This window comes from Vibrio sp. 10N.239.312.C11 (genome assembly GCF_041466065.1).
Taxonomy (GTDB): Bacteria; Pseudomonadota; Gammaproteobacteria; order Enterobacterales; family Vibrionaceae; genus Vibrio; species Vibrio tasmaniensis_A.
In genome coordinates this window covers 1-99404 of record NZ_JBFSRZ010000013.1, presented here as the reverse complement: position 1 = coordinate 99404, position 99404 = coordinate 1, and the positions used below count along the sequence as shown (strand labels likewise).

The window sequence follows — 99404 nt, the reverse complement described above, 5'->3', positions numbered from 1 at the left end:
TCCCAGCCAAATATCCGTTCAGGTTCAAGCAATAATGCTTATCCGAACGGCATTAGACCTTATGGCCTGCCCTTATGTCTTTCGTTTTATCTAATCACTAATCTGTCGACATGCAGTTTAGATTCAATAACATCAATTCACGAAGTGCTACTGAGAACTTGGCAAACTCATGAACCGAACCTACTTTGAATTCATTGAGGATACTTTCCCAACGATGTAGAGAAACAGAGTTACTTTCCATCCAATCATCAAGCGCTTTAATCACATCGATGTCTGAAGCACAACCGCAGTTAAGCACTTGGCCAGTAAGCTGACGTTGCTGCCAATCCAGATCTTCTCTGAATGCTGCACGCGCTAGTGCTTGCCAGTTGTTATCTACAGCTTGACCATTGATTTGCTTCAAGAACCAGTGCAGAGACAAACGATCGCCAAGGTTGAAGTAAAGCTTCGACGCTTGTTGTACTGTTTTACCCGTCTCACGAGCCACTGTGGATATATCCAGTGCCGAGTACAAGCTAGACAAACGCGCAACCGAATTAGCCAATTCAGCGTTTACGCCTTGGTCAATCCATAACTGTGCCATTGCGTTATGCTCTTCTACTTCAGAAGCCACTAGGTTTTCATCCAGTTTCTCTGTGATAGTAAGAACATCGCCTTGGTAAAGTTCAATCAATGCTTTCACTGACTGTTTACCAGTACGGTTTCTTAACAACCAACGTGCCAAGCGACGAAGTGTACGGCGAACATGGTAGATCAATTCATATTGAGCTTCAGAACTTGAAACATTATCCAGTTCACGGATACTCTTCAGAACATGGCCAAGACCGTAGATTTCACGTGATGCTGCGTAAGCATTGGCAATATCAACGATATTTGCGCCCGTCTCTTCTTGCAGACGAGTAACGAAGTTACAACCCATCTCGTTAACCATTTGGTTAGCCAGCGCAGTCGCGATGATTTCAGAACGTAGTGGATGGTTATCCATGTGCTGAGAATAGTTACGACGTAACGCGGTTGGGAAGTATTGCATAAGCTGTTGAGCATGGAATTCATCATTAGCGATATCATCACTAACAAGATCTTCTTTAAGCACCATTTTACCGTAAGCGACAAGTACAGAAAGCTCTGGTCTTGTTAGACCTTGGCCTTGCTTTTCACGCTCAAGCAGTGTTTCGTCATCTGGGATGTATTCCAAACCACGATCCAAGTACCCTGCTTTTTCCATTGTATGAATAAAGCGGATTTGCTCTTTTACTAAGCCAACACCTTGATGCTCAGTAACCGAAATAGACTCAGCTTGGCAATATGCGTCGTCTAGTACGATTTCGCCCACTTCATCTTCCATTGATTCAAGCACTTGGTTACGTTGCTTAACGGTTAGATCACCATTAGACACCAAACCATTCAAGAAGATCTTAATGTTTACTTCATTATCCGAACAGTCAACACCACCAACGTTATCAACGAAGTCAGTATTAACGCGGCCACCCGTCAGCGCATATTCAATACGACCCAATTGAGTCATACCCAAGTTACCGCCTTCACCAACAACCTTAGCTTTCAGGTCACGGCCATCGATACGAAGCACGTCATTTGCACGGTCACCTACGTCAGTATGAGTCTCGTTCGAAGACTTAACGTATGTACCGATACCGCCATTCCAAAGAAGATCAACCTGCATAGACAAGATCGCTTTGATCAAGTCATTTGGTGCCATTGATGCTTTCTTAGTACCTAGCATTTTCTGAATTTCAGGCGTCAGAGAGATAGACTTCGCTCGACGAGAGAAGATGCCACCACCTTGAGAGATAAGGTCTTTGTTGTAATCTTCCCAGCTTGAACGAGGAAGATTAAACAAGCGCTCACGCTCTACCCAGCTTGATGCTGATTCTGGATTCGGGTCGATGAAAATATGCATGTGGTTAAACGCAGCTTGCATACGAATATGCTTAGACAACAGCATGCCGTTACCAAATACATCGCCCGCCATATCACCGACACCGATAGCGGTAAAGTCCGTTGTTTGACAGTTGATGCCCATTTCACGGAAGTGACGTTTGACAGATTCCCAGCCACCTTTCGCCGTGATACCCATGGCTTTATGGTCATAACCGTTAGAGCCACCAGAGGCAAATGCATCGCCTAGCCAGAAATTGTATTCAGCAGATACTGAGTTTGCTAGATCTGAGAACGTTGCGGTACCTTTATCGGCGGCAACAACCAAATACGGATCATCTTCATCGTGACGAACAACACTCTTAGGTGGAATAACCTCACCTTCAATGATGTTGTCTGATACGTCTAGTAATGCACGGATGAAGCGCTTGTAACAACGTTGACCTTCAGCGAAAATTTCATCACGGCCAGACATAGTGTGTTGACGCTTACAAACGAAACCACCTTTTGCACCAACAGGTACAATTACTGTGTTCTTAACTTGCTGTGCTTTAACTAGGCCTAGAATCTCAGTACGGAAATCCTCTTGACGGTCTGACCAACGTAAACCACCACGAGCGACTTTACCGCCACGTAGATGCACACCTTCAATGTCTGGTGCGTAAACGAAGATCTCAAACGCAGGAACCGGCGCTGGGATATCTGGGATCTCGCTTGGTCTCATTTTCAGAGCCAACCAAGGTTTAGACTGTTTGTTGTCGTCTAACTGATAGTAGTTAGTGCGAAGCGTTGCTGTGATCATTTCCATGTAACGACGAATGATACGATCATCATCCAAGCTTTCTACATGATCCAACTGTTCAGTGATCTTCTTAATAAGATCTTGTTGGCCTTTCGCGCTACCCTTTAATTTAGGATCAAAACGCTTGCCGAATAAGCTCACTAACCCTTTCGCTAGATCTGGGTAATGAGACAATGTGTCTTCAATGTATTGTTGGCTAAATGGGAAACCCACTTGGCGCATGTAACGCGCATACGCACGTAAGATTGAGATTTCACGCCCAGAAAGAGCAGCACCCAATACCAAGCGGTTAAAACCATCGCTGTCTAATTCACCTTCCCAAATAGCAGCAAAGGCTTGTTGGAATAGATCGCGCGCTTCACGAAGATCAATCGTCTTGTCACTCTTATGCAGCATCGAGAAATCAAGGATCCAATAAGTCACCCCATTGGTCTTGCGTACTTCATAAGGTGATTCACCAATAACGCGCAGGCCAAAATTTTCAAGCATTGGCATAACATCAGACAGGTGAATAGGCTCATCACTATGGTAGAACAGCTTCAAACGAACAGCTTTAGAGTCTGCTGCCTCTTCTTGAGGGCGGTAGAAAAGCATGCCCAGTTTGTTGTCTTCACTTAGTGCTTCTAGACGCTCGATATCTGCAACCGCAGAACCAGGCATCATGTCTTCTTTGTACGAACGTGGGAATGCACGCATGTACTCTTTCGATAACGGAAGACCTTTGCTCTCACCGAAGTTAGCAACGATTGATTCAGACAGGCGGTCATCCCACGTAGACGATACTTCCATTAAATTTTGCTCAATTGTTTTCACGTCCACATCCATGTTGTTGTTATCAACACGAACAATATAGTGCGTTCTTGCCAGTGGGCTTTCAGAGAAGTATGTCGTGAATTCGACCTCTTCTTCGCAACCGAAATACTGCTTCAAGATGCGTTGGGTTTGACGACGAAGCTCGGTGTTGTAACGATCTTTGGTAACGTAAACCATGCAGCTAAAGAAACGGCCAAACGGGTCTTTGCGAACAAACAAACGCAGAAGATCGCGATCTTGCATTTGAACTACGCCAGTACCGACTTCTAGCAATTCTTCTTCACGAGCTTGAAGCAGTTCATCTCGCGGGTAGTTTTCTAGAATGTTGTGCAGAGCTTTGTAAGAGTATGAACCTTCACGGTAACCACTCGCGTCTAAGATACGCTCTACTTTCTCGCGAACAAGAGGAATCGTTTCAACGGTTTGGTTATAAACGGCAGAGGTGTAAAGACCAGTAAAGCGGTGTTCACCAATGACCTTACCGTTCTTATCGAACTTCTTAATACCAATGTAATCATTGTAAGCTGGGCGGTGAATGCGTGAAGCCGTGTTGCCCTTGGTTACGATAAGTACATACGGTTTTTTCGCTTCTAAGCGTGCCGAGTCAGAAAACTCAGACAGCTTAACGTTACGCACACGATCTGAATTCGCAAACAAACCAAGGCCTTGCTCCTTGGTCGGTTGTAGTTCTGTGTCGCCATTTACAGAAACAAGGTCATATTCCTTGTAACCCATAAACGTAAAGTTGTGCTCGCCTAACCAACGAAGAAACGCCAACGTCTCATCAAAACGTTGACCGTCTACAGGAATGCTTTCTTTTTGCTTTTCAACTTGATTGGTTACTTCCTCAAGTTTTTCAACCATCTTCAGCCAATCGTTCACGACTAAACCAGTATCGGTAAAGATATCCAGTAGTTCCGTTTTGAGCGCTGTCATTTCAGCTTTGCTGCTAAGACGGTCTACTTCGATATGGAAAAGCGATTGGAATGCACCTTCGTTATTGCTCACGCCGACAACACTGCCCTTATCAGAGCGAGAGATTTGAGTTGGATTATGAAGCATAAGGTGAGAAGAAAGGTCTAGGCGAGTCAGCGCCATTTTTACAGAGTCTACAAGGAATGGGCTATCTGGTACGACTATCTCTACGATAGTGTGAGTAGATTGCCAACCTTGACGACTTACTGTCGGGTTAAAAACACGAACAGAGATTTGGTCAGCTTTCTTTTCATTGATGTGATGCCATAAGCTAACTACAGCACCGTATAAATCGGATTCGTTTCTCTGAGTTAGATCGTCGTGAGAAACATTACTAAACAAGTGTTGAGCAAGTTGAGTTACGAGAGGTCGATGAGCAAGGTCAAGTTTGTCTTGAATCAGTTTGTAAACTTTTTCAAGTAAAACTGGAACCACAGTTTCACGTGCGGTCATAGTCACACTCCACAATTAGAATTTTATTTTATTATTAGGGGGCTTACTTAAGCTAGCGTTTGAATCAAGCCTTCAAGGCCAGTTCTACTAACGAGTTAAGCAAAGGTAATGCATTCATTTATTGTAAAAGCATTATTGATAAATAGTTAATTATTTTAGAGGTGGTAAGAGGTGAAATGTTTGATTATGTGATTAAGATTCCCTTTAACTCACTAGGCACGCCAAGCTTTACAGAGCTTCCAACTTAATAAACTTATTTTTTTGGTCAGTTGTTAACCTAAACTGCCCTCTAACCCCTATTTGTGTAAGAAATGGTCTGAAGCGAGTTGCAGGTAGCTGTAAGCGTAACCCTGTTGTTGTTATCACTTGAACTTTACTTGCGGCACCCGAGTAGCTAGCCAAAAACTGCTGATATGAGATGTTAAGTTGGAAAATATAGCGATTCATACGATACCTGTATAAACATACAGTGCCGGTGTTTTTGGCACTTAACGATGTCTGAAAGTGAAACTGAGCTTGAAACTGCTCTAGCTTATCGAAAATTCGATAAACCAGAAACAAAAAATCAGTGGCAGATATTCTCTACCACTGATGACTTTTCGTTACTAGTAAACTGTTTATTAGCAAAACCTCTTATGATAAATCAGTTACCTGAATAAGCGGCTGACTTAAGCCTCTAGTGCTTTTGCCACTTTCTCGAATAAGTCTTTTGCAAGGTTGTCCATGTTCTTCAGCGTCTCAAGTTCTTTTTTGATTAGAGCTTGGCGTTCATCATCGTACTTACGGAACTTAAGTAGCGGGTCAATCAAGCGCGAAGCCACTTGCGGGTTGCTGCTGTTCAGCTCACGTAGGATCTCGCCAGCAAACGCATAACCTTGTCCTGACTTGTCATTGAATTGAACCGGGTTCATGTTTAAGAACGAACCAACCAAGTTACGAGTGCGGTTCGGGTTTTTCAAACTAAACGCTTGGTGTGACATAGACGCCTTGATCACTTCAAGTGCGTTTGAACTTGGGTTCGTTCCTTGAAGAGCAAACCACTTGTCCATGACAAGACCATCGTGTTTCCACTTGTCGCTGTAATCCGCCATTAAAGTTTCACGACATGGGAGTTGAGCACTGTTCGCCGCGCCCATTGCTGCCATTGTATCTGTCATGTTGTTTGCTTGCTGGTACATAGCGACAACCAAGTCATTACCCTTTTCAGTATGAGCCAAGTAACTTAGACAAACTTTACGCAGAGTTCGCTTACCAATTGAATCATGGTCAATCGTGTATTCTGTTAGTGCGTGACTGTGGTAAACCGCAGCAAGTTCATCTTCGAGCTCTTTCGCTAGCGTCACTTTCATCGCTTTCAATACAGATGCAACCGCATCGATATCGACACGCTCATACCAACCAGACACTTCATTATGACTTGGTAGAGAAAGCATCTCTGCAATAAACGCTGGCTCTAAAGAATCACTAAGCAGTACGCCACGGAATGCATCAACAACAGAAGCTGAAAGTTCAAACTCTTGACCTTGTTGAACCTTCTCAACGTTACTGCGGATGTACTTAGCCAATAGCATTTGTCCCGCATCCCAACGAGAGAACTCATTGCGAGCATTCACCATCAGGAAGATCAGCTCTTCATCTGAGTAATCGTATTCCAATTTCACTGGCGCAGAGAATTCACGAAGTAGCGATGGGATCGGTTGCTCTGAAACGTTTTCAAACACAAACGTTTGTTCCGCTTCTTTCACATCAAGTACATTGTGAACTGGCTGACCGTTACATTGTAACCCAATCACTTCACCCGACGCGGTGTATAGCTCGATGTCTAGAGGAATATGCAGAGCTTGCTTTTCCGTTTGCTCATGAGTTGGAGCCGTTACTTGGCGAGTTGTTAACGTGTACTCTTTTTTGTCTGCGTCGTAGTGACTTTCAACAGAAAGCGTCGGCGTACCAGATTGGCTGTACCATAAACGGAACTGAGACAGGTCAACGCCCGACGCATCTTCCATTGCAGCAACGAAATCTTCGCAAGTTGCAGCGGTACCATCGTGACGTTCAAAGTAAAGCTTCATGCCTTTTTGGAAACCTTCCTCACCCAACAATGTGTGGATCATTCGGATCACTTCGCTGCCCTTTTCGTATACAGTCAATGTGTAGAAGTTGTTCATTTCTATCACTTTTTCAGGGCGAATTGGGTGAGACATTGGACTTGCATCTTCAGCGAATTGTGGCCCGCGAATAATACGAACATTGTTGATTCGGTTTACTGCGCGAGAACCAAGATCAGATGAGAACTCTTGGTCACGGAATACGGTTAAGCCTTCTTTTAAGCTTAGTTGGAACCAATCGCGACATGTCACTCGGTTACCGGTCCAGTTATGGAAATATTCATGACCGATTACCGCTTCGATGCCTAGGTAGTCGGTGTCGGTTGCTGTTTGGTCGTTCGCTAAAACAAACTTAGAGTTAAATACGTTCAGACCTTTGTTTTCCATCGCGCCCATGTTGAAGAAATCAACAGCTACGATCATGTAGATGTCTAAGTCATACTCAAGATTGAAACGCTCTTCGTCCCACTTCATTGAGTTAATTAAAGAAACCATCGCGTGGTTCGCACGGTCCAAATTGCCTTTGTCGACAAAGATTTCTAGGTCAACTTTGCGGCCTGATTGTGTGGTGTAAGCGTCACGAAGTACATCAAAGTCACCGGCAACAAGAGCAAACAAGTAAGCAGGTTTTGGATGTGGGTCTTGCCACTTAACCCAGTGACGACCATTTTCAGCATCACCTTCATCTATACGGTTACCATTACTAAGTAAGAATGGATTTTCTGCTTTGTCTGCGATTACCGTTGTGGTGAATTTTGCCAATACATCAGGGCGGTCCATGTAGTAAGTAATACGACGGAAACCTTCAGCTTCACACTGAGTACAGAATGCGCCACCCGACTTATACAAACCTTCAAGTGCACTATTCCCTTCAGGATTTACTTCCGTCACGATCGTGAGTGTGAAATCTTTCGGTAGTCCGCTCAGTGTCAGTTGAGTTTCAGATTGCTCGAATTGCGTCCACTCTTGACCCTCAACTAAAACAGAAACCAACGTCAAACCTTCACCATCAAGTACTAAGGTCGAACTATCTTTCTCTTGCTTAACACTAGACACCGCCGTAATGATGGACGCTGAATCGTACAAATCGAAAGTAAGATCGATTTGAGAAATAGTGTGAGATGGTGATTGATAATCTTTACGATACTTGGCTTGAGGTGTATGTGCCATGACGGGTTCCTTTTGATCGTTATACGTAATTGTATTTTAACTGTATATATCTAAAGGTTGAGCGCCAAGAACACAAGGGGAATATTGAAAAAAGGAGGCATTGTAGTAAAACGCCTCCATGTTTTGCTATTTTATCAACCAAATTAGGAAGGAACGGCTAATAAATGAACTATGATCCATATTATCAACAAGCCTGACTTTGCGCATCCAACTCATCATTAACGAATACGATTGAGTACTGCAAACATGTCGCCTTCTTCACCTTGAAGCGTCAAGACGTCGCTGTTTAATGTGTAACGAGTACCATGCTCGCCATTTTCATACAGAAGCACCAATTGATCGCCTTCTGTGTAATACACCCCTCGACGAACAACTTCACTCCCCACTTCATCGGACACTCTGAACATAAATACAAAGTCAGGTTGAAGCACTAAATCCATTTTTTGAATATTACTCGCGCGCAAGTCGCTTCCGGACAATTCGGCGCTTGACCATATTCCCGCCAATGCATTTGGTAAAGCCTTGGTGAACATAACACCGTTGAGGTTCAACATATTATGGTTACTGCTATAGGCGTAAACTTGAGGTTCAGAGGTGTTTAAACCCAAAATAATGGTATCTTCATTGGCGTTATACAAGCCTTCCCAATGGTCGACACTGTAGTCTTTCTTTTGAATATCAATGGAGAATGAATAATTTGAATCAAGGGTTAGCTTTATCGCTCTAAAATTTTCAGTACCTTGTTCAGGATCTGGGTTCATCAAATACCAATCACCAAGCAGTAAAGGAAGGTCAAAATGAGATAGATTGCTGTCACTTTTTGATTGCTGCTCGCTTGAAGCGACCTCACTCCCAAAAGCAACAAAACTTAAACAAGATAAAAATAGTAGAATCCATTTCATACGCGCCCCCTCGTTTTCTTTAAGCTTAGGCACGTAATGAATAGAAAGCGAAAAAACTTGATCCAAGTCACTAAATTTTAAGTGCAAAGTAACTTAAATGTCATTATTCGACACAAAACAGAGCTAAATAACCCTGAACATTGAGTGTTCTTTGCGACAGTCTCAACGGTTACAATCAGGTATTCCTGTCAAATCATAGACACAAAAAAAGCGAGCCTAGGCTCGCTTTTTAAATTGTGCATCTTTAAACAATCACCTTTTAACAGGTATTTGCTCTATTTCTTGATCATATCCAGCATGATAGCAACAGATTCATCAAGATAAGCATCCGGGGCTTCGTAGTCTTTAGGGATATCATCCAACGTTTTAAATGCCTCTAGCTTAGCGGCTTTTTGACGTTGATTGATACGCTCTAGACGAAGCTCATCCCCATCATCACTCTCTTGTTGACGTACTTTTTCGTTCAAAGAAAGGTCGTTATCATCTTTATCAGCCTTATATTTTTCAATATCTTGCGCGATAAAGCCAAACTCCATGTCTGTCGCAATACGAGCTTGGTGTTGAGCGGTTAAAGCAGCAACCTGCTCATAGTTACGCTGTAACACTGAATAGTTAGCTTTATCTATGCTATCCCAAGGCAGAGCATTATCTTCAACACTTTCACCAGTATCTGCTGGATCAATTGCCGTTGGGTAAGCAATATCAGGCACTACACCTTTGTTTTGCGTACTTCCGCCATTGATTCGGTAGAATTTCTGGATGGTGTATTGAACGTAGCCTAACTCTTTATCGAACAAATCATAAATATGATTCAAAGAGCGGTGTTGTTGCACCGTTCCTTTACCGAAAGAGTTTTCACCAAGGATGATTGCACGACCATAATCTTGCATCGCTGCTGCAAAGATTTCAGATGCTGAAGCACTGTAGCGATTCACCAATACCGTTAATGGACCTTGGTAACTAATTTCGCCATCAGTATCACTGTTCACTTTTACACGACCGTAGCTATCACGAACTTGAACAACGGGCCCCTCTTTGATAAACAAACCAGAGAGTTCGGTTGCTTCCGTTAGTGCACCACCACCGTTGTTTCGCAGATCAACAATGATACCTTCGACACCTTGCTCTTTAAGTTCGGTGATCAGTTTATCAGTATCTTTAGAAAGGCCAACATAGAAGCTTGGTACTTCTAGTACGCCAATCTTCTTGCCATCTTTCTCGATAACTTCTGATTTAACAGCGCGGTCTTCTAAGCGAATCTTATCGCGTACAATTGTGACAACGTGACTTTTCGCATCTTTACCATCTGGCAAGATCTGTAGCTTAACTTTAGTCCCTTTCGGTCCTTTAATTAATTGCACTACATCGTCTAAACGCCAGCCGATAACATCAACAATATCTTCGCCATCTTGACCAACACCAACAATACGGTCACCATCACTCAATTGCTTGCTGTTTGACGCAGGGCCACCAGCAACGAGAGATCGGATAACGGTGTAGTCGTCTGTCATTTGAAGTACAGCACCAATGCCTTCTAGAGATAGATTCATCTCAGACTGGAATTGCTCTGCATTTCTTGGAGAAAGGTAACTGGTATGAGGATCAACTTCTCGCGCGAATGCGTTCATGTAGATCTGGAAAGCATCTTCGTTGTGCGATTGCGTAATACGCTTCATCGCATTGTTGTAACGCTTTTCCAAAACTTCTTGAATCTCTGGCCACTCTTTACCTGTAAGTTTTAGATTCAACGCGTCGTATTTAACACGCTTCCTCCAAAGCTCATTCACCTCAGCGATATCTTTTGGCCATTCCGCTTCGCTACGATTGAGCTCAATACTTTCATCAGTATCAAACTTAATCTCAGTATCTAGTAAAGACAGCGCATATTGGAAACGTTCAAAACGCTTCTGCATGGACAAATTATAAACATCGAATGCAATTTGGTTATTACCGGCTTTCAGTTGGTCATCAATTTGTTTAGATGAAGTAGCGAAAGAGTCAATATCAGCTTGAGTGAAGATATTACGGTTATAATCCAACATCTCTAAATAACGATTAAAGATAGCTTGGGAGAAATCATCGTTGAGATTGAAGTGTTTATAGTGGGAACGAGTAAATCGAGAAGTAACACGTTTACTAGCAGTTTCGTGTTGAACCTCAGGAGCGAGTAGAGGTAAATCGTCCTGATTTAATTTGGCTTCAAGAGCCTGAGCTGAAGCTGCTAGCAAAAAGCTAGCAGCAATCAGTGTCAATTTTGAACGGCATTTCATGCGTAGGAGTATCTCCTTTAAGCGCGCAAGTGCTCCGCTTTAACAACCATTTGTAGGCCGTTTGCTAACTGAACACGCACATCTTCCTTATTGATTTCAACAATGGTCGCAGCCATGTTTCCCGTACCCATGTTCACATTTACTTCTTTACCAGTGATAAATTCATCGGCGTTCAAAGCGCGTGTTTCTACAGGCTTTTCTACTTTCGGTGCTTTAGGCGCTTGACGACGAGGCTGTTGAGCTTTCTTCGCTTTAGCTTTCGCTTTGCCTTCGTCACGAGCTTTCTGTGCTTGTTCTTTACGACGAGCCTGAACTTTCGCTTTGCTTTCTGCAAGTGTCGCTTTAGCGTGCTCAACGTGCTCTTCTTCTAGTGTGCCACATACGTTGCCGTCTAGGTCAACACGTTCTGCGCCAGCTTTTACGCCGTGCAGGTAACGCCATGATGATGTGTACTGTCTTAACGCTGCACGAAGCTGAGTCTTACTTACTTTTTCGTCTTCATTGAGACGTTCAGCAAGATCTTGAAAAATACCAATTTTAAGTGGTTTCGCTTCACCTTCTAGAGTAAAGCATTTAGGGAAACATTCAGCAACATATGCGATAACTTCTTTGCTGTTTTTTAACTTTTCAGTGTTTTCCATGTGGGTTCCTGGTTTTTGCGGTTTTCCGCGAGCATTAAGAAAATATTTTTACGTATTATAGAGAGATGCTTGGGAAAAACCACAGTAAGAGAATAATTTATGCCTTGTTCGCGTGCGAATTAAGCAGCTTTTCCACTTCTGCCATGAAAAATGTTAATCCGTCCTCGTCAATTTGAGAAAAACGGCCAACATTTGGGCTATCGATATCAAGAACGCCCGCAATTTTCCCGTCAATCGAAAATGGTATAACGATTTCTGAGTTACTTGCAGCGTCACAAGCGATGTGTCCTTCGAATTCATGAACATCATGAATACGCTGAACTGTATTCGTCGCGACCGCAGTTCCACACACACCACGCCCTACCGGAATTCGAACACAAGCTGGTTGACCTTGGAATGGGCCAAGCACAAGTTCGTCTTTTTCCTTAGATTGGTCCTGCTTCATTAAATAGAAGCCTGCCCAATTTAATTCATCCAACTCCATGAATAATAATGAGCTGATATTAGCTAGATTAGCAGTTAGATCGGGTTCTGATTCAATTAATGCAACGGCTTGTTTGGTTAAGCGTTGGTAATGTTCTATTTTCATATTAACTTCCAATTAAATTGAGACTTCCATTATCAAGAGAACGCAGTAAAATGCGGCCATCAAACTAAATAGGACTTATTCTCATTACAATGACCAATTCAGAAGACACTATTAGCCGTTCTTGGTTAATAACTCAAGTAAAAAAACACAAGTCCAAATTACTGTTTGCTAACATTATTGCCATACTTGCAACTCTCATTAGTGTCCCTATCCCGTTGCTCATGCCATTAATGGTTGATGAAGTATTACTTGATAAGCCGGCTTCTGGCTTAGAGATGATGAACCATCTACTTCCGACATCGTTGCAGACACCAACTGGCTATATTGCACTGACTTTGCTGTTAGTCATAATCATGCGTACTGTTAGCCAAGCGTTGAACATTCTACAAGGGCGTCAATTCACGCTTGTCTCTAAAACAATTACCTATCAAATGCGCAGTAAGATGATAGATAAGCTTGGCCGCATTAGTATTAGACAATACGAGACCAAAGGCAGTGGCGGTATTAATGCTCACCTGATAACAGACATAGAGACAATAGATAAGTTCATTGGTTCGACTCTATCTAAGTTCATAATTAGCTTCTTAACCGTTTTCGGTACCGCTATCGTGTTGCTATGGTTAGAGTGGCGTTTAGGACTGTTCATTTTACTGGTCAATCCTGTTGTGATTTATTTCTCCCGTAAACTAGGTAGCAGAGTTAAACACCTTAAAAAGTATGAGAACCAATCTTTCGAGCGCTTTCAAAACCGTTTAGTGGAAACCTTAGACGGTATTTACCAACTGCGTGCGGCAAACAAGGAACGTATCTTTCTCGATGAACTTAAGGTTCAAGCAAACCAAGTGAGAGTCGATGCAGACAAATACGCTTGGCAATCAGAAGCTGCTGGCCGTGTTTCGTTTCTGCTGTTCTTATTAGGTTTCGAGCTTTTCCGTGCCGTCGCGATGCTAATGGTGTTATTCAGTGACTTAACGATTGGTCAGATTTTCGCGGTATTTGGTTACTTGTGGTTTATGTTAGGCCCGGTACAAGAGCTGTTAGGGATTCAATTCTCTTGGTATAGCGCAAAAGCAGCACTTCAGCGCATCAACGACCTTCTTCAGTTAGAAGAAGAGAAGCGCCCTATCAGTAAAGTGAACCCATTTAATGAAGATCAAGAAGTGACAGTCGACATTGAAGACGTTACATTCTCTTACACATTAGAAAACACTGTTTTAAATAGGCTGTCGCTGCACATTCCAGCAGGTAAGAAAGTCGCTTTGGTGGGTGCGAGTGGTGGTGGTAAATCTACGTTAATCCAGTTACTGATTGGTGTTTATCAAGCGGATTCTGGATGCATTCGTTATAACGGCGAAACCACCGACGACATCAGCTTCGATGTAATACGCAGTCAAATTGCCGTTGTTTTACAACAACCTATACTTTTTAACGCTACATTAAGGCATAATCTGACGCTTGGTGCTGAATACGATGAAATGTCGTTGTGGCGTGCACTTGAAGTCTCTCAAATGCAAGATGTCATCAAGCAACTGAGTAATGGCTTAGATACACAAATTGGTAGGAATGGCGTTCGACTGTCTGGCGGGCAACGACAACGCTTAGCGATAGCCCGAATGGTGCTGAGCAATCCTAAGTTTGTTATTCTAGATGAAGCGACATCAGCACTCGATACAGCAACAGAGTCAGCACTGCATAAAGCGCTGAGCGAGTTTTTGAAAGATCGCACAACTTTGATAGTGGCTCATCGATTATCAGCGGTGAAACAGGCCGATCTAATCTATGTTTTAGAAGATGGGCAAGTTACACAGACAGGAACACATGGTGAATTGGTTGAACAACAAGGATTATATCAAACACTCTATGGCAGTGTGCAATCGCACGCCTGATGTTTATTGTTCTATAGATTTAAATCAGTGTTGTTCTAGGCATTTAAATCAGGTTAAAAGTCTGATTAGTGTTTCATCTTGGGAGGTCGCGTGACCTCCCCATCCGTAACCAACTCTTTATCAACTAAGCAGCAGTTATCGACTCAGCACCAGTGCGATAGTAGCTCTGTTCGTCTGTGTCAGGGCTGCGAACTTCCCGTTGATAAAATGGAAATCCCTTTGGGGAAATCCGCTTACTGCCCAAGATGCGGTACTCAGCTTTATAGAGGCGGCACCCCTAGCCTGTCTGGAAACCTTGCAATCGCTATTACCTGCTTATTGCTGTTTATCCCCTCACACTTTTTTGAATTCATCAGTATTCGCCTGATTGGTGTCATGATACCTGCGACGTTACCATCTGGCGTATTTACTTTAATGGGTGAAGGCTTCCCTCTACTTGGCTTGTTGATCTTATTCTGCAGTTCGATCGCCCCGTTACTTGTTTGTACCTCGGTACTCATCACCCATTTATCCTTGCGCTTTAAGATTTTCACACCATTTCGTTATGCATTAGCTATCATTCAGACACTTAAGCACTGGATGATGTTGGATGTATTTCTGGTGAGCGTGGCAATCTCGTGCTTCAAATTACAAGATTACTCAGATATTTTCGTCGGCCCTAGTTTAGTTGGTCTGATTCTACTGCAGCTTTTCAGTGTGTTACTGGTAAGCCGAATCAGTGTGCGTCGCTACTGGGAAGCTTGGGCTCAAGAGTCTCACTACTCTTTTGATAAAAGTAAGAACGTACACTGTCATAACTGTCACCTGTCTCAGCCTGATGGGCACACTTGCGTGCGTTGTCACCATGACTTATATCATCGCAAACCCTACTCTGTACAAAAGACATGGGCTCTACTTTTTGCCGCCTCAGTGGCTATCGTGCCGGCCAACGTCATTCCAATTTCTATCGTGATAACAAACGGGCAAAGACTAGAAGACACCATCATCTCCGGTGTCGCTTCGCTAATTAATAGCGACATGTATGGCATCGCAGCAATCATTTTTATTGCCAGTATCGTCGTGCCTGTCGCGAAAATACTTGGTCTAACGTATATCTTAATTTGTATCAAAATGAAGCGTGCGGTTTACCATAGACAACGTATGACCATCTATTTCATTGTGAAATGGGTGGGAAAGTGGTCGGTAATGGATCTGTTCGTTATTTCGATCATGATGACCTTGGTCGACCGTGGACAAATTTTAAACTTTACACCAGGTTATGGTGCAGTCGCTTTTGGCGTCGTGGTTGTTCTCACGATGCTAGCGGCGGAAAGCTTAGATCCTAGGCTAATTTGGGATAACTACACCTCTAAAGATGAGTCAGTGAATGAACAACGATAACCAATCACAAACGTCATATTCACCAGAAGTCAGGAAAAACAAAGGTATTTCCCCTTTGTGGATCCTGCCGATACTAACCGTCGCACTAGCGGGTTGGTTGGTCATGAAATCGATACACGATGCAGGACAACGTGTGCAGATATATTTCTCAGATGCCGCAGGTTTAGTCGCAGGTCGAACGACAATTCGCTACCAAGGCTTAGAGGTAGGTATGGTGCGCGACATTACCTTGTCCAAAGATTTATCGAGCATCTATGTCGATGCTGACATCTACCCAGAAGCGAAAAAGCTACTCTCAAAAGGCACGCGTTTCTGGCTCGTAAAACCAACAGCAAGTTTATCTGGTATCTCAGGGTTAGATGCGCTTGTTTCAGGTAACTATATTGCTATCCATCCTAGCGAAACCAAGCAAGAACCAGAAACCGTTTTCCAGGCCTTAGAATCATCCCCTTCTGACTTATTGGCTTCGGAAGGCCTGAATATTTCATTGACGACCAAAGACCTGGGAGGGGTGTCTGTTGGCTCTCAAATCGTTTATCGTAAAATTCCAATTGGTGAGGTTTACAACTACCAGCTAAACGACAACGCAAAATCAGTGACGATTCAAGCGGCGATTAAAGATGAATACAGCCACATCATTACCGACCAAAGCCGTTTTTGGAATGTCAGTGGCTTAGGTGCCAGTATCGGATTTTCTGGTGTCGACGTACGCTTAGAAAGCCTCAGTGCTCTGCTTGGCGGTTCAATTGCGGTCGACTCTCCGGGAGAAGGTCAACCCGTAGAGATGAACACCAAATTCAAACTTTACCCAGATTTGAAAACAGCCGGTCGTGGTATCTCGATCAAGATAGCCGTACCCGACGACAACAAGATCAGTGCAACGGGCGCTCCGATCATGTATCGAGGCATCGAAATCGGTCAAATCACTGACCTATCTTTAAGCGAAGGGCGTGAAAACGTCGTTGCATCGGCTGCAATCCAACCGGCATTCAGTGACTTTTTAAATAGCGGCAGTCAATTCGTTTTAGAGGAAGCTGAACTATCACTTACTGGAATGAAAAATATTGCCAACTTAGTCACGGGGAATTTTCTAACCTTGGTTCCAGGTGAGGGTGAAAAAGCGCGTCGATTTACTGCGATTCGCAAAAATGAGTTCAGTCAGGAACAAGAAAAATCCGTTGCGATTCGCTTAACATCGAACAATTCATTCGGGTTAGATGTCGGTACACAGTTACTCTACAAAGGCATTGCTGTTGGCTCTATCATCCAAGTGGGTTTAGTCGATGGTGTGGGAACTGGCTCTGATAAGCACGAAGTGTTTATGGATGCGCTTGTCGATAACGAATATGCTCACCTAATCAAAAGCCATAACCGTTTCTTTGTGACAGGCAGTGCGACTGCAGAGCTAACCGAATCAGGCTTGAGTGTTACGGTCCCACCAGCAAAACAACTTCTTACTGGCTCAATTAGCTTTGTTAGCGAAGGTCAGTCGAAAGCACGAACTGACTATCAGCTTTTCCAAAGCAAATCGTTAGCAGAAATCGCCAAGTTTAATCAGTCTGGCTCAAAGACGCTTTCGTTGTTTGCGAGCGAGCTACCTTCAATTTCTAAAGGAAGCCCACTACTCTACCGCAACCTACAAGTGGGTAGCATTTCTGATTTTCAGCTTGTCGATGGTGGCGTGAGAATCAAAGTCACGATCGAAAATCGTTACACACACTTACTCAATGAACATACTGTTTTCTGGAACCGCTCAGGCGTTGAGATCGATGCGTCGCTATCGGGTATCAGTATTAAAGCAGCACCCGTTAAAACGCTTATTCAAGGCGGTATTGCTTTTGACTCTCTTCCGGGAATAGACAACAAACTCGGTGATGTGTGGAAACTTTATAAAGATTCGAAATCCGCGCGAAAATTTGGTCGTGCGATTACGATTACCTCTTCAGGCGATCAAGAAGTCAGCAAAGGCATGGCGATCAAATATCAAGGCGTCACCGTCGGTGAGGTTACCTTGGTGATTCCTAACTTCAATAAAGGCGGTATTGAAATTACTGCGCGTATTTTACCTGAGTACGTAGACAAGATTGCCGTTGCGAAGAGTCACTTCTGGTTAGCAGAACCTGAAATCGGCCTCAATGGCATCAAAAACGTCTCTGCACTGCTCTCTAAGCACATCAACGTAGACCCGGGCAATGGTGACATAAATACGAAATTTAAGCTGAGCAAGGGGCCAGTGCAGCCTGAAGGCAAGATATTCCAGCTACAAAGCGAAACGCGAGGCTCGGTATCAGAGGGCACACCGATCCTATTCCGAGAACTAGAAATCGGTAGTGTAATCGATGTTCAACTAGGCGAGTTTGCTGACCGAATCATCTCTACGATTCAAATCGAACCTGACTACGCGTATCTGATCCGCGCAAACACCGTGTTTTGGAACGTATCTGGTGTCGATGTCTCTATCGGTCTCTCTGGCGCAAACATCAAAGCTGGAACGGTAGACAGCTTGTTAAGAGGTGGTATTACATTCTCAACGCCACCGACCAATGAACTTCAGCCAGTGGCAAACGAAGATCAGTCTTTCTATCTCTATCCTAAAGCCGAAGATGAGTGGAAATCATGGAGAACCGCAATTCCTCGCCCATAGAGTGAACCCTCAGAAGCTCCATGCAAATTAATACCGCTTAACAAAGAATAATTCATCATCAAAATGCAGCCATTCGGCTGCATTTTTGTTGTTTGCTATAAATATGGTTTAGGACGGCCTCATTTTGCTTTAAACTCCCCCGCATTAATGCAATAAATCGAGACACTCTTTTGCACGCTAACGTATATATTCCTGAAGAATTCCTAACGCACATCGAATCAATCATGCCTAGTCATCTAGATATGGCTTCTTTTGTCGCGTCATGCCAAAAACCACTTCGTAAAAGTATTCGAGTCAACACATTGAAAATCAGTGTTGAGGACTTCTTAGTACGAGCAAAAGAGAAAGGCTGGGAACTGGAACCTGTACCTTGGTGCGAAACGGGGTTTTGGATTACAGCTGATGAAAGTGAAGCGCCACTAGGTAATACGGCAGAACACATGTCTGGCCTTTTCTATATCCAAGAAGCCAGTTCTATGATGCCACCGTCAGCACTTTTCCAAGGTGGGGCTGACTACCAAGCCGTATTAGACACTGCGGCTGCACCCGGTTCTAAAACAACGCAAATCGCGGCGCTAATGAATAATCACGGCGTATTGGTTGCCAATGAATACGCAGCAAGCCGTGTGAAAGTCCTTCACGCTAACATCGAACGTTGTGGTGTTCGTAATGCCGCTCTAAGTAACTTTGATGGTCGAGTTTTCGGTGGTTGGTTACCAGAACAGTTTGATGCTGTGTTGCTAGACGCGCCCTGCTCTGGTGAAGGTACGATTCGCAAAGACGCTGATGCGATGAAGAACTGGACGTATCAATCTGTAGTCGATATTGCTGACACTCAAAAAGATCTGATCGAAAGTGCTTTTCATGCTCTCAAACCTAACGGCGTGCTGGTTTACTCAACCTGTACGTTAAGCACGGAAGAGAACCAACAAGTGTGTCACCATCTAAAAGAGACCTTTGGTGATGCGGTAGTGTTCGAATCTCTTGAATCACTATTCGACAATGCTAAAGCAACCACGACAGAAGAAGGCTTTCTACACATTTTCCCACAAGTGTATGATTCAGAAGGTTTCTTCGTTGCACGCATCCGTAAACTAGCGTCTGTGACACCACCAGAAGTGAAAAAACGTCTGGGCAAATTCCCATTTGAAAAAGCGTCAAAGAAAGCTCAACAAGAAGTCGCTGAACATCTGCTGGGCACACTCGATATCGAACTACCAAGTGATACTCAAGTTTGGATTCGTGACAAAGACGTTTGGCTATTCCCGGAAGCGCTAGAACCTATGATCGGTGAGTTCCGTTTCTCTCGCATGGGCATCAAGATCGCTGAAACCCATAAAAAAGGTTACCGCTGGCAGCACCAAGTCGCGACAACGCTCGCAACAGGCAATGAAGCCAACATTGTAGACCTTAGCATTGAAGATGCTCGTGAATGGTTCATGGGACGCGATGTTCGCCCTGAAGGCTTGTCAGGCAAAGGTGAAGTACTAGTGAAGTACAATGGTGCAATCATCGGCCTTGGTAAGTGGGTTGGCAACCGAGTGAAGAACGGTTTACCACGCGAACTCGTGCGTGATAAGAACCTATTCTAAATAGCTTTCGGGCTTAACGGCTTAACGGCTTAACGGCTTAACGGCTTAACGGCTTAACGGCTTAAAGAATCGCACAAACAAAAAGCCCAAACAATGTTAATTGTTTGGGCTTTTTGTATTCTACCAGTCATGTAACTCAATGTGCGAGCGCTTGTAAATCAACGACTAATTATACAAACATCAATTCAAGTCACTATTTCAAATAAGAAAAATCGCACTTTAGGGAATCTAAACTAGACTTCAACCTAATAGTCAAAAGATTGAAACGATTAGCGTAGGCTCTTCGGAGCCCTTTCCCCTAAGCCCAAACAGGAAGGTTTGGGCTTTTTTTTGACCGAAAGGATCGCTTATTTAACTAAGCTGATACCTTCTTTGTCGATAGTGATCTTGCCAGATTTGTACAAACCACCAATTGTCTTCTTGAACGTACCTTTACTTGTTCTGAATGCAGAGAAAATAGCTTCAGGAGAAGACTTATCATTCAAAGGCAGGTAACCGCCCTTCTTCTCAAGAAGATCCAGAACCTTAGTGCTTAGGTCATCCATCTTAGCGACACCAATTTTCTGAAGAGACAAATCGATCTTACCGTCTTCTTCACGAACGTTTTTAATGTAGCCTTTTAGTGTCTTACCAATAAACAGCTTACCGATGATGTCTGATGGGAAAATCATACCCCAGTGTTCACCGTTCACGATCGCTTTGTAACCAAGTTGGCTGCGCTCAGCGATAATGAGATCGACTTGCTCATTTTGCTTATAAGTCGCAGGCGTGTTGTCTAACCATTTGTTGAACTTCGTTGTACCAACGATACGGCTCGATGCTTTATCGATATACACATATACTAAGATTGACTGGCCTTCGTTTAAACGGCCACGCTGCTCGCTGAAAGGAACCAGAAGATCTTTGCCTTTCACACCCCAGCTCATGAATGCACCGGTGCTGTTTACACCTTCAACCGTCATCAAACCAAACTGCCCTACTTGAGCGATTGGTTTTTCAGTTGTGGCAGCGATCTGGTTGTCAGAATCAATGTATAAGAAAACATCTAGCTTTTGACCAATTTCAACACCTTCAGGAGTAAATCGTTTCGGCAGCAACACCGTTCCATAGTCGCTCGCGTCAAGGAATACACCGAAGTCTGCTTGTTTTACTACTTCTAGGTTGTTTATTTGACCAATATTAATCATCAAGATTGTCTCTACTTTAAATTTGGCGGTGATTATACGTGATCTCTGATATGCTTTCGCTAGTTTCATTCATATTTTTATATTCTAGGAGACATCGTTGATCACCGTTGATAAACAAGATGCGATAACACTTAAAATTAACCATGCGATGGCGAAGACCAAAAAACTCGATATGGATGTTTATCTATTCATTCCCGGTGAACTCGGACTGACTCCGGAAGTACTTTCTGAAAGTGCCTTCTTCTACAGTTCAATTACTCAAAAGCGCGCTTACTACAGTGATAAGACACTATTACCATTGGTACACAGCCGCTTGGCAAAACGCGGACGCTTATCGACGACACAGTATCGTGTGAGTTTGAGTTTGTTCGCCTATCAATACGTGATTGCTTTAGATAAAGCCGTGAGCAGCTTGAACAAGACAGATAGTGACGACGTAACGGCTGATGACGTCGATGAAGTCATCGAACTGGCTTTGGATATCCTCAAGAAGCTTCGTCGTAGTATTCCTTATGAAGAAAACCTAAAGCGCTATTATGCCAATATTGATAATTACCTTTCTTGGTACACGGAGCAAAAGTTCTTATCTTTGGTATCACATATGCCACGTGGCAGTGAATACTCGACGATAAAAGAGCGACTCTTGACGCTTTGTGAAAAAGAGACCGCCCATCGAAAACTTAATCGCTATAACTCAGCGAAGGTACGAGAAGACGTAACACGTTTGAGCAACAAGATGCGACTGTTGCGACGTTTGATCGAACACCCTATCGTCCTCAAAGAAAAGACGACATCAATGGGTAAGAACGTGAAGAGAGCTGTTAAAGGCATCGCCACAGGCTTGGTCATGGTGGTAGTTACCACAACCGTTATATTAGCTCGCGACTTTCTAGGAGAGATTACTGCATCTTTCATCGTATCGATGTCATTCATTTACGCTTTGCGTGAAATCTTCAAAGATGATTTAAGAGACATACTGTGGCGTTGGCTGCGTAAAGGCAAACCCAAGTGGAAGCGTCGCTACTTTGATCCAACAACCAATAAATCTGTCGGCCATAAGCTTGAATGGTTGGACTACGCGAATTTTTCTAAGTTAGCAGACCGTATTCAATCAATACGCAAGAAGCGTGTTGTTCAACGTGAAGAGCAAATTTTGCACTATCGTTCGCATACAGAAATGTCGACATCGACATTCATGAGTGGTTACGAAGAGACTCGTGAAACGGTATCGATCAGCCTCAGAGCACTGACACGCTTAATGGACAAGGGTTCGAATAACGTATATCGCATGAATGAAGGGCAAGTAAGCCGAGAATCAGTAGAAAAACGCCACCTGCTCAACCTGATCATCAAAGAGAACAATCACGATGATGAGCCTACTTATTACCGCTGGAAAATAGTCATGAACCGTTCAAAAATCGTTGATATCGAGCAAATCACTCAAGAATCATAACATTGTTAGGGCGTGCGGTACGGTATGTGGGTATTCAATTCACATACCGCACTTCCACTTGTTCAACGACTTCTGTCGAACTATGATCTTCAGATTCAGCCCAACCTTATACTTCGGAGCTATTATCTAGCTGGGACTTTCTTAATCGAAAGTGTTAGCGTGAATTCCGCCATTGGTTCGTCGCCATGCAAAGACGGGCAGGTCGCTATGATGGTCACTGGTTGATTCACACGCTCGCCAGTAGACATGGTTTCTGCCAACATAGTGTTGATCAGCTCACCATCGTTACAAGTGAAGTGTACGTCACCTTCTGGACGCTTCAAGAAATTACCTGTCACCTCTTTAAATGCCAAAGAAATCTTTTCGCCCTGCTGCTGAGATTTACTCATAGCAAGGAAACCACCTGCTACGTCAGCTCCCACAGCTAACACACCAAAATACATACTATTGAGGTGGTTCTTAGTTCGCCTTTTGAGAGGAATTTTCACTTCAACATGTTGATTATCCAGCGCGAGCAGTTTTGGTCGACATAGCCAGATCAGAGGTACTTTGAAAAAGCCAAACATGCTCAAGTAGAAATTTGCTTTTTGTAGAGGGGTCAGCATTCGGATTACCTAGTCAAATAAGTCATCAGACCAGTTAATCGATTAGCGATGTACATGTCAAAAAAATGTTACAAAAAAGAGATATCATCGCATAATGATATCTCCATTTTTCTCTAAGCTTTAGTGACTTAGATAAACTCAAACAGCAAGTTGATTTATCTAAACAATAAGCTGGTTTATGCAGTGATGACTGTTTCTACACCTTCGAGATCCGCAATGAACCCTTGTAAGCGCGGGTAGTCCACCAAGCCTTGAGTCACAAGCAGGACGGGCTTCTTTGCGTTCAGCGTTGCTTTAACAATCATACTCAATAAGGTAATAACCGCCTCGTTTTGAGGATCAAAAGCGTGTTGCTGAGCTTCATTGTGCTTGTCTACACCTAAAGTGAAAGACGCTAAGCTATCAACGTTCACCACAACACCATCGAAGTAATGAAGTAACCTTTCGCTTAGTAGCACAGCAGACGGCACATCGCACGAGAACAGAACTTTCAAGCCATTAAGCCCGCGTGGTAAGCCTTGCTCTGCAAGCAAATCAATAATCTTAGCGGCATCGCTTAATGCCCGTACATACGGTACAACCACTTCAACGTTAATACCCTGCTCTCGCAGCACTTTAATAACCTGACACTCTAAAGCGAAAGCCTTGCTGTACTCGGCTGTCGCATAACGCGCAACCCCACGAACACCTAGTGCCGGGTTTATCTCTTCGGCTTCACAGCTACCACCAAGTAGCGAACGGAAGCCATAGCTATCAGCACTACTTAACGCAATACGAACAGTGGCGTGGTTTGGCTGAACGGCTGCTTGAATGGCAATAACCAAGGTCGAAACAAAATGCTCATCGACTGTTTTATCGCCAAGGATCGCATCTAAAGAGGTTTTTTCGATATCAGTCAGTGTTTCTAAATGACTTTCAATACTTGGATGATAGAAGACACGATCCATGACCAATTCAGATAATGAAACGTATAAATGGTTGGAATTATTATTATCGTTGTAAGAAGGCAGCACATCACCTAAGACAAGTTCTGGGTGCAAAGTGCTTTGATTTTCTTGAGTCATTGCTGCTCCAGCATTTTTATGTTGTGTTCAAACGAAAATACCGATAGCTGCCTGTTAATACAAGTGAAAATCCCCCATTTGACGTTGGCCTGCTGATAAAAATGAGAATATTAGCAATAACAGAGATAACTTTGACTTAAGAGAGTTTATTCCTCTGTTCAATTCCGTTATCTTAACCACTTCGCAATAGAATAAAAAAGCTATCACATGCCATTAAAAACTGATGAGTTGAGAACCCAAGCTCTGGGTCCTATGCCAACTCCTGCCGAACTAGGCAATGCACACCCTATTACTGACGACGTTGCTGAGCGCATTAAGAATTCTCGCCGCCAAATCGAAGATATCCTAACGGGTCGTGATAATCGCCTATTAGTTATCGTTGGTCCTTGCTCTGTTCACGATACAGATGCGGCACTTGATTACGCTGAACGTCTAAGCCAGATTCAAGATCAATACAAAGATGAACTATTCGTTGTCATGAGAACCTACTTCGAGAAACCTCGTACGGTTGTAGGTTGGAAAGGTTTAATTACCGATCCTAATCTCGATGGTTCATACGCACTTGAAACAGGCTTGAATAAAGCACGTAAGCTATTGCTAGATATCAACAAGCTTGGCCTAGCTACCGCGACTGAATTCCTTGATATGATCACCGGTCAGTACATTGCAGACCTTATCACTTGGGGCGCAATTGGCGCTCGCACGACTGAATCTCAGATTCACCGTGAAATGGCTTCTGCACTGTCTTGCCCAGTTGGCTTCAAAAACGCAACTAACGGCAACATCAAAATTGCCATTGATGCGATTCGTGCTGCGCATGCTTCACACTACTTCTACTCTCCAGATAAGAACGGTCGCATGACGGTTTACCGTACTTCTGGTAACCCATACGGTCACGTAATTCTACGTGGTGGCGATAAAGGCCCTAACTTCGATGCTGAATCTGTGGATAACGCATGTAAGCAGTTGGCTGAATTCGATCTGCCTCAACGTTTAGTTGTAGACTTTAGCCACGCTAACTGTCAAAAACAGCACCGTAAGCAGCTAGAAGTAGCGCAAGACATTTGTGAACAAATCAAATCTAACAAGAATCAAATTGCAGGCATCATGGCGGAAAGCTTCATTGTTGAAGGTAACCAGCCAATGACAGATATCAACAACCTAGAATACGGCAAGTCTATTACTGACCCATGTCTAAGCTGGGAAGATACTGCGACAATGCTCGATATGCTTGCAACAGCAATTAAAGATAGAAACTTAGCTTAAGGAAACAACACAATGCCATCATTTGACATTATCTCTGAAGTAGATGCAGTAGAACTGCGTAACGCGGTAGACAACGCAAACCGTGAACTATCGACTCGTTTCGATTTTCGTGGCGTTGAAGCTAGCTTTGATTACAAAGATGAATCAGTAAAATTGACTGCTCAAGACGATTTTCAACTGAAGCAAATGCGCGATATCCTTCGTAGCAACCTAACAAAACGTAATGTTGATCCTAACGCGATGGAAGCGAAAGCAGCAGACCAAACAGGTCGCACTTGGCACCAAACGGTTATCTTTAAGCAAGGCATTGAAACTGATGTCGCTAAGAAGATCGTTAAGCTAATCAAAGACAACAAAGTTAAAGTTCAAGCTTCTATCCAAGGCGACAAAGTTCGTGTAACGGGTAAAAAGCGTGATGACCTACAAGCTGTTATGGCTCTAGTTCGCAACGGTGAACTTGGTCAACCTTTCCAGTTTGACAACTTCCGCGACTAATTTGCGAGTTTGAGCGACTGCGTATTGTGGTTGCTCATTCATCAGCACAATGTCGTGTTTAAAATCGCAAAAAGCCACTTCTTTTAGGAAGTGGCTTTTTATTTATCGGTCAGCTTTATTCGCATACCGCGAGGGCATTTGAACCGAGCTAGATAGATCGAGCCTTACTTGAGTACTTTGGCTGCAGACAATTTTAGGTCTTTGCCGACCAGCAGATTGAACTCTACGCTTGCTGGTGGAATAAATACACACACTCGCAATTTCTCTGCTCTTGCCTGCTCAAGCTTGGTTGATAGCTCTCCGCTATTAACATAGCTCTCTCTTTCTGCATCTCGACGGCATAAGTCTATAAATTCGAATGGACAATCGATTGGTGAAAGTACTAGCTCTGCCTCTTGCATCAGACGTAAAGCCTTCATAGAAAGTAGCTCAACATCTTCTTCAAATTCGATCCAAGTGACCTGCCCTTCACTATCAACTTGCTCAGTCAACGACTGTTGATAGTACGATTCAAGTTGATCCCTATCCGTCACTTGATTAATAAAACTGGACGACAAAAAGCGCTCCCAGAATTTTCGGCGTTCATCAACAGTAGGAAAGGACTCTTTAATTGAATTGCGTTTTGATGCACCGAAGTCCGCTATCAAACCTATGTTCTGTGGCAATACAGTTTCGAGTTTTTCTCTAATATTTCTCACCAAAACAGGTGATGCACCCCCACTTGAGATCGCTATTTGGATTCGTCCGCGATTTATCATTGAGGGTGTGATGAAATCACAATAGGGTAAGTCATCGACCACATTGACAAGAATACCCATTTTTTTTGCATCATTATGTACTTGATGATTTAGGTTTGGGTTGTCTGTGGTTGCCCACACTTGTAAGTAGTTTTTCGAGATAAGCTGTGACGAGTAAAAATTTTGAACCCAACGAAGTTTGTCTTCATCGGCTAGCTCTTTTAAGTAAGGTGCGACCTTAGGAGAAACCAAAGTTACATTAGCACCCGCTCGCAGCAAACTGTCGACTTTTCGGCAAGCAACCTCGCCCCCACCAACCACTAGAATTGGCTTATTCTCTACATCCAAAAACATTGGGAAATAACGCATGTTCTTCCTTGAGACTACTTCAATAACTATTCAGACATGCTACCAAATTTGGAGCATATTCATAACTATCCGAGCGTAATAAAAATATTTATTGACCAAATTTTCAACTTTCTTAAGGCTAATGCGCCACCAATACGACTTTAATTCAGAATATTTACCTAGCCCACCATCAATATAAAAACCTAAATCTCGTTGCACCAACAGTGTGAACCGTTGCACTATTTACATTCAGTTAACATTTGGTCATTCTAATTGTGTTCGGATTTGTGATTTCATTCAAAATTCTTTTTAAATTATACATTTGTGAAACTACGGATCCTTTCCTAACCTTATAAACAGTTGTTTAAATCGCACACGGTTTCATTTGCAAAATGCAACTCGCTTAATTTGAGCAACAAGGTCATAGACAACGCAACACACAAGAGACACTCAAACGAGTATGAGTATCAGGTGTCACCTGGTTAACAAGGAAGGATACAAATGACAAATAAACTAACACTTCTTGCTTCAGTAGTAGCTGCATCAACTGCGATGATGGCGACATCAGCATCAGCGGCAGAAAGCACTCTGGACAAAGTCACATCTCAAGGTTTTCTAACTTGTGGTGTAAGTACAGGTCTTCCAGGGTTCTCTAACCCTAACTCAAAAGGTGAATGGGAAGGAATTGATGTTGAGTATTGTCAAGCTCTTGCAGCGGCTGTACTCGGTGACAAGACTAAAGTTAAGTATGTACCGCTAACAGCAAAAGAGCGTTTTACCGCGCTTCAATCTGGTGAAATAGACGTACTATCTCGTAACACAACATGGACGCTACATCGTGACACTGCTCTAGGTTTGAACTTCGTAGGCGTTAACTACTACGATGGTCAAGGCTTCATGGTTAAGAAAGAACTTGGACTAACAAGCGCTCAAGAACTAGATGGCGCTTCAGTGTGTGTTCAATCAGGTACAACGACTGAACTTAACCTAGCCGATTACTTCCGTAACAGTGGCATGTCTTACAAGCCAGTGGTATTTGATACGGCAGCACAAACATCAAAAGGTTTCGACGCGGGTCGTTGTGATGTTCTTACAACTGACCAATCTGGTCTATATGCTCTTCGCCTAAATCTAGCTGATCCTAAATCTGCACAGGTACTTCCTGAAATCATCTCTAAAGAGCCACTAGGCCCTGTTGTTCGTCAAGATGATGACAAGTGGTTCAACGTTGCTAAATGGACCCTTTCTGCAATGATTAACGCAGAAGAGTACGGCATCTCTTCTAAGAATGCTGACGAAATGCTTAAGTCAAAAGATCCAAACATCAAGCGTATTCTTGGTGTTGACGGTCCTAAAGGTAAAGGCCTTGGCATTCGTGACGATTGGGGTTACCAAGTCATTAAACAAGTTGGTAACTACGGTGAGAGCTTCGAACGTACTGTGGGTACAGGTTCACCACTACAGATCTCTCGTGGCGTAAACGCACTATGGAATGCGGGCGGCTTTATGTACGCTCCACCAATCCGTTAATAAATTTACAAGCATCAATTAGGGCGGACTTTTCCGCCCTATTTATTAAATGGATTTGAGGTTATAGCAGTATGAAACCTAATGAAACTATTTCTCCAACTCAAGAAAAACCACAGCCCAAAAGTGCCAACCTTTTTTACAACCCCACTTTTCGCTCAATTGTTTTCCAAATTCTCGCCGTCGCGGCGCTTTGTGCTTTCTTTTACACGATTGTAAATAATGCACTCACAAACTTAGACTCCCGTGGTATCGCCACTGGTTTTGATTTTCTCTCCCAAGAAGCTGGTTTTGGTATCGGCTTAACACTGATTGAATACGACGAAACATTCTCATACGGTCGTACATTCTTTATCGGTCTTCTCAATACCACTTTAGTTTCAGTATTAGGCATCATGTTAGCCACAGTACTGGGCTTTAGTATGGGTATCGCTAGGCTATCTTCAAACTGGCTAGTTAGCCGATTTGCAGCTGTCTACATTGAGATATTCCGAAATATCCCTCTTCTTCTACAAATATTTTTTTGGTATTTCGCCGTTCTACAAGCATTGCCTTCCGCTCGTCAGAGTATGAGCCTGGGTGAAGCTATTTTCTTGAATGTACGTGGTTTGTACTTCCCAGCTCCAGTATTAGAACAAGGCAGTAGCATTGTCATCGCATCATTGATTGTCGGTATCATCGCTACTTTTGTTATCAACATCTGGGCTAATAACAAACAAAAACTAACCGGCCAACAAACACCAATGTTGCGAATTGCTGCGGCGCTGATTGTGGGCTTACCATTAGTCACTTACTTTGTTATGGGTATGCCTATCTCTGCGGAGTACCCTGTTCTGAAAGGGTTTAACTTCAAAGGTGGTATCAGCATCATTCCTGAATTGGCAGCATTGATGCTCGCTTTAAGTATCTACACAGCAGCATTCATCGCCGAAATTGTGCGTTCAGGTATTAATGCGGTAAACCATGGGCAAACAGAGGCTGCTATGTCTCTAGGGCTCCCGCGAACAAGAACTCTTAAGTTAGTCATTATTCCGCAAGCATTAAGAATTATTATCCCACCACTAACTAGTCAGTATTTAAACCTGACCAAAAACTCATCACTTGCGATGGCCATTGGTTATCCCGATCTTGTATCTGTCTTTGCAGGGACAACATTGAACCAAACTGGACAAGCTATCGAAGTAATCGCGATGACAATGGGCGTCTACTTAACTCTAAGCCTTTTGACATCCGCTCTAATGAACATTTACAACCGCAAAGTAGCGTTGGTGGAGAGATAAGATGAGTACACATCAATTTCAACCTGATCTTCCGCCTCCAGCGAATACTGTTGGACCTGTCGGTTGGTTAAGAAAAAATCTATTTAATGGACCAATTAACAGTGTCGTCACTGTGGTGCTTGCTTACTTTGCTTTCACTTTATTATGGGCAATAGCTGATTGGGCATTCTTGAGCGCTGACTGGATAGGAACAACACGCGATGCCTGTACTAGCGAAGGCGCTTGTTGGGTTTTTATCAGCGTTCGTTGGGACCAATTCATGTACGGCTTCTACCCAGAAGCGGAACTGTGGCGTCCTCGCTTTTTCTACGCAACATTAGCGATTTTTGTTGCTTTGTTAGCTTACGAAAAAACACCTAAGCGTACGTGGATTTGGTTATTCTTCGTAAACATCTACCCGTTTATCATTGCAGGCTTACTATACGGTGGTGTATTTGGTCTAGAGGTTGTTGATACCCATAAATGGGGCGGCCTACTGGTTACACTAATCATCGCACTTGTTGGTATCGTTGTATCACTGCCTATCGGTGTCGCACTGGCGCTAGGGCGTCGTTCAGAGATGCCAATCATCCGCAGTATGTGTACCGTTTACATCGAAATCTGGCGTGGTGTACCACTGATTACGGTTCTATTCATGGCCTCGGTAATGCTTCCGCTCTTTTTATCAGAGGGGATGGAGACCGATAAACTGATACGTGCGCTTGTTGGGGTAGTACTGTTTAGTGCTGCTTATATGGCGGAAGTAATCCGTGGTGGTTTGCAAGCAATACCAAAAGGTCAATACGAAGCCGCTGACGCTCTAGGGTTGAGCTATTGGAAAAAAACGGGGCTTATCATTCTGCCTCAAGCTCTTAAAATCACGATTCCTTCAATTGTGAATACCTTTATTGGTTTGTTCAAAGATACCAGTCTAGTCTTGATTATCGGTATGTTTGATGTACTAGGGATTGGCCAAGCCGCGAATACCGACCCTGAGTGGCTTGGGTATTCAACAGAAAGTTATGTATTTGTCGCGTTAGTGTTCTGGGTGTTTTGTTTTGGCATGTCGAGATACTCGATTTGGCTGGAAAACAGACTTCACACCGGTCACAAACGATAATTAACAAGATCAAGGACGTATTATGACGCAGCAAACAGAAAACAACTCTCAAGGTCTTATGATCGAGTTAAAAGACATGAACAAATGGTACGGCGAATTCCACGTACTTAAAAACATCAATCTAGAGGTTAAGAAAGGCGAAAAAATCGTTATCTGTGGCCCTTCTGGCTCAGGAAAATCAACGATGATCCGTTGTATCAACCGGTTGGAAGAACACCAAAAGGGTCATATCTTCGTTTCAGGTAATGAATTGACGGAAGACCTAAAAAACATTGAAGCCGTGCGCCGAGATGTTGGTATGTGTTTTCAACACTTCAACTTGTTTCCACATCTGACGGTATTAGAGAACTGTACTCTAGCCCCTATTTGGGTCAAAAAGATGCCTAAAGAGGAAGCCGAAGCCATCGCGATGAAATTCCTTGAGCGTGTAAAAATCCCTGAACAAGCGGATAAATTCCCAGGCCAACTGTCAGGTGGACAACAGCAACGTGTGGCAATCGCTCGTTCTTTGTGTATGAACCCTCAGGTTATGCTATTTGATGAACCAACATCGGCACTAGACCCAGAAATGGTTCGTGAAGTATTAGACGTAATGGTCGAATTGGCCGAAGAAGGGATGACAATGTTGTGTGTAACGCACGAGATGGGCTTTGCTAAAGAGGTCGCAGATCGCGTTATCTTTATGGATGCCGGTGAAATCATAGAAGAGAACAACCCTGTCGACTTCTTTGAAAACCCACAATCGGATAGGACGCAGAACTTCTTGAGCCAAATCTTGCACCATTAATATGTTATGATGCATAAACTACAGAGGCGGCTTAGGTCGCCTCTTTATTTTTCGATGTTCTTTTTATTTTTCGATGTTATCGTTCGTTTTCCAAAGGTTATAAATCATTAGCCAGTAACTATAAAAGTTTGAACATCGAGTGTTAGCGACACTTTATCGTCATTAGAAATACTTTGTTACACCTTCAGAAACACTTAACCGACTATTTTGATTATTATTTTAGGTATACAAGAGGAATGAAAGACTTGATTTTTCGAACTTTCAGCCCCATAAATGTACTAATAACTATTGAAGTCACCTTACGAGGAAGATTATGAACAGCCCTATGTTTTCACGCACAGCATCTCAAGAAAGTGCTCTGCAAACCAATAAAGTGTTGCGTAACACCTACGCACTACTGTCTATGACACTACTTTGGTCTGCTGTAGTAGCAGGCGTATCTATGGCGATGAACCTTCCTCGCCCTGGTCTTATCATTATGCTAGTTGGTTTCTACGGCCTTCTATTCCTAACAGAAAAGAACCGTGACAACAGCATGGGTCTAGTCTTCACATTCCTATTTACAGGTTTCTTAGGCTACACCATCGGTCCAATCTTAAACATGTACGTTGGCGCAGGCATGGGTGATGTCATCCTAACTGCACTTGGCGGTACTGCACTGGCATTTATGGCTGCATCTGCTTACGCCCTAACAACTAAACGTGACCTTTCATTCCTTAACGGCATGCTAATAGCTGGTTTCGTTGTTCTGCTAGTCGGCATGGTTGCAAACATCTTCCTACAAATGCCACTACTATCACTGGCAATGAGCGGTATGTTTATCCTATTCTCGACTGGTGTAATCTTGCTAACAACGCAAAGCATCATTCGTGGTGGTGAAACGAACTACATCTCTGCAACGATTAGCTTGTATGTTTCTATCTACAACATCTTCATCAGCCTACTAAGCATCTTAGGCATTATGGGTAACGACGACTAATCGCTTCCATCACTGAATCATATCTAGCCCAAGAGCCTATCTCTTGGGCTTTTTTTATCCATAAGTGCAATATTTTTTGAGATAGCTACAATTTCTATTGAGAAAGATAAACTTGGTCATGTACCCTATCCAGATAGTTAATTGGACTCTGGATTAAACATGTTTGAATATAACGGCAAGCAAATCGAAACCGACACTCAAGGTTATCTGTTGGATTACACTCAATGGGAAGAAGGTATGATTGAAATTCTTGCTCAAGATGAGGAAATTGAACTTACTGATGCACACTTAGAAGTCGTACATTTTGTAAGGAGCTTTTACGAAGAGTTCAACACCTCACCAGCGGTTCGCATGCTCGTTAAAGCAATGGAAAAAGCGCACGGCCCAGAAAAAGGCAACAGTAAGTACCTTTTCAAATTATTCAAAAAAGGCCCTGCCAAACAAGCAACCAAGCTCGCCGGTTTACCTAAACCAGCAAAATGCTTGTAGAACTAAAATAGCGCTAGGTTGATCTCAACGTAAAAAGTTAAATACTGTAGTGTCCTACAGTATTTTAAACTCCCCTACACGTACGTCCTGCCGCCGCTCATTGTGTTTAACTTGATGCACTTCTACGTTGTCCACTGTTGCGCTCGGTGGTCCAAGATTAAGCCAAGCGTGTAACTTCTCAAGTTTCAGCACCTCTCCGACTGCTAACACTTCAACTCGACCATCATTTAGGTTCTTTGCATAGCCGGAAATGCCCAAATCCAGCGCCTGCCTACTGGTGTGATAACGAAATCCAACACACTGAACTACGCCTGACACGACAAAAATATACTGCAGAGTTTCCATAACGTTGCCTCATAAATTATATGGATGATATAGTTGCGATTCTATTCATTCACCATTTATTGGTGGGCTTACTTCGAGTATTACAATTATGAAAGAAATCCCGTTTCGTTGGATTGACAAATATCTCATTCACCTAAAAATCCAAGAAAAGTTCTATCTACTATTCTTATTTCCTCTTATCGCCCTGGTTATACTTACTCTAGTTTTAGATAGCGCCGCGGACTCTTTACTTACTCACCTTTACCAGGATGAATTACACCTGATGAAAGGGCTGATTGAAGCTGGACAACTCACCAAAGATCAGGTCGCTCAACTCATTAGCAATTCTGACACCATCTCTTTAGGATATGGCGCAGGATCTGTTTCTGTCATGAATGGCGCCTTCAGTTTGGTCGCAAGCCATGACCAAAACTTATGGTCAGCTCTATCTACAACTCAGGTTTCGATTATTGCGGTAACTCTCACGCTGATAGCTCTGGGGGTTTACTACATCATGACTTTCATTGGTGGCGCTATGTTCTCGATGAACAAAGCACTCAGCACACTTGCAAGTGGCGATTTAACTTGTCGTATGAACTACTTTTTAGTTCGTGATGAGTTCAGTGAAATAGCTATTACTATCGATAAGGTAGCCGAGCGTGAACAAAACATGGTTCTCTCAATCCAAGAGTCCGTTGCTCTCATGCAGCAAATCAGCTCAGATTTGAACCAGTCAACACAACAAAGCTCAGATATCTCAAGTAATCAACAAGAGCACTTGAATAGCCTCGCCAGCGCAACTGAACAAATGGCAGCAACGATTCGCGAAGTCGCTACCCTTGCCCATGATTCAAGCACTCAAACAATGGACGCTCGTGGTGTCGCACAAAGTGGTCAAGTTAAGGTTTCTAATACTTTGGAATCGATCTCTAGCTTATCCCAAGAGATTCAATCGGCTTCGCAAGCAGTAGAAGAACTCGATGCTAATGCAGCGCAGATCGATGAAGTAGTCGCAACCATCAATGGTATCTCTGAACAAACTAACCTGTTAGCGCTAAACGCTGCGATTGAAGCTGCTCGAGCTGGAGAGCAAGGCCGTGGTTTTGCAGTTGTTGCTGATGAAGTTCGCGCTCTTGCCGGACGAACTCAACAAGCGACAGTTGAAATCCAGAGCATGATCGAGTCGTTACAGCGTAACAGCGTAACAGCCAATCATTAACAAAACTGATGGAAGTGACAGTAAACAATGCCAATGAAAGCCAAACACTGATGTCGGAAGTGAACGTTGAGATCGGTTCTTTAGCTGAGAAAAACCAGTCTATTTCTGATAGTAGTACGCAAATTGCTACTGCTGCAGAAGAGCAAGGTGTCGTTGCGGATAACATTGCACAAAGCGTTGAAGAGATTCGTCATCAATCAGACGGCATCTGCGAGATGATCAGTAAAAGTAACTCTAACGTTGACCAACTTCGTAAGCAGAGCGATACGATGGAAGATTTACTGACAGGTCTTAAAGCTTAATACTGACATCTAGCCACCATCTAATGATGGTTCAATACAAGGGCTGCTTTTGCAGCCCTTTCTTATTTGCTTTTCCCTTGTACTTCCCCGACAATACCCCTCCTTCAAATTCAACAAACAGAGTAAATTATGACTCCTTCAATTCATCTAGCTAAAGGCCGAGATAAATCACTACGCCGTAAACACCCTTGGGTATTTTCACGCGGTATCGATAAGGTCGAAGGCGAACCACAACAAGGTGAAACTGTAGACGTATATGCTCAGAATGGTCAATGGCTAGCAAAAGCGGCTTACTCACCAGAATCTCAAATTCGAGCTCGTGTTTGGACATTTGAAAAAGAAGAAATTAACAAAGCGTTCTTCGTAAAACGAATTCAAGACGCGCAATCACTGCGTGAAGACATCATTGAGCGTGATGGTTTAACTGGCTACCGCCTTACCGCTGCAGAGTCTGATGGACTGCCAGGTATCACTATCGACAAATATCAAGACTACCTAGTTTGCCAACTACTAAGTGCGGGCGCTGAATTCAATAAGAGCGTATTGGTTGAAGCTTTAATTGAATGCTTCCCAGACTGTAATATTTACGAGCGTTCAGACGTAGCAGTTCGTAAAAAAGAAGGCCTAGAACAAGTTGTTGGTGTACTTCACGGTGAAGAGCCACCAAAATCTATCGTCATTGAAGAAAACGGCGTCAAAATCAGCGTAAACATCATGGAAGGCCACAAAACTGGCTTCTACATGGACCAACGTGATAGCCGTAAAGAATCAATGAAGTATGTTAAAGGCAAAGATGTGCTTAACTGTTTCTCATACACTGGCGGATTTGGTCTTTACGCACTGAAAGGCAACGCAAAACGTGTAATCAACGCAGACGTATCTCAACTTGCTCTTGATACAGCTAAGTTCAACGCTGAACTCAATGAGTTTGATATCTCAAAAAAACGCGCTGTATTCCTAAACGCAGACGTATTTAAACTACTTCGTGAATACCGAGATCAAGGCACTAAGTTTGACGTCGTGATCATGGACCCACCAAAGTTCGTTTCAAGCAAAAATAACCTAACATCAGGAGCTAACGGCTACAAAGATGTAAACATGCTTGCAATGCAAATCTTAAACCCTGGTGGCACTCTACTCACCTACTCTTGCTCTGGCTTGATGGGCACTGATTTATTCCAAAAAATCATCGCTGACGCTGCTCTAGATGCAGGAAGAACCGTTAAATTTGTCGAGCGCTTCGAGCAAGCCGCTGACCACCTAACAGATACAGCGTACCCAGAAGGCTTCTACCTAAAAGGTTTTGCCTGTAAAGTGTTGTAACTGTAGGGTGTTGCAACCTCAACGTAAGGTTTCTTAAGCGCGATTACTTTACTAAATTAAGATATAAAAAAGGGCCTTTCGGCCCTTTTTGTTTAGTTGCTTGTTGTATCGTATATCTTCAGTAAATCACTTAGGATTGCACTCTCAGATAGCCCCGCGTACTGGCCAGCAGCACCTTCAAGAACAATTTGTTGACTATTCTCACCAACCGAAGTCCCTGCTTGAGAGATTGTAACAGTTAAATCACCGTTACCTTCAACAACACCAATTTGATTACTCTTAAGTAAACTGTCTATAGTATCATTCGCATCTGTGTGCAGTAGTTCTGATAAATCTATCTTATCCTGTCCCTTTGTAAAGTCAGTAATAACATCTCTTTCACCATCTCTAATGTCATTCCGAGAACTAGTCGTGTCTTGATCCACAAACTTAAAGATATCGTCATCACTGCCGCCAGTTAATATATCGTTACCAAGACCACCGATAAGAATATCTTCACCAGCACCACCTTTAACTGTATCGTTGCCCGTTCCACCTCGGAGGCCATCATTACCTTGTCCGCCATCTAGGTAATCATTACCAGCACTACCGAAAATGACATCTATACCTTTTTCACCGTATACATAATCATCGCCAGCACCACTATGAGCAATATCTAAATACGCGTTACTTTGACTCGGCATAGAGTTATTAAAGGCTGCACCTTCACCATTACTGTTTGATGCTAACAAGCTACTGTCTGAACCGTTAGTAAATGATTCTAATGTCGCTTGAGCGTTAGCCTGCTTAGATGCACTATCACCCGCTGTATCATCTAACTTTGAATGACTGTCACCAAGCCAAATGATATCGTCGCCTTTTCCAAGGTGTACATGATCTCCTCCAGCACCAACATTTACTTTAAATCCATTAGCCACTTCTGATTTCGTGAAATACTCTGTTGTTGAATCCCTTTCAACAGAGCTCCATCGGAGCTTAGCATTACCATTTTGATGGTGGTATAGCTTAAGAGTATCGACCGCATCACCTGGCGCACTAATATCTAAACCGGATTTACTAGCAGGAACATTAAACACCAACTTATTACTACTAGTATCACCATCACCGTCTTTCAGTGTGTAATCAAAATTAAGTGTTGAAGGCTTATCTTGGGGTTTACCACTAAACTTATACGCTCCGGTGTCAAGGTCAATTACGAATACGAACTTACCATCGACGGTTATGGTTAATTTGTTCGTTGCTTCATCCTTAGAGTAGCTGATATTCGAAGGCATAGTTCCCGACGTTGAGATAGTCGAACCATTAAAGTCAAATGAACCAGTTCCAAATTTGATTTGACTTACGTAACCACCATCTGCTCCAAAACCAGAACCGCTATCTGAGATTGAACCTGTTACGTTTTGTACGATTGAATGAATAAGTGCATCACTCAGCTGAGATTCATCATCAATAAACTCTGCGTTTTTATCTTTGGGACCTGTTCCATCATATGCAACTTTGTTTATCTGATATTTGCTAACTTTTAGATCAATTCCAACTGCGTGCGCGGTAATATTGTTAGTAGTTAAATGCTGCTTCCATGAAGCCTCTTCATATCTATCTATTTTATCATCTTCATGTGTTGCGCCATCGCTGATGAAATAACTGACGTTATTTGCGTTAGGTATGCGTAAATTGGAGTCAGTATTCCAATAATTCTTACCACCCTGTATCGCATCATCATAAGCTGTACCACCTCCGGCCTGTAGGTCGTTGATATAATCCTTCACTTCGTCGACAGTCATCCATGCTTTGTTATTATGCTCAATCAGAGAAACGTTATAGTTGAATGTTATAAGCTGAACACGGACATTATCTGATGCTCCTGAGTATTGACTAAGCATTTGCAATACAGACGCTTTCAGAACATCAAGACGACCTCCTTCCATTGATATAGAAACGTCCAAAATAAGCTGAACATTAGTGCCTTGAGTATCAATAGTCGTATCAATTTCTTGATATTTAGCATCTGGCTGGTCGTCTTCAATTGAAACCGTAATCTGACCTCCAGAGCTAGACAACCCGGAAGTATCCTTAGCAATCACTGGAATATGAATCGATAAGTTATCTTCCCCACTGGTGTTAGGGTGATCAATAGGAGCTTTAAGTTGTACCTCATAATGTCCACTACTATTTAAAGTCGCTTCAATAACAGGTTTACCGTTAGCTTCGCCAAGAAGTGTGTGACCATTATTTGATACACTCCAAGTAATTGTATGCCCTTCAGATGTCAGAGGTTGGCCAGTTGATGTTGTTACTGTAATTGAACTTGATTCACTAAATACAGTGTCAGACCAGTTACCATTGGCATCGGTAATAGACAAATCCCCCTGAACAGAGTGTCCATCAGTAGAATCACTCGGCAAACCTATCGTATCCGTAATACCCCCACTAAGAGCTTCTTCAGACACACTGACTGATTGATTCCTGATGACAGGTGCAACTTCATTGTCGAGTATCGAGCCAGTACCTGTGTCGCCACCAATAGTAATCGTGTAATTTTCAGTATTTTCTACAAGAACGTCATCTAATGTCGGAACAATAACTTTAAAGTAAGATACGCCTTTAGGCACAATAATAGATTGCTTATCTGCACTCAGTTTAACGCCATCCGTAAACGAAATGTCTGCTTTTCTAACATCACTACTATTCGGGAAGTTAAATGAGTATGTCACGTCTACATCAGAAGAACCTGTCAGTAAAACGCTATACTCTAAAGCCCCCCCCTCAATTACCGCACGAGCATTAGCAACATTTACAGATGGTTTATCAGAAGCGTCTTCATTTATAGAGCCCGTAGCTGATACACCGTGCTGACCGTGATTAATGATTACATCTTTACTAGCATCAGTTGAAGATTGGAAAGGTATCTCACTCAACTTAATTCCAAAGTCTTCTGATGTTTCGAAACGGTTATCATTTACTGTATCTACATTAACTTTGAAATCCGTAACTTTCGCAGGAAGTGTGAATGTTCCATTCACTTCATTTACCGAAATAGTCTCAATCTCTCCGCCAGAAACATAAGTGACTGTAACCCCAGCAAACGGCTTACTACTGTCTGCAGCTAAATCCTCAAGGTTTGCTTTGCCAACGCCACTAGAAAATTCAAACTCGACTTTCATCTCAATCGACGCTTCAGACACATTCGATAGTTTCCCATCAAATACGGCCGTGCTTCCTTCATCAACAGCATTAGCATTCGTCAATGTAAGCGTAGGGTTATCTGTATGATCTAACTTGATTGTACCTTGACCTTTCAGATCAGAATTCGCTTCATCAATACTTGAAGTTCCACCTACCTGAGATTTTGTATCAACAATGTGTAACCCAAAACGTTCGGTCCATTCGAATTTCTCATCCTGCACGGTTTGCACCGTTACACGAAGTTCGGTAGTACCCGCTGGAATTTCAACATAACCGTTAACGACATTGGCAACTTGGAAATCGCCGTTAGCATCTTTGTATTCGTAAGTTAGGCTATTGGTATCAATATCATCAAATTCGGTATCGTAACCATTCGTTGTCGCTTCAAATTTAACATACTGTTTTTCTGATGATGCTTGGTTCAACTCCACCTTAAACTCAGCAACATCACCCTCTTTCACTGCTACAGCATCGTGGACTGTTATTTTATCAACAAACTCTGTTTCATTGATCGTGACTGTCGCTGTTGCTGTGTCTGTTCCATCTGTGACTGTATAAGTAAATGTTGGTGGCGTTGCTAATGGATCTTTACCATTTTGTGCATAAGTAAAGTTACCGCCTGCATCAACTGTTAAAACACCATTCCCTACGACAACATTAGCTTTTCCGTTTGAATCAAAGACTAAATTTTGCCCATTAATTTGAGTAACAGTTAAGGTATCACCTTCGAAATCACTATCCACACCATTACCAGTATCATCAGTAATAAAGTTGCCTGTCACTGTTGAACCTTCTACAACGGTGTAGCTATCGTTAGTAACAGCTGGGGCTTCGTTGGTGCCCGTAATGGTGATGGTGACATTTTGTTTCGCCGTGCCGTCTTTCGACGTCACTTCGTACACTTGTACGATGCTCTCGCCTTCTTTCAGACCCTGCACAAGTGCGCTGTTATTGTCGACGTTGAACGTCCACTTGCCCGCCGCGTTGATCGCAAACTGGCCAAGCGCTGTCGTCGGGTGATTGCCTGAATCGTCGGTGCTCACAATGCTCTTGAACACTGGCGTGGTGTTGAACGCGTTGTCGCCATCCGCGTCACTGATGGATAACTCGCCGCTCGTCACGAGCAAGTCGCCCGCCTTCACGTCCGTGTCTTCGGTCACGCTGCCTTTGTCGTTGTCGCCCGTTACCGTGATGGTCGAATCGTCGTCCGCGCCATTGATGGTGATGGTGACATTTTGTTTCGCCGTGCCGTCTTTCGACGTCACTTCGTACACTTGTACGATGCTCTCACCGTCTTTCAAGCCTTGCACAAATGGGTTTTCATTATCAACTTTGAACGTCCAGTTTCCTTGGGCATCGATCGTTAAGCTACCAAGCTCGCTTGTTGGCTTCGCCACTCCAGTGCTGTCGTCATTGCTACTGATTCCTTTCCATATAACATTAGTATCGAACGTTCCATCACCGTTGGTATTAGCCACTTTTAGAGTGCCATTGGTTTCTATGGTATGCGATATACTTACGTTCACATCCTCTGTCACAGAACCCTTATCAGTTAAATTATCACCATGAATAACTGTTTTCCCTGTCACTGATGAATTATCGGTATGGTTACCTACGTTTGTTACTTTGATGCCAAAGTTTTCATTTAACTCATCAATTTGATCTTGCTTAGCCTGCACATTAATTTTAAACGTCTTCACACCTGCAGGTATTGTTACTTTTCCATTTTCGAACTTCGCGACTTCTGTTGTAGTAATACCGTTTTTAGTTATTTGGTAAGTAATACTATCAATTGAAATGTCATTTTGACTTGCGGTATATCTGCTTCCAACCAATGCCTCTATGTTATACGTCATAGGAATTTCTGTAGTGCTATCTATAGAAACATCAAACGTAGCGATATCTCCTTCATCTACAGAATTAGGGCTATCTATGCTCAATTTAGGTTTATCGTTATCTGGCGTCACCGGCTTGGTTGGGTCTACCGGATCTGGATCTACCGTACCGGTACCATCGTCTTTGATGGTCGCCGTCGCACTTTGTTTCGCGCTATCTGGATCCGTGATGGTGCCGGTTGCCCCCGCCACGCTGACGTTGAAGCTTTCGCTGCCTTCGTAGACGTCATCATTTTCAGTGACTACGCGAACGTTCACATCTTTCACGCCCGCGGCAATGGTCAAGATGCCGTTCGCTGGCACCACGGTCCACACGCCTGGTGCGGTTTCGTACTCGTACGATTTGATGTCCGCCACTTCCGCTTCGTCGTGGTCTAACGTCAATTGCACGGTCACGTCTGTGTTCGCTGCCGCGCTCAAGCTCACAGTGAAGTTCGCGGTGCTGCCTTCGTTCACATCACCGCCACCGGAGATGCTCACCGACGGGCGGTCATCTGGATTCACTGGCGGAATAGGATCGGTTGGGTCAACAGGGCCAGTACCGTCATCTTTGATGGTTAACTCGCCCGTACCTGAGCCTGTCACGCCTGTTGCGCCGGTCACTTTCAGGCTCAGTTTCTCATCGCCTTCGTACGTACCGTCGTCTTTGGTCGCGACTTCAACGACTAGCTTAGTTTCACCCGCTTTGACGGTGTAGGAGCCGTCAGCGTTCGGTGTTACTACGTTACCCGTGGCATCTTTCACAACGATGCTTGTGATATCGTCCGCGGTTGCGGTGCCGTAAAGGGTCTCTAGCGTTACGCTCACGTCGACTGATGCGGCTTTGCTTAAGCTCACATCAAAGCTCGCTGTCGAGCCTTCGTTAATCACTTTACTGCCTTCGATGCTCACCGCTGGGCGATCATCTGGATTCACTGGCGGAATAGGATCGGTTGGGTCAACAGGGCCAGTACCGTCATCTTTGATGGTTAACTCGCCCGTACCTGAGCCTGTCACGCCGGTGGCGCCCGTCACTTTAAGGCTCAGCTTCTCATCGCCTTCGTATGTGCCGTCGTCTTTGGTCTCGACTTCAACGACTAACTTAGTTTCACCCGCTTTTACGGTGTAAGAGCCATCAGCGTTAAGTGTTACTACGTTACCTGCGGCATCTTTTACCACAATGCTGGTGATATCATCCGCTGTTGCGGTGCCGTAAAGGGTTTCTAGCGTTACGCTCACGTCAACTGATGCGGCTTTGCTTAAGCTCACATCAAAGCTCGCTGTCGAGCCTTCGTTAATCACTTTACTGTCTTCGATGCTCACCGATGGGCGGTCATCTGGATTCACTGGCGGAGTAGGATCGGTTGGGTCAACAGGGCCTGTGCCGTCATCTTTGATGGTTAGCTCGCCCGTACCAGAGCCTGTCACGCCTGTTGCGCCGGTCACTTTCAGGCTCAGTTTCTCATCGCCTTCGAACGTACCGTCGTCTTTGGTCGCGACTTCAACGACTAACTTAGTTTCACCCGCATTTACGGTGTAAGAGCCGCCCGCGTTAGGTGTTACTACGTTACCCGACGCATCTTTCACCACAATGCTGGTGATATCATCCGCTGTTGCGGTACCGTAAAGGGTTTCTAGCGTTACGCTCACGTCGACTGACGCGGCTTTGCTTAAGCTCACATCAAAGCTCGCTGTCGAGCCTTCGTTAATCACTTTGCTGTCTTCGATGCTCACCGTTGGGCGATCGTCTGGATTCACTGGGGGAGTAGGATCGGTTGGGTCAACAGGGCCGGTGCCGTCATCTTTGATGGTCAACTCGCCAGTACCTGAGCCTGTCACGCCCGTGGCGCCAGTTACTTTCAGGCTCAGCTTCTCATCGCCTTCATATGTGCCGTCGTCTTTGGTCTCGACTTCAACGACTAACTTAGTTTCACCGGCTTTGACGGTGTAAGAGCCGTCAGCGTTAGGTGTCACTACGTTACCCGCGGCATCTTTCACCACAATGCTTGTGATGTCGTCCGCTGTTGCCGTTCCGTATAACGTCTCAAGCGTAACGCTTACATCGCCTGACGCAGCTTTACTTAGACTTACGTCGAAAATTGCTGTTGAGCCTTCATTAATGATTTGGCTGTCTTCAATACTTACTGTTGGCTCGACTTCCACTGAGCGGAATAGATCAAGCAAACTTAAGCTTTGAGTACGAGACAAACCCAGGCCTTCGAAACCTGTTGTTACAAATTCGGTAGCTGGGATGGTTTCGTCACCATCACGTTCAATAGTTCCACTGCTAACTAGGCTCGAACCTCGTACACCTGCCGCAGTTGCAAACTCTTCACCCAACTCTGTAGGATCTTGCCCTTCTTCTAAAGCGGCAAAAATGTTTTCAATGTCTTGGTCAAGATCGACTTCACCGCCATCTTTTCCTTGTGACGCAAAGCGCTTAACTGAAATCTGAGATTCAGAACTTTCATTTTGGGATTCTAAAATGACATCCCCAGCTTGTAATGGCTGGCCGTCTTCTAGGACCTTGATTGTGCCATCTATCGAAATAACAATGCGTTGACCTAATGCTAATGCACCGCTCGCATTCAATACTGTCATGTCCATATAAATCCCTAAGCTCATTTTCTGTTTGCGACGTCAAAATAGTGACATCAATCTTATAATCTAGTGACAATATAACATCTAATGTCATATAATTCCTAGCTATGAATTACATCTTTAATAACTTACAATGTAAACGAATGATAACGGTCACTGAGTGATAATTAAGATGACGAAAACTTCCATATAAGTTATTGTCTTAGGGAAAGATAACCCAAACACTCAAATCAAATTTAAGTACTCAAAATCGACTTAAATTGTACGGCGATCGGTTAACAACTTTACAACCATTTACGAATACTCATTGAGCATTCGTTATTTTTTTGGCGGTTCATCTAAATTTGATATATTCAAGCTTAAAAGCGACAAACTTAGGTGATACTCCATTTTTGGGAGATTGAAATTGAACTGGATTAAAACGACTACATTAGGGTTGGCTATTGCACTCAGTTTACCGGCTAGCGCGCAAACCTTAGAGCAAGCCGTCGCGTTTACTTTAGAAAGTAACCCTGAAATCAAAGCGGCATATAACCAGTACGTTAGTCAACGTTACCTTAACGATGCTTCTGGTGGAGCTTACCGCCCGAGTATAGATTTAGACGGTGGCATTGGTTACGAATATACGGATTTGGCTACGAATTCGAGCTCAACAGATCTAACGCGTAAAGAAGCAGCAATTACGTTGACACAACTCATTTGGGATGGCGCTAATACTTCTAACGACATTGATCGTACCGCTGCTGATGCAGAGTCTGTCCGTTATCAATTACTATCTAGCGCTCAAGATATTGCACTGCAAGTAACCAAAGTTTATCTTGATTCCGTTAAAGCTTATGAAGTGCTTACACTTTCTGAAAACAATCTCGCGACGCACAAAAATATCTATATAGATATCAAGAAACGAGTTGATTCAGGCATTGGGTCTACAGCAGACATGTCTCAGGTGGAAGCTCGTATTGCAAAAGCTCATGGTAATTTGCTGGCAGCTCAAAATAATTTATTTGATGCCCATACTCAATTCAAACGCCTTGTTGGCCAAGCCCCACTAGGCTTGGTATATCCACGTGCTGACGCAGGCTCTATTCCTTATACGATCGACGGTGCTTTGGCAAAAGCCTTTAACCAACACCCGGTTATCAAAATTGCACAAGCTGACGTAGATTCAGCGAAGTTCCAATACAAGCAGTCGAAGAGTACCAACTACCCAACTGTTTCTTTTGAAGCAGCTCAAAGGTGGCGCGATGATGCAGGTGGTACGAAAGGCAACAGCGATGAATTTTCTGCGATGCTCCGCTTAAAGTACAATCTCTATAACGGTGGAGCCGATCAAGACCGTGCCGAAAGTGCCGCTTATCAACTCAACAAAGCAAAAGACCTACGTGAGAGTACTTACCGCAATGTAGAAGAAAGCTTACGCCTTTCATGGAGCGCTCTTGACTTAACCGTTCAGCAGAAAGATTTCTTGTCGGATCACGTAGACTCGGCTTCTGACACCGTTATCTCTTATGAAAAACAATACCGAATTGGTAAGCGTACCCTTCTCGATCTACTTAACACTGAAAATGAACTCTTCGAAGCACGTAAGGGATTTTTAGACGCTAAGTACGATGTACAGTACGCAAAGTATAGAGTCATGAATGCTACAGGTAACCTATTAACAGGGTTACGTGTAGAGACTCCACAAGAATGGAATGAAAAGGTAGAATATTAATGAAGCTTCTCAAAACTATACTCCCACTATGCTTCGTGGTTGCTTCTGCCAACATCATGGCTGAAACAAATGATGAATTCACTTATCGTGCTCTTCCTAGCACCACACAAAGTTATGATCTCGAAGATGATGATAATGATGGTGTTATCAACGCTCGCGATTTATGTATAGACACACAAATAGGCGCTGAAATAGATAATGATGGCTGTGGCTCGTATTTCGAGTCTAGCGAAGAAAAAGATCTTCATATTTTATTTGCCAATGACTCTGCAGAAATTAAACCTGTGTTTCTGAGCCAAATTCGTCAAATGGCTGCGTTTCTAAAGCGTTACGAAAACACAAGTATTCAATTGCAAGGTTATGCTAGTAAAGTAGGTAATGCCGAATACAATCTCAAGCTCTCAGAAGAACGTGCGGTCAATGTAAGACGTGCGCTCATCAGCAATGGTATCCCGCCATCAAGAGTCTATACCGTAGGGTACGGAGATGCAGGCTTCCGTGATAATGACACTGAAACCAATCATGCACTGAACAGAAAAGTTGTAGCTTCTGTTGTCGGATTTAAAGGCAACATCAAAGAAGAGTGGCATATATTTACTAAAATCGGCAAATAGATTCTACCGCACCCAAACCATACTGAAACGTTTGGTAAGCGTTTCAGTATCCTTATAATTCCTTGATCGCCATATACCTACCCCTTGTATAATGTTAATCTTGTCTTGTTATCAACATAGAGAAATTATTCATGAGCAAACTAACCGCTGATACTCAAGCAAATCTAGAACTTTTCGTTTCTGAAACACAAGAAACTAAACTGGTATGGGGCCTTCGCAACGAAGAAGGTTGGCTAGCATGTGACTCAAGTGAATTCGAAAACAGTGAAGTGATGCCGTTCTGGTCTTCAAAAGAGGACGCTCAGACTCACAACGTTGAAGAGTGGGCAGACTTCGAAGTATTAGAAATCCCACTAGATATCTTTGTAGAAGATTGGTTACTGACCCTAGCTGAAGATGGTGTTCTTGTTGGTACTAACTGGAATGCAACATTGGAAGGTAAAGAACTTGAGCCTTCTGATCTAGCGAAATTATACATCTAGCTTCCAAGATCGGTCGTACAATAGCGTACGACCGGTTACCTATGATAAGCCATTGAGAATTAGAGATTTACCTCACATAAAAAACCATTAACTCGCCAAAAAAATTGAAGCAATATCAAACTATCAATAGAATACCGTTCTTTATCTGATTGATATTATCTCGTGATTCACTCCATTTTCATTGCCTTTCTGCTTTTCATCAATCTTTATTCTTTTAGCCAAGCATCAACATTGGATCATGAACCTTATCCAACAATTAGCTCCTCGGCATTAGCTCCCCACACAACTCCAAATGCTGATTGGAACGCACTCTATCTCTCGACTCTAACTCATTCCCCTTCGCGCGCATTGAACATGCTGCAAACACGCTACACGAGTTCAACAACCTACGGGGATAAGCTCTACCTTTCGGCACTGCTATATCAATACATGAGCCAGCGCGATCAACCGTTTTATGGAATCGCTTCAAACGACAGTGACTACCAAGCGATAGAACAAGCGTTTATTAATGCCCTAGTAAATGATGGACAAGGTCAGTACAAAGAAGCTCAGCAAGGCTTTTTGTCCATATTAGTAAAAATGCAATCAATCAACGATGTTACAGGTAGAGCATTATTAAAATACCAATTATGTCGTTCTCTCAATGAGCAAGCTAAATATCATCAAGCGAACTATTATTGTTCTGCACTTCAGTCGGATTTACATGACATTGCTGACCCTGTATTACCAAAATTTGGCACTTATCGAGTGATCGCTAACAATCACCATTTCCGCAGCGACTATCAAGCCGCTCTAGATACTTACCTATCACTGATAAGCGTGTTCCCACAAGGACACGATATTTCGGGGATCTATAACGATGTGGGTAATTTGCTCAAAGAGTTAAAGCAATATGATAAATCGGCAGAGTACCTCATAGAAGCACTCGCTCTGAGATCGGATGCTTCTGATTTGATGAAAGCACAAGTTCATCATAGCCTTGCAGATCTTTACCTTAATCAAGGACAAAGTGACCTAGCAATTAATCACTTTCAAAAAGCAAAAGCACTGTTGACTACATCATCTCATAGCTACGGCATTGCGCTAACAACTCTTGGTTTAGGAAAAGCATACACGCAGACGAAGAACTATGATTTGGCGAGAGACTACCTAGTAGAGTCTCTATCGGCTTCAAGCAAGCTAAACAACGATGTCATTCGAATCAATGCTTTCTTAGCAATCAGCGATATGTTCGAAGACCAAAAACTTAAAACGGAAGCGCTCAATTATGCACAACAAGCTTTGGAGCTATCCGAACAAGTCACAAGACATAAGTACACCGCTCAAGCACTACTTCAACTATCTGATATTCATCAGACACTCAGCGATTACAAGCAAGCTTTCTATTTCTATCAGCGATACTCCTTAATACAGTTCGAAACCCGAGATATAGATAACAGGTTGGCTTTTGAAGCACTAGATCTAGCTCATGCTAGGTACGAAAAAGAACTAGAGAGTTCTTTCCTGAGACATCAAGCAAATTTAGACCGACTTCAAATCGAAAAGATGGAACATCAAAGGGTGGTGTATAACATGATTGTTATTCTATTGCTGTGTGCGGCTAGCTTTATGATCTTCACAAATAAGGCCATTCGTGCAAAAGCAGCAATCGATGCCATGACAAAGGCGTATAGTCGGACCGAGATAATACGAAGAATCAAGCGTATCAAAGCCTGCAAAGGAACAGAAAAACAACATGTTCTCGTTTTGCTCGATCTAGATAAATTCAAGAAAATTAATGACCAATATGGCCACCCTACTGGTGATAGAGCACTCGTTCATATAAGTCAGCAAATAAGACAACATTTAATTAAAGGTGAGCTGTTCGGGCGCTTAGGCGGCGAAGAATTTCTGATTATGCTTACTGATACAAAACCAGCTGAAGTACAAGAGCGTGTAGAGGAGTTACATTATGCTATTTCGAGTGCAGTTTTCTTATCAGAAAGCAAAAAGCCACTTAATGTAACCGCGAGTTTTGCTTATCTAGCAACCTCAAACGCATTAAGTGACTTTGATGACTTATACTCGGTTCTTGACCAAGCACTTTATCAAGCGAAGAGTAATGGTCGAAACTGCATCATCGATGCTTATAACGACCCAATAGACTCACCTGATGTTATTTATTCTCAGCCTGTTTACGAACCAAATCAGCCATAATACCCTCGCGATCACCTAGGTAGTCGTTAAGGCCAACTTTACGCAGTTCACATGCAGGGCAATCGCCACAACCATCACCAACAATGCCGTTGTAACAAGTCAGTGTTTTGTTTCTAACAAGCTCAAGTGCTGAGTACTGGTCTGCTAACGCCCATGTCTCAGCCTTGTTTAACCACATTAACGGTGTTTTAATATCAAGCGGCTTGTCCATACCTTGTACAAGCGCAGAGTTCATCGCTTTCACAAAGTTATTACGACAATCAGGGTAGCCTGAGAAATCAGTTTCACACACGCCCGTGATTACGGTATTTGCACCGATTTGGTAAGCGTAAATACCCGCCAAAGTTAAGAACAGAATATTACGACCAGGAACAAAAGAGTTTGGTAGTCCATTCTCTTGTAGCTCATGAGACACAGGGATATCGTCGCGAGTCAGAGAGCTGATAGCCAGTTCATTCAACAGAGTCACATCCATCACTTTGTGTGCTTTCACACCAAGATCTTTTGACAACGACTCAGCCACTTCAATCTCGAGTCTATGGCGCTGACCATAATCAAACGTAATCGCATGAACTTCATCATACTCTTTTAAAGCTTGAACAAGACACGTTGTTGAGTCTTGACCACCACTGAATACTACCACTGCTTTTTTCATCTTAAATCCTTACGAGAATCTTCTACTAGCGACTTATCTAGGCCAGTAAACAAATGCAACCTATGCGATGCTCAAATATTTGTGAGTTTGTATTGATAAGCGCCAATTACGCTCAATGCAGGTATCAATACAAAGCTGAGTAGCGCGGTCTTTTTGGCTGATTGGTTGCAGAGCGATAACAGTGTCGCTAGCAACCGCAGCTCGCTCCAATAAACCGTCAAGTTGTTCGATGTCTTTGCTTGTGCCTACTGGATGCTTAATTTCATTCGCACGAACGAGTGCGCTATCAAGGATATCCAATTTGGCTTTCATTGCGATTTTTGGTGACACCGTAACCCAAGTATCCAGTGTGGCTTTTACTTCTGATGTTCCGCTGGTCTCAATCTGACAGCGACAACCGTGCTGCTCAAATGCTTCAGTAAGAGGGACAAGATCATAGATGCACGGCTCACCACCAGTAATCACAATGTGCTTCGCGGTGTAACCTTGCTTGATATATTCATTCACGATTCCTTGCGCATCAATTGCAGACCAAGTCGGTGAATCCTCTGTCTTAACCATAATATCACCAAGGCTCGTTTCATCTTCCGGCAACGCTTCCCAAGTCTGTTTGGTATCACACCAAGAACAGCCTACAGGGCAAATTTGCAGTCGAACAAAAACAGCAGGAACGCCGGTAAATACGCCCTCGCCCTGGATGGTTTCAAACATTTCATTAATCTTGTACAACTTACCCTCAGCTCAATCATTTGATGAAATTAATCAACCGCAGACCTTAAAGCACTTGCCCCTTTTGGTCAAACAAATGAGTACTGATAAATGAGTTGATCAAAGCCCTAGCCTGAGCTTTCAAGTTCCCTTATCCTTTCGCCCATTAGATTTTGTTAGCTTTTAATTTTTTGGTAAGGAACAACATGTACAAACTGATTGCTCTTGATATGGATGGCACACTACTTAACAGTGAAAAAGTGATTTCTCAAGAGAACAAAGACGCGATAGCTAAAGCTCGCGCTGCAGGTGTGAAAGTGGTTCTGGCTTCTGGTCGTCCTTTAGAAGGCATGCAGAGTAAGTTAGACGAGCTTTCAATCAACGGCGAAGATGACTTTGTACTCTTCTACAACGGCTCTGTGGTTCAGAATGTATCGACAAAAGAGATCATTCACAGCGAGATTAGCAATGGTAAAGCCGCGAAACAGATTGCTGCATTAGCACAAGAGCTAGGTGGTTATGTGCATGCCTTCAGCAAGGTTCATGGCTTAATAACACCTGAAAACAATGAGTACACCGCTATTGAAGCGCGTATTAACGGCTTAAAGATTACCGAGCTCGACTTTTCTCAACTAGAAGACGACCATGAAATTATCAAAACAATGATTGTCGCGGAACCAAGCAAGCTGACCGAAATCATCAGCAAGTTGCCACAAGAACTTAAGACTCAGTTTACTATCGTGCAAAGTGCACCATTCTTCTTAGAGTTCTTAAACCCAAATTCAAACAAGGGTGTCGGTATTGAAGCAATCGCTAAACATTTGGGGATTACAGCGAAAGAAGTGATCTGCATGGGCGATGCTGAAAACGATCACCATATGCTTGAATACGCGGGCATGGGTATTGCGATGGAAAACGCAATGGAAGAAACCAAGAAACTGGCGGATCACATCACAGCGGCCAACGACGACCACGGAGTCGCCGTCGCGATTGAAAAGTTTATCTTCAACTCGTAAACGGTCAATAGGCTCGAGTGAGAATTACTTTTTGCTTGTTTCACAAATGACAAAGGCTGTGCACTGCACAGCCTTTTTTGATTTTATGTTCGTCGGTTCGCCTACTCTCTTTTCCATGGCAGACGAAACGCCACGACACCAAATAGAATCAAGATTGGGAAACGTAAGGTCTCAACAATAAATGAAGCGATGCCACTGAATGAGACGAAACTTCCAGCCCAGCTAATCAGCAGATTCCCCGCTAACAACATCGCCATCACTCCAAATACAATCTTGAATGAGAAGTGGCCGACCAAAGGCTTCGAGTCCGTTAACGTTACTAAGCATGCAATCGTCATCAAAATTGCCACCCAGAAAGAAAATGTTGGCAGAGGCCATATAACCGTGAGAACAATCGACAGTAAGCACAATGCCCACCAGACACCTTTAGAGCTTAACAAGGCACTAATATCAACATCAGGTTTCGCATCTAATCTCACGATGTGCCAAGTCGTTAACGCGCCCAATACGCCTCCCATTATGACATCACTAAAGAACGCACTGCCTGAATAAGACTTAAATAGCATGATCCACAGTAGGCCAGTGAGCACAATCAAAATCGATTTTTGCTCCAAGAGGCGCTTTAGTTTCCAAAAGACTAACAAGGTTAAACTCACCCATAAGCCAGCCAATAAACTTGGAAAGCTATACCCACTGCTCATCACTAGTTTCAATGTTGGCAAGTAAGCATGCGGACGTGGAAAACCAAACCCTTGGTGGGCGATTAAAGTGAGCAGTGTCACCGAAATCAAAGTGAAGCCAAACTTTAACGCGAAGTTACGGCCAAAATGCCAAGCAATTAGCGGCAATATCACGATGAAAACCCAAGGCTTCGCTAACGAGTCAGTTAAAAGTACAGTATTCGCAAACAAGCTTGGCATCTTATCGAACACGTTTTGAAGCGACACAATCCAATTTAGTTCAACTTGATGGACTTGGGGTGCCGCGCCCACCAGCTCAGTCACATACGTCACAGGTTGATCTGTCGCAGATAAAAACAGCTCGTTAATCTCAGACCACTGTTCTGGGTAGCGGTATTGGTGATCTTGCAATTCAGTAGGAGGAAGTAACATCGCACGGCTGACTTCCACGCCGTAATGAGGCGCAAACCAAATCGGCAACTCAAAGCCACCTAATTCATTCCGAGCCTTGTAGCTGATCACTTCAGAGTCAGAAATACAATCAAACACGACGGCACTGTCGGTATAACCCAGTACATCACCGACCGTTACCGACAAACCCGCCTCTTCCCACGTTTCACGTTGCGCCGCGACTGCTGGCGGCTCACCTGAAACAACAGTGCCTCCCGGTAGAGACAATTGACCTGTGATCAACTCATCAACCAACACGATTTGGTTGTCAGCACGTACTACACACAAAGCGCCCGCGATATGATCGGGCAAAGTGTTGCTTGCCCAAGCGGAAGTAGTACTCAAAAGAGATAATATGAAAACTAATAAATATCGAATAGCCAACGAGTTTACCTAAAAAATAATAGAAGAAATTTAAGACTGCTAATACACGAGTCTATTGTAATCAAACACGCACAAAATCGCTGCCTACGTTTTGTGCAAAGCCTTCCTCATCCATTGAATGTGAGGAGTAAACCCCATTTTTTGATAGAAGTCCTTGGCAGGTGAATTAAAGTCCCAAACCTCTACAAAGACTTGTTCAACCCCATAATCATCAAAAGTCGCTTCAACTTTGCTAAACAACTTTTCAGCAATCGATTCTTTTCGATAATCAGGCAAGACAAACAGTTCATCGACACTCCCCATCGGCACCGGTTTACTCACCGTTGAGATAAGCTCACAAAAATGTCCGGAGATAAAGCCAACAATGAGCTCACCTTTTAATGCCACATAAACTAAGCATTCAGGATCATCCAAGTAACGTGCAATGCTTTTTTCCTGCTCAATCTCTTCTGCCGTTTTAAAGTGCTCTGGGCTAGCAAGGTGGTGGTGATGGTGGAGATCGAACATTAACTCGTTAAGTTGTTCCAAATCCGTGTGCTTTGCAGCCCTTAAGATGACATTCATGACTATTGCGCTTCTCAAACCAAATTAATATCTAAACTGAGTCTAGTTTACTTGGCGTGAGTATCTATACAAGTTATTGAATTAATTCATTGTTTGAAGTGCGTATTTTAGATACAAAAACGGCCACATTACGTGGCCATTCTGTTTGAATTATTTTGAATTAAACGAATATCTAGGCATTAGCTTTTGCTGTAGCTTCAGCTTTATGCACCATTGTCCTCTTTCTCTTCTTTGAGATCAGCAAGCTGTTGTTCTAGTTCAATAAGCTTAATTTCAGCCTCTACTTCAGCAACTCGCTTTTCTGCATCGGTGCGATTGTCTTGCGCTAGACCATCAGCAGTAACTTGGGTTCGTTGTGCGTTTCTTGCATCATCCGTATCTTTCATTGAACCAGCAACACCACCAGTCACACCACCCAATGCAGCACCCTTCGCGGCTAAGCCCGCATCTCCAGTTAGAGCGCCTGCTGTCGCTCCTAATAAAGCACCACCCACAGCACCACGATTACGTGCAGCATTCTCATTTTCGTTATCCATTGCTGGTGATGCGCAACCAGAAAGAGTCACAATCAGTGTCGCTAAAAGAAAAGGTTTAGTGAATTTCATAGGAGTCTCGCTTAGTTCTTCGTTTGGAGTAGAGCCATCTTAAGCAGAACCGTTAATGAGATAAATAAAGCCACGTTTAGACGATACATCATGTTCAGTTATGTATCATTCAACCATCGCATAAGTGCTTATTGATATATATCTTTGAGCTCGCCTTAGCCTGACAAACAAAAAAGGCGACCAATAAGGTCTCCTCAATCTAGCTTTCTCAATAATTTTTGTATTTCACATGTCGCTCTTAGCCTTTGGACCAAAAGTTTTGCATATTTTCTGCGCTAGGTGGTGGCCTAACACCGCAATCTCGATAATGATTTTTATCGCCGATCCCCAGTATCTTGCCATTTTCGTCATCAATCATAGCGGCTACTTTGACACCGTCTCCCACATGACGAGTCAACACGACAATTTCACCGGCTCTTTCAGACCTTACCGCGCCTAAGATTTGATATTCGTAGCGACCTTTCCTTGAATTAACGATCATCTTCGAGTTAATCGGGTTGGCTTCATACCCCACGCCCATATCAAAAACTGCTTGATAGAGATCGACGCCAGTCTTGGACACACATTTAAATATCTTGGGATGACTCAATGGCTCTAACAACGCTCTACTCGCTTCATCCTTTGAAATACTGGCACTAGCAGCACCACTGACCAGTAAAGCAATCAACCAAAAGTAAGCTCGCATAAAAAAGACCTCAATATGTGGGATTCATAATGAGGTCATAGTAAACGCAATGGATAAGCGGATGAATAAAGTAGAGTTTAGGTAAACCATCACGCTGGCTTATGTATAAATCAACCAGCCGAAGATTATACTACCTAAACTGCGACGTCTATTTGCCGAGCTTTTCAGCAATTTCAGTTAAGCTGGTAGGGTCGTCAATCGTCGAAGGCACCACATATTGCTCACCTTCTGCGATCTGTCGGATAGTTCTGCGTAAGATCTTACCTGAACGTGTCTTGGGTAGTCTCTCAACAACCAAGGCTTGCTTAAAACAAGCTACCGCGCCAATCTCATTACGAACCTTGCCAACCAACTCCGCTTGCAACTCAATACCATCGACTTTTACGCCATCTTTCAGCACAACGAAACCAAGAGGTAACTGCCCTTTTAAGTCATCGTGAATACCGACTACCGCACATTCTGCAATGGCTGGGTGACCACCCACGATCTCTTCCATTTCTCCCGTCGACAGACGGTGTCCCGCTACGTTTATCACATCGTCGATACGGCCCATGATAAATAGATACCCATCTTCATCAAGATAGCCACCGTCCCCAGAAACATAATAGCCCGGGAACTGACTCAAATAGCCGGATTCAAACCGATCATGATTGCGCCATACCGTGGGTAAACAACCAGGCGGCAATGGTCGTTTAAGTGCCACAAACCCTTGTTGATTCGTTTGTGCGATTTCACCCAACTCATTGAGGATCTCCACTTGGTAACCGGGTACTGGCTTGGTTGAAGAGCCCGCTTTCACTGGTAAAGATTCTAACCCTGTTGGATTGGCGGAAATGGCCCAACCTGTTTCGGTTTGCCACCAATGATCGATAACTGGTTTATTGGTATGAGACTCAACCCAATCCAATGTTGGAGGGTCTAAACGCTCGCCAGCCATAAAAATCGACTTGAGCGATGATAAATCATACTTGGTGAGCAACTCGCCTTCGGGATCTTCTTTCTTGATTGCCCTAAACGCTGTTGGCGCAGAAAACAATACATCGACCTTGTACTCTTCACACACACGCCAGAATGCGCCGGGATCTGGCGTTCGTACTGGCTTGCCTTCAAACAAAATGGTCGTACAGCCATGAATCAATGGCGCATACACAATGTAGGAATGCCCCACTACCCAACCGACATCAGAAGCTGCCCAAAACACACCATCTTGCGGCATATCGTAAATAGTGCTCATCGAGTATTTCATCGCAACCGCATGACCACCATTATCGCGCACCACGCCTTTTGGCTTACCCGTCGTCCCTGATGTATACAAGATATATAGTGGGTCAGTCGCTAGAACAGGCACACATACGTGAGGCAAAGCATCCTCAACCGCTTGTTGCCAAAGTACATCACGTTCGTTGTTCAATTCGGCTAGAGACTGCTCTCTTTGGAATACCACGACTTTCTCAGGCTTCCAACGACTGTCCATGATCGCCCTGTCGACCATCGGCTTATATGGCAGAACTTTATTTATCTCGACACCGCAGGATGCAGTAATCAACACCTTCGGTTCAGCATCTTCGATACGAACGGCAAGCTCATGAGGAGCAAAACCACCAAACACCACCGAATGCACCGCGCCTAGTCGTGCACAGGCTAGCATTGCCATGGCAGCTTCAGGAATCATTGGCATGTAGATCACCACACGATCACCTTTGGTAACGCCTTGCGTGGCTAACATACCTGCGACTTTAGCCACTTGTTCACGCAATTGATTGTAAGTGTACGAGGATTGAGTTCCTGTAACTGGAGAGTCGTAAATCAGCGCGGTATTGCCACCTCGCCCATTTTCACAATGGTAATCCAGCGCGAGCCAGCAGGTGTTCATCACCCCATCAGGAAACCAACGTTCAATACCGTTATCGTCAGTTTGTAATATCGTTTTTGGTGGTTCAAACCAATCTATCGCTTGTGCTTGTGTTTCCCAGAACGAATTGGGGTCTTCCCTAGCCCATTGATACTCGGTGATATAGTCTGTTTTTCTGTTCATTCGATTCGTAGCAGACATAGTGCCTCCTCCATGATTTATCCATTAGTCCAAGCGCCTAGCTTTTGGCAGTAGCACTTGATTGCACTCTTTTCTCAGCGTTGTGCTCGTGAACATTTAACCGTTCACGACAATCGCTTTACTTAGGAAAAGGCACTCGAATGGCACCTTCCATGATCACTCGGGCACTACGACTCATAATTGCCCGTTCTATTTTCCACCCGCTTTCCGTCTGAATAGCTTTAGCACCCACTTTTAAGGTTCCTGATGGATGACCAAAGGTCACAAAATCTCGGGAACCCTCACCGACTGCCAAGTTAACTAACGTCCCCGGGACGCTTGCCGCTGAAGCAATGGCGACCGCAGCCGTACCCATCATGGCGTGGTGCAATTGCCCCATAGACAAAGCTCGCACCAGAAGATCAGTATCTTCGGCAGCAACCGATTTACCACTGGAAGCTTGGTACGCTTGAGGCTTAGTAACAAACGCGACTTTAGGAGTGTGCTGGCGTGATTCAGCTTGCTCTAGGGAATCGATAAGACCCATCGCTACTGCACCATGTGCTCGGATGGATTCAAACAGAGCCAAGGCTTTGGTATCACTATTGATATCTGATTGAAGTTCAGTGCCTTGGTAACCAACCGATTCAGCATCAACAAAAATGGTGGGTATTCCGGCATTGATGTATGTCGCTTTAATGCACCCCAGATCTGGAACATCTAAAAAATCGACAACATTCCCTGTTGGGAACATAGAGCCACTCGCGTCGGCGGGGTCTAGAAAATCGACTTGGATCTCAGCAGCGGGGAAAGTGACACCATCGAGCTCAAAGTCACCTAACTCTTGGACTTCCCCATCAGCGATAGGTACATGAACAATAATGGTTTTCTCTATGTTCACTTGCCATACTCGCACCTCGACCACACCGTTTTCTGGAATACGATTCGAATCGACCAGTCCATTATGAATTGCAAATGGGCCTACGGCAGCAGACAGATTGCCGCAGTTACCGCTCCAATCAACGAACGGCTTGTCTATTGCTACTTGGCCGAATAGGTAATCAACATCGTGATAGGCTTTACTGCTTTTCGAAACAATAACGGTTTTGCTGGTGCTGGATGTTGCGCCACCCATGCCATCGGTTTGTTTGCCATAAGGATCTGGACTACCAATCACGCGCAGAAGTAATGCGTCTCGTGCTTCTCCGGCAACTTGCGCAGCTTCAGGTAAGTCACTTAAGTTGAAAAAGACACCTTTGCTTGTTCCGCCCCGCATATAGGTAGCAGGTACTTTTATCTGTTTGATGTTCATAACTAGCTCCTAATTTGCAAGAAAGTCTTTGGCGAAACGTTGCAACACGCCACCAGCGCTATAAACATTCACTTCGTCTGCCGTGTCTAGTCGGCAAGTCACAGGAACATCCAGCTTTTCACCGTTTTTACGAGTGATCACTAAAGCCAAATCAGAACCTGCTTCAATGTTGCCGTACACGTCGTAAAGCTCAGTACCGTCCAGTTCTAAGGTGTTGCGATTGGTCCCCGCTTTGAATTGCAAAGGCAGCACGCCCATGCCAACCAAGTTGGTTCTGTGAATTCGTTCAAATCCTTCAGCCACAATCACTTCAACACCCGCTAAGCGCACCCCTTTGGCTGCCCAGTCACGTGATGAACCTTGTCCATAATCGGCCCCCGCCACGACAATCAAGGGTTGTTTACGGTTCATGTAGGTTTCTATCGCTTCCCACATTCGCGTAACTTGACCTTCGGGTTCAACTCTTGCTAATGAACCTTGCACGACTTCTCCAGCGTCCTTCACCATTTCGTTAAACAGCTTAGGGTTAGCGAACGTTGCTCGTTGTGCGGTTAAGTGATCACCTCGATGGGTCGCGTAAGAGTTAAAATCCTCTTCCGGCACTTCCATTTTGGTGAGGTATTCCCCCGCAGCGCTCGAAGCGAGAATCGCATTTGAAGGGGATAAGTGATCTGTGGTGATGTTGTCACCTAGAATCGCTAAAGGTCTCATACCAGATAGGCTTCGTTCTCCCGCAAGAGCCCCTTCCCAATAAGGTGGTCTGCGTATATAGGTGCTTTGAGGTCGCCAGTCATAAAGCGGCTCAGTCGTCACCTGTTCCTCGTCTGGCTGGAACATTTTCACGTAGATTTGTTGGAATTGCTGAGGCTTAACGTGCTCACCGACAACGGCATCGATCTCGGCATCACTCGGCCATAAATCACTTAAGTAGATTGGCTTACCATTGTTGTCGGTGCCTAAGCTGTCTTTCTCGATATCAAAGCGAATCGTGCCAGCCAACGCGTAAGCAACCACCAACGGCGGTGAGGCTAAAAACGCTTGTTTGGCATAGGGATGGATTCGACCATCAAAGTTTCGATTCCCTGACAACACAGCAGTTGAGTACAGGTCGCGGTCGATGATCTCTTGTTGGATTTTAGGATCCAACGCCCCACTCATTCCGTTACAGGTAGTACACGCATAACCGACGATACCGAAGCCTAATTGTTCCAGCTCAGGTAGCAAACCTGCCGACTCAAGATAGAGCTTGGCAACTTTAGAGCCCGGCGCAAATGACGTTTTCACCCACGGCTTACGAACTAATCCAAGCTGATTAGCTTTCTTAGCCACCAATGCTGCGGCGACTACGTTTCTTGGGTTGCTGGTGTTGGTACAAGAAGTAATTGCCGCAATGATTACGGCACCATCGGGCATCTGATCATCGCTGTACTGCTTAGCATGCTGCTCTTTCCAAGATGCTTGACTGATGCCTTGTTCAGCCAGCTCTCTGGTTGGCAAACGACGATGGGGGTTGGATGGCCCTGCAAGATTGCGCTCTACCTTCGATAAATCAAACTCTAATACACGTTCGTATTGAGCAGAGTCTAGATCGTCAGCCCATAGCCCGGTTTGCTTAGCGTAGCGTTCAACTAATTCAACCTGCTCAGGCTCTCGACCGGTGAGCTTCAGGTATTGAATGGTCTGCTCATCGATGTAAAACATACCAGCTGCTGTACCATACTCTGGCGTCATGTTGGAGATAGTTGCGCGGTCACCAATGGTCAGTGCACGAGCCCCTTCACCGAAGAATTCCAAATAGCTTGAGACCACTCTCTCATTGCGAAGGAACTCAGTAATCGCAAGCACAATATCCGTTGCAGTTATCCCTTCTTGTCGTTGACCCGTCAGTTTAACGCCGACAATATCAGGCAATCGCATCATCGACGGACGACCGAGCATCACTGTCTCAGCTTCCAAGCCCCCCACACCAATCGCAATAACGCCCAAAGCATCAACGTGCGGTGTATGGCTATCGGTACCAACACAGGTATCAGGAAACGCGATGCCTTCTTTAGATTGAATAACTGGAGACATTTTCTCCAAGTTAATCTGGTGCATGATCCCGTTACCCGCTGGGATCACACTCACGTTTTTAAACGCCGTTTTACACCATTCAATAAAATGAAAACGGTCTTCGTTTCTGCGCTCTTCAATCGCGCGGTTTTTATCAAACGCTTGGTTATCAAAGCCTGCATGTTCCACGGCTAACGAGTGATCAACAATCAATTGGGTTTCGACCACTGGGTTTACCTTGGCAGGGTCTCCGCCTTGGTCGGCAATTGCATCTCGTAAACCAGCCAAATCTACTAGGGCTGTTTGGCCAAGAATGTCATGACACACCACGCGCGCAGGATACCAAGGAAAATCTAAGTCGCTCTTACGTTCAATGATCTGTTTTAAGCTGTCTTCAAGAGTTTCAGGATCACAGCGTCTTACTAATTGCTCTGCCAATACTCTCGACGTATAAGGCAAGGTTTTATAACTGCCTGGAGATAGTGCTTCTACCGCTTCGCAAGCATCGAAATATTCTAAGCCCGTTCCCGGTAGAACCTTTCGATACTTGTTTTCATCAAGCTCTTGGTTTCTTTCAAGTTTTACATCAGACATACATCCACCATTATCTGTCAAATTCTATTCGTTGGTTCTCGAGGCCTTATCACATGAAGAGAAAGTCACCTCGAGATATAAGTCGGCTCGATATAGAGGACTAACGTAAATGGATTGGTAGCCAGTCTTGATGCTCTGGCCCGGTGTAGTCTGCACTTGGACGAATAATTCGATTGTTTTCTCTTTGCTCGAATACGTGTGCCGTCCAACCAGTAAGGCGGCTCATCACGAAGATAGGAGTAAACAGTTTGGTTGGGATGTCCATGAAGTGATATGCCGATGCGTGGAAGAAGTCAGCATTACAGAACAGCCCTTTCTCGCGCTTCATTACAGCTTCAACACGCTCAGAAACGGCATAAAGCTGTTTATCTCCCACCTCTTGAGCAAGCTCTTTTGACCAACGCTTGATTAGAGCATTTCGTGGATCGCTTTCACGATAAATGGCATGACCGAAGCCCATGATCTTATCTTTGTTAGCAAGCATATTCATGATGTTCGTTTCCGCTTCATCGGCGGTTTGCCAATCTTGGATCATTTCCATCGCCGCTTCATTCGCACCGCCATGCAAAGGGCCTCTCAACGTACCAATCGCTGCGGTGACACAAGAGTGGATATCCGACAGCGTTGATGCACACACACGAGCGGCAAAAGTCGAAGCATTAAACTCATGTTCCGCGTAAAGGGTTAGCGAGCAGTGCATCACCTTCTTGTGAAGTTCACTCGGTGCTTTATCCGTTAGCATTTTCAAGAAGTAGCCACCCAAACATGCTTCACTTTGATCTTCAGTATCAATGCGCACGCCATCATGGCTAAAGCGATACCAGTAACAAATAATCGCAGGAAAAAGTGCAAGCATACGTTCTGTTGCTGATAGTTGCTCAGAGAAGTCCGATTCTTGCTCTAAGTTACCCAACATTGAACAGCCCGTTCTCATCACATCCATTGGATGAGCGTCAGCAGGGATAAGCTCTAATGCTACTTTCAAAGGTTGAGGCAAGCCGCGCAGACCAACCAACAATGTTTTGTAATCATCAAGCTCTTTTTCACTGGGTAAATGACCTCTTAGTAGCAGATGCGCCACTTCTTCGAACTGAGCATGATTAGCAAGGTCGGTAATATCATAACCACGGTAGGTTAAACCAGTTCCTGATTTTCCTACCGTACATAGCGCCGTGGTTCCCGCACTCTGACCACGTAGACCAGCACCACCGATTGCAGGTGTGCTGGCTGTTTTTTCGCTTTGTTGTTGGTTTTCTGTAGAAGCCTTTTCGACAGTTGCTTTATCACTCAAAGATACAGACATGTTGAACTCCTTTTCTGTGTTAGCCGCCTGCACTCTTTGGTGCTGCCTGTTTATATGTCCGATGATCTTTATCATCGGTACTGGATATGGCGACTAACCATTTCACGTTATTGGATTAAGTTGATTTTTGATTAATTGAAACTGGTTTACCCTTCGCTTGAAAACAACTGATCAAGCTTGTTCTCGTAGTCGTGGTAATTCAGGTGTTCGTAAAGCTCTTTACGGGTTTGCATTGAATCCAACAGAGCTTCTTGATTGCCTTCAACTAACAAGTGCTTGTAAACATTCTCCGCCGCTTTGTTCATCGCACGGAACGCACTCAATGGATAAAGCACCATGTCGACACTTGATTGGGCTAACTCGTTACAGTTGTAGAGTGGTGTTTGGCCAAACTCAGTTATGTTAGCCAAGATAGGCACGTGCTTACCCGTTGCTGATTTCAGCGCTGCCGAGAACTTCACGTACTGGTCGAGCTGATTCATCGCCTCAGGGAAAATCATGTCCGCGCCCGCTTCAACACAAGCTATCGCTCGTTCAATCGCACTATCAATGCCTTCAACCGCCAATGCATCGGTACGAGCCATAATCACAAAGCTGTCATCGGTTCTGGCATCGGTTGCTGCTTTGACTCTATCGACCATCTCTTGTTGGCTCACAATCGCTTTATTTGGCCGATGACCACAGCGTTTCTGAGCGACTTGATCTTCCATGTGAATTGCTGCTGCGCCTGCCTTCTCCATAGCGCGAATCGTACGTGCAATATTGAATGCGCCACCAAATCCCGTATCGATATCCACCAGCAATGGCAGATCACACGCGTTGGTAATACGTTCAACATCCACCAACACATCGTTCAATGTCGTAATACCTAAATCAGGCAAACCATAAGACGCATTGGCGATACCTCCACCCGACAAATAGATCGCCTGATGCCCTAAGTTCTTTGCCATCATCGCGCAATACGGATTCACCGTACCGACGATCTGCAATGGGTCGTTGTCTTGCACAGCTTGTCGGAACTTAGCTCCTGCTGATAACTTCATAATGACGCTCCCTGTTAATTGTTTATTTCTAGCTAATCTTTAAGACTTACGGCTTTTGGTTATCGCCAGCACTGATCCGCTGACAGATTCCAATGGCCGCTTAATCAAGATCTTTGGATTGAATTTGTTGCTCTATAAGCAATCGGCTACCCGAGATGTGTCGTCGCATTAGCATTTCTGCTAGCTCTTCATCACGGTTACGAATTGCTTGTAGAATATATTTATGTTCATCGAGCGCCTCTTTTGGTCGAGACTGAGCCCTAGGCGATTGATAGCGGTACATGCGTAATAGGTGATAAAGCTCATCACACAGCAGCGAAATGAGTTTGCTGTTACGACTCGCTTTGATAATGCGGTAATGGAAATCAAAATCCCCATGTTGATGAAAGTAAGAAGAACCTTCGACTTCATCGATGTGCTTTGAGTGTGTCGACAATAATCCTTCAAGCCCGATAAGCTCTTCTTGTGTGATATGTCGCGCTGCTAGGCGAGCCGCCATGCCTTCCAATGCCTCTCGCACCGCGTAAAGCTCTAGCAGTTTGTCTGCCGAAAAAGTAATAACTCGAGCGCCGACATGTGGAATACGTTCTATCAGGCCAAGTCCTTCAACACGCATTATCGCTTCACGTAATGGACCTCGGCTTACCTCAAAGCGTTTAGCCAATTCAGGTTCCGAGATCTTACTGCCCGGAGCTAATTCACCGTTAACAATCGCCTCAACGAGGTACTCAGTCAGATTTTCCGACTTGGTGTTTTCTTTGTCGCTCACACGTGTTTTCGTGTTTGCACTTAAGGTGAGGTCTTTTATCGCAGTATTCATATTCACGCTGCTCACTTCTGATTGCCGACCCTAACTGTCAACAATTTCATAACATGAACATAAAATACACGATCAAATTGTCGACAATCAAGCAGATTGTCGACAATTTAGACTAAGGTAGTATTTTTTATATACGATAAAAACTCATCCAAAAGGACACTGAAAACAACTTAAATACTTGTTATTTATTAATTTAAACAGGACAACAACAACCAGCCCGATACCTACTCTAAAGTCATTTAAAATCGATGTGTCGACAACTTATAGCCGAACTGGTCAAAAGCAGCCCCGTTTGTGCCTATCCACCAGCTCACCGATAAACAGATATAAAAAAGGCGCACTCATGTGCGCCTTTCATTCATCGAACCCGTTCTAACAAGCCAACCTTTAATCAAGCTATCTGACGAGTGACTTCGAGGTATTTGCTGATATCGACAAAATCAATCTGTTCTGGTTTGAGATACTCTTCTGCATAACGCAGGTGAGTACCGCTGGTTAAGAACAATCTAAACAGCTCGATATCTAGATGCTCGTCCAACGCCATTTTATACATGATGTCGACAGCAACACTGATTGGTTTCGCCTTCTTATAAGGCCTATCCGCAGCAGTTAACGCCTCAAAAATATCTGAGATCACCAGAATACGTTCTGGGATTGAAAGGTCATCACCTGTCAGCTTCCTTGGATAGCCTGTGCCTTTAAGGGTTTCATGGTGAGTCGACGCATAACGAGGCACACGGCTTAGCTCTTTCGGGAATGGCAGGTTTTCAAGCATCTTGATGGTACCAAGCATGTGCTCATTTATCTTAAACCTATCTTCAGTAGTTAAGGTACCACGCGCAATACTCAGGTTATAGACTTCGCCCAGATTGTATAAGTGCTCAGGCACATCCATTTTAATTTGATGTTTCGGGTCAAACTCTAACGGCCTATCTCTTTTCACTATATGCTCTGCTTTATCACTTAACAGTGGCTCTGTTGCAGGTAAACTTGCACTCGGTTCTCGGTTCAACGCCTCTATCGGTGATAAACCAAGTTGATCATCAAAGTTACGCGTCCAAGTCGTCTCAGCGATAGATCGAATACGTGCGACTTTATCTTCACTCATGAATTCACCACCAACGTTTGATGCCGCGATAAAAGCAAAGTCCTCTTGTAGTTGCTGTTTGGTTGACGCAAGTTCATCAGCTACCAGCTCAGCCGGTAGAGATCCTTCGAGTTGTTTTGTCAAAGCTGTAATTTCTGCATCACGCCAAAGCACTTCAAATCGAGTTCTCAACTCGTGAATTCGGTTGTAGTTAGCTTCTAGCTTCGTACCTTTATCGACGATGTGTTCAGGTGTCGTGATCTTGCCACAATCATGAAGCCAAGCAGCAATTCTAAATTCACGACGTTCATCGTCGTTCTCAAATCTAAAGTCTTTGAAATGCTCTGACTGGGATTTTTCAGCCGCATCAGCCAACATCAAGCCCAGTTCTGGTACGCGGTTACAGTGCCCAGCCGTATAAGCGGATTTATCATCGATAGCCTGGGCGATAAGTTTAATGAACGACTCAACAAAGGCTTCTTGGGTTAGCTCATGTTGCTTGAGTTCCATCGCCATGTCTTTTACCGCCACAGATAGCTCCCATACTTCTTTAATTCGAGTGTCAACAAGTTCGACACTGTCATAATCACGCATCTTGATCTTATGAGTCTCCTCCTCTAATTGACGAATAGGACGCACTATCGGTGCACCAAAAACCCAAGCAATAGGTAAGGTCAAACTCATCAGTAACATCGTTACGCCAACAGAGGTTACTAGACGTTTATTGACTGTACTAAAGATTTCAGTTTCGGGAATCAATACCGCAAAATACTCAGAGTAGTGTTCGCCTGTGTCTATTTTCTTTAAATAGAGATGCTTGATCTCGCCATTCAACTCTACCCTTATCATACTGCCTTCAACCGTTGCTTCCTTAGTCAAATCATAAAGTTCAGTATAAGGAACCGTCGTATTCGTATTAAAGCCGGTATCATGGAGCCACTTTTTCGCTAAGGCATCAAGTTGTTCACCACTTAATTTACTGATAGCTTTATCAATAATCGGAAGCAATTGCTTATGCTTGCTCTGCAACACCAAATGGAATTGATTTGTGTAGTTCTGTTTTAGATCTTCTAGAGTCCCATTGACAACAAGGCCTGGTTGGAAAAACCTATCTAATGCAAACGAGAGTACGGGTTCAGCGTCTAAGAATGCAAAGTTCTCTCCGCTTTCAATTGAATTAAATGCAGACTCCAGGTTTTCAAACTCAACTAAATCAATATTCGGAAAGTCTTCCCTCATTTTAGGAATAATTGACCACCCAGATAAAATGGCAACTTTTTTACCCTCAAGTTCGGCATAATTAGTAACAACCTTCGCACCAACCTTTGTCACGATAGCAAACGGCAATTCATAGATTGGAGTTGTGTATAGGCCATTTATGCCATTATCTTTATAATTTTGCACCGATTGCAGCCCATCGATGCTTCCTTCTTGAAACTTATTGACAAGCTCTCCCCAAGAAAAGCCATTCACAAATTCAAACCTGATCCCAGTCATCTCACCGATCATTTTGAGAAGGTCTATCGCATAACCGTTTGGTTTCCCCGCCACAGAAAAGTCCATCGGCCCCCAATCATTTTGATTAGAAACTAGCAGCGGAGGGGTATCGTTAACCAAGGTTTTTTGCTCAGATGATAATATCAATGTTGATACATCAAACTCCGATTCCTGATTATTAACCTTGAGGTTGGACGCTATGATATTTCCCGATTTCGAATATAAGAAAGACTCAACCTTACTATCTTCTGCTAATCCAAGCGCCGTACCTGATAATTTGTTAGCCAAAGAAGACAACACAATATCAATACCAATCACATGTTGAATTTCAGATTCTATTTTCGACTCAAACGCTAAAGAATAAGTTTGTCCGGTAATTTGTAAATGCTGAAAAAGATATGGCTGAGTTTTTTCGACCGACTGAACATTGGCAGAAACATACCAAGGCCTGGTCGTTGGAAAGTAGTTGCTCTGCTCCGTAGTTGAGCTTCTGAGCGTAAACTCTTGGTCAAAGTATTTCGTTGTCCGGACTCGCTCCTGCCCTATATTTTTAATCTCAACCACAACCCAACGATCCGTTTGTTGTGCACCTATTTTTTCTCTAACGACAGGGGCAGATTCTAGATTAATAATTTGGAAGAAATTTTCATCGGATGAGCCAATGTAAATACTATAAAAGAGAGGGTTATCTTTAATGGCTTCAGAAAGAATACTACGCGACTCTTCTTTCGATATTTTGTTACTGATTGACCGTTTCACTGAAGCAAGTAAACGCGCAGTGTTGGCTGCGTCAGAATCAATAGCGCCTATATAATCACTCAGGTCATGAGACACCATCGTCAATTTTGACAGAGTACTCTCCGTCGCCATTTTTTTACTGAAGTAATATTGCAGTGAAACCGCAACAACAGCTGTAAGAAATGTCGCGAGTAAAAACATTCCTCCAACAGTAAATCGTAACGAAATTTTTTTGTCTGTCATTATTCGATCCTTGAATAACCATTAGCTCAGAAATGTAACGTGCCAGCAATATTTATATTATTACAGTAGCATAACCCACCTAGCAACACATTATTCTATATATTTAATGTCGTTTCCCCATATCTCTTTTTGTGCCGTAATAAAGTACCCACTTTAATGATACCCAGCAGTATAAATCGACCAATAGTCAAAACAAATTGTTCAAATAAACTCAAGAAAAAATCAGAGTGATTATTTCTTGAAGAATCCTATAGCTGCGCCACCGTGAACTTTATGAACTTTATTCACCCAATGTTCTTTATCCTCAATATCGCCGCATTGAAGACAATTCTTTAACACACCGTTAACTTTAACGTCATCTGCTAAGCAATACCCTACTCGTGTGTTTAGCAGCTGGATATAAAACATAAGTTTCTCTCCATTGAAGAGATCCCCTACATAAGGAACGTGAACCATGTTCAAGGCACTGAAACCTACTCTTGCGGCTTCTATCATCGCAGCAACCTTTTCTTTTAACACTTTTGCTGCTGATGTAGAAAAAATCCACTTCCTAATCCCTGGCGGCGCTGGTGGCGGTTGGGATATGACGGCTCGTGGTACGGGTGATGTATTAGTTAAATCCGACATCGTAGAAAATGTCTCTTTCCAAAACTTGTCTGGTGGTGGTGGCGGTAAAGCCATTGCACACCTAATCGAGACGGCTCAACGTCAAGAAGACACGCTAATGGTGAACTCAACGCCTATCGTTGTTCGTTCACTAACGGGGATCTTCCCACAATCTTTCCGCGACCTAACTCCTGTAGCAGCAACTATTGCCGACTATGGCGCAATCGTTGCGTCTGCGGATTCGAAGTACAACACTTGGGAAGATGTAGTAAAAGAATTCGAAAGCAACCCACGTAAAGTGAAAATTGCAGGCGGCTCGGCTCGAGGCAGCATGGATCACCTTGTTGTGGCGGCAGCGTTCAAAGGCGAAGGTTTTGATGCGAAGAAAGTGCGATACATTGCTTACGATGCAGGTGGTAAAGCAATGGCAGCTCTATTATCTGGCGAAACACAACTGCTTTCGACAGGCCTTGGTGAAGTGCTAGAAATGTCTAAATCAGGCCAAGTAAAAGTATTGGCGGTAACGGCACCAAAACGTCTTGATGCGGCACCAAACATCCCAACACTAACTGAGTACGGCAACGAAACAGTATTTGCTAACTGGCGTGGCTTCTTCGCGGCACCTGGCACTAGCCAAGCGAAAATCGACGAGTGGAATGTAGCGCTTGGCAAGATGTACAAGACCGATGAATGGCAAGTGGTTCGTGACCGTAACGGTTGGATTGACAACTACAAAGCTGACAAAGATTTTTACGCCTTCCTAGAAGACCAAGAAAAACAGATGGGCGACCTAATGCGTGAGCTTGGTTTCTTGAAATAACTAACAACCATAGAGGGTCTATGTGCCCTCTTACTCTTTCCTTGTTTCGCCGTACATGAGTTAACTTCAAACTCCTTTGTTTATTCGTAGACGTATTACTAACGCTTGCCGATTCGTTGTAAACGCAAGTGGCTGATAAACCAGTACCGTAATTCGCTTACCTTTGGTTAGTGATCCCAGACATTCTTCATTAACTCGCTCATGTACGGCTTTTTTACTATTTATACCACCCCAAATGGAGTTGGATATGTCGGACTTACCAACCAAATTTCTGAGTAAGGAATCTTTGCTTTCAAAGGATCGCATCGGAGCCATGATCTTTATGCTGGCGTGCTTGTGCTATGGCTACCAAACCACGCTAATTCCTTTGTTCCCCGGTGACGAGTACGAACCCTTCACAGCAAGAACTTTACCTACCCTATTAACGTTTATCGGCATCGGCCTGTCGTTGATCCTACTAGTTACAGGACAACCGGACCAGAAGGTTTCATGCGACACCACGCCGTTGAACTGGAAGCTGCTCATTGGCTTTTTAGTGTTGATGGCTTTGTACGGTGTTGGACTGACTTATCTTGGCTTTGTTTTAGCAACTAGCTTCTTCTTGCTTGCTGGCTTTTACCTATTGGGTGAGCGCCGTAAATCTATTTTATTTGGCGCGTCATTTCCTTTCGTTATCGCGTTCTTTTTATTATTAACTCAAGGCTTAGATATCTACCTAGAGCCTGGCTTAATCTTCACTCTTTGGTAGGGATAACATTATGTTAGACGGAATTTTACAAGGACTTTCTACCGCTGTGATGCCAATGAACATCATGATGGTAATTGTGGGCTGCTTCGTGGGTACCTTCATTGGTATGCTCCCGGGGCTAGGTCCAATTTCAGCAATCGCGTTGATGATCCCGATTACATACGGCCTAGACCCTTCTTCTGGCTTAATCTTAATGGCAGGTGTGTACTACGGCGCTGTATTTGGTGGCTCAACGTCATCAATCTTAATCAATGCTCCAGGTTGTTCTTCAACGGTAGTAACCGCATTCGACGGCTACCCAATGGCACAAAAAGGCCAAGCAGGTAAAGCGTTGGCACTAGCAGCCTACTCTTCTTTCACTGGCGGTACGCTGTCAGCAATCATGCTTTTGATTGCAGCACCGGCTCTAGCAAGTGTCTCATTGAGCTTCCAGTCGTCAGACTACTTCGCATTGATGTTGTTAGGTCTATCGGCTGTAGCAGCGTTTGCAGGCCCAGGTCAGGTAATAAAGGCATGGATGATGACCATTCTTGGTTTGATGCTGTCTACTGTTGGTATCGACAAAGGCGTTGGTGTTGAGCGTTTCACGTTTGGCCTAACAGACCTAATGGATGGCTTTAGTTTCCTACTTCTTGCTATGGCAACCTTCGCTTTAGGTGAGACTTTAATGGGTATTTTGAAACCTGAGAAAGACACCAGCGGCGAAGAAAGCCAAAAGATGGCCGATATTGGCAGCATGAAAGTGACTAAAGAAGAGTTCAAAGAAGTCGCGCCCGTTTCGATTCGTTCTTCAATTCTTGGCTTCTTCACTGGCGTGCTTCCGGGTGCTGGCGCGACGATCGCAGCTTTCTTAAGCTACGGCATGGAACGCAGCCTAGCGCCAAAAGACAAGCAGAAAGAGTTTGGTAAAGGCAGTATTCGTGGTCTTGTGGCTCCTGAATCAGCAAACAATGCAGCTTCAAGCGGTTCATTTGTTCCGCTACTAACACTCGGTATTCCGGGTTCTGGTACTACTGCAATTATGCTTGGTGCGTTGATTGCTTACGGTATTCAGCCAGGCCCTCGCTTGTTCGTTGAGCATCCAGATGTATTTTGGTCGGTGATTATCTCGATGTACTTTGGCAACATCGTGCTGGTTATCTTAAACCTACCGCTGATCCCATATATCTCTAAACTGCTAGCGGTACCAAGAACGGTACTACTGCCAATGATTATCTTCTTCTCAATCACAGGTGTGTACTTGGTGTCTTTCAACACGATGGATGTGTTTGTGATGCTAATTGTGGCAATGGCGGCGATAGCGTTAAGGCTGGCCAACTTCCCGCTCGCACCGTTACTGCTTGGCTTCATATTAGGTGGTTTGATGGAAGAGAACTTGAGACGCGCACTGATGATCAGTGATGGTGAACTCAGCTTCCTTTGGGAACGCCCTATCACCATGACCTTCACTATTTTAGCGGTATTGGTTCTATCTAGTCCTATTCTGGTTAAGCTGTTCAAGAGCTTTAGAGCAAAGCCTGTTGAAGTATAAACTTGGCTTAGCCTAGAAAACAAAACGAAATAAAGGGAGCCTCAGGCTCCTTTTTTCGTATCAGTCATTTCAAAAAACCACAGCTCTAAGATGGTAGCAAACTCACAATCCGACTCCTGAAAAACACATATCCCTGATATTAATAACAAAATCAAGTAAGGTGATTCATCATTTAACGCATTGGATTCTAAAACTATGGATTGGTTGATTCTATTCTTGTCAGGTGTGATTGGTGGCGTGTTGAATTCCATCGCAGGAGGAGGCAGCTTCATCACCTTCCCCGCTTTGTTATTCGCAGGCGTCCCTCCGATTGCGGCCAACGCGACCAATACCTTTGCTTCATGCGCTGGTTACATCAGTGGTGCTTACGCACTGCGCCATGAAATCCAATCTGGCACCAAACAACTCAAACTCGTTGTCGGGCTATGTATAATTGGCGGCGGCATTGGTGCATTTTTACTACTACACACGCCAGAAGCGCTATTTACCCAATCCGTCCCTTGGTTATTACTGTTCGCCGCTCTACTTTTTACCTTTGGTGGCACACTCAATAAATGGCTAAAGAAAGTAACCGCTAAACATAAGCACGCCACCAGCGCAGGCGCGTTCTTTTCAGCCTTATTACTTTTGATCGTGTGTGTTTATGGTGGTTATTTTAATGCAGGCTTAGGCATTGTGACATTGAGCTACTTGGCACTGGCAGGGTATACCAATATCAACGTGATGAATGGCATCAAATTGTTGGTATCGGCATGCGCATCACTCGCGGCAATCGTGTTCTTTGTTGTGAATGGTTCGATTGATTGGCCGTCAGGCATGGCCGTTTTGTTTGGGACATTAGTCAGTGGTTACTATTCAGCAAAAGTTTCTCGTCGTATCCCACAACAATATGTTCGCACCACAGTGATCATCGCGAGCTTTTTGATTACCGCTTACTTCTTCTATGCTAACTAGGTTCTATACCAACTAGCTTTTATTCGAACTACTTCGTGCAGCAATCACGGTTTTCGTTAGCAAAACACAACGCAAATCGTTAAGTATAAAGAATTGACAAAGCCCCTCGGCTGGTTATTTTATGAACTATAAAATAGCCAAACTAAAATATGTGAGGCGAGTCCTTCAATTAGCAAATTTGATAACAATTTAGACTATTTTTTAGCCTTTACTTTGCCAAAGGTGGGATAATTCTCCTGTCGAAAGTGAGACTTCATTAGGAGGCGTTATGAACATTAAACTCGGTCATGTCATGTCATCAAGTCGACTCATTTGCTTTGTCGCTTTTCTCGCTGCCACATTCGCGTGGATTCTAAAAATGCCCGCTCTTTTTTCTGTGTCAGCGCTATTCTTACTGATCAGCGCTATTGTCTATGTCGTTGATCTTTGGAAGAATCAAAGAAAGAACCGCGAAGCTTAAGACGAACGACTAAAGCAACACGCATTAAAAAAGGAGCACTTAGGCTCCTTTTGTATTTTTCAGTCAAGGCTTTGTCTATCTAACGATGCTCAACTTACGCCTTTACATAAAGACGTTAAAACTAGCGACGCCCTTTTGCTAGCGACGGAAATTACGACCGTTGCCGCCACGACGCTCTTTAAATGCTGACGCTGCTTTAGCTTGTGATGCTAGAATCGATTCAACCGTTAATTCCATTGGCTCACGAGGTTCTAACCCGTGACGGAATGTACGTGAACGCGGAGGCATCTGGTATTCGATATCAGAAGCTTTAGGCATGCGCTTGAAACGGTAAAGGTAGAAATTCTCTACTTTCTCACGAGCCCACTCTGTTTTCTTCAAGTATTTAACGGCACTTGCTACTGTCGGCTTAGTGTTAAAGCAGTTCATGCGCATTGCTGCATCCAAAATTTCCCAACCGTAATGATCCACTAATTCGTTGATCATAGTTTCAAGCTTTAAGCCATGCAGTGGGTTGTTTTGTTGCAGTTCGATTCTTTCTTCTTCAGTCATAACATTACCTTTTCCAAGGCAACTAAAGGCCTTGAATTTACTCTAGAACACCGTCATCACTGACCGCTTCTAGCTCAATCATTTGGGCATATCATCCATTGCCCTTATCTATGCCTTTATGATGGCATAAAGCATGCTCGTTATCCTATTTATCTTTCAATTTAATTTTAATATGGTCACTTACCATCCTGATGTTGCGTGTAATACAGCCGCCCCTACTAAAAAGGGTCTGTCTTAAAGATCCACCAAACTAGCTCAAGTTAACAAAAACCATGATAGAAGAATGAAATATCCCTACTTTACCAATGGAATTTAAACTTATCAGAACGCAGTGTTGCTAATTAACAGCGAGGTGCTATGTTAGAAGTGGTATAGAAACCTACTAATAATGATATTAAACAATGATATAACTATAAATAAAGGTTGGCTTTGACCATGTTTGACTACTCCCAAATCAGCAGAGTAGCCGCCCAAGATAAAGACATTATCGCCATCGTTGATGATCTCTTTCGGCTAGCTCGCGAACATTACCCCATTCTGTCTAGGCTTTCGGTCGTGCTATGCAATGAAAATAGAGCATCGAACTATTTTGTTTCGGATACTCTGTGCCAAGAAGCCGAGCATCGCTACATCGAACAAGAACTTAAGCCAGAATCAGCGTTATCTAGAATGGCTGAGTCTTTAGATACTCGAATCATCCACGACCTCACCACCATTAGCCCAACCAAACAAATATCTCACCTGCTCGATATCGGTCATCAAAGCAGTTACACAACACCTATTCATCACCAAGAAAGTAATCTTGGGTTTGTGTTTATCAATGCTTCATCAGCGGGGTTCTTTGCTAACCAAACCATCCAGTGTGATATCGCTTATCTCACTCAAGTGATCTCTAGCCTTTTCGTTCAATGGTTTGAGCGCCAACGTCACTTTCAATCCTCTTTAGCGATTGCTTTAAACATGGGTCATGCTCGAGACCCAGAGACTAAAGAACACCTTATTCGCATGGGTAAATACAGTGAACACATTGCTCGTACTCTGTCGCACAGCAAGGAAGAAATTACACACCAATTCATTCACCGAATTCGGCTGTATGCACCTTTTCACGACATAGGTAAATATCGAATTCCAGATAAAGTGCTATTCAGTAGCGCACGCTTTAATGAAGAAGAAAGAGCCGTCATGGACAATCACACCTTGTACGGTGAAGAAATGATTAACAATGTGGTTGCCCTATCATGCCATATCGCTATGTGTTCTGAGGAAATCCAATTCATTAAAAACATCGTACGTCATCATCATGAAAGGTTTGATGGCACAGGGTTGCCCGATGCTTTGAGTAACACAGCGATACCACTAGAGGCTCGAATAGTGACATTAGCCGATGTATTCGATGCGCTGATGAGCAAAAGAGCTTATAAGCACGCGTGGTCACTCGATGAAGTGATGGAATACATAGAAGCTCACTCGGGTTCGATGTTCGACCCTGAGTGTGTTGTGGCTCTTAAACAAAACCTAGACGGCTTTATGGCCATTCGGGAGCAATACAATGACGATGCTCAGCCGCATTTAATGACAGCTTAAACTATGGCTTCTTTGTTATTCAGGCCTAAGTAAGAGAACGTGAACCAACAAAAAAGGATGCCAATTGGCATCCTTTTGTTTTCTAGTTTCAGCTGAAAGAACAAACGTGTTCTTTACTGATTCTAACTAATGATTATACGTCGTAAGTTGTAGAAGCAGTGTCGCCGCCTGTACCAGTCCAGTTTGTGTGGAAGAATTCACCACGTGGACGGTCAGTACGCTCATAAGTGTGAGCACCGAAGTAGTCACGTTGAGCTTGTAGAAGGTTCGCTGGAAGACGAGCTGTAGTGTAGCCGTCTAGGAACGTTAGTGCAGAAGTCATACATGGCATTGGGATGCCTGATTCCATAGACTTAGCTGCAACTTTACGCCAAGCGCCCATGCAGTTGTCTAGGATGCCTTTGAAGTATGCATCTGAACCTAGGAATGCGATCTCTGGGTTCGCTTCGTAAGCATCACGAATGTTGCCTAGGAATGCAGAACGGATGATACAACCGCCACGCCACATAAGAGCAACGTTACCATAGTTTAGATCCCAGCCGTTTTCGTTCGACGCTTCACGCATTAGCATGAAACCTTGAGCGTAAGAGATGATCTTAGAAGCAAGTAGAGCCTGACGGATTGCATCAACCCACTCTTGCTTGTCGCCTTCAACTGGAGCAACAGTCTTACCGAACAGTTTCTCAGCTTCAACACGTTGATCTTTAAGTGCAGACAGGCAACGAGAGAATACAGACTCAGTGATTAGAGTCAGTGGGATACCCATGTCTAGTGCGTTAATACCTGTCCATTTGCCTGTACCTTTTTGGCCAGCAGTGTCTAGGATCTTCTCAACTAGCGCTTCACCGTCTTCATCTTTGTAGCCAAGGATGTCTGCAGTGATTTCTACTAGGTAGCTGTCTAGCTCAGTTTTGTTCCAGTCAGCAAATACAGCCTGCATTTCGTCGTGGTTCATACCTAGGCCATCTTTCATGAACTGGTATGCTTCAGTGATAAGCTGCATGTCACCGTATTCGATGCCATTGTGAACCATCTTAACGAAGTGACCAGCACCGTCGTTACCAACCCAATCACAACAAGGCTCACCCGCGTCAGTTTTCGCAGAGATACCTTGGAAGATAGGCTTAACCGCTTCCCAAGCTTCAGGAGACCCGCCTGGCATGATAGAAGGACCGAAACGAGCGCCTTCTTCACCACCAGAAACACCCGTACCGATGAAGTGGATGCCTTTCTCGCGAAGAGCGGCAACACGACGGTTAGTGTCTGGGAAGTTAGTGTTACCACCATCAATGATGATGTCGCCTTTGTCTAGAAGTGGTACAAGCTTGTCGATGAACGTATCTACAACATCACCAGCACGAACCATAAGCATCACTTTACGTGGCGCTTCTAGCTTCTCAACTAACTCTTCTAGAGAGTAAGCACCAACAATGTTAGTACCTTTAGCTGGGCCTTCTAGGAACTCGTCTACTTTCGCAGCAGTACGGTTGTGAGCCACAACTTTGAAGCCGTGGTCGTTCATGTTTAGGATAAGGTTCTGACCCATTACTGCTAGGCCAATTACACCGATATCACCTTTCATTATTTTATCTCCTTGCGGCTACTCGCACTTATGCGATAGCACTTGCTGCATTTGAATCTAGGAACCACTCTGTTTCACCAGTTTTAGACTGGATTTTCGCTGCCGGGTAAGGCAGTTCTGAAGCAGGAGTTGTATGAATTTCTTTAACGATCTCAACTTTACCTGCACCCAGTACTAGGTAGCTGATTCGTTTTGCTGCTTCTAAAACTTTCGCTGTTTTAGAAACACGGATCTGGCCTGACTCTGGGTGAGAAGCTAATACAGATAGGTTCTCATCTTGGTAGTCAGTTACACCCGGGAATAGTGAAGCTGTGTGGCCGTCTGCGCCAACACCTAGCAGGATCCAATCGAAAACAGGCGTGCCGTTTTCTGTTGGAATCACGTCTGCCATTTCTGTCGCGAAACGCTCTGCTTCTGCTTTTGGCTCATCTTCACCACGGATGCGGTGGATGTTTTCAGCAGGAAGGTTTACTTGTGTAAACTCTTTTAGTTTCGAAAATAAGAGCGCGTTTGCTTCGCCGAAGTTGCTTTCAGCATCATCAGGTGCCACGCAACGTTCGTCGCCCCACCAGAAATGAAGGTTATTCCATTGAATGCCTTCTGCGTATGGCGCTTGAGCTAAAAGCTTAAAAAGCATTTTTGGCGTGCTGCCACCCGACAGTGAAATGTGAACAGGTTTACCCTGCTCGCTGTAAGCTTTCATTTCGTTTGCTAGGTTTTCAACGACTAATTCAGGCGTTGCAAAGATCTTGTGATTGATCATAGTTCGCAGTAATCCGTGTCTGTTAAGTTTTTGCATGGGAAACGCCATGCGCGGCCATCACGCTGCAGAAGCTCATCGGCTTCTTGTGGGCCCCAAGTACCACAAGCATAGCCAAACAGTGCTTGAGGGTCTTGCTTGAAATCTAAGATCGGTTGAACGTACTTCCAACATGCTTCTACAGCATCGGTACGTGCAAACAGAGTCGCATCACCGTTCAGTGCATCAAGAAGAAGACGCTCATAAGCCGTCAGCATCTGAGTTTCAGGCAGATCAGAGTAAGAGAAGTTCATTTTCACTTCTTTTGCTTTGAAACCTGCACCTGGCTCTTTCAAACCAAAGCTCATCTGAATACCTTCATCCGGTTGGATACGGATAATCAGTTTGTTCTCTGGTGCATCTTGACCAAACACTGGGTGTGGTGTGTTCTTAAAGTGAATCACAATTTCAGTCACACGTGTTGGTAAGCGTTTACCCGTACGTACGTAGAAAGGAACACCATTCCAGCGCCAGTTATTGATGTGTGCTTTAAGACCAATGTACGTTTCAGTACGAGAATCATCCGCTACACCATGCTCTTCACGGTAACCTAGTAAGTGCTGACCACGAACATCTGATGCTGTGTACTGACCTAATACTAAGTCTTTACGCAAATCATCTTCTTCTAATGGTTTCAGACACTGAAGTACTTTAACCACTTCATCACGAATAGAATCTGCATTGATTTGAGCAGGTGGCTCCATACCAACCATTGCTAGCACTTGTAGCAGGTGGTTTTGGAACATGTCACGAACTGCGCCAGAACCGTCGTAATATCCGCCACGTTCTTCAACGCCAAGGAACTCAGCACCTGTGATTTCAACGTATTCAATGAAGTTACGGTTCCACAGTGGTTCAAACATCGCGTTTGAGAAACGAAGCACTAGAAGGTTTTGTACCGTTTCTTTACCAAGGTAATGGTCGATACGGTAGATCTGGTGTTCTTGGAAGTGATGATGGATCTCTTCATCCAGCGCTTGAGCTGATGCTAGATCGTAACCAAATGGCTTCTCAATAATCAGACGACGCCAGCCGTTCTTTTCATCGTTCAGGCCATGCGCAGCAAGGTTTGCTGGAATCACACCGTATAGGCTTGGCGGGGTTGCCAAGTAAAACAATGTGTTATGGTTTTCGAATTGATAGTCTTGCTCAAGCTTGTCTAGACGTTGTGCTAAACGAGCGTAGTCGTCTACATCTGAAGTGTTGATCGCTTGATAATGCAGATGTTCAATAAATGCATTCAGCGTCTCTGGCTCAGTTTTTTCCATTTCCTGAAGAGACTTCTTCAGCTTCTCACGGTAAGACTCGTCGCTGTACTCAGTACGGCTCACTCCAAGAATCGCAAAGGATTCTGGAAGTTGATTGCTAGCATACAGGTGGTACAAAGCAGGAATTAACTTGCGGTAAGTTAGATCTCCCGACGCACCAAAAATAACGATGCTGCTGTTTTCAGGTATTACCATCATCTTTCCTATAAAAACAAGGTTTTTAGTATTCGCCAAAGGTATCAGCGACATACGAAAATAGATAATAGGTCTTGGCTATTACATCAATAGCGAGTGCCTATTACACTTGAGAATGCGTTTGGTAAACGAGGGTGAAAGCTATCACCTCTATTCGGGACAGTATTGTCTATGAGTATTTGATTTACATCAACCACTGTGAAAGCAATCGATTAAATATTGACTAATTTCGAACAAATTATAATCGATAAGTCAGCTGTTCTATCCGGAAGAAGAAGCAAATCGGCATTCTCAAACATTGTAGTCAAGAAAGAACGGTATCTGGTCGGTGGAGTGAGCAATAAGAAAGGGAGAAAAAACCAAAACCAGCTTACTCAACTGGCTTTATACTTATTTGATAGCATCGCGTTTATCTTTGTGACTTGTTGTCGCTAAATCTATCTTCTAGCTTTGTTGTAGCAGCGTTCTGGGCGACCTACTGACCCGTAATTTAAGTCAGCCACTAACTCGCCAGTCGTGATAAGGAATTCCAAATAGCGTCGAGCGGTGGTTCGACTAGCTCCAATACGTTCACCTGCCTCATCAGCTGTAATATCAGCAATGTCGGCTTGTTGGAAAATAGCTCTAATTTTATCAAGCGTTACACCATCGATCCCTTTCGGTAACGTAGAAACCTTTCGAGAATCTGCCTTGGCATTGGCTTGCAGCATCTTGTCGACCAAACCTTGGTTCAAATCAGACACACTTTCAAATTCTTGTTGTTGCGATTGGTACTTTTTCAGTGCCGCTTCCAAACGAGGAAACATCACAGGTTTCAGTAAATAGTCGACGACTCCACCACGCATCGCCTGTTGCAAGGTGTCGACATCTCGGGCAGCAGTAATCAAAATCACATCACATCCCTGATTACTACCACGAACGTGGTTCAAAATATCAAGTCCGCATCCGTCCGGTAAATACACATCCAATAAAACCAAATCAGGCTTTAAGATGTCCAATTGCATTAATGCTTCAGACTGTGTGGTCGCAATCCCGACCACATCAAAGCCTCCCATCTGTTCTAAATAACGATGGTGAAGCTCTGCAATCGCAATATCATCTTCAATGACCATGACTCTCGTGATTGCGTTCATTTATGTTCTTCCTTTAACCATGCTTTTTCCGTCACTACGATCTTTACTCGATCGCTCCGTGCTCAATTATTATTGTTGTTCTTCTTTCGGTAAATACACCGTCATGCGTGACCCAAAATCAGGGTTATCAACCATTTCTAATTGCCCTTGATAACGATCTGCCAGTTGCTTAATGAGATACAAACCAACACCTCGGTTCTGCTTCGCTTTGCTCGATACGCCTTTTTCGGTGAGTGCTTTGGTCGCCAAGTCTTTCGGCAAACCACAGCCCTTGTCTTCGACTTCCACTATGATTTCATTGCCAAAATCACTGATCGACACATCGATTACGCGACGAGCTGGTGCTATTGGCCCTTCTTGTTTAATTGCCATCATGGTGGCATCAAACGCGTTATCAATCAGGTTGCCAAGAATCGTCACGACATCCTCTGCGTTTAACCAAGCGGGTAATGCCTCAAGCCTTGACCCCTCTTCAACTTTAAGCTCCAAACCAATCTCTCGAGCTCGCTCTGTTTTGCCTAAAAGCATGCCTGCAATCAATGGATCTTTCACCGTCTCTCTTAAGAACTCAATTAAGCTCTGGTAATGAGCGGTTTCTTGACCAATCAATTGTTGAACAGAGTCCAGCTCGCCCATCTGAATCAAGCCACTAATGGTGTTTAGCTTATTTTGATGCTCATGGGTTTGCGAACGCAGTAGATCAGCATACTCTTTGGTTTGTGAGAGCTGGTCTGTTAAATCGTTGATTTCATCTCGCAATCGGAAGCTGGATACCGCCCCTACCACCTCACCAGCCACTATAATTGGGCTGCGGTTGGCAATGATTCGCTTATTGTTCAGGTACAGCTCAACATCGTGATCGGTATCGCCAGTCGATAACAGCTGTTCTAAGTCACTGCCCGCTAATACATCTGATAGACGTTGCTGATTGAGTGCTTTATCTCGGTCTATGGACAAAATATCGCACGCGCTTTTGTTTATTGAGCGCAAAATGCCGTTCTTATCAATGCTCAAAATACCTTCTTTCACGGTACTCATAGTCACATCAAGTTCTACATATAAGCGGCCAATTTCTTCTGGCTCAAAGCCTAAAATAGCGCGCTGAAAACGGCGAGACACATAGCTTGAAATCACCGCATTGACGGCAACCACCAGCAACGCCATCACAATCAAAAAGGCTAAGTAAGGTTCGATTCGATCTTGCAAAGAATCCAATAGATAACCCACCGACACTACCCCAATAACGGCACCTTGGGGGTCTTTTACCGCAGATTTACCACGGACAGAGAAGCCAAGTGAACCTTTAGCCGTCGACACATAAGACTCGCCCAATATCAACGCTTTTTGGTTATCGCCACCACGCATTGGTTTACCGAGCCAGTCATCATAAGGGTGAATCAGGCGGATACCTTTATCATCTCCCACAACGATAAACGCCGCACCAATGAGTTGGGTAAGGTTACGAAACTTAACTTGGGTTTCTTCAGACAGAACGTAGGGAACGCCGTTAGGATCCAACGTTCCATTTTCTTGGATAATGCTGGTGACCAGTGGCGATTCAGATAGAAATTCAGCAACACCTAACGCTTTCAAACCCATCTCTTGCTCTTGAGATTGTTTGATGTAGTAAAAACCAGCAGCTGAGAGTATCAAAAGCTCAACAAGGCCAGTGACCGTCATGATAATCAGTAACCTTTTACGGAAACTGATACTGCTCCATTTCATATTCCACCGTCCCTAGTGTTAGACGAATGATGTTAACACCAAGTTAATCGCATGACCTTTCTAGGTACGTGAATTTGTGACTGCTACTCAACTAAATAATTGAGCAGGTTGTTAATTGATAACCCTTTACGTTATTCACTTCGATTAATCGTTCATTTTTAGAACGGATTAGCTTAAAAAGCAAAATAAACGAATAAATATTGAGCTAGATCACTAAGCTTTTAGGTGTTCTTTAGGTTGTTTAAAATAAATACAATTATAATAGTTGCATATGAAGAAGTTCGTTGTTGCCAAGCCATAAGTCATGATTTTCAGACCGCGCTTTAAATCGAAATTTAGATTAACAAAAAGGCAACAACCCTTCGCTCACTGGACGTATCTATAACTAAAAGTTGCACGCTCGTCGTTACGATTGTTGAACAAACAGGTTACCTACCTAACCTCATTCATACATCTCTATTTACGCGACAGGCCAGTAGACAACTCAAAGGTGACTGATAAATCAGCGCCCAATAATAAAACATTGATGAGCAGGAAGTATCGATCAGTGGCAACGTCCGATAGAAACAGGATAAAAAACATAACGTATAAACATTGTTGAAAAGGAAACCAGGCAATGAAACGCGATAACTTTGGAATTTGTCTTACAAAGACTATGCTGTTCAAACACTTACAATCGACTTTTACTCATGTAAGAGCCTATGAGAAAGACGGAACCTCTCCTCTTGATCTCAAGGTATTGTTAGCGTTCCCGCAAATGTCAGGTAGAGATTTATTACAAACAATGCAAGGTTCAAGACAATTGGTGTGGCGCGCCGATCACCATTGTCCTAGCTTTAAATAAGCCACTTCATTTTGTAAGAACACTTCTATACTGAACTTAAAGAGCACGCTTTGTCGTGCTCTTTTCGTTTCAGTGATCTTTGTTGCTCGCATCACGTACTTTATTACATTAACTTAACGAGTTATGAGGGTTTATAATCCTGTGAGACAATCATCTCAAGACAAATGACTATCACCCTGTTAGCATTAGAGCTAATACTCTAAATGGTATTTAATGCAGATGACCAAACCAAAATTCCGACACCTTGCGCTCGCCAGTATGCTTCTCGGCACATTTGCTTCGCCAGTTTTCTCTGCCCCGCTCACTTTTTCTGAAGCGTGGCAAATATTGCAAGAGAACAACAACTCACTTGCAGCTCAACAAGCTAACGTTGAGCGTTATCAACACCTTCAGAACTCAACAAGTAGCCTTAATCTACCCTCGATCACCTTGGGAGCTAACTACACGCACCTTGATAATGATGTGACTATCAATGGTAAACAGTTCGGCGATAGCTTAAGCGGCGTAGATCCAGCATTTGCACCCTTATTAGCTAAATTGGGTGGCGTTACCTCGACCATAACAGAGCAAGACATCTTCAGCTCTTCCATCCGTGCTATTTGGCCTATCTTTACTGGCGGACGAATTACCGCTGCGCAAACTGCTGCCGAAGGTAAAAGCGAAGAAGCGCAAAGCCAACTGCTGATGGAGAAACAGGCTCGCTACGAAGACTTAAGTAAATATTACTTCTCGGTGATCTTAGCGGAAGACGTCGTGAGAACACGTCAAGCCGTTGAAGCTGGCTTAACTCAGCATCGTGATTTCGCCATCAAGCTTGAACAGCAAGGACAAATTGCTCGAGTAGAACGTCTGCAGGCGGATGCTTCTTTGGATAAAGCCGTTGTTGAACGAACCAAAGCGCAGAACGACCTCAAAATTGCTCAATTAGCACTGACTCAGATCCTTGGTCAGAGCCAAAGTGTCGAACCTTCAGAACAACTCTTTATCAACAAAAACCTGCCTCATATGGACGTATTTGTTGATCAAACCCTCATGACCTACCCAGGCCTTAAAATCCTTGAAGCAAAAGAGAAACAAGCGAGTAGCTTGATCAAGGCTGAAAAAGGCAAATACTACCCAGAAGTTTACCTTTACGGTGATTACAGCCTGTACGAAGATGACTCGCTAGCCAGTGAAATGAAACCCGATTGGTTAGTCGGTATTGGTGTGAATGTACCGCTACTTGACACGTCAGGTCGTTCCGACAAAGTCGCTGCCGCTCATAGCGCCGTGTCTCAAGTCCAGTTTCTTAAGTCGCAAGCCAAGCAAGACTTAACCGTTTTGGTACAAAAGACCTATCTTGAAGCAAACCAAGCAATTGAAGAAGTTCAAGGCCTCAACTCAAGTCTGTCTTTAGCTCAAGAAAACCTTTCACTTCGTAAAAAAGCCTTCACTCAAGGGTTATCCAATTCGTTAGAAGTGGTTGATGCTGAGCTTTATCTTGCAAGCATTAAAACACAGCAATCTGCTGCTCGATTCAAATACCTAATTTCTCTTAATAAGCTGTTAGCACTCACCAGTGAAATGAATGCTTATTCAAGTTACTTAACGTCTTCTGTCCCGTCTGACTTCGATTCAAAAGCAGACACCGCTAACCAGTCAAAAGGATAATTCATGAAACCTATTAAGCCATTTATTCTCTCTCTGGTTGGTATCGGCATTATTGGCTGGGTTGGATACGGCTTTTACCAAGCGTACCAACCACAGCCTGTTAAGCTTCAAGGTCAAATAGATGCGCAGCAATACAGCATCTCATCGAAAGTACCCGGCAGAATTGATGAAATATTCGTGCGTAAAGGCGATTCGGTTGAAAAAGGCGAATTGATCTTCTCCCTACTTAGCCCAGAAATTGACGCTAAATTAGAGCAAGCAAAAGCCGGTCAAAAAGCCGCTGGTGCATTAGCAAAACAAGCAGAGAATGGCGCGCGTACTCAGCAAATCCAAGCCGCTAAAGACCAATGGTTGAAAGCCAAAGCAGCTGCCGATCTCATGGATAAAACTTACCAACGTGTAAACAACCTTTATAACGATGGCGTGGTTGCCGAGCAAAAACGTGATGAAGCCAAAACACAGTGGCAAGCGGCGAAGTACACTGAAAGCGCTGCGTTCCAAATGTATCAATTAGCACAAGAAGGTGCTCGTGACGAAACCAAAGTGGCAGCCGCTCAAAAAGCGTTAATGGCAGCTGGCGCAGTAGCGGAAGTTGAAGCTTACGCAAAAGACACACAGATCCACAGCTGGTTTAGTGGTGAAGTGGCTCAAGTACTATTAAGTAGCGGTGAGTTAGCTCCTCAAGGTTTCCCTGTTGTGACCGTGATTGACACTAAAGATGCATGGGCGGTGCTCAACGTGCGCGAAGATATGTTGAAACATTTTGAGAAAGGCAACCAATTTGAAGCGTACCTTCCAGCTCTGGATAAGTCGTTAACCTTTCAGGTTACTCATATTGCCGTAATGGGTGATTTCGCGACTTGGCGTTCAACAGACGCAGCACAAGGCTTCGACTTACGCACTTTTGAAGTAGAAGCGCACCCTGTCGATACCAAAGAAACACTGCGTATGGGCATGAGCCTAGTGGTTGAGCTTTAGGTGACGTATGTCTGCTAACTTTCGCTCTATAAGCTCTCGTTCTACAGCCTCGCAATCTAGAGGCACGCAATCACCGGAGCACCGTCAAGTGAAAAATACATTGCTTAGGCAGTGGGCGATTGTCCGCAAAGACAAATGGCTGTTGTCTTGCCTAACTTGGATTCCGTTGCTTCTTGCTGCCAGTATCTGGCTGATTTTTTCACAAGGGATCGCTCGCGACTTACCGGTTGCGGTTGTCGACCTTGAACACAGTCAAATCTCGCAACAGTTCACGCGCCTTGTTGATGCGTCACCTACCCTACAAGTGACTCAGAAATACAGCTCGGCGAGTGAAGCGGCTAAAGCGATGATTGAACGCGATATCTATGGTTATGTCGTGATACCAAGACACTTTGACCGAGACCTTTTCCTAGGCTTGAACCCGCAAGTGTCCGTTTTCTATAACAGTCAATTTATCTTGATTGGCAAACTGGTGAACTCGGCTCTGTTGCAGGCTCAAGGAACATTCAACGCGCAACTCGAAGTGGTTAAACAGCTTTCACACGGTGATACCACGGTACAATCTGCATTGGGGCAAGCGGTAACGGTACAAAGCCAGATTACGCCACTGTTTAACAAGAACACCAGCTATGCTCAGTTCTTAGTGTCTGCGGTTATTCCGGCTCTATGGCAGATCATGATTGTGGTGGGCACGATATTGGTTTTGACGGCGAACGTTAGAGCTCGTGGTCTTCATGCTTGGTTATCCAACGCCCCGATGAAATCACTAACATCAACACTAACGCCCTACCTTGTCTTGTTTTTGATGTTTGGTATCGCGTTTAGCTTTTGGTTCTATGTCCTCTTAGACTGGCCGTTTAACGGCAGTTTTGTGGCACTGACCGTCGCCCAACTGCTTACCGTCATCAGTTGTATCATCATGGGTTGTTTGTTTTTCTTCTTAACGCTTGATCCAGCAAGGGCGATGAGTTTCGCTGGCGCCTTTACAGCACCAAGCTTTGCGTTCATGGGCATTACTTTTCCAGTCACCGACATGAACACGGCAGCTCAAATTTGGAGAAGCTTATTGCCCGTGAGTCATTACATCGAAGTGCAAACGGCACAATCTAGCTATGGCGTGAGCGCAGCACATTCGCTGATCAGCCTCTCTTCTATGTTGTGGTATGCAGTTCCTGCTTTCGTGGTGATGTTATTAATTAAGAAACACTTGGCACAGTCAGCTTTATCTACACAAGCGGCTATATCATCAGCACAGCCAGATACATCAGCACAACAAGGAGTAAAACGATGAGCTTTACTCAACTACTCAAGCAAGAACTGTTAGCGGTACTGCGCAACCCTGTTGTACTTCTTACGGTATTTGGTGGTGTGTTCTTCTATTCATTCTTGTATCCGTTGCCTTACGTAAACCAAGTTCCTCAACAGCTTAAAGCTTCCGTTGTGAACTTGGATAAGAGCCAAAGCAGCTACCAGTTAGAAAGAATGGTAGATGCCACATCTCAAATTGACTTGGTACGCCGTGACTCCACCATTGCCGATGCTAAGCAAGCTGTTCTTAATCAAGAGGTTGGTGGGTTCCTCGTCATCCCAGAGAACTTCTATAAAGACTTGCTCCTAGGTAAGAGCCCTACGCTTTCTTACGCCGGTGATGCATCTTACTTCTTAGTCTACGGAACCATTGTTGAAGGGCTTGCCAAGGCAGGCGGCACGTTAGCTGCACAAGTTAAAGTCAGTCACTTGTTAGTTGAAGGTGTGCCGTTAGAATCCGCAGCCAAAGGCTACAGTGCATTCAGCTTGAACCTAAAACCAACCTTCAATAGTCGCATGGGCTACATTGATTACGTGGTTCCAGCCGTCTTTGTGTTGATCCTGCAACAAACCTTAGCCATGGCTTCTGGTTTAGTTGGCGCGACCCAAAACGCTCAATCGACGTTTGGCTATTGGAGTAAGACCTCTCCAGCGAAACTGATACTTGCTCGCTGCTGTACCTTAGTCGGCATATATTACGTGTTGTCGATGTACTACTTCGGCGCGAGCTTTTCGATGTATGGCATTAACCTACTTGCCTCCATAACAAACATTTTGACCTTACTGCTACCCTTCTTATTGGCTAGTTGTTTGATCGGGATTTTTATTGGTGAGCTAGTGCCAAGAAGAGAGTTAGTCACAGTTGTGGTGTTAATCAGTTCAATGCCGCTGATCTTCTCTTCAGGTTTTATCTGGCCTGTTGAAATGATGCCTGAATGGTTAGTACTGCTGTCACAGTTATTCCCAAGCACACCCGCTATCCAAGGTTTTTTAGCGCTCAATCAGATGGGGGCATCTTGGCAAGAGGTAGCGTCTCAATGGACATTGCTATGGATACAAGTCGCTCTATGGGGCTCGTTACTCGCACTTAAGCTTTACCACAAATCGAGTAAACGTATCATTGGCTCTGTTTAACTCTAGTCTCTATTCGTCAGGCACTAAACCTCACGCTCATTGAAACCATTAACAAAGCTCTGATAAAGGGCTTTTTTAATGTCTTTTAGCTTGATTACATCTTCAGCTATCAATTGTTTAAATACCTCCCCAAAACATATTGAACATTAAAACTCGCCGACTTCCCTATGCACCTCCACTATCATTCACCTTAGTTCATGCTATAACAGCTACTGCATATGCCTTTTCCAACCTAAAAAATGCCTGCTTATTCCCAAACAATGACAAAACCCGAACAATTGTAAATTTATTGTAAAAAAATCTTTGATGGTATTATTTTTGTGTATAGGATTATCAGTAGGACTTGGCAGGCCGAATGCCATAGTCTAATTGGTGCACATACCAAAAGGATATCCATATAAAGCAAGATCAGTACTCATATTTATTTCATTTTTCGACCTAGCTACAGCCGTTTATGTTGCCGTCGAATTGCAATAAATAAGTCGCTGAAATGTAAAAAATCAAATAGAAAAAACACAACAGCAACAAACATAATTTAATAAAAAGACAGGAAAAACCATGAAAAACATACGTGAATTATTTTTTGGGTTTATATTATTATTTAGTTCCAGTGCATTTGCAGAAGAAGGATCATTTAATCAAGCTATCAGTAACTTAAGTCAAAGTGTTGATGGTTTTTTCAACGAATATACAGGTTGGTTCGTTGGACTGATATTTAAAAGCGTACCGGTAGGTGAAGCAAACTTCCCAATTATTGTTGGCTGGTTACTGCTCGCTGCGATCATCTTTACTGTTTACTTTGGCTTTGTTCAATTTAAACGTGTCGGGATGGCCATAGACATTATTAAAGGTAAGTACACAGACCCTAACTCCAAACACGAAGGGGAAGTTTCTCACTTTCAAGCGTTAACAACCGCGCTTTCAGGAACCGTCGGGCTTGGTAATATTGCCGGAGTTGGTGCAGCACTCGCGATTGGTGGCCCTGGTGCGACATTCTGGATGATCTTGTGTGGTCTTCTGGGTATGGCGTCTAAATTTTGTGAGTGTACTTTAGGTGTGAAATACCGAACTATCCTACCTTCAGGTGTCGTTTCCGGTGGTCCCATGTACTACCTAAGCCAAGGTCTTGGTGAAAGAGGGTTGGGTGGACTAGGTAAAGCCCTTGCTATTGGTTTTGCATTAATGTGTATTTTAGGCGCATTGGGTGGCGGTAACATGTTCCAAGCTAACCAAGCACATGCCATGTTAACTTACGCATTCGATGTACCAAGTGAATACGGTGTCATCACAGGCCTTGTACTCGCCGCTTTAGTTTTCTCTGTGATTGTTGGTGGTATGCCTTCTATCGCATCGGTAACGGAAAAAGTTGTTCCTTGGATGGCTGCTCTGTATATCGGTATGGCTCTGATTGTTATCGGTTCTAATCTTGATCAAGTGGGTCCTGCGTTCAGTGCAATCTTTACAGGTGCGTTTACTGGCGAAGGTGTGGTTGGTGGATTCATTGGTGCCTTAATCCAAGGTCTAAAACGTGCAACGTTCTCAAACGAAGCAGGTGTAGGTTCAGCAGCTATCGCTCACTCAGCGGTTAAAACAAAAGAGCCAATCACTGAAGGTCTAGTATCACTATTAGAACCGTTCGTTGATACAGTCATCATTTGTACAATGACAGCCTTGGTTATCACTATCGCTGGTCTAAATACAGGTCCATTCGATGGTTCTGGCTTAACGGGTGTAACGCTTACTGCTGCATCGTTTACTGAAACGGCAGAAGTGTTCAAATACACACTCGCTCTAGCGGTAATCATGTTCGCGTTTTCTACCATGATCTCTTGGTCGTACTACGGTCTAAAGGCGTGGACTTACCTATTTGGTGAAGGCAAAACAACGGAACTGATTTTTAAAGTGATGTTTTGTGTGTTTGTTGTTATTGGTGCGACAATTCAGTTTGGCGCGGTAATCGACTTCTCTGATGCGGCTATCTTTGCGATGTCTATCTTCAACATTCTTGGCCTGTACTTCCTAATGCCTGTTGTGAAGAAAGAACTGCAATCATTTGTTGCACGTGTGAAATCAGGTGAAATCAAGACTTACGACAAGTAGCTTATCGATTGTCGTTAATAACACTGCTCTAAAAATTTTTGTAAGACCCTTTGCTTGAGAAAGCGAGAACAGGACTGCAACTTATCCAAATCCCTACCAGCTTAGCTTGTGGGGATTTTTATGTCTGAATTTTCTTGTTTAAGCCGCCGTTCAGGATCTTGGCTTACTTGTTTACGATCCAAGACTTCTTCTACTTCAATCACATCTCGTTGCGCTAATGGTGAGTTACAATCATCAAAACAATAGGCTACAGTGCAGTTCTCACACAGATATTCATTCATGGTTTAATCCCTGTCCATTGAGATGGTCTAATCACAGAATGACAACAGACCGCGTGTTCATCCTTGAACCCCACCATTATGCTATTTCCCTAGCGAGCAATTATGCGTGCAAAGTCACCCAATATTCAACTCGCCACATATGAACAGCAGTTTTACGATTCTAATCACAGATAACCTTAGTAACAACGTGCAAACGTAGCCTAGACATTCAACAACACAATGAACACTTTCACTCACTTTTCATCATTCAAGCCCAACCCTCTGCTGTAAGCAACCCAAAGGCAGGGAGTACAAAGTACGATACCAACCGCCACATAAACCAAGGTATTGAAATCCAAAGACGCACCTGATTGTGGCTGTACCAAAGCACTACTGAGCAATCCCCCAAAACCCACAGCAAAATGTTGCAACGAACTTTGTAAACGAATCAAAAGCATGCGTTTGTTGACGCTAAGAGCGTTAATTAATTCGACAGATAGAACTAAAGTCCGAGTAGAACTCACCACGACAAAGACAACAAAAGCCACAGCAGCGCTGCCCACATTGAGCGAACCAAAGCCCCAAACGATAGAAATGACCATGCCCAATGATAAACACACAATGAGGCGAAAAATTGCTTTATCAGTACCCCTAATACGTGCGAAAGCTTGCATCGCTATGAAGGTACAGGTTCCGCTGATGGCATAACAGTATCCTAATAACGTTGCTGATATTCCGAGGTTCACCTCAAGCATCACTGGGAACTGCGTAGAGACCAGAAAAGTACCCAGTACAGCGCTGAAAGCCAACACAATTGCAAAACGAAGATCCCGACTACATAAATAGTCACCTAACTTAAACTTTTGACTATCAGTGAATTCTGATTCTGCAGACCCCTCTTTTAATTGAATAGATGGTGACAGAGATACCACAGCGCCAATCAGCAACAGTAATCCTGCAATAACTTGAAAACTGAGTTGCCATTCCCCCATTGAAGACAGCATGATAAGCGCCGGTACGCCCGCACTTAACGCCAATGGAAACGAGCTCAGTAAAACAGCAATGTTTCGCTTTCTATCGTCATCACAAGAGATCAACGTAAGATAGTTCAGGTTTAGAACGGCTAAAGCCCCACCAAATAGTCCCGAGAGCATTCTATAAACGATCAAGAGATCAAAATCTGAGGCCACTGATGTCAACCACGTCGTTACCGCTAAACCTACAACGCAAATATAGACTCGTTTAATTTCTCTATTCGGGTCTAAACTGCCTTTCGTGAATAAACATATCACTGCAGCCGCGATAGCATAGGCTGAAACAAGGTAGCCAGCTTGCGAGGCATCATCTCTTAAGCTCAGGCTTATTGTTGAACTTAATGGGACAATAATAAGAGCATCAAGAGCGACTAGAAAGTGGATTACAAAACAACATAAAATGGCACGACGTGGTAATAAAGCCTTGAATTTTATTAAATACTTAATTAGAAATAACGCTTTAATTCGATTTTCACTTAACAATTTTCACTCTACTTTATTGATTGATAATGGTGTTATTGTACAAAGTAAAACAGGTCAACAAAGTGGCTATTGTTGGTTTCATAATCCAATATTTCGGGATAAAGATGATTAATCAAATAGAACAACAATGGCTTCGAAGCTTTCACTGTGTCTTTGAGAACAACAGCTTTAAAAAAGCGGCGGAGTTTTTAGATTTACCAACATCAAACGTTAGCCGCCACATCGCCTTGCTAGAGGAAAAGCTCAATACTCGGCTGTTTGAAAGAACCACTCGTAAGATTGCGCCAACAGAAGCTGGCGAGAAGCTATACCAATCGACACAATCTTTACTGGGTCAGCTTGATGAAGCGCTAGAGGAAGTAACTCGATATTCACACGGCGTAGAGGGACAACTAAGAATATTGATGCCAGACACACCTGCACTCGCACAGGCTGTCATTTCATTCTGTACTGAGCACCCCAAAGTTTCATTGTGTTGTGACACGAGTTTAAGTCCTAAAGACGATCTGCTCGATGGTTTTGATCTTATCTTGAGCTTTGGCCGAGGCAAGCTACCTGACAGCAATTGGATAGCCCGAGAAATTAGACGCTGGCCAAGTGCTGTCGTTGGATCGCCGGAGTTAATTCAAGACTCCAAACGTCCATATCAAATAACAGATTTAGTCCACGTCCCATGTATCAGTAGCTTAACAGCGTTGAGCGGAACGCCTTGGGTATTTAGAAGTACGGAGGGAGAGCTTATTACGCAAAAAGTTAGTTCTTCATTTCGAGTAAATAGTGGAAGCCTTGCCAAAGCAGGAGCCTTAGCTGGCCTTGGGTTTTCTATACTGCCAATCGAAGCCTGTGTTGAAGAGATCAAAGCAGGATCTTTAGAGGTCGTAGAACTCGAGCATAAACCTGAAGATTTAGTTTTATATGCGTTTTATGCATCGCGAAAACATCTAGCAAAGAAAATATCGATGTTTATTGAACACTTACAAACTAGTCCAGATCCCCTTCAGAAATAGTCTCAACGTATTCGCCATATACTATTAATAGTCGTAACGAAAAACGCCCACACCATTTTCATGATGTGGGCGTTTGAATATTTGCTGTCACACATTCGCTATCAAACAGGCTTACTTATGAGTGGGCTAAACACCTGAACTTATAAACCCATCTCTTCAGTGAGAGTCTTGATCTGCTTGATATCCATGGTGTGAACTTCAATCATTTGTCTGATGTCACTTAAGCGGGAATTGGCATTATCCTGTTTCTCACAAGCGTCAGATTTTGTATCCCATGACGTACCATCTAAGAAAACATCACACGCTTTCTTCAAAGAACCAAGATTCTGTTCGATGTCATCTCTTTCTTTCTCGAGTTTTTCAAGCTCTTGAGATATCTGTAATTCTTTGCGGAAAAGCTCACGCGAACGTTCAAAAAGGGTCGACTGCATATCAGCTTGACGGCTCAACTTTTGATTATTTTGTTGAGTTTGTTCTAACGTTTGCTTCTGTTCGTTTAACTGCTGCTCTAACGAGTAGTTTGCTTTCTCTAAAACTGCAGATTGTTTCGCTAAATCTTGGAGTTCTTTTTGATGCTCTTCTGCCTGTTTCACTAGAGCAGCTTCTACTTTCGCATCAATTTCGGTATCAACTTTTGCCACTTTCTCTTCAACTGATGTCACCAACTGAGTTTTACTATCACGCAGTTCTTGATAACGAGTTTCTAGTACCTGATAAGTGGATTCCCACTTCGAAGCCGTGACTGTAGATCCGATTAAGCCACCTAACGCCAAACCGATAACCGCAGCAATGCCGATATAGAGCTGACTACGTTTATCGCGTTCCTCAATAACAACCACTTCATCTTGTTCGCCTTGTCCAGATTGCTGGTTCACTAGCGGGTACTCCCAAAAATTGTTTAACGTTACACAGTCACTGATACTGATACTGATACTGATACTGATACTTTAAGCTCAGTTAAACCTATTGCCCAAGCCAGAAGCACTTGAGCTTTGCTAACACGTTTATCCTATCTGCTTACAGACAGACTTAACGAGTTAACTCCGAAATCATCAGGCTGGCAGTATACAAAAGGAAGCTGCTAACGATAACTATCACTACCCATTTTTGCAGTTTTTCGTTTGTCCGGTAACGAAACAGCACAAATGCCAAAGCCAATAAAAAAACAATCGCTATTAATCGAGTCATAACTCCTCCTTGTTTCTCTATTTTATACCATTTAAATAAGCAAGTTACGTCAGAGACTCGTTGTTTGATCATTTAGTTGAACAACATTTGAGCAAACAGATATTTTGTAGCTGACATCACATTTTATATGATCTAGGATACGCCTACAGATTACCTAATTATTTAGGTAATTGTTCCGATGAAGACTGCAGGAGAGTGGTTTTTAACTAAATATTAACATTTAGTTAGATTGACCCGCCGAAGAAGTAAATCTTTCAGGTGCTTTATGCTGGAGAAATCCAGAAAAGTGAGGACTGTCGTTGGAGGAACCTCTGGAGAGAACCGTACTACTTTTTTTGTAGCAAGCGGTCGCCGAAGGAGCAAGCTTAGTGCCCGTTACTTATCTATAAGTGATTCGCTAAGTGAAACTCTCAGGCAAAAGGACAGAGGAGTGGAAAGCAACAGCCTTAATTAACAAAAGAATTCTATCTAGAAATCCGTATGTATTAAGTAGTGCTCCCGATCCCTGTGATCTGCACTGCCTTCCCTCTTCTCCTTAAATTTTATATTTATTAAGGGGAATCTATGAACCACCTACAAGCTACACTACAAACCATCAACCAATTCGTTTGGGGACCACCACTACTTATTCTGCTAGTGGGTACAGGTATCTATTTTACTTTTCGCTTAGGCTTACTCCAGTTTAGACACCTCCCAACCGCGCTAAAAATGGTGTTCAGCAAAGACAAATCCGGTACGGGTGACGTATCAAGCTTCGCCGCTTTGTGTACAGCGCTTTCCGCAACTATTGGTACAGGTAACATCGTTGGTGTAGCGACCGCAATCAAGATTGGTGGTCCTGGCGCCCTATTCTGGATGTGGCTTGCCGCTGTATTTGGTATGGCGACCAAATACGCAGAATGTCTACTTGCCGTTAAATACCGCAGAACCGATAGCAATGGCGAAATGGTTGGCGGCCCAATGTACTACCTGCAATACGGTGTCGGCTCACGAATCTTAGCGGTCATGTTCGCTGTCTTCGCGCTCGGTGTTGCTTGCTTCGGTATCGGTACCTTCCCACAAGTAAACGCAATTTTAGACGCAACTCAAATCTCATTTGGCGCATCACGTGAAATGTCAGCGGTTGTCCTCACGATCCTTGTGGCGGTTGTAACCCTTGGTGGTATTCAATCTATCGCTAAAGTAGCAGGGAAAGTCGTTCCTACGATGGCGGTGATGTACGTCGTCGCGTGTTTAAGCGTTCTTATTTCCAATGCAGACCAACTACTGAATGCCATTACCCTTGTTGTGACTTCTGCGTTTACCAACACGGCAGCAACCGGTGGTTTCTTTGGCGCGAGCATCATGCTTGCTATCCAATCAGGTATCGCTCGTGGTGTGTTCTCGAACGAATCTGGCTTAGGTAGCGCACCAATGGCTGCAGCAGCGGCTAAAACAGACTCATGTGTGAAGCAAGGACTTGTCTCTATGACAGGCACCTTCTTCGATACCATCATCATCTGTACGATGACAGGCCTGGCGCTTATCTTAACGGGCGCTTGGCAGACGGACCTTTCTGGCGCTGCGATGACCACTCACGCGTTCGCTGTTGGTTTGAATGCAGACACCCTTGGCCCTATGTTGGTTTCTGTTGGCTTAATCTTCTTTGCGTTTACAACAATTTTAGGTTGGAACTACTACGGTGAGCGCTGTGTTGTGTTCTTGCTAGGTACCAAAGCCGTATTGCCTTACAAGATTATCTTCATCGCCTTGGTTGCTTCTGGTGCATTCTTAAAGCTCGACATGATCTGGATAATGGCGGATATCGTGAACGGCCTAATGGCAATTCCGAACCTAATTGGGCTTATCTTACTGCGCCATGTTGTTATCGAAGAAACCAAGCTATTCTTCAAACCGTTAACTTCTTCAAATGATTGTGAAGCAGTTAAAGCATAATAAGAATTGAGCGATCAAAAACGCCCGCAATGATGTGCGGGCGTTTTATTATAAAACTAATGGCTATGTGCCAGTGATTTAGATTCCAATAAACTAAGTCACTAGACTTAGCTAGGTTCTTCCATTAAAAGCTTCACACCCAGCCCCACCAGCACCATACCCGTCACTCCTTCCATCCACTTCATAAAACTCGCATTCTTAAGCAAGTTTTTAGCCGAGTTAAGTGCCCCTGCCAAACCGCATTGCCACACCATCGCAATCATAAAGTGCACCGAAGCCATCAACATAGATTGCAATAATGGTGATCCTTCAGGGTTTACGAATTGAGGTAAAAAGGCCAAATAGAAAACTGCCGTTTTTGGGTTAAGAACGTTAGACAGAAAACCTTCGCGTAGAGAACGCTTAGCACTGTATGCTTGCTGAGCTTGTTCACCCACCTTCAAACCGCCACCGTTTTTCATCAAAGCTCGTAAACTGCTTAAGCCAAGCCAGATCAGGTAAACCGCACCCACCATCTTAACGGCTTGAAAGAGTTCAGCTGACTGGGCGAGGATTGCAGAAATACCCACAGCAGAGAAAAACGCGTGTACATACAAGCCGCTACAAATACCAAAGCTGGTCATCACGCCGTCAGATAAGCCAGAACGGCTCGTATTGCGAATCACCAAAGCCGTATCTAAACCCGGCGTTAGCGTTAAAATAGTAATGGCAATTAAAAATGCCTCAAAGTTCAAAATATCCATATCATTGTCATTGTTGTTCAGCGATCTATCATCAATACCGTGTATCTGAACAATTCGCAAGCAACAATTGCCACCAGCTATACAACTCACTGATTTTGTGCACAATGGAACAGTTTGATTTGTTAAGAAATAGTAAATTCTAGGCATCGTACTGCCTCATGCTTTTATCGCTATATCTTCAACTCCGAAGGTCAGCGTCATTAAAAAGCAGAGCCATAATCAAAGTACACCAGAGATGAACCTTAACGCTGACGCTGTCCTAGGGATCATTTAAAGAAACCAAATTAAGAGTAGTCAAATGAGCGCATTCAAAAAACTAGTCGAGCACTCTCAAAAATGTTCACGCTTTCAACACCTAGCCTCTATTTGTGGTTGGGACCAAGCTTCCATGATGCCTGCCGGTGGTAACCAAGCTCGTAGTGAAGCGATGGCCGAACTTTCGGTTCATATTCACGGGTTGATGACGCAACCACAGCTTGGCGATTGGATTGCAGATGCTGAAAACGAAGCGCTAAATGGCGAGCAACAATCGTCTCTGCGTGAAATTAAACGCCAATGGCAACAAGCTAACCTACTTCCAGAAAAACTGGTTGAAGCGAAATCTCTAGCGGGTTCAAAGTGTGAACATGCATGGCGCAGCCAACGTGGTAACAACGACTGGGTTGGATTCGAAAAGAACTGGCGTGAAGTGGTTGAGCTATCTCGTGAAGAAGCGCAGATCCGCGCCGACGCAGCGAACCTAACGCCTTATGATGCGATGCTGGATATCTATGAACCGGGCACCAGCTCTGCTTCGCTTGATATCTTGTTTGCAGACGTTAAAACTTGGCTTCCAGGCTTGATTGATGAAGTGATCGAAAAGCAGTCGAGCGAGCAATTTAATGCGCCATCTGGCACCTATTCAACCGAGAAACAGAAAGCACTGGGTTTAGAAGTCATGAAGCTGCTTCAGTTCGACTTCGAACACGGCCGATTGGATGAAAGTGTTCACCCATTCTGTGGCGGCGTACCTTCAGACGTGCGTATCACAACCCGATACGACGAAGCGGAATTCGTTCAAAGCTTAATGGGTATTGTGCATGAAACAGGACACGCACGTTACGAACAAGGCTTACCAAAACACCTAGCAGGCCAACCGGCGGGCGAAGCGCGCTCTATGGGCATCCACGAATCTCAATCTTTGTTCTTCGAGATGCAAGTTGGCCGCAGCGACCCATTCATCGGACACTTAGCAAACTTGGCGGGGCAGCAATTCTCAGGTTCAGAGTTTGAGAAAGAGAACTTCCAGAAGATCTACACTCGCGTGAAGAAAGACTTCATCCGTGTTGACGCTGATGAGCTTACCTACCCTGCACACGTTATCTTACGCTACGAAATTGAACGTGACTTGATCAACGGTAAGATCAAACACACCGATGTGCCAGAACTATGGAATACTAAGATGCAGTCATACCTTGGATTAAGCACTCAAGGCAACTTCACTAATGGCTGTATGCAGGATATTCACTGGACGGACGGCGCATTCGGTTACTTCCCATCTTACACACTAGGGGCGATGTACGCGGCTCAGTTCATGGCTTCAATGAAGAAAACAGTGGATGTGAACGCTGTGATTGAAAGTGGCGACCTATCCCCTATCTTCACTTGGTTAGAATCGAATATTTGGAGTAAAGGCAGCCTGCTTAACACCGATGACTTGGTGAAAGGCGCAACCGGTGAAACCTTGAATGCGCAATACTTCAAAGATCACCTAAGAAGCCGTTACCTTTAATGGAATAAATCGATAGAGGCTGATCAGTTTATTGCTTCAGCCTTTTTAATCTCATTTTCAAAACATACTTAGGTTGATTCGAAGGCTTTATCCCTTCAACGAACTTAACAATCACGGAATATCCTGGTACCTGCTAGCACGGAATTTGACGAAGACGTGTTTCGGTTTCCAGCGGAAAATGAGACTTCGGATAAGCGCTATTGATTTAAATTCCCAGTTTTACTTACCCACTCCAATCCTGTGGCTAAATGTCCAATTCACTAAGCTCACTATTACTTAAACCACTTTATAAGCGTTTGAAAGATGGCATAATTAAGGATATGAGAATGCCTCAATCAAATACACTTGGAGTACAATAATGCGTTACCTATTGAGTTTACTATTAGTGGCGACTTTATCAGGGTGCGGAACAGTACCAATGGCTTATCAACCAAAAGATATGTCATTAGAACAGGCATATGTAGTTGTAGAGCAGATGGTTATGACACAGCACCGTAACTGGAAACCAGATTACTTTGTTATGACTGAACATTATATCGGTTGGAACTTCGGTACTGTGTCAAAGTCAGTAGGTACTGGTACAAGTTTTGGTAATAGTAATGCAGTTGTAATTGCTTCAAGTAATACAACAACAAGAAATGTCGGTGAACGCATTTACTACAATCAAATAGAAGAAGTAAAGTTATTAAGTTGGAAGCGAAAATTTAAACAATGGTACGTAGTATCATTAACTGATCTGAATGGCAGAGTATTAAAGCATATTGTTAGAACAAGACAATTACGTGATGCTGAATTAGCTACTGATGCATTAAACGTCATCCTAAAAGATCGCCAAACAACTAACTAATCTGAAACCCCATGAAATTTACAAGCCCATCGGTAGAGATGTCAGTGTAATTTTGAGTTCTACTTCGACAAAAGATATGAACTAATGAGCCTTCAAATGACCATATACTTAGCATTGAGGTCAAGCTTTGTTTATCTGTTATTATTTCAAGTATTGCGAGAATCGAGCATTCTAGTCATCGTAATTAACGGCGCTCACACACTATTGGACAAAGACGTGTCAATGACTCTCCCAATTTAGCCGCGCCTGAATAACTTTTAGTATCTCAAAATATGAAAAGGCACTGTTGTTACAGGTGGCGATTTTGATAAGAACTAGGCAGTTTCTTCTATCTTCAGTTCGTTGTGTCGGGTTCACTTGATGCACTTTTATTGGCTTTGTTGCGTAATTCAATGGAACTAAATCAAGAACCTACGATCTGATCAGCT

Annotated in this window: 72 protein-coding genes, 1 pseudogene and 1 riboswitch; of the genes and pseudogenes, 36 read left to right on the top strand and 37 right to left on the bottom strand. The window is 43.8% G+C overall.

The features are described from left to right. Window positions 1-97: 97 nt before the first annotated feature. From AB6D07_RS08340 to AB6D07_RS08310, 7 genes are all read right to left on the bottom strand, one after another. Complete coding sequence (locus AB6D07_RS08340; protein WP_017104320.1) at window positions 98-4939, bottom strand: NAD-glutamate dehydrogenase; 4842 nt, start codon at window positions 4937-4939, stop codon at window positions 98-100. Window positions 4940-5167: 228 nt separating this feature from the next. Next, window positions 5168-5386, bottom strand: a complete 219-nt coding sequence (locus AB6D07_RS08335) for a DUF2835 domain-containing protein (RefSeq protein WP_004733645.1) — start codon at window positions 5384-5386, stop codon at window positions 5168-5170. Between the two features lie 221 nt (window positions 5387-5607). Beyond that, entirely contained in the window at window positions 5608-8214 is a 2607-nt protein-coding gene (gene pepN / locus AB6D07_RS08330) for an aminopeptidase N (protein WP_017104319.1), read from the bottom strand. A 218-nt stretch (window positions 8215-8432) separates the two neighbouring features. Next, on the bottom strand, window positions 8433-9116 hold the full coding sequence (locus tag AB6D07_RS08325) for a hypothetical protein (protein WP_012603881.1): 684 nt from the start codon (window positions 9114-9116) through the stop codon (window positions 8433-8435). A gap of 275 nt (window positions 9117-9391) precedes the next feature. Then, complete coding sequence (gene prc, locus AB6D07_RS08320; protein WP_017104318.1) at window positions 9392-11386, bottom strand: carboxy terminal-processing peptidase; 1995 nt, start codon at window positions 11384-11386, stop codon at window positions 9392-9394. 17 nt (window positions 11387-11403) lie between these two features. Then, window positions 11404-12027 (bottom strand): RNA chaperone ProQ, encoded by a 624-nt coding sequence (proQ, locus tag AB6D07_RS08315; protein WP_009846654.1) that lies wholly within the window; start codon window positions 12025-12027, stop codon window positions 11404-11406. Window positions 12028-12124: 97 nt separating this feature from the next. Continuing rightward, window positions 12125-12616, bottom strand: a complete 492-nt coding sequence (locus AB6D07_RS08310; protein WP_009846653.1) for a GAF domain-containing protein — start codon at window positions 12614-12616, stop codon at window positions 12125-12127. An 89-nt stretch (window positions 12617-12705) separates the two neighbouring features. Between AB6D07_RS08310 and AB6D07_RS08305 the strand changes: the two genes are divergently transcribed. From AB6D07_RS08305 to rsmF, 4 genes are all read left to right on the top strand, one after another. Beyond that, a complete protein-coding gene (locus tag AB6D07_RS08305; protein ID WP_017104317.1) occupies window positions 12706-14502 on the top strand; it encodes an ABC transporter ATP-binding protein in 1797 nt (598 codons plus the stop codon). Between the two features lie 78 nt (window positions 14503-14580). Continuing rightward, window positions 14581-15882 carry a paraquat-inducible protein A gene (locus AB6D07_RS08300; protein WP_017104316.1) on the top strand — a complete coding sequence of 434 codons (1302 nt, stop codon included), beginning with the start codon at window positions 14581-14583 and terminating at the stop codon, window positions 15880-15882. Beyond that, window positions 15869-18526 carry an MlaD family protein gene (locus AB6D07_RS08295; RefSeq protein WP_012603877.1) on the top strand — a complete coding sequence of 886 codons (2658 nt, stop codon included), beginning with the start codon at window positions 15869-15871 and terminating at the stop codon, window positions 18524-18526. Before AB6D07_RS08300 ends, AB6D07_RS08295 begins: the two co-directional genes overlap by 14 nt. Window positions 18527-18696: 170 nt before the next feature. Beyond that, entirely contained in the window at window positions 18697-20118 is a 1422-nt protein-coding gene (gene rsmF / locus AB6D07_RS08290) for a 16S rRNA (cytosine(1407)-C(5))-methyltransferase RsmF (RefSeq protein WP_017104315.1), read from the top strand. Window positions 20119-20465: 347 nt separating this feature from the next. Here rsmF and AB6D07_RS08285 read toward each other — a convergent pair whose 3' ends face one another. Beyond that, window positions 20466-21374, bottom strand: a complete 909-nt coding sequence (locus AB6D07_RS08285; protein WP_009846647.1) for a S1 RNA-binding domain-containing protein — start codon at window positions 21372-21374, stop codon at window positions 20466-20468. Window positions 21375-21402: 28 nt separating this feature from the next. Here AB6D07_RS08285 and AB6D07_RS08280 point away from each other — a divergent pair, with 28 nt between their 5' ends. After that, the gene (locus AB6D07_RS08280) at window positions 21403-22758 is read left to right on the top strand and encodes a hypothetical protein (RefSeq protein WP_012603874.1); all 1356 of its coding nucleotides are present in this window, start codon (window positions 21403-21405) and stop codon (window positions 22756-22758) included. 122 nt (window positions 22759-22880) lie between these two features. On the opposite strand, the gene AB6D07_RS08275 is transcribed toward AB6D07_RS08280, so the two are convergent. Then, window positions 22881-23363, bottom strand: coding sequence for a PaaI family thioesterase (locus AB6D07_RS08275; RefSeq protein ID WP_009846645.1), 483 nt, complete (start codon window positions 23361-23363; stop codon window positions 22881-22883). Between the two features lie 176 nt (window positions 23364-23539). Continuing rightward, entirely contained in the window at window positions 23540-24427 is an 888-nt protein-coding gene (locus AB6D07_RS08270) for a putative PEP-binding protein (protein WP_017103473.1), read from the bottom strand. A gap of 207 nt (window positions 24428-24634) precedes the next feature. Here AB6D07_RS08270 and AB6D07_RS08265 point away from each other — a divergent pair, with 207 nt between their 5' ends. Then, window positions 24635-25693 (top strand): 3-deoxy-7-phosphoheptulonate synthase, encoded by a 1059-nt coding sequence (locus tag AB6D07_RS08265; protein ID WP_009846643.1) that lies wholly within the window; start codon window positions 24635-24637, stop codon window positions 25691-25693. Between the two features lie 12 nt (window positions 25694-25705). Then, complete coding sequence (locus AB6D07_RS08260) at window positions 25706-26188, top strand: YajQ family cyclic di-GMP-binding protein (RefSeq protein ID WP_017103472.1); 483 nt, start codon at window positions 25706-25708, stop codon at window positions 26186-26188. Window positions 26189-26352: 164 nt separating this feature from the next. Here the strand turns inward: AB6D07_RS08260 and AB6D07_RS08255 are convergent, their stop codons facing one another. Continuing rightward, window positions 26353-27294, bottom strand: a complete 942-nt coding sequence (locus AB6D07_RS08255; RefSeq protein WP_017103471.1) for a bifunctional precorrin-2 dehydrogenase/sirohydrochlorin ferrochelatase — start codon at window positions 27292-27294, stop codon at window positions 26353-26355. 480 nt (window positions 27295-27774) lie between these two features. Here AB6D07_RS08255 and AB6D07_RS08250 point away from each other — a divergent pair, with 480 nt between their 5' ends. From AB6D07_RS08250 to AB6D07_RS08225, 6 genes are all read left to right on the top strand, one after another. Further along, window positions 27775-28803 (top strand): amino acid ABC transporter substrate-binding protein, encoded by a 1029-nt coding sequence (locus AB6D07_RS08250; RefSeq protein ID WP_004733634.1) that lies wholly within the window; start codon window positions 27775-27777, stop codon window positions 28801-28803. A 71-nt stretch (window positions 28804-28874) separates the two neighbouring features. Continuing rightward, a complete protein-coding gene (locus tag AB6D07_RS08245) occupies window positions 28875-30080 on the top strand; it encodes an amino acid ABC transporter permease (protein ID WP_017103470.1) in 1206 nt (401 codons plus the stop codon). A 1-nt stretch (window position 30081) separates the two neighbouring features. Then, a complete protein-coding gene (locus AB6D07_RS08240) occupies window positions 30082-31179 on the top strand; it encodes an amino acid ABC transporter permease (protein WP_009846640.1) in 1098 nt (365 codons plus the stop codon). Window positions 31180-31201: 22 nt separating this feature from the next. Beyond that, window positions 31202-31966: an amino acid ABC transporter ATP-binding protein gene (locus AB6D07_RS08235; protein WP_009846639.1), complete on the top strand. Its 765-nt coding sequence runs from the start codon at window positions 31202-31204 to the stop codon at window positions 31964-31966. A 313-nt stretch (window positions 31967-32279) separates the two neighbouring features. Beyond that, a complete protein-coding gene (locus AB6D07_RS08230; protein WP_017103469.1) occupies window positions 32280-32945 on the top strand; it encodes a Bax inhibitor-1/YccA family protein in 666 nt (221 codons plus the stop codon). Window positions 32946-33104: 159 nt separating this feature from the next. Then, window positions 33105-33434 (top strand): TusE/DsrC/DsvC family sulfur relay protein, encoded by a 330-nt coding sequence (locus AB6D07_RS08225; protein ID WP_029223000.1) that lies wholly within the window; start codon window positions 33105-33107, stop codon window positions 33432-33434. Between the two features lie 54 nt (window positions 33435-33488). On the opposite strand, the gene yccX is transcribed toward AB6D07_RS08225, so the two are convergent. Further along, window positions 33489-33779: an acylphosphatase gene (yccX, locus tag AB6D07_RS08220; RefSeq protein ID WP_017103467.1), complete on the bottom strand. Its 291-nt coding sequence runs from the start codon at window positions 33777-33779 to the stop codon at window positions 33489-33491. A gap of 88 nt (window positions 33780-33867) precedes the next feature. Here yccX and AB6D07_RS08215 point away from each other — a divergent pair. Both AB6D07_RS08215 and AB6D07_RS08210 read left to right on the top strand, forming a co-directional pair. Further along, window positions 33868-35279: pseudogene (locus AB6D07_RS08215) on the top strand (methyl-accepting chemotaxis protein). Window positions 35280-35408: 129 nt separating this feature from the next. Further along, on the top strand, window positions 35409-36602 hold the full coding sequence (locus AB6D07_RS08210) for a class I SAM-dependent methyltransferase (RefSeq protein WP_017103465.1): 1194 nt from the start codon (window positions 35409-35411) through the stop codon (window positions 36600-36602). A 92-nt stretch (window positions 36603-36694) separates the two neighbouring features. Here the strand turns inward: AB6D07_RS08210 and AB6D07_RS08205 are convergent, their stop codons facing one another. Next, a complete protein-coding gene (locus tag AB6D07_RS08205; RefSeq protein WP_372140710.1) occupies window positions 36695-44269 on the bottom strand; it encodes a VCBS domain-containing protein in 7575 nt (2524 codons plus the stop codon). A 400-nt stretch (window positions 44270-44669) separates the two neighbouring features. Between AB6D07_RS08205 and AB6D07_RS08200 the strand changes: the two genes are divergently transcribed. From AB6D07_RS08200 to AB6D07_RS08185, 4 genes are all read left to right on the top strand, one after another. Continuing rightward, window positions 44670-45977 carry a TolC family outer membrane protein gene (locus AB6D07_RS08200; protein WP_009846631.1) on the top strand — a complete coding sequence of 436 codons (1308 nt, stop codon included), beginning with the start codon at window positions 44670-44672 and terminating at the stop codon, window positions 45975-45977. After that, complete coding sequence (locus tag AB6D07_RS08195; RefSeq protein ID WP_017103074.1) at window positions 45977-46591, top strand: OmpA family protein; 615 nt, start codon at window positions 45977-45979, stop codon at window positions 46589-46591. Before AB6D07_RS08200 ends, AB6D07_RS08195 begins: the two co-directional genes overlap by 1 nt. Before the next feature lie 131 nt (window positions 46592-46722). Continuing rightward, window positions 46723-47073 carry a DUF2750 domain-containing protein gene (locus tag AB6D07_RS08190; RefSeq protein WP_017062305.1) on the top strand — a complete coding sequence of 117 codons (351 nt, stop codon included), beginning with the start codon at window positions 46723-46725 and terminating at the stop codon, window positions 47071-47073. 162 nt (window positions 47074-47235) lie between these two features. Beyond that, on the top strand, window positions 47236-49269 hold the full coding sequence (locus AB6D07_RS08185; protein ID WP_017103075.1) for a tetratricopeptide repeat-containing diguanylate cyclase: 2034 nt from the start codon (window positions 47236-47238) through the stop codon (window positions 49267-49269). Here the strand turns inward: AB6D07_RS08185 and queC are convergent. After that, window positions 49229-49924 (bottom strand): 7-cyano-7-deazaguanine synthase QueC, encoded by a 696-nt coding sequence (gene queC, locus AB6D07_RS08180; protein WP_017103076.1) that lies wholly within the window; start codon window positions 49922-49924, stop codon window positions 49229-49231. The two genes, AB6D07_RS08185 and queC, sit on opposite strands and share 41 nt — an antisense overlap. Before the next feature lie 60 nt (window positions 49925-49984). Continuing rightward, the gene (queE, locus tag AB6D07_RS08175; protein ID WP_017098536.1) at window positions 49985-50653 is read right to left on the bottom strand and encodes a 7-carboxy-7-deazaguanine synthase QueE; all 669 of its coding nucleotides are present in this window, start codon (window positions 50651-50653) and stop codon (window positions 49985-49987) included. Window positions 50654-50838: 185 nt separating this feature from the next. Between queE and AB6D07_RS08170 the strand changes: the two genes are divergently transcribed. Beyond that, window positions 50839-51648, top strand: coding sequence for a Cof-type HAD-IIB family hydrolase (locus AB6D07_RS08170; protein ID WP_017098537.1), 810 nt, complete (start codon window positions 50839-50841; stop codon window positions 51646-51648). 101 nt (window positions 51649-51749) lie between these two features. Here the strand turns inward: AB6D07_RS08170 and AB6D07_RS08165 are convergent, their stop codons facing one another. The 12 genes from AB6D07_RS08165 to AB6D07_RS08110 all read right to left on the bottom strand — a co-directional run bounded on the left by AB6D07_RS08165 (window position 51750) and on the right by AB6D07_RS08110 (window position 68145). Continuing rightward, the gene (locus AB6D07_RS08165) at window positions 51750-53162 is read right to left on the bottom strand and encodes an NUDIX domain-containing protein (RefSeq protein WP_017103078.1); all 1413 of its coding nucleotides are present in this window, start codon (window positions 53160-53162) and stop codon (window positions 51750-51752) included. A gap of 84 nt (window positions 53163-53246) precedes the next feature. Continuing rightward, the gene (locus AB6D07_RS08160) at window positions 53247-53726 is read right to left on the bottom strand and encodes a GNAT family N-acetyltransferase (RefSeq protein WP_017069368.1); all 480 of its coding nucleotides are present in this window, start codon (window positions 53724-53726) and stop codon (window positions 53247-53249) included. 203 nt (window positions 53727-53929) lie between these two features. Continuing rightward, window positions 53930-54331, bottom strand: a complete 402-nt coding sequence (locus AB6D07_RS08155) for a glycine zipper domain-containing protein (protein WP_017103079.1) — start codon at window positions 54329-54331, stop codon at window positions 53930-53932. A 238-nt stretch (window positions 54332-54569) separates the two neighbouring features. Then, window positions 54570-55016 (bottom strand): hypothetical protein, encoded by a 447-nt coding sequence (locus AB6D07_RS08150; RefSeq protein ID WP_017096691.1) that lies wholly within the window; start codon window positions 55014-55016, stop codon window positions 54570-54572. Window positions 55017-55164: 148 nt separating this feature from the next. Further along, the gene (locus AB6D07_RS08145; RefSeq protein WP_017096692.1) at window positions 55165-57069 is read right to left on the bottom strand and encodes a propionyl-CoA synthetase; all 1905 of its coding nucleotides are present in this window, start codon (window positions 57067-57069) and stop codon (window positions 55165-55167) included. Between the two features lie 118 nt (window positions 57070-57187). Further along, window positions 57188-58360, bottom strand: coding sequence for a 2-methylaconitate cis-trans isomerase PrpF (gene prpF / locus AB6D07_RS08140; RefSeq protein ID WP_017103080.1), 1173 nt, complete (start codon window positions 58358-58360; stop codon window positions 57188-57190). Window positions 58361-58369: 9 nt separating this feature from the next. Continuing rightward, window positions 58370-61006, bottom strand: coding sequence for a Fe/S-dependent 2-methylisocitrate dehydratase AcnD (acnD, locus tag AB6D07_RS08135; RefSeq protein ID WP_017103081.1), 2637 nt, complete (start codon window positions 61004-61006; stop codon window positions 58370-58372). Window positions 61007-61106: 100 nt separating this feature from the next. Then, entirely contained in the window at window positions 61107-62309 is a 1203-nt protein-coding gene (gene prpC / locus AB6D07_RS08130; protein WP_017103082.1) for a 2-methylcitrate synthase, read from the bottom strand. Between the two features lie 146 nt (window positions 62310-62455). Continuing rightward, window positions 62456-63352, bottom strand: coding sequence for a methylisocitrate lyase (gene prpB / locus AB6D07_RS08125; protein ID WP_017082680.1), 897 nt, complete (start codon window positions 63350-63352; stop codon window positions 62456-62458). Window positions 63353-63452: 100 nt separating this feature from the next. Continuing rightward, entirely contained in the window at window positions 63453-64172 is a 720-nt protein-coding gene (locus AB6D07_RS08120) for a GntR family transcriptional regulator (protein WP_017071741.1), read from the bottom strand. A 391-nt stretch (window positions 64173-64563) separates the two neighbouring features. Continuing rightward, window positions 64564-67737: an HD domain-containing phosphohydrolase gene (locus AB6D07_RS08115; RefSeq protein ID WP_017103083.1), complete on the bottom strand. Its 3174-nt coding sequence runs from the start codon at window positions 67735-67737 to the stop codon at window positions 64564-64566. A gap of 231 nt (window positions 67738-67968) precedes the next feature. Next, complete coding sequence (locus AB6D07_RS08110; protein WP_241810844.1) at window positions 67969-68145, bottom strand: hypothetical protein; 177 nt, start codon at window positions 68143-68145, stop codon at window positions 67969-67971. A 46-nt stretch (window positions 68146-68191) separates the two neighbouring features. Here AB6D07_RS08110 and AB6D07_RS08105 point away from each other — a divergent pair, with 46 nt between their 5' ends. The 5 genes from AB6D07_RS08105 to AB6D07_RS08085 all read left to right on the top strand — a co-directional run bounded on the left by AB6D07_RS08105 (window position 68192) and on the right by AB6D07_RS08085 (window position 72856). Then, window positions 68192-69163: a tripartite tricarboxylate transporter substrate binding protein gene (locus AB6D07_RS08105; protein WP_009846588.1), complete on the top strand. Its 972-nt coding sequence runs from the start codon at window positions 68192-68194 to the stop codon at window positions 69161-69163. Window positions 69164-69410: 247 nt separating this feature from the next. Next, window positions 69411-69911, top strand: coding sequence for a tripartite tricarboxylate transporter TctB family protein (locus tag AB6D07_RS08100; protein WP_009846587.1), 501 nt, complete (start codon window positions 69411-69413; stop codon window positions 69909-69911). Between the two features lie 10 nt (window positions 69912-69921). Continuing rightward, window positions 69922-71442: a tripartite tricarboxylate transporter permease gene (locus AB6D07_RS08095; protein ID WP_009846586.1), complete on the top strand. Its 1521-nt coding sequence runs from the start codon at window positions 69922-69924 to the stop codon at window positions 71440-71442. A gap of 195 nt (window positions 71443-71637) precedes the next feature. After that, complete coding sequence (locus tag AB6D07_RS08090; RefSeq protein WP_029222937.1) at window positions 71638-72396, top strand: sulfite exporter TauE/SafE family protein; 759 nt, start codon at window positions 71638-71640, stop codon at window positions 72394-72396. Between the two features lie 268 nt (window positions 72397-72664). Continuing rightward, entirely contained in the window at window positions 72665-72856 is a 192-nt protein-coding gene (locus tag AB6D07_RS08085; RefSeq protein ID WP_004733590.1) for a hypothetical protein, read from the top strand. A 138-nt stretch (window positions 72857-72994) separates the two neighbouring features. On the opposite strand, the gene AB6D07_RS08080 is transcribed toward AB6D07_RS08085, so the two are convergent. Next, window positions 72995-73408: a VF530 family DNA-binding protein gene (locus tag AB6D07_RS08080; RefSeq protein WP_012603790.1), complete on the bottom strand. Its 414-nt coding sequence runs from the start codon at window positions 73406-73408 to the stop codon at window positions 72995-72997. 423 nt (window positions 73409-73831) lie between these two features. Between AB6D07_RS08080 and AB6D07_RS08075 the strand changes: the two genes are divergently transcribed. Beyond that, window positions 73832-74992: an HD-GYP domain-containing protein gene (locus tag AB6D07_RS08075; RefSeq protein WP_372092142.1), complete on the top strand. Its 1161-nt coding sequence runs from the start codon at window positions 73832-73834 to the stop codon at window positions 74990-74992. Window positions 74993-75125: 133 nt separating this feature from the next. Here the strand turns inward: AB6D07_RS08075 and gnd are convergent, their stop codons facing one another. The 5 genes from gnd to AB6D07_RS08050 form a co-directional block, all read right to left on the bottom strand. Further along, entirely contained in the window at window positions 75126-76574 is a 1449-nt protein-coding gene (gene gnd / locus AB6D07_RS08070) for a decarboxylating NADP(+)-dependent phosphogluconate dehydrogenase (protein ID WP_004733587.1), read from the bottom strand. Window positions 76575-76602: 28 nt separating this feature from the next. Further along, complete coding sequence (gene pgl / locus AB6D07_RS08065) at window positions 76603-77337, bottom strand: 6-phosphogluconolactonase (protein WP_017103088.1); 735 nt, start codon at window positions 77335-77337, stop codon at window positions 76603-76605. After that, the gene (gene zwf, locus AB6D07_RS08060) at window positions 77334-78836 is read right to left on the bottom strand and encodes a glucose-6-phosphate dehydrogenase (RefSeq protein WP_029222938.1); all 1503 of its coding nucleotides are present in this window, start codon (window positions 78834-78836) and stop codon (window positions 77334-77336) included. The genes pgl and zwf overlap by 4 nt, the downstream gene beginning before the upstream one ends. A 437-nt stretch (window positions 78837-79273) precedes the next feature. Then, window positions 79274-79969 carry a response regulator gene (locus AB6D07_RS08055; protein ID WP_009846579.1) on the bottom strand — a complete coding sequence of 232 codons (696 nt, stop codon included), beginning with the start codon at window positions 79967-79969 and terminating at the stop codon, window positions 79274-79276. Between the two features lie 69 nt (window positions 79970-80038). Next, window positions 80039-81649, bottom strand: coding sequence for a sensor histidine kinase (locus AB6D07_RS08050; RefSeq protein WP_198926227.1), 1611 nt, complete (start codon window positions 81647-81649; stop codon window positions 80039-80041). A gap of 661 nt (window positions 81650-82310) precedes the next feature. Here AB6D07_RS08050 and AB6D07_RS08045 point away from each other — a divergent pair. The 6 genes from AB6D07_RS08045 to AB6D07_RS08020 all read left to right on the top strand — a co-directional run bounded on the left by AB6D07_RS08045 (window position 82311) and on the right by AB6D07_RS08020 (window position 89708). Next, window positions 82311-82538 (top strand): hypothetical protein, encoded by a 228-nt coding sequence (locus tag AB6D07_RS08045; RefSeq protein WP_009846577.1) that lies wholly within the window; start codon window positions 82311-82313, stop codon window positions 82536-82538. A 213-nt stretch (window positions 82539-82751) separates the two neighbouring features. Further along, entirely contained in the window at window positions 82752-84188 is a 1437-nt protein-coding gene (locus AB6D07_RS08040; protein WP_017103090.1) for a TolC family protein, read from the top strand. Between the two features lie 3 nt (window positions 84189-84191). After that, complete coding sequence (locus AB6D07_RS08035) at window positions 84192-85166, top strand: HlyD family secretion protein (protein WP_017103091.1); 975 nt, start codon at window positions 84192-84194, stop codon at window positions 85164-85166. A 7-nt stretch (window positions 85167-85173) separates the two neighbouring features. After that, window positions 85174-86457 carry an ABC transporter permease gene (locus AB6D07_RS08030; RefSeq protein WP_017103092.1) on the top strand — a complete coding sequence of 428 codons (1284 nt, stop codon included), beginning with the start codon at window positions 85174-85176 and terminating at the stop codon, window positions 86455-86457. Next, on the top strand, window positions 86454-87608 hold the full coding sequence (locus tag AB6D07_RS08025) for an ABC transporter permease (protein ID WP_017103093.1): 1155 nt from the start codon (window positions 86454-86456) through the stop codon (window positions 87606-87608). Before AB6D07_RS08030 ends, AB6D07_RS08025 begins: the two co-directional genes overlap by 4 nt. A 558-nt stretch (window positions 87609-88166) precedes the next feature. Then, on the top strand, window positions 88167-89708 hold the full coding sequence (locus AB6D07_RS08020) for a sodium:alanine symporter family protein (RefSeq protein WP_017103094.1): 1542 nt from the start codon (window positions 88167-88169) through the stop codon (window positions 89706-89708). Window positions 89709-89809: 101 nt separating this feature from the next. Here the strand turns inward: AB6D07_RS08020 and AB6D07_RS08015 are convergent, their stop codons facing one another. Both AB6D07_RS08015 and AB6D07_RS08010 read right to left on the bottom strand, forming a co-directional pair. Beyond that, window positions 89810-89989, bottom strand: a complete 180-nt coding sequence (locus AB6D07_RS08015; RefSeq protein WP_069592258.1) for a hypothetical protein — start codon at window positions 89987-89989, stop codon at window positions 89810-89812. Window positions 89990-90222: 233 nt separating this feature from the next. Next, window positions 90223-91485, bottom strand: coding sequence for an MFS transporter (locus AB6D07_RS08010; protein WP_017103095.1), 1263 nt, complete (start codon window positions 91483-91485; stop codon window positions 90223-90225). Between the two features lie 104 nt (window positions 91486-91589). Here AB6D07_RS08010 and AB6D07_RS08005 point away from each other — a divergent pair, with 104 nt between their 5' ends. Further along, complete coding sequence (locus AB6D07_RS08005) at window positions 91590-92492, top strand: LysR family transcriptional regulator (RefSeq protein ID WP_029222939.1); 903 nt, start codon at window positions 91590-91592, stop codon at window positions 92490-92492. 140 nt (window positions 92493-92632) lie between these two features. Here the strand turns inward: AB6D07_RS08005 and AB6D07_RS08000 are convergent, their stop codons facing one another. Further along, complete coding sequence (locus AB6D07_RS08000) at window positions 92633-93367, bottom strand: chromosome segregation ATPase (RefSeq protein WP_017103097.1); 735 nt, start codon at window positions 93365-93367, stop codon at window positions 92633-92635. A 614-nt stretch (window positions 93368-93981) separates the two neighbouring features. After that, window positions 93982-94116: riboswitch (glycine riboswitch) on the top strand. A gap of 128 nt (window positions 94117-94244) precedes the next feature. On the opposite strand from AB6D07_RS08000, the gene AB6D07_RS07995 reads away from it, so the two are divergent. Next, window positions 94245-95615 (top strand): sodium:alanine symporter family protein, encoded by a 1371-nt coding sequence (locus AB6D07_RS07995; protein WP_017059726.1) that lies wholly within the window; start codon window positions 94245-94247, stop codon window positions 95613-95615. Window positions 95616-95722: 107 nt separating this feature from the next. On the opposite strand, the gene AB6D07_RS07990 is transcribed toward AB6D07_RS07995, so the two are convergent. Continuing rightward, window positions 95723-96358, bottom strand: coding sequence for a LysE family translocator (locus tag AB6D07_RS07990; protein WP_012603778.1), 636 nt, complete (start codon window positions 96356-96358; stop codon window positions 95723-95725). Window positions 96359-96656: 298 nt separating this feature from the next. Between AB6D07_RS07990 and AB6D07_RS07985 the strand changes: the two genes are divergently transcribed. Together AB6D07_RS07985 and AB6D07_RS07980 are read left to right on the top strand one after the other, a co-directional pair. Beyond that, a complete protein-coding gene (locus tag AB6D07_RS07985; RefSeq protein WP_029222940.1) occupies window positions 96657-98129 on the top strand; it encodes a carboxypeptidase M32 in 1473 nt (490 codons plus the stop codon). Window positions 98130-98487: 358 nt separating this feature from the next. Beyond that, the gene (locus tag AB6D07_RS07980; RefSeq protein ID WP_017082697.1) at window positions 98488-98976 is read left to right on the top strand and encodes a hypothetical protein; all 489 of its coding nucleotides are present in this window, start codon (window positions 98488-98490) and stop codon (window positions 98974-98976) included. Window positions 98977-99404: the final 428 nt, after the last annotated feature.

Bases quoted from the DNA above. Each gene is read 5' to 3' on its own strand.
- pepN (WP_017104319.1), bottom strand. From the start codon at position 8,214: ATGGCACATACACCTCAAGCCAAGTATCGTAAAGATTATCAATCACCA.
- AB6D07_RS08295 (WP_012603877.1), top strand. From the start codon at position 15,869: ATGAACAACGATAACCAATCACAAACGTCATATTCACCAGAAGTCAGG.
- acnD (WP_017103081.1), bottom strand. From the start codon at position 61,006: ATGTCTGATGTAAAACTTGAAAGAAACCAAGAGCTTGATGAAAACAAG.
- proQ (WP_009846654.1), bottom strand. From the start codon at position 12,027: ATGGAAAACACTGAAAAGTTAAAAAACAGCAAAGAAGTTATCGCATAT.
- AB6D07_RS08085 (WP_004733590.1), top strand. From the start codon at position 72,665: ATGAACATTAAACTCGGTCATGTCATGTCATCAAGTCGACTCATTTGC.
- AB6D07_RS08230 (WP_017103469.1), top strand. From the start codon at position 32,280: ATGAACAGCCCTATGTTTTCACGCACAGCATCTCAAGAAAGTGCTCTG.
- AB6D07_RS08145 (WP_017096692.1), bottom strand. From the start codon at position 57,069: ATGTCTGCTACGAATCGAATGAACAGAAAAACAGACTATATCACCGAG.
- AB6D07_RS08040 (WP_017103090.1), top strand. From the start codon at position 82,752: ATGCAGATGACCAAACCAAAATTCCGACACCTTGCGCTCGCCAGTATG.
- AB6D07_RS08095 (WP_009846586.1), top strand. From the start codon at position 69,922: ATGTTAGACGGAATTTTACAAGGACTTTCTACCGCTGTGATGCCAATG.
- AB6D07_RS08235 (WP_009846639.1), top strand. From the start codon at position 31,202: ATGACGCAGCAAACAGAAAACAACTCTCAAGGTCTTATGATCGAGTTA.
- AB6D07_RS07995 (WP_017059726.1), top strand. From the start codon at position 94,245: ATGAACCACCTACAAGCTACACTACAAACCATCAACCAATTCGTTTGG.
- AB6D07_RS08210 (WP_017103465.1), top strand. From the start codon at position 35,409: ATGACTCCTTCAATTCATCTAGCTAAAGGCCGAGATAAATCACTACGC.
- AB6D07_RS08240 (WP_009846640.1), top strand. From the start codon at position 30,082: ATGAGTACACATCAATTTCAACCTGATCTTCCGCCTCCAGCGAATACT.
- AB6D07_RS08080 (WP_012603790.1), bottom strand. From the start codon at position 73,408: ATGACTGAAGAAGAAAGAATCGAACTGCAACAAAACAACCCACTGCAT.
- queC (WP_017103076.1), bottom strand. From the start codon at position 49,924: ATGAAAAAAGCAGTGGTAGTATTCAGTGGTGGTCAAGACTCAACAACG.
- prc (WP_017104318.1), bottom strand. From the start codon at position 11,386: ATGAAATGCCGTTCAAAATTGACACTGATTGCTGCTAGCTTTTTGCTA.
- AB6D07_RS08190 (WP_017062305.1), top strand. From the start codon at position 46,723: ATGAGCAAACTAACCGCTGATACTCAAGCAAATCTAGAACTTTTCGTT.
- AB6D07_RS08150 (WP_017096691.1), bottom strand. From the start codon at position 55,016: ATGCGAGCTTACTTTTGGTTGATTGCTTTACTGGTCAGTGGTGCTGCT.
- AB6D07_RS08050 (WP_198926227.1), bottom strand. From the start codon at position 81,649: ATGACGGTCACTGGCCTTGTTGAGCTTTTGATACTCTCAGCTGCTGGT.
- AB6D07_RS08245 (WP_017103470.1), top strand. From the start codon at position 28,875: ATGAAACCTAATGAAACTATTTCTCCAACTCAAGAAAAACCACAGCCC.
- AB6D07_RS08260 (WP_017103472.1), top strand. From the start codon at position 25,706: ATGCCATCATTTGACATTATCTCTGAAGTAGATGCAGTAGAACTGCGT.
- AB6D07_RS08120 (WP_017071741.1), bottom strand. From the start codon at position 64,172: ATGAATACTGCGATAAAAGACCTCACCTTAAGTGCAAACACGAAAACA.
- AB6D07_RS08340 (WP_017104320.1), bottom strand. From the start codon at position 4,939: ATGACCGCACGTGAAACTGTGGTTCCAGTTTTACTTGAAAAAGTTTAC.
- AB6D07_RS08035 (WP_017103091.1), top strand. From the start codon at position 84,192: ATGAAACCTATTAAGCCATTTATTCTCTCTCTGGTTGGTATCGGCATT.
- AB6D07_RS08195 (WP_017103074.1), top strand. From the start codon at position 45,977: ATGAAGCTTCTCAAAACTATACTCCCACTATGCTTCGTGGTTGCTTCT.
- AB6D07_RS08100 (WP_009846587.1), top strand. From the start codon at position 69,411: ATGTCGGACTTACCAACCAAATTTCTGAGTAAGGAATCTTTGCTTTCA.
- AB6D07_RS08045 (WP_009846577.1), top strand. From the start codon at position 82,311: ATGAAACGCGATAACTTTGGAATTTGTCTTACAAAGACTATGCTGTTC.
- AB6D07_RS08265 (WP_009846643.1), top strand. From the start codon at position 24,635: ATGCCATTAAAAACTGATGAGTTGAGAACCCAAGCTCTGGGTCCTATG.
- AB6D07_RS08020 (WP_017103094.1), top strand. From the start codon at position 88,167: ATGAAAAACATACGTGAATTATTTTTTGGGTTTATATTATTATTTAGT.
- AB6D07_RS08250 (WP_004733634.1), top strand. From the start codon at position 27,775: ATGACAAATAAACTAACACTTCTTGCTTCAGTAGTAGCTGCATCAACT.
- yccX (WP_017103467.1), bottom strand. From the start codon at position 33,779: ATGGAAACTCTGCAGTATATTTTTGTCGTGTCAGGCGTAGTTCAGTGT.
- AB6D07_RS08005 (WP_029222939.1), top strand. From the start codon at position 91,590: ATGATTAATCAAATAGAACAACAATGGCTTCGAAGCTTTCACTGTGTC.
- AB6D07_RS07980 (WP_017082697.1), top strand. From the start codon at position 98,488: ATGCGTTACCTATTGAGTTTACTATTAGTGGCGACTTTATCAGGGTGC.
- AB6D07_RS08305 (WP_017104317.1), top strand. From the start codon at position 12,706: ATGACCAATTCAGAAGACACTATTAGCCGTTCTTGGTTAATAACTCAA.
- AB6D07_RS08055 (WP_009846579.1), bottom strand. From the start codon at position 79,969: ATGAACGCAATCACGAGAGTCATGGTCATTGAAGATGATATTGCGATT.
- AB6D07_RS08025 (WP_017103093.1), top strand. From the start codon at position 86,454: ATGAGCTTTACTCAACTACTCAAGCAAGAACTGTTAGCGGTACTGCGC.
- gnd (WP_004733587.1), bottom strand. From the start codon at position 76,574: ATGAAAGGTGATATCGGTGTAATTGGCCTAGCAGTAATGGGTCAGAAC.
- AB6D07_RS08285 (WP_009846647.1), bottom strand. From the start codon at position 21,374: ATGAAACTAGCGAAAGCATATCAGAGATCACGTATAATCACCGCCAAA.
- AB6D07_RS08155 (WP_017103079.1), bottom strand. From the start codon at position 54,331: ATGAAATTCACTAAACCTTTTCTTTTAGCGACACTGATTGTGACTCTT.
- pgl (WP_017103088.1), bottom strand. From the start codon at position 77,337: ATGATCAATCACAAGATCTTTGCAACGCCTGAATTAGTCGTTGAAAAC.
- zwf (WP_029222938.1), bottom strand. From the start codon at position 78,836: ATGGTAATACCTGAAAACAGCAGCATCGTTATTTTTGGTGCGTCGGGA.
- AB6D07_RS08225 (WP_029223000.1), top strand. From the start codon at position 33,105: ATGTTTGAATATAACGGCAAGCAAATCGAAACCGACACTCAAGGTTAT.
- prpF (WP_017103080.1), bottom strand. From the start codon at position 58,360: ATGAACATCAAACAGATAAAAGTACCTGCTACCTATATGCGGGGCGGA.
- AB6D07_RS08325 (WP_012603881.1), bottom strand. From the start codon at position 9,116: ATGAAATGGATTCTACTATTTTTATCTTGTTTAAGTTTTGTTGCTTTT.
- AB6D07_RS08015 (WP_069592258.1), bottom strand. From the start codon at position 89,989: ATGAATGAATATCTGTGTGAGAACTGCACTGTAGCCTATTGTTTTGAT.
- AB6D07_RS08170 (WP_017098537.1), top strand. From the start codon at position 50,839: ATGTACAAACTGATTGCTCTTGATATGGATGGCACACTACTTAACAGT.
- AB6D07_RS08275 (WP_009846645.1), bottom strand. From the start codon at position 23,363: ATGCTGACCCCTCTACAAAAAGCAAATTTCTACTTGAGCATGTTTGGC.
- AB6D07_RS08255 (WP_017103471.1), bottom strand. From the start codon at position 27,294: ATGCGTTATTTCCCAATGTTTTTGGATGTAGAGAATAAGCCAATTCTA.
- prpC (WP_017103082.1), bottom strand. From the start codon at position 62,309: ATGTCTGTATCTTTGAGTGATAAAGCAACTGTCGAAAAGGCTTCTACA.
- prpB (WP_017082680.1), bottom strand. From the start codon at position 63,352: ATGAAGTTATCAGCAGGAGCTAAGTTCCGACAAGCTGTGCAAGACAAC.
- AB6D07_RS08115 (WP_017103083.1), bottom strand. From the start codon at position 67,737: ATGACAGACAAAAAAATTTCGTTACGATTTACTGTTGGAGGAATGTTT.
- AB6D07_RS08110 (WP_241810844.1), bottom strand. From the start codon at position 68,145: ATGTTTTATATCCAGCTGCTAAACACACGAGTAGGGTATTGCTTAGCA.
- AB6D07_RS08030 (WP_017103092.1), top strand. From the start codon at position 85,174: ATGTCTGCTAACTTTCGCTCTATAAGCTCTCGTTCTACAGCCTCGCAA.
- AB6D07_RS07990 (WP_012603778.1), bottom strand. From the start codon at position 96,358: ATGGATATTTTGAACTTTGAGGCATTTTTAATTGCCATTACTATTTTA.
- AB6D07_RS07985 (WP_029222940.1), top strand. From the start codon at position 96,657: ATGAGCGCATTCAAAAAACTAGTCGAGCACTCTCAAAAATGTTCACGC.
- AB6D07_RS08090 (WP_029222937.1), top strand. From the start codon at position 71,638: ATGGATTGGTTGATTCTATTCTTGTCAGGTGTGATTGGTGGCGTGTTG.
- AB6D07_RS08160 (WP_017069368.1), bottom strand. From the start codon at position 53,726: ATGAATGTCATCTTAAGGGCTGCAAAGCACACGGATTTGGAACAACTT.
- AB6D07_RS08270 (WP_017103473.1), bottom strand. From the start codon at position 24,427: ATGACTCAAGAAAATCAAAGCACTTTGCACCCAGAACTTGTCTTAGGT.
- AB6D07_RS08105 (WP_009846588.1), top strand. From the start codon at position 68,192: ATGTTCAAGGCACTGAAACCTACTCTTGCGGCTTCTATCATCGCAGCA.
- AB6D07_RS08335 (WP_004733645.1), bottom strand. From the start codon at position 5,386: ATGAATCGCTATATTTTCCAACTTAACATCTCATATCAGCAGTTTTTG.
- AB6D07_RS08205 (WP_372140710.1), bottom strand. From the start codon at position 44,269: ATGGACATGACAGTATTGAATGCGAGCGGTGCATTAGCATTAGGTCAA.
- AB6D07_RS08310 (WP_009846653.1), bottom strand. From the start codon at position 12,616: ATGAAAATAGAACATTACCAACGCTTAACCAAACAAGCCGTTGCATTA.